At 74.3% G+C, this 111,916-nt stretch carries 113 protein-coding genes, 3 tRNA genes and 1 pseudogene (2 of these 117 cut by a window edge); 53 read left to right on the top strand and 64 right to left on the bottom strand.

Translation table 11 applies throughout. The features are described 5' to 3' along the window. Both ACI79T_RS06550 and ACI79T_RS06545 read left to right on the top strand, forming a co-directional pair. A protein-coding gene (locus ACI79T_RS06550) for a UPF0182 family membrane protein (protein ID WP_456609306.1) crosses the window boundary here: on the top strand, positions 1-2,806 show its 3' portion. The gene continues 167 nt to the left of window position 1, outside the view; the window shows 2,806 of its 2,973 coding nt (coding positions 168-2,973); its start codon lies off the left edge, out of view; it ends in the stop codon at positions 2,804-2,806. A 71-nt stretch (positions 2,807-2,877) separates the two neighbouring features. After that, positions 2,878-2,954 (top strand) — tRNA-Met (locus ACI79T_RS06545). Between the two features lie 83 nt (positions 2,955-3,037). On the opposite strand, the gene ACI79T_RS06540 is transcribed toward ACI79T_RS06545, so the two are convergent. Continuing rightward, entirely contained in the window at positions 3,038-3,559 is a 522-nt protein-coding gene (locus tag ACI79T_RS06540; RefSeq protein ID WP_456609235.1) for a hypothetical protein, read from the bottom strand. Positions 3,560-4,135: 576 nt separating this feature from the next. Between ACI79T_RS06540 and ACI79T_RS06535 the strand changes: the two genes are divergently transcribed. Both ACI79T_RS06535 and ACI79T_RS06530 read left to right on the top strand, forming a co-directional pair. Next, on the top strand, positions 4,136-5,713 hold the full coding sequence (locus tag ACI79T_RS06535) for a BCCT family transporter (RefSeq protein ID WP_456609234.1): 1,578 nt from the start codon (positions 4,136-4,138) through the stop codon (positions 5,711-5,713). 81 nt (positions 5,714-5,794) lie between these two features. Then, positions 5,795-5,871, top strand: a tRNA-Met gene (locus ACI79T_RS06530). An 87-nt stretch (positions 5,872-5,958) separates the two neighbouring features. On the opposite strand, the gene ACI79T_RS06525 is transcribed toward ACI79T_RS06530, so the two are convergent. Both ACI79T_RS06525 and ACI79T_RS06520 read right to left on the bottom strand, forming a co-directional pair. Beyond that, a complete protein-coding gene (locus ACI79T_RS06525; protein WP_456609233.1) occupies positions 5,959-6,222 on the bottom strand; it encodes a hypothetical protein in 264 nt (87 codons plus the stop codon). Further along, entirely contained in the window at positions 6,219-6,680 is a 462-nt protein-coding gene (locus tag ACI79T_RS06520; protein ID WP_456609232.1) for a PPC domain-containing DNA-binding protein, read from the bottom strand. The genes ACI79T_RS06525 and ACI79T_RS06520 overlap by 4 nt, the downstream gene beginning before the upstream one ends. 197 nt (positions 6,681-6,877) lie before the next feature. On the opposite strand from ACI79T_RS06520, the gene ACI79T_RS06515 reads away from it, so the two are divergent. After that, positions 6,878-7,972: an enolase C-terminal domain-like protein gene (locus tag ACI79T_RS06515; RefSeq protein WP_456609231.1), complete on the top strand. Its 1,095-nt coding sequence runs from the start codon at positions 6,878-6,880 to the stop codon at positions 7,970-7,972. A gap of 5 nt (positions 7,973-7,977) precedes the next feature. Here the strand turns inward: ACI79T_RS06515 and ACI79T_RS06510 are convergent, their stop codons facing one another. Genes ACI79T_RS06510 through coxB form a run of 8 tightly spaced genes read right to left on the bottom strand, consistent with a single transcriptional unit; the run spans position 7,978 to position 15,227 of the window. Beyond that, a complete protein-coding gene (locus tag ACI79T_RS06510; RefSeq protein ID WP_456609230.1) occupies positions 7,978-9,252 on the bottom strand; it encodes a cytochrome b N-terminal domain-containing protein in 1,275 nt (424 codons plus the stop codon). Continuing rightward, entirely contained in the window at positions 9,249-10,079 is an 831-nt protein-coding gene (locus tag ACI79T_RS06505) for a QcrA and Rieske domain-containing protein (RefSeq protein WP_456609229.1), read from the bottom strand. Before ACI79T_RS06505 ends, ACI79T_RS06510 begins: the two co-directional genes overlap by 4 nt. Then, positions 10,076-10,909: a c-type cytochrome gene (locus ACI79T_RS06500; RefSeq protein WP_456609228.1), complete on the bottom strand. Its 834-nt coding sequence runs from the start codon at positions 10,907-10,909 to the stop codon at positions 10,076-10,078. Before ACI79T_RS06500 ends, ACI79T_RS06505 begins: the two co-directional genes overlap by 4 nt. Next, positions 10,906-11,301, bottom strand: coding sequence for a c-type cytochrome (locus ACI79T_RS06495; RefSeq protein WP_456609227.1), 396 nt, complete (start codon positions 11,299-11,301; stop codon positions 10,906-10,908). The genes ACI79T_RS06500 and ACI79T_RS06495 overlap by 4 nt, the downstream gene beginning before the upstream one ends. Continuing rightward, positions 11,298-11,768, bottom strand: coding sequence for a hypothetical protein (locus ACI79T_RS06490; protein ID WP_456609226.1), 471 nt, complete (start codon positions 11,766-11,768; stop codon positions 11,298-11,300). Before ACI79T_RS06490 ends, ACI79T_RS06495 begins: the two co-directional genes overlap by 4 nt. Continuing rightward, on the bottom strand, positions 11,765-12,373 hold the full coding sequence (locus tag ACI79T_RS06485; protein ID WP_456609225.1) for a cytochrome c oxidase subunit 3: 609 nt from the start codon (positions 12,371-12,373) through the stop codon (positions 11,765-11,767). Before ACI79T_RS06485 ends, ACI79T_RS06490 begins: the two co-directional genes overlap by 4 nt. Continuing rightward, complete coding sequence (gene ctaD / locus ACI79T_RS06480) at positions 12,370-14,274, bottom strand: cytochrome c oxidase subunit I (RefSeq protein WP_456609224.1); 1,905 nt, start codon at positions 14,272-14,274, stop codon at positions 12,370-12,372. Before ctaD ends, ACI79T_RS06485 begins: the two co-directional genes overlap by 4 nt. Next, entirely contained in the window at positions 14,271-15,227 is a 957-nt protein-coding gene (coxB, locus tag ACI79T_RS06475) for a cytochrome c oxidase subunit II (RefSeq protein ID WP_456609223.1), read from the bottom strand. Before coxB ends, ctaD begins: the two co-directional genes overlap by 4 nt. A 142-nt stretch (positions 15,228-15,369) precedes the next feature. Here coxB and ACI79T_RS06470 point away from each other — a divergent pair, with 142 nt between their 5' ends. The 9 genes from ACI79T_RS06470 to ACI79T_RS06430 all read left to right on the top strand — a co-directional run bounded on the left by ACI79T_RS06470 (position 15,370) and on the right by ACI79T_RS06430 (position 23,037). Beyond that, a complete protein-coding gene (locus tag ACI79T_RS06470) occupies positions 15,370-16,020 on the top strand; it encodes an ABC transporter ATP-binding protein (RefSeq protein WP_456609222.1) in 651 nt (216 codons plus the stop codon). A gap of 41 nt (positions 16,021-16,061) precedes the next feature. Further along, positions 16,062-16,688 (top strand): heme exporter protein CcmB, encoded by a 627-nt coding sequence (locus tag ACI79T_RS06465; protein WP_456609221.1) that lies wholly within the window; start codon positions 16,062-16,064, stop codon positions 16,686-16,688. An 80-nt stretch (positions 16,689-16,768) separates the two neighbouring features. Further along, on the top strand, positions 16,769-17,509 hold the full coding sequence (gene ccsA, locus ACI79T_RS06460; protein ID WP_456609220.1) for a cytochrome c biogenesis protein CcsA: 741 nt from the start codon (positions 16,769-16,771) through the stop codon (positions 17,507-17,509). A 91-nt stretch (positions 17,510-17,600) separates the two neighbouring features. Then, entirely contained in the window at positions 17,601-18,014 is a 414-nt protein-coding gene (locus tag ACI79T_RS06455) for a cytochrome c maturation protein CcmE domain-containing protein (RefSeq protein ID WP_456609219.1), read from the top strand. Further along, positions 18,011-20,014, top strand: a complete 2,004-nt coding sequence (locus tag ACI79T_RS06450; RefSeq protein ID WP_456609218.1) for a heme lyase CcmF/NrfE family subunit — start codon at positions 18,011-18,013, stop codon at positions 20,012-20,014. Before ACI79T_RS06455 ends, ACI79T_RS06450 begins: the two co-directional genes overlap by 4 nt. After that, positions 20,011-20,550, top strand: coding sequence for a TlpA family protein disulfide reductase (locus ACI79T_RS06445; RefSeq protein ID WP_456609217.1), 540 nt, complete (start codon positions 20,011-20,013; stop codon positions 20,548-20,550). Before ACI79T_RS06450 ends, ACI79T_RS06445 begins: the two co-directional genes overlap by 4 nt. Next, on the top strand, positions 20,547-21,731 hold the full coding sequence (locus ACI79T_RS06440; RefSeq protein WP_456609216.1) for a cytochrome c-type biogenesis protein CcmH: 1,185 nt from the start codon (positions 20,547-20,549) through the stop codon (positions 21,729-21,731). Before ACI79T_RS06445 ends, ACI79T_RS06440 begins: the two co-directional genes overlap by 4 nt. Then, on the top strand, positions 21,728-22,135 hold the full coding sequence (locus ACI79T_RS06435) for a hypothetical protein (protein WP_456609215.1): 408 nt from the start codon (positions 21,728-21,730) through the stop codon (positions 22,133-22,135). The genes ACI79T_RS06440 and ACI79T_RS06435 overlap by 4 nt, the downstream gene beginning before the upstream one ends. Beyond that, positions 22,132-23,037: a cytochrome c oxidase assembly protein gene (locus ACI79T_RS06430; RefSeq protein WP_456609214.1), complete on the top strand. Its 906-nt coding sequence runs from the start codon at positions 22,132-22,134 to the stop codon at positions 23,035-23,037. The genes ACI79T_RS06435 and ACI79T_RS06430 overlap by 4 nt, the downstream gene beginning before the upstream one ends. Before the next feature lie 13 nt (positions 23,038-23,050). Here the strand turns inward: ACI79T_RS06430 and ACI79T_RS06425 are convergent, their stop codons facing one another. After that, on the bottom strand, positions 23,051-23,461 hold the full coding sequence (locus tag ACI79T_RS06425) for a phage holin family protein (protein WP_456609213.1): 411 nt from the start codon (positions 23,459-23,461) through the stop codon (positions 23,051-23,053). Between the two features lie 49 nt (positions 23,462-23,510). After that, positions 23,511-25,025 carry a phytoene desaturase family protein gene (locus ACI79T_RS06420; RefSeq protein ID WP_456609212.1) on the bottom strand — a complete coding sequence of 505 codons (1,515 nt, stop codon included), beginning with the start codon at positions 25,023-25,025 and terminating at the stop codon, positions 23,511-23,513. 200 nt (positions 25,026-25,225) lie between these two features. Here ACI79T_RS06420 and fdh point away from each other — a divergent pair. The 3 genes and pseudogenes from fdh to nrfD all read left to right on the top strand — a co-directional run bounded on the left by fdh (position 25,226) and on the right by nrfD (position 30,617). Then, positions 25,226-28,519, top strand: a pseudogene (fdh, locus tag ACI79T_RS06415) (formate dehydrogenase). Next, positions 28,516-29,568: a 4Fe-4S dicluster domain-containing protein gene (locus tag ACI79T_RS06410; RefSeq protein WP_456609211.1), complete on the top strand. Its 1,053-nt coding sequence runs from the start codon at positions 28,516-28,518 to the stop codon at positions 29,566-29,568. The pseudogene fdh and the gene ACI79T_RS06410 overlap by 4 nt, the downstream one beginning before the upstream one ends. Positions 29,569-29,684: 116 nt before the next feature. Then, positions 29,685-30,617: an NrfD/PsrC family molybdoenzyme membrane anchor subunit gene (gene nrfD, locus ACI79T_RS06405; RefSeq protein ID WP_456609210.1), complete on the top strand. Its 933-nt coding sequence runs from the start codon at positions 29,685-29,687 to the stop codon at positions 30,615-30,617. A gap of 31 nt (positions 30,618-30,648) precedes the next feature. Here nrfD and ACI79T_RS06400 read toward each other — a convergent pair whose 3' ends face one another. The 3 genes from ACI79T_RS06400 to ACI79T_RS06390 all read right to left on the bottom strand — a co-directional run bounded on the left by ACI79T_RS06400 (position 30,649) and on the right by ACI79T_RS06390 (position 34,184). Further along, positions 30,649-32,454 carry a glycoside hydrolase family 15 protein gene (locus tag ACI79T_RS06400; RefSeq protein WP_456609209.1) on the bottom strand — a complete coding sequence of 602 codons (1,806 nt, stop codon included), beginning with the start codon at positions 32,452-32,454 and terminating at the stop codon, positions 30,649-30,651. A 3-nt stretch (positions 32,455-32,457) separates the two neighbouring features. Continuing rightward, positions 32,458-33,483 (bottom strand): SDR family oxidoreductase, encoded by a 1,026-nt coding sequence (locus tag ACI79T_RS06395; protein WP_456609208.1) that lies wholly within the window; start codon positions 33,481-33,483, stop codon positions 32,458-32,460. Positions 33,484-33,647: 164 nt separating this feature from the next. Beyond that, entirely contained in the window at positions 33,648-34,184 is a 537-nt protein-coding gene (locus ACI79T_RS06390; RefSeq protein WP_456609207.1) for a hypothetical protein, read from the bottom strand. A gap of 279 nt (positions 34,185-34,463) precedes the next feature. Between ACI79T_RS06390 and ACI79T_RS06385 the strand changes: the two genes are divergently transcribed. The 3 genes from ACI79T_RS06385 to ACI79T_RS06375 are packed head-to-tail and all read left to right on the top strand — an operon-like array spanning position 34,464 to position 36,288. Beyond that, entirely contained in the window at positions 34,464-35,774 is a 1,311-nt protein-coding gene (locus ACI79T_RS06385) for a cytochrome P450 (protein ID WP_456609206.1), read from the top strand. Continuing rightward, a complete protein-coding gene (locus ACI79T_RS06380) occupies positions 35,771-35,989 on the top strand; it encodes a ferredoxin (RefSeq protein ID WP_456609205.1) in 219 nt (72 codons plus the stop codon). The genes ACI79T_RS06385 and ACI79T_RS06380 overlap by 4 nt, the downstream gene beginning before the upstream one ends. An 8-nt stretch (positions 35,990-35,997) precedes the next feature. Continuing rightward, positions 35,998-36,288 carry a GNAT family N-acetyltransferase gene (locus tag ACI79T_RS06375; RefSeq protein WP_456609204.1) on the top strand — a complete coding sequence of 97 codons (291 nt, stop codon included), beginning with the start codon at positions 35,998-36,000 and terminating at the stop codon, positions 36,286-36,288. Positions 36,289-36,329: 41 nt separating this feature from the next. Here the strand turns inward: ACI79T_RS06375 and ACI79T_RS06370 are convergent, their stop codons facing one another. Continuing rightward, positions 36,330-36,839, bottom strand: a complete 510-nt coding sequence (locus ACI79T_RS06370; protein ID WP_456609203.1) for a VOC family protein — start codon at positions 36,837-36,839, stop codon at positions 36,330-36,332. A 106-nt stretch (positions 36,840-36,945) separates the two neighbouring features. Here ACI79T_RS06370 and ACI79T_RS06365 point away from each other — a divergent pair, with 106 nt between their 5' ends. Next, a complete protein-coding gene (locus ACI79T_RS06365; RefSeq protein ID WP_456609202.1) occupies positions 36,946-37,830 on the top strand; it encodes a polysaccharide pyruvyl transferase family protein in 885 nt (294 codons plus the stop codon). Here ACI79T_RS06365 and ACI79T_RS06360 read toward each other — a convergent pair. Beyond that, positions 37,808-38,686: a glycosyltransferase family 2 protein gene (locus tag ACI79T_RS06360; protein WP_456609201.1), complete on the bottom strand. Its 879-nt coding sequence runs from the start codon at positions 38,684-38,686 to the stop codon at positions 37,808-37,810. The two genes, ACI79T_RS06365 and ACI79T_RS06360, sit on opposite strands and share 23 nt — an antisense overlap. A 128-nt stretch (positions 38,687-38,814) precedes the next feature. After that, on the bottom strand, positions 38,815-39,078 hold the full coding sequence (locus ACI79T_RS06355; protein WP_456609200.1) for a helix-turn-helix domain-containing protein: 264 nt from the start codon (positions 39,076-39,078) through the stop codon (positions 38,815-38,817). A 46-nt stretch (positions 39,079-39,124) separates the two neighbouring features. Here ACI79T_RS06355 and map point away from each other — a divergent pair, with 46 nt between their 5' ends. Both map and ACI79T_RS06345 read left to right on the top strand, forming a co-directional pair. After that, entirely contained in the window at positions 39,125-39,895 is a 771-nt protein-coding gene (gene map / locus ACI79T_RS06350) for a type I methionyl aminopeptidase (RefSeq protein ID WP_456609199.1), read from the top strand. A 52-nt stretch (positions 39,896-39,947) separates the two neighbouring features. Continuing rightward, positions 39,948-40,265, top strand: a complete 318-nt coding sequence (locus tag ACI79T_RS06345) for an antibiotic biosynthesis monooxygenase family protein (RefSeq protein ID WP_456609198.1) — start codon at positions 39,948-39,950, stop codon at positions 40,263-40,265. 3 nt (positions 40,266-40,268) lie between these two features. Here ACI79T_RS06345 and ACI79T_RS06340 read toward each other — a convergent pair whose 3' ends face one another. From ACI79T_RS06340 to ACI79T_RS06325, 4 genes are read right to left on the bottom strand one after another with little or no spacing between them, the layout of a single operon-like run. Continuing rightward, positions 40,269-41,405 (bottom strand): cystathionine gamma-synthase, encoded by a 1,137-nt coding sequence (locus ACI79T_RS06340; RefSeq protein WP_456609197.1) that lies wholly within the window; start codon positions 41,403-41,405, stop codon positions 40,269-40,271. Then, complete coding sequence (locus ACI79T_RS06335) at positions 41,402-42,796, bottom strand: cystathionine beta-synthase (protein ID WP_456609196.1); 1,395 nt, start codon at positions 42,794-42,796, stop codon at positions 41,402-41,404. The genes ACI79T_RS06340 and ACI79T_RS06335 overlap by 4 nt, the downstream gene beginning before the upstream one ends. A 41-nt stretch (positions 42,797-42,837) precedes the next feature. Next, positions 42,838-44,010 carry a zinc-dependent alcohol dehydrogenase gene (locus ACI79T_RS06330; protein ID WP_456609195.1) on the bottom strand — a complete coding sequence of 391 codons (1,173 nt, stop codon included), beginning with the start codon at positions 44,008-44,010 and terminating at the stop codon, positions 42,838-42,840. 28 nt (positions 44,011-44,038) lie between these two features. After that, the gene (locus ACI79T_RS06325) at positions 44,039-44,989 is read right to left on the bottom strand and encodes an SRPBCC family protein (RefSeq protein ID WP_456609194.1); all 951 of its coding nucleotides are present in this window, start codon (positions 44,987-44,989) and stop codon (positions 44,039-44,041) included. Between the two features lie 101 nt (positions 44,990-45,090). On the opposite strand from ACI79T_RS06325, the gene ACI79T_RS06320 reads away from it, so the two are divergent. After that, positions 45,091-46,128 (top strand): aldo/keto reductase, encoded by a 1,038-nt coding sequence (locus ACI79T_RS06320; RefSeq protein WP_456609193.1) that lies wholly within the window; start codon positions 45,091-45,093, stop codon positions 46,126-46,128. A gap of 12 nt (positions 46,129-46,140) precedes the next feature. Here the strand turns inward: ACI79T_RS06320 and ACI79T_RS06315 are convergent, their stop codons facing one another. Beyond that, the gene (locus tag ACI79T_RS06315; RefSeq protein WP_456609192.1) at positions 46,141-47,364 is read right to left on the bottom strand and encodes an ROK family protein; all 1,224 of its coding nucleotides are present in this window, start codon (positions 47,362-47,364) and stop codon (positions 46,141-46,143) included. A gap of 78 nt (positions 47,365-47,442) precedes the next feature. Between ACI79T_RS06315 and ACI79T_RS06310 the strand changes: the two genes are divergently transcribed. From ACI79T_RS06310 to ACI79T_RS06290, 5 genes are all read left to right on the top strand, one after another. After that, positions 47,443-48,492 (top strand): sugar ABC transporter substrate-binding protein, encoded by a 1,050-nt coding sequence (locus tag ACI79T_RS06310; RefSeq protein ID WP_456609191.1) that lies wholly within the window; start codon positions 47,443-47,445, stop codon positions 48,490-48,492. A gap of 88 nt (positions 48,493-48,580) precedes the next feature. Beyond that, entirely contained in the window at positions 48,581-49,609 is a 1,029-nt protein-coding gene (locus ACI79T_RS06305) for an ABC transporter permease (RefSeq protein WP_456609190.1), read from the top strand. Further along, positions 49,606-50,409: an ATP-binding cassette domain-containing protein gene (locus ACI79T_RS06300; protein ID WP_456609189.1), complete on the top strand. Its 804-nt coding sequence runs from the start codon at positions 49,606-49,608 to the stop codon at positions 50,407-50,409. Before ACI79T_RS06305 ends, ACI79T_RS06300 begins: the two co-directional genes overlap by 4 nt. 59 nt (positions 50,410-50,468) lie before the next feature. Further along, positions 50,469-51,317, top strand: a complete 849-nt coding sequence (locus tag ACI79T_RS06295; protein WP_456609188.1) for a sugar phosphate isomerase/epimerase family protein — start codon at positions 50,469-50,471, stop codon at positions 51,315-51,317. Positions 51,318-51,354: 37 nt separating this feature from the next. After that, entirely contained in the window at positions 51,355-52,776 is a 1,422-nt protein-coding gene (locus ACI79T_RS06290; RefSeq protein ID WP_456609187.1) for an FGGY family carbohydrate kinase, read from the top strand. A gap of 209 nt (positions 52,777-52,985) precedes the next feature. Here the strand turns inward: ACI79T_RS06290 and hisN are convergent, their stop codons facing one another. Then, positions 52,986-53,768 (bottom strand): histidinol-phosphatase, encoded by a 783-nt coding sequence (hisN, locus tag ACI79T_RS06285; RefSeq protein WP_456609186.1) that lies wholly within the window; start codon positions 53,766-53,768, stop codon positions 52,986-52,988. Between the two features lie 52 nt (positions 53,769-53,820). Continuing rightward, positions 53,821-54,003, bottom strand: coding sequence for a DUF2795 domain-containing protein (locus ACI79T_RS06280; protein WP_456609185.1), 183 nt, complete (start codon positions 54,001-54,003; stop codon positions 53,821-53,823). A gap of 53 nt (positions 54,004-54,056) precedes the next feature. On the opposite strand from ACI79T_RS06280, the gene ACI79T_RS06275 reads away from it, so the two are divergent. Both ACI79T_RS06275 and ACI79T_RS06270 read left to right on the top strand, forming a co-directional pair. Then, the gene (locus ACI79T_RS06275; protein WP_456609184.1) at positions 54,057-54,593 is read left to right on the top strand and encodes a DUF2087 domain-containing protein; all 537 of its coding nucleotides are present in this window, start codon (positions 54,057-54,059) and stop codon (positions 54,591-54,593) included. A 125-nt stretch (positions 54,594-54,718) separates the two neighbouring features. Further along, positions 54,719-55,498, top strand: a complete 780-nt coding sequence (locus tag ACI79T_RS06270) for a hypothetical protein (protein ID WP_456609183.1) — start codon at positions 54,719-54,721, stop codon at positions 55,496-55,498. Here ACI79T_RS06270 and rsgA read toward each other — a convergent pair. From rsgA to ACI79T_RS06255, 3 genes are read right to left on the bottom strand one after another with little or no spacing between them, the layout of a single operon-like run. Next, a complete protein-coding gene (gene rsgA, locus ACI79T_RS06265) occupies positions 55,492-56,484 on the bottom strand; it encodes a ribosome small subunit-dependent GTPase A (protein WP_456609182.1) in 993 nt (330 codons plus the stop codon). The two genes, ACI79T_RS06270 and rsgA, sit on opposite strands and share 7 nt — an antisense overlap. Positions 56,485-56,510: 26 nt before the next feature. Further along, a complete protein-coding gene (aroA, locus tag ACI79T_RS06260; protein ID WP_456609181.1) occupies positions 56,511-57,782 on the bottom strand; it encodes a 3-phosphoshikimate 1-carboxyvinyltransferase in 1,272 nt (423 codons plus the stop codon). A 45-nt stretch (positions 57,783-57,827) separates the two neighbouring features. Then, positions 57,828-59,291, bottom strand: a complete 1,464-nt coding sequence (locus ACI79T_RS06255; protein WP_456609180.1) for an NAD-dependent succinate-semialdehyde dehydrogenase — start codon at positions 59,289-59,291, stop codon at positions 57,828-57,830. Positions 59,292-59,431: 140 nt separating this feature from the next. Here ACI79T_RS06255 and ACI79T_RS06250 point away from each other — a divergent pair, with 140 nt between their 5' ends. Together ACI79T_RS06250 and ACI79T_RS06245 are read left to right on the top strand one after the other, a co-directional pair. Then, the gene (locus ACI79T_RS06250; RefSeq protein ID WP_456609179.1) at positions 59,432-60,178 is read left to right on the top strand and encodes an SOS response-associated peptidase; all 747 of its coding nucleotides are present in this window, start codon (positions 59,432-59,434) and stop codon (positions 60,176-60,178) included. Between the two features lies 1 nt (position 60,179). Continuing rightward, positions 60,180-61,724 carry a fused MFS/spermidine synthase gene (locus tag ACI79T_RS06245; RefSeq protein WP_456609178.1) on the top strand — a complete coding sequence of 515 codons (1,545 nt, stop codon included), beginning with the start codon at positions 60,180-60,182 and terminating at the stop codon, positions 61,722-61,724. A gap of 2 nt (positions 61,725-61,726) precedes the next feature. Here ACI79T_RS06245 and ybaK read toward each other — a convergent pair whose 3' ends face one another. Beyond that, positions 61,727-62,200, bottom strand: coding sequence for a Cys-tRNA(Pro) deacylase (ybaK, locus tag ACI79T_RS06240; RefSeq protein ID WP_456609177.1), 474 nt, complete (start codon positions 62,198-62,200; stop codon positions 61,727-61,729). Positions 62,201-62,397: 197 nt separating this feature from the next. On the opposite strand from ybaK, the gene ACI79T_RS06235 reads away from it, so the two are divergent. Both ACI79T_RS06235 and rsrA read left to right on the top strand, forming a co-directional pair. Next, a complete protein-coding gene (locus tag ACI79T_RS06235; protein ID WP_456609176.1) occupies positions 62,398-63,090 on the top strand; it encodes a sigma-70 family RNA polymerase sigma factor in 693 nt (230 codons plus the stop codon). Then, entirely contained in the window at positions 63,090-63,431 is a 342-nt protein-coding gene (gene rsrA / locus ACI79T_RS06230) for a mycothiol system anti-sigma-R factor (RefSeq protein WP_456609175.1), read from the top strand. Before ACI79T_RS06235 ends, rsrA begins: the two co-directional genes overlap by 1 nt. Before the next feature lie 85 nt (positions 63,432-63,516). Here rsrA and ACI79T_RS06225 read toward each other — a convergent pair whose 3' ends face one another. Continuing rightward, the gene (locus ACI79T_RS06225; protein ID WP_014377707.1) at positions 63,517-63,591 is read right to left on the bottom strand and encodes a 50S ribosomal protein bL37; all 75 of its coding nucleotides are present in this window, start codon (positions 63,589-63,591) and stop codon (positions 63,517-63,519) included. A 173-nt stretch (positions 63,592-63,764) separates the two neighbouring features. On the opposite strand from ACI79T_RS06225, the gene ACI79T_RS06220 reads away from it, so the two are divergent. Then, positions 63,765-64,814: a biotin carboxylase N-terminal domain-containing protein gene (locus ACI79T_RS06220; protein WP_456609174.1), complete on the top strand. Its 1,050-nt coding sequence runs from the start codon at positions 63,765-63,767 to the stop codon at positions 64,812-64,814. 56 nt (positions 64,815-64,870) lie between these two features. Beyond that, complete coding sequence (locus tag ACI79T_RS06215; RefSeq protein WP_456609173.1) at positions 64,871-65,095, top strand: biotin/lipoyl-binding carrier protein; 225 nt, start codon at positions 64,871-64,873, stop codon at positions 65,093-65,095. 30 nt (positions 65,096-65,125) lie between these two features. On the opposite strand, the gene ACI79T_RS06210 is transcribed toward ACI79T_RS06215, so the two are convergent. Continuing rightward, the gene (locus ACI79T_RS06210) at positions 65,126-65,623 is read right to left on the bottom strand and encodes a GNAT family N-acetyltransferase (RefSeq protein WP_456609172.1); all 498 of its coding nucleotides are present in this window, start codon (positions 65,621-65,623) and stop codon (positions 65,126-65,128) included. 42 nt (positions 65,624-65,665) lie between these two features. On the opposite strand from ACI79T_RS06210, the gene ACI79T_RS06205 reads away from it, so the two are divergent. Beyond that, positions 65,666-67,147: a sensor histidine kinase gene (locus ACI79T_RS06205; protein WP_456609171.1), complete on the top strand. Its 1,482-nt coding sequence runs from the start codon at positions 65,666-65,668 to the stop codon at positions 67,145-67,147. A 127-nt stretch (positions 67,148-67,274) separates the two neighbouring features. On the opposite strand, the gene ACI79T_RS06200 is transcribed toward ACI79T_RS06205, so the two are convergent. From ACI79T_RS06200 to ACI79T_RS06190, 3 genes are all read right to left on the bottom strand, one after another. Continuing rightward, positions 67,275-67,526, bottom strand: coding sequence for a WhiB family transcriptional regulator (locus ACI79T_RS06200; RefSeq protein WP_269193302.1), 252 nt, complete (start codon positions 67,524-67,526; stop codon positions 67,275-67,277). Between the two features lie 38 nt (positions 67,527-67,564). Next, entirely contained in the window at positions 67,565-67,741 is a 177-nt protein-coding gene (locus tag ACI79T_RS06195) for a hypothetical protein (protein ID WP_456609170.1), read from the bottom strand. A gap of 65 nt (positions 67,742-67,806) precedes the next feature. Then, positions 67,807-68,832: a diacylglycerol/lipid kinase family protein gene (locus ACI79T_RS06190; protein ID WP_456609169.1), complete on the bottom strand. Its 1,026-nt coding sequence runs from the start codon at positions 68,830-68,832 to the stop codon at positions 67,807-67,809. A gap of 88 nt (positions 68,833-68,920) precedes the next feature. On the opposite strand from ACI79T_RS06190, the gene ACI79T_RS06185 reads away from it, so the two are divergent. Then, positions 68,921-69,403: a hypothetical protein gene (locus tag ACI79T_RS06185; protein ID WP_456609168.1), complete on the top strand. Its 483-nt coding sequence runs from the start codon at positions 68,921-68,923 to the stop codon at positions 69,401-69,403. A 33-nt stretch (positions 69,404-69,436) separates the two neighbouring features. Here the strand turns inward: ACI79T_RS06185 and ACI79T_RS06180 are convergent, their stop codons facing one another. From ACI79T_RS06180 to sodN, 6 genes are all read right to left on the bottom strand, one after another. Then, the gene (locus ACI79T_RS06180; RefSeq protein WP_456609167.1) at positions 69,437-70,219 is read right to left on the bottom strand and encodes an HAD-IIA family hydrolase; all 783 of its coding nucleotides are present in this window, start codon (positions 70,217-70,219) and stop codon (positions 69,437-69,439) included. 10 nt (positions 70,220-70,229) lie between these two features. Next, positions 70,230-70,724 carry an N-acetyltransferase family protein gene (locus tag ACI79T_RS06175; RefSeq protein WP_456609166.1) on the bottom strand — a complete coding sequence of 165 codons (495 nt, stop codon included), beginning with the start codon at positions 70,722-70,724 and terminating at the stop codon, positions 70,230-70,232. Next, positions 70,721-71,548 carry a CDP-diacylglycerol--serine O-phosphatidyltransferase gene (pssA, locus tag ACI79T_RS06170; RefSeq protein ID WP_456609165.1) on the bottom strand — a complete coding sequence of 276 codons (828 nt, stop codon included), beginning with the start codon at positions 71,546-71,548 and terminating at the stop codon, positions 70,721-70,723. Before pssA ends, ACI79T_RS06175 begins: the two co-directional genes overlap by 4 nt. A gap of 9 nt (positions 71,549-71,557) precedes the next feature. Further along, a complete protein-coding gene (locus ACI79T_RS06165; protein ID WP_456609164.1) occupies positions 71,558-72,226 on the bottom strand; it encodes a phosphatidylserine decarboxylase in 669 nt (222 codons plus the stop codon). Between the two features lie 49 nt (positions 72,227-72,275). Continuing rightward, entirely contained in the window at positions 72,276-73,502 is a 1,227-nt protein-coding gene (locus ACI79T_RS06160; RefSeq protein WP_456609163.1) for a PP2C family protein-serine/threonine phosphatase, read from the bottom strand. A gap of 181 nt (positions 73,503-73,683) precedes the next feature. After that, the gene (gene sodN / locus ACI79T_RS06155; protein ID WP_456609162.1) at positions 73,684-74,088 is read right to left on the bottom strand and encodes a superoxide dismutase, Ni; all 405 of its coding nucleotides are present in this window, start codon (positions 74,086-74,088) and stop codon (positions 73,684-73,686) included. A 51-nt stretch (positions 74,089-74,139) separates the two neighbouring features. Between sodN and ACI79T_RS06150 the strand changes: the two genes are divergently transcribed. Next, positions 74,140-74,541 (top strand): S26 family signal peptidase, encoded by a 402-nt coding sequence (locus tag ACI79T_RS06150; protein WP_456609161.1) that lies wholly within the window; start codon positions 74,140-74,142, stop codon positions 74,539-74,541. Here ACI79T_RS06150 and ACI79T_RS06145 read toward each other — a convergent pair. Further along, a complete protein-coding gene (locus ACI79T_RS06145) occupies positions 74,527-75,129 on the bottom strand; it encodes a dTDP-4-dehydrorhamnose 3,5-epimerase family protein (RefSeq protein ID WP_456609160.1) in 603 nt (200 codons plus the stop codon). The two genes, ACI79T_RS06150 and ACI79T_RS06145, sit on opposite strands and share 15 nt — an antisense overlap. 53 nt (positions 75,130-75,182) lie before the next feature. Here ACI79T_RS06145 and ACI79T_RS06140 point away from each other — a divergent pair, with 53 nt between their 5' ends. Continuing rightward, complete coding sequence (locus ACI79T_RS06140) at positions 75,183-76,379, top strand: NAD(P)-dependent malic enzyme (protein ID WP_456609159.1); 1,197 nt, start codon at positions 75,183-75,185, stop codon at positions 76,377-76,379. On the opposite strand, the gene ACI79T_RS06135 is transcribed toward ACI79T_RS06140, so the two are convergent. Genes ACI79T_RS06135 through ACI79T_RS06125 form a run of 3 tightly spaced genes read right to left on the bottom strand, consistent with a single transcriptional unit; the run spans position 76,369 to position 80,371 of the window. Continuing rightward, positions 76,369-77,823: a pyridoxal phosphate-dependent decarboxylase family protein gene (locus ACI79T_RS06135; protein ID WP_456609158.1), complete on the bottom strand. Its 1,455-nt coding sequence runs from the start codon at positions 77,821-77,823 to the stop codon at positions 76,369-76,371. The two genes, ACI79T_RS06140 and ACI79T_RS06135, sit on opposite strands and share 11 nt — an antisense overlap. Then, the gene (locus ACI79T_RS06130; protein WP_456609157.1) at positions 77,820-79,163 is read right to left on the bottom strand and encodes an MFS transporter; all 1,344 of its coding nucleotides are present in this window, start codon (positions 79,161-79,163) and stop codon (positions 77,820-77,822) included. Before ACI79T_RS06130 ends, ACI79T_RS06135 begins: the two co-directional genes overlap by 4 nt. 20 nt (positions 79,164-79,183) lie before the next feature. Beyond that, entirely contained in the window at positions 79,184-80,371 is a 1,188-nt protein-coding gene (locus ACI79T_RS06125) for an RtcB family protein (protein WP_456609156.1), read from the bottom strand. Between the two features lie 75 nt (positions 80,372-80,446). On the opposite strand from ACI79T_RS06125, the gene ACI79T_RS06120 reads away from it, so the two are divergent. Next, positions 80,447-80,743, top strand: coding sequence for a hypothetical protein (locus ACI79T_RS06120; protein WP_456609155.1), 297 nt, complete (start codon positions 80,447-80,449; stop codon positions 80,741-80,743). A gap of 18 nt (positions 80,744-80,761) precedes the next feature. Here the strand turns inward: ACI79T_RS06120 and ACI79T_RS06115 are convergent, their stop codons facing one another. The 8 genes from ACI79T_RS06115 to ACI79T_RS06080 all read right to left on the bottom strand — a co-directional run bounded on the left by ACI79T_RS06115 (position 80,762) and on the right by ACI79T_RS06080 (position 89,580). Then, complete coding sequence (locus ACI79T_RS06115) at positions 80,762-81,253, bottom strand: hypothetical protein (RefSeq protein ID WP_456609154.1); 492 nt, start codon at positions 81,251-81,253, stop codon at positions 80,762-80,764. Between the two features lie 51 nt (positions 81,254-81,304). Then, positions 81,305-82,018 (bottom strand): metal-dependent hydrolase, encoded by a 714-nt coding sequence (locus ACI79T_RS06110; protein ID WP_456609153.1) that lies wholly within the window; start codon positions 82,016-82,018, stop codon positions 81,305-81,307. Positions 82,019-82,079: 61 nt separating this feature from the next. Further along, positions 82,080-82,820, bottom strand: coding sequence for an AAA family ATPase (locus ACI79T_RS06105; RefSeq protein WP_456609152.1), 741 nt, complete (start codon positions 82,818-82,820; stop codon positions 82,080-82,082). A gap of 7 nt (positions 82,821-82,827) precedes the next feature. Further along, a complete protein-coding gene (locus tag ACI79T_RS06100) occupies positions 82,828-83,016 on the bottom strand; it encodes a DUF6104 family protein (protein WP_456579195.1) in 189 nt (62 codons plus the stop codon). 77 nt (positions 83,017-83,093) lie between these two features. Then, on the bottom strand, positions 83,094-86,873 hold the full coding sequence (locus ACI79T_RS06095) for a multifunctional oxoglutarate decarboxylase/oxoglutarate dehydrogenase thiamine pyrophosphate-binding subunit/dihydrolipoyllysine-residue succinyltransferase subunit (RefSeq protein WP_456609151.1): 3,780 nt from the start codon (positions 86,871-86,873) through the stop codon (positions 83,094-83,096). A 139-nt stretch (positions 86,874-87,012) separates the two neighbouring features. Beyond that, entirely contained in the window at positions 87,013-87,822 is an 810-nt protein-coding gene (locus ACI79T_RS06090) for an ankyrin repeat domain-containing protein (RefSeq protein WP_456609150.1), read from the bottom strand. 79 nt (positions 87,823-87,901) lie between these two features. Further along, positions 87,902-88,657: an ABC transporter permease gene (locus ACI79T_RS06085; protein WP_456609149.1), complete on the bottom strand. Its 756-nt coding sequence runs from the start codon at positions 88,655-88,657 to the stop codon at positions 87,902-87,904. Then, the gene (locus ACI79T_RS06080; protein WP_456609305.1) at positions 88,654-89,580 is read right to left on the bottom strand and encodes an ABC transporter ATP-binding protein; all 927 of its coding nucleotides are present in this window, start codon (positions 89,578-89,580) and stop codon (positions 88,654-88,656) included. The genes ACI79T_RS06085 and ACI79T_RS06080 overlap by 4 nt, the downstream gene beginning before the upstream one ends. Before the next feature lie 211 nt (positions 89,581-89,791). Between ACI79T_RS06080 and ACI79T_RS06075 the strand changes: the two genes are divergently transcribed. From ACI79T_RS06075 to ACI79T_RS06060, 4 genes are all read left to right on the top strand, one after another. After that, complete coding sequence (locus ACI79T_RS06075) at positions 89,792-90,958, top strand: MFS transporter (protein ID WP_456609148.1); 1,167 nt, start codon at positions 89,792-89,794, stop codon at positions 90,956-90,958. Positions 90,959-90,968: 10 nt separating this feature from the next. Next, positions 90,969-91,439, top strand: coding sequence for a universal stress protein (locus ACI79T_RS06070; protein ID WP_456609147.1), 471 nt, complete (start codon positions 90,969-90,971; stop codon positions 91,437-91,439). Positions 91,440-91,453: 14 nt separating this feature from the next. Further along, complete coding sequence (locus tag ACI79T_RS06065; protein WP_456609146.1) at positions 91,454-92,530, top strand: adenylate/guanylate cyclase domain-containing protein; 1,077 nt, start codon at positions 91,454-91,456, stop codon at positions 92,528-92,530. A 69-nt stretch (positions 92,531-92,599) separates the two neighbouring features. Continuing rightward, the gene (locus ACI79T_RS06060) at positions 92,600-94,237 is read left to right on the top strand and encodes an ABC-F family ATP-binding cassette domain-containing protein (protein ID WP_456609145.1); all 1,638 of its coding nucleotides are present in this window, start codon (positions 92,600-92,602) and stop codon (positions 94,235-94,237) included. Positions 94,238-94,243: 6 nt separating this feature from the next. On the opposite strand, the gene ACI79T_RS06055 is transcribed toward ACI79T_RS06060, so the two are convergent. The 4 genes from ACI79T_RS06055 to ACI79T_RS06040 are packed head-to-tail and all read right to left on the bottom strand — an operon-like array spanning position 94,244 to position 97,781. Beyond that, complete coding sequence (locus ACI79T_RS06055; RefSeq protein WP_456609144.1) at positions 94,244-94,786, bottom strand: N-acetyltransferase family protein; 543 nt, start codon at positions 94,784-94,786, stop codon at positions 94,244-94,246. 1 nt (position 94,787) lies between these two features. Then, positions 94,788-95,912 carry an alpha/beta fold hydrolase gene (locus ACI79T_RS06050; RefSeq protein ID WP_456609143.1) on the bottom strand — a complete coding sequence of 375 codons (1,125 nt, stop codon included), beginning with the start codon at positions 95,910-95,912 and terminating at the stop codon, positions 94,788-94,790. Beyond that, positions 95,833-96,282 carry a hypothetical protein gene (locus tag ACI79T_RS06045; RefSeq protein WP_456609142.1) on the bottom strand — a complete coding sequence of 150 codons (450 nt, stop codon included), beginning with the start codon at positions 96,280-96,282 and terminating at the stop codon, positions 95,833-95,835. Before ACI79T_RS06045 ends, ACI79T_RS06050 begins: the two co-directional genes overlap by 80 nt. Beyond that, positions 96,279-97,781, bottom strand: coding sequence for a long-chain-fatty-acid--CoA ligase (locus tag ACI79T_RS06040; protein WP_456609141.1), 1,503 nt, complete (start codon positions 97,779-97,781; stop codon positions 96,279-96,281). Before ACI79T_RS06040 ends, ACI79T_RS06045 begins: the two co-directional genes overlap by 4 nt. A gap of 125 nt (positions 97,782-97,906) precedes the next feature. Here ACI79T_RS06040 and ACI79T_RS06035 point away from each other — a divergent pair, with 125 nt between their 5' ends. Then, the gene (locus tag ACI79T_RS06035) at positions 97,907-98,677 is read left to right on the top strand and encodes an SDR family NAD(P)-dependent oxidoreductase (protein ID WP_456609140.1); all 771 of its coding nucleotides are present in this window, start codon (positions 97,907-97,909) and stop codon (positions 98,675-98,677) included. On the opposite strand, the gene ACI79T_RS06030 is transcribed toward ACI79T_RS06035, so the two are convergent. The 7 genes from ACI79T_RS06030 to ACI79T_RS06000 form a co-directional block, all read right to left on the bottom strand. After that, positions 98,667-99,083, bottom strand: a complete 417-nt coding sequence (locus ACI79T_RS06030) for a hypothetical protein (protein WP_456609139.1) — start codon at positions 99,081-99,083, stop codon at positions 98,667-98,669. The two genes, ACI79T_RS06035 and ACI79T_RS06030, sit on opposite strands and share 11 nt — an antisense overlap. A gap of 55 nt (positions 99,084-99,138) precedes the next feature. Continuing rightward, on the bottom strand, positions 99,139-100,035 hold the full coding sequence (locus ACI79T_RS06025) for an alpha/beta fold hydrolase (RefSeq protein WP_456609138.1): 897 nt from the start codon (positions 100,033-100,035) through the stop codon (positions 99,139-99,141). Between the two features lie 59 nt (positions 100,036-100,094). Beyond that, on the bottom strand, positions 100,095-100,229 hold the full coding sequence (locus tag ACI79T_RS06020; RefSeq protein WP_456609137.1) for a methionine/alanine import family NSS transporter small subunit: 135 nt from the start codon (positions 100,227-100,229) through the stop codon (positions 100,095-100,097). Next, positions 100,226-101,821: a sodium-dependent transporter gene (locus tag ACI79T_RS06015; protein WP_456609136.1), complete on the bottom strand. Its 1,596-nt coding sequence runs from the start codon at positions 101,819-101,821 to the stop codon at positions 100,226-100,228. The genes ACI79T_RS06020 and ACI79T_RS06015 overlap by 4 nt, the downstream gene beginning before the upstream one ends. A 169-nt stretch (positions 101,822-101,990) precedes the next feature. Further along, positions 101,991-102,062: transfer RNA gene (locus tag ACI79T_RS06010), tRNA-Arg, on the bottom strand. Between the two features lie 70 nt (positions 102,063-102,132). Beyond that, positions 102,133-102,735, bottom strand: a complete 603-nt coding sequence (locus ACI79T_RS06005) for a DUF305 domain-containing protein (protein WP_456609135.1) — start codon at positions 102,733-102,735, stop codon at positions 102,133-102,135. Between the two features lie 122 nt (positions 102,736-102,857). Beyond that, complete coding sequence (locus ACI79T_RS06000) at positions 102,858-103,616, bottom strand: DUF3105 domain-containing protein (RefSeq protein ID WP_456609134.1); 759 nt, start codon at positions 103,614-103,616, stop codon at positions 102,858-102,860. A gap of 197 nt (positions 103,617-103,813) precedes the next feature. Here ACI79T_RS06000 and argS point away from each other — a divergent pair, with 197 nt between their 5' ends. The 6 genes from argS to rho form a co-directional block, all read left to right on the top strand. Continuing rightward, entirely contained in the window at positions 103,814-105,475 is a 1,662-nt protein-coding gene (argS, locus tag ACI79T_RS05995; RefSeq protein WP_456609133.1) for an arginine--tRNA ligase, read from the top strand. A gap of 64 nt (positions 105,476-105,539) precedes the next feature. Beyond that, positions 105,540-107,033, top strand: coding sequence for a diaminopimelate decarboxylase (gene lysA, locus ACI79T_RS05990; protein ID WP_456609132.1), 1,494 nt, complete (start codon positions 105,540-105,542; stop codon positions 107,031-107,033). After that, on the top strand, positions 107,030-108,322 hold the full coding sequence (locus ACI79T_RS05985; RefSeq protein WP_456609131.1) for a homoserine dehydrogenase: 1,293 nt from the start codon (positions 107,030-107,032) through the stop codon (positions 108,320-108,322). The genes lysA and ACI79T_RS05985 overlap by 4 nt, the downstream gene beginning before the upstream one ends. Next, a complete protein-coding gene (thrC, locus tag ACI79T_RS05980; RefSeq protein ID WP_456609130.1) occupies positions 108,319-109,404 on the top strand; it encodes a threonine synthase in 1,086 nt (361 codons plus the stop codon). Before ACI79T_RS05985 ends, thrC begins: the two co-directional genes overlap by 4 nt. After that, positions 109,401-110,381 carry a homoserine kinase gene (thrB, locus tag ACI79T_RS05975; protein WP_456609129.1) on the top strand — a complete coding sequence of 327 codons (981 nt, stop codon included), beginning with the start codon at positions 109,401-109,403 and terminating at the stop codon, positions 110,379-110,381. Before thrC ends, thrB begins: the two co-directional genes overlap by 4 nt. 249 nt (positions 110,382-110,630) lie before the next feature. Further along, positions 110,631-111,916: the 5' portion of a transcription termination factor Rho gene (gene rho / locus ACI79T_RS05970; protein ID WP_456609128.1), read on the top strand. It continues 1,015 nt past the right edge of the window; the window shows 1,286 of its 2,301 coding nt (coding positions 1-1,286); the start codon lies at positions 110,631-110,633; its stop codon lies off the right edge, out of view.

The raw sequence follows: 111,916 nt of genomic DNA, 5'->3' as shown, positions 1-111,916 counted from the left end.
GCTGCAGACCCGCGCGCTGCTCTTCGCCGTCGCCGGCGTGGCGACCGGCGGGCTGACCGCGTTGGCCATGTACCTGGCCTACCGGTTCCGGCCGACGTTCCGCCCGATGTCGCTCGAGCAGCAGAACCTCGAGCGCTACCGGCAGTCGCTCGAGCCGCGCCGCGGCCTGGTGCTGACCGGCATCGCGGTCGTGCTCGGCCTCTTCGCGGGGTTCACCGCGCAGAGCAACTGGGAGACCTGGCTGTCGTTCCGCCACAGCACGGACTTCGGCCGGACCGACCCGCAGTTCAGCATCGACCTGTCCTTCTTCGTCTTCGAGTACCCCTTCTACCGGCTGCTGCTGGGCTTCGGGTTCGCGGTCGTGATCCTGTCGCTGATCGGCTCGCTGCTCACCCACTACGTCTTCGGCGGGCTGCGGCTGCAGACCCCCGGGCAGAAGCTGTCCGCCGCCGCGCGGGTGCAGCTGTCCGTGCTGCTCGGCGTCTTCCTCGCCCTCAAGGCCGTCGCCTACTGGCTCGACCGGTACGGGCTGGTCTACTCCGGCCGCGGTGACGTCTTCACCGGCGCGAGCTACACCGACGTCAACGCGCTCCTCACGCCGAAGACGATCCTGGTCTTCGTGGCGGCGGTCTGCGCCCTGGCCTTCTTCGCCAACATCGTGGTCCGCAACTTCCTGCTGCCCGCCGCGGCGATGGTGCTGCTGCTGGTGTCGAGCCTGGTCATCGGCGTGGCCTACCCGGCGATCGTCCAGCAGTTCGTCGTGGGTCCCAGCGCCAACGAGAAGGAGGCGCCCTACATCGAGCGCGCGATCGCCGCGACCCGGGACGCCTACGACCTCACCGAGATCGACTACGTCGACTACGCACAGGACGCGACCGGCGACGAGGTGGACCCGGAGGCGGCGCTGGCCGACCTGCGCGCGGACTCCGAGACCATCCCCAACGCGCGCCTGCTCGACCCGAACGTCCTCTCCGACACGTTCACCGCGCGTCAGCAGATCCGCAACGTCTACGGCTTCCCGGAGAAGCTGGACATCGACCGGTACACGATCGACGGCGAGACCCGCGACTACGTGGTGGCCGTCCGCGAGCTCAACAGCTCCGGCCTCTCGGAGAACCAGAACACCTGGATCAACCGGCACACCGTCTACACCCACGGCAACGGCTTCGTGGCGGCGCCGGCCAACGAGGTGGTCGCCGGCCAGGAGGGCGGCGAGCCGCGGTTCACCACCCGTGACCTGCCGACCCGCGGGACCATCGACGTCGACGAGAGCCGGGTCTACTACGGCGAGCTGATCCAGATCAACGGCCAGGACGTCTACTCCGTGGTCGGGGCGCCCGAGGGCGCCGCGCCGCGCGAGTTCGACCAGCCCGAGGGCGGGTCCGAGGACCGGCAGCTCAACAACACCTACGACGGCGAGGGCGGTGTCGCGATCGGCAGCTTCTTCCGCCAGCTGACCTACGCCATCTACTACCGCGAGCGCAACTTCCTGCTCTCCAGCGCGGTCAACGAGGAGTCGAAGGTCCTCTACGTGCGCAATCCGCGGGACCGGGTGGAGAAGGTGGCGCCGTTCCTCGAGGTCGACGGCGACCCGTACCCGGCGGTCGTCGACGGCGAGATCACGTGGATCCTCGACGGGTACACGACGTCCAACGCCTACCCCTACGCCGAGCAGACACAGCTGGGCGAGGTGGCGGCCGACGCGCTGACCGGCACCGGGACGACCGCGCTGCCGAACGAGACCGTCAACTACATCCGCAACTCGGTGAAGGCCACCGTCGACGCCTACGACGGCACGGTGACGCTGTACGCGTGGGACGAGGAGGACCCGGTCCTCCAGACCTACATGAAGGCGTTCCCGGGGGTCATCCAGCCGAAGTCGGACATGAGCGAGGAGCTCGTCAGCCACGTCCGGTACCCCGAGGACCTGTTCAAGGTGCAGCGGGACATCCTGACCCGGTACCACGTCGACGACCCGCAGGCCTTCTACAGCGGCAACAACCGCTGGCAGGTCCCGGACGACCCGACGCAGAACACGGACCAGCCGCAGCCGGCGTACTACATCCTCGCCGAGCGCCCGGGCGAGGACGGTGCGTCGTTCCAGCTGACGAGCGCGCTCAACGCGTTCAACCGGCAGAACCTGTCGGCCTTCGTCTCCGCCTCGAGTGATCCGGGGGACACCTACGGGGACCTGCAGGTGCTGCGGCTGCCCGGGAACACGCCCTTCCGCGGGCCGCAGCAGGTGCAGCAGTCGTTCAACACCAACGACGAGGTCGCCCGTGACCTGAACCTGTTCCGGAGCGCGGACTCCACACCGGTGTTCGGGAACCTGCTCACCCTGCCGATCGGGGACGGCGGACTGCTCTACGTCGAGCCGCTCTACGTCGAGGGCACGGGTGAGAACTCCTTCCCGCTGCTGCGCAAGGTGCTCGTCAACTACGGCGACCGGGTCGGCTACGCGGACACGCTGGCCGAGGCGCTGGACCAGGTGTTCGGTGCCGGGGCAGGGGAGTCGGCCACCGACAACGACGACACCGGGGCCGACGGCGACGCATCCGCCGACCTCCCGGAGACGCCCGCGCCGGACACCCCGGCGCCCACGGAGCCGCCGGCCGACGGTGGCGGGGACGCCGCGGACCTCCAGACGCTGGAGCAGGCGGTCAGCGACATGAACGCTGCCCTGGCCGCGCTCGCCGACGCCCAGCGGGGCGGCGACTTCGCCGCCCAGGGCCAGGCGCTGGCCGACCTGCAGGAGGCCGTGACGGCCTACCAGCAGGCGCAGCAGGCGGCCGCCGGGGGCGACTGACCGGGCATCCCGCGGACGGGTGGGCCCCCGGTGCCCACCCGTCCGCAGGGCTGATATGGTGGTCCTACCGACGCGGGGTGGAGCAGCTCGGTAGCTCGCTGGGCTCATAACCCAGAGGTCACAGGTTCGAATCCTGTCCCCGCTACCACCACGAAGGCCCGGCCCCCTCAGGGGCCGGGCCTTCGTCGTTCGTCGACCGGGAGGTCGGTGGCCCGCCGTCGGGGAGGCCGCTCAGACCGTGCTGAGCCGGCCGTCGGCGGTGCGGGCGTCGGTCCAGTCACGCGACCACTCGTCGGCCTGCCGGGGCGTCCGGCGGTACGGCGTCGGCCGCGGCCGTGCGGGGGCCGCGGCCGGATGCGTCCGCGCCGCCGGCGAGGAACGCAGCTCCGCGGCCGGGGGCGTCACCGCGTGCGCGGGCGGCCGCGGCCGGCTGGTCAGTGCGGCGAGGAGCGTGTGCGGCCGCGTGCGGTCCTCCTCGACCACGGGCGCCTGGGCTCCCATCGGGCGGGCGGGTGCCGCCGGGAACGGCTCGCGCCGCGGGGGGTGCGCCGGGTCGGGCAGGCGCAGCTCGGCGAGGTCCTTCCACGTCGAGTGCCGCAGCCCGTCGATGGTGCACCGCACGCGGGCCGAGACGCGGCCGTCGGCCGTGTGCCGCCAGCCCAGCAGTTCTCCGGAGTACCAGATCCCGCGGTGGTGGATCTCCACCGGCTGCGGGTCACCGACGAACCTGCTCGCCGTTCCGTCCCCCGCCACGAGCCGGACTGTAGGCGGGGCCCGGGCACCCGCGACGAAGGCGCGCGTCGCGCCCGGAACCGGTTGTGGCGCTGCGTCACACCGTTCACACGGGTCCGTGCGGCCGCCGGTGCGCGACCGTCCTGGCGGTCCCGCTGTGCCGGCGGCCACGAGCACCGACGCCACCGACGCCACCGACGCCACCGACGTGGCGATCAGGCCGCCGGCTGCGCCGAGGAAGAACGTCGGGAACCCGCGACGCCGCTCGTCCGGCTCGCGGGGCTCGATGCGGCCCGCGGTCAGCTCCGTCACGACGTCGCGGAAGGCCGTTGCGCGGAGTCGTCCAGCTCCCGAGCTCCGAGGCGTGGAGAGGGCCCGGTGGGGCGGAGGGGTGCTGCGGCAGCCGCCGACGATCCACGACGCCCGCCGGTCCCTCCGCGAACGCCGGGAACCGGCGGCGTGTGTCATCTCACGGTTCGTAGCGCGGGCGCGGCGCCGCGCTTTCCGTCAGGCTGAATCGTTGGCGCGCCCTAGCCCAGGTCGCGCACTCCCGCCGGCCCTCGGTCGGCGTTCCCGAACCGGAGGAGCCACTCCCTCGTGCGCAGAACATCAGCCGTCTTCTGGGCCTCGCTGGCCGTCGTCCTGCCCTTCGTGGTGTGGGGCGCACTCGCGCCCGCCTCGCTGGACTCCGCCGCCGGATCGGCGCGGGAGTTCGTCGTCGACCGGTTCGGCTGGTTCTACCTGCTGACGGCGACGATCGTGCTCATCGCGGTGATCGCGGTCGCGGTGTCGCGGTGGGGCAAGATCCGGCTGGGCCAGGACGGTGACGTGCCGGAGTACAGCACCACGGCGTGGTTCGCCATGCTCTTCAGTGCCGGGATGGGCATCGGCCTGGTCTTCTGGGGTGTCGCCGAGCCGGTGTCGCACTTCATGACCCCGCCCACCGCCGGCGCCGAGACGACGGACGCGGCGCGCGACGCGCTGCGGTACTCGTTCTTCCACTGGGGTCTGCACCCCTGGGGGATCTACGCGGTGCTGGCGCTGGCCCTGGCCTACGCGCGGTTCCGTCGCGGCTGGAAGGCCACCATCAGCGGGGCGCTGCGTCCGGTCCTCGGGGATCGCGCCGACGGCCCGCTCGGCACGGTGGTGGACACGGTCGCCGTGGTCGCCACGGTGTTCGGTGTGGCCACCTCGCTGGGGCTCGGCGCCGCGCAGATCAACGGTGGGCTCGCCTCGCTCGACGAGGGTCTGGCGATCGGCTCGGGCGTGCAGCTGGCGATCATCGCGGTGGTCACGGTGCTCTTCCTGCTCTCCGCGCTCTCGGGCATCAACCGGGGCATCAAGTGGCTCTCGACCGCGAACGTGATCCTGGCCGTGGCGCTGTTCGCCTTCGTCCTGTTCACCGCGTCCTCCGGTCGGCTGGTGGGGGCGTTCACCACGACCCTCGGCAGCTACGTCACCGAGCTGCCCACGATGAGCCTGCAGACCGGGCCCTTCGACGCGCAGCGCTCGGAGTGGATCAACGGCTGGACCATCTTCTACTGGGCGTGGTGGATCTCCTGGTCGCCGTTCGTCGCCACGTTCATCGCCCGTGTCTCGCGCGGCCGCACCATCCGCGAGTTCGTGGTCGGCGTCCTGGGTGTGCCCACGCTGGTGAGCGGACTGTGGTTCTCGGTCTTCGGCGGCGCAGGCATCCTCGCCCAGCAGGACGGTGCGGATCTGGCGGGCCAGCCGACCGAGTCGCAGCTGTTCGCCCTGCTCGACACGCTGCCCGGCGGCCTGATCGCCGGGATCGGGGCGATGATCCTGATCGTCACGTTCTTCGTGACCAGCGCCGACTCCGCCACCTTCGTGCTGGGGTCGCTGAGCACCCGGGGCGGTGCCGACCCGGCCCGCATCGTCAGCGTGGTCTGGGGTCTGGTCATCTCCGCCTCGGCGGCCGCGCTGCTCGTCAGCGGCGGCCTCGAAGGGGTGCAGACGGCGTCCATCGTCGCGGCGTTCCCCTTCGCCGTCGTGCTCCTGCTGGTCCTCGTCTCTCTGGTGAAGTCGTTGCGGGAGGAGACACGGGCCCCACGCGTCGCGCGGGCCGACGATCCGGCCCCCGTCGTGACCCCGTCGGCCGACGGGACGTCCACCGCCGCGACGACGGGCGCCACCGCGCAGAGCTCGTCCTGAGCTCGCCGCCCGCCCCCTGGTCGCACGGACCGCGGGGCGGGCGGCGGCCCCTCCTGCCGATGAGGTACAGTGGTGGCACAGCGCGGGGTGGAGCAGCTCGGTAGCTCGCTGGGCTCATAACCCAGAGGTCACAGGTTCGAATCCTGTCCCCGCTACCATCGCAGTGCAGAGGCCTCGCCCGCCCCGGAAACGGGGCGGGCGAGGCCTCTGTGCGTATCCGGCCGACCCTCGACCGTCGGATCGCCCTAGAGCGCGGCGGTTCGGGCCGCCCCGTCGGCGACCGATTCCGCCGCGGCGCCGTGCTGCACGGCGCTCCCGACCCCGGCAGTGCCGTGCGCGTCGGCGGCGGACCGGCCGAGCAGCCATACGCTCAGCAGGACGGCAAAGATGATCACGATGACGCCGGCAGCGAGCGCCACGATCCGCCGCCGGGCCGGCTTCCTGCGCCCGGCGCGGAACTCGGGATCATTCTCTCCACCGTGGTCGCTGTGGTCTCCCGCTGCGCTCATGGGTCCTCCCGTGACGCCGGCGCGTGGGGGTCGATGAGGGCGAGGCCGGTCGCGGCGTCGGGCCGGCGCCGCAGGTGCGTCGGGCTGTCTGTCACGACCAGCTCCAGGGTGGGTCGGGTCACGGCGCGCAACAGGTGGCCGCCGACCGTGGCCCCGTCCCGGCGACCGCACACGGCGTGGCCGTGCACCTGCCACCCACCCTCCCCGTCCAGCGTGATGTCACCGGCCAGCGTCAGGACCTCGACCTGGCCGTCGACGGGGATCTCCAGGTAGCGCTGCTCGTCCAGGTCGTAGAAGCCCAGCGTGGCCTCGGCGAAGGCGCCGATCGCGGTGAACGACGCGGCCGGCAGCTCCAGGCTGCGCGCCCACTCGGTCAGGGTCGAGACGACCTCGTCCCCGGTCTCGAACACGAGCACCTGCTGGCGCGGTGGGCCGTCGGTGAGCGTGGTGGCCTTCATGTCGTCCTCCTCGGGCCGACGTCTTCGGGTGAGCTGCCGGGTGTGGTCCCGGCGGGCTCCTGTCCGGACCGGCGTTGGTCCACGTGCCCGACCGGCCGTCGGTGCCCCCTCGCCTCCATGGGCGACGTTCATCCGATCGTAAACATCCACCTCGGTTTCGCCCCGGACCGACGGGGAAGGCGGCAAGGGACAGTGCATTGCCGGACGTCCCGGTGGCGGGCCTGGACGTCTACCGGCTGCCGACCGACCACCCCGAGGCCGACGGCACGCTGCAGTGGGACGCGACGACGGCGGTCGTGGTGCGGGCCCGCGCGGCGGACCGCACCGGGACCGGGTGGACCTACGCGGACGAGGCGACCGCCGCAGTGGTCCGGGGGCTGCTCGCGGGCGTGGTGGAGGGCCGGTCGGCGCTGCACCCGCAGGACGCCACGCACGCCATGGCGCGGGCCGCCCGCAACGCCGGGGTGCGCGGCCTGATCGCGACGGGGATCTCCGCGGTCGACGTGGCGCTGTGGGATCTCAAGGCCCGGTTGCTGGACGTCCCGCTGGCGGTCCTCCTGGGGACCGTGCGGCAGGACTCGCCCGTCTACGCCAGCGGCGGGTTCACCAGCTACGACGACGCGACCACCTGCGACCAGCTCGAGGGCTGGCTCGCCCGTGGGTTCGACCAGGTGAAGATCAAGATCGGGGAGTCCTGGGGCAGTGCCGTGCCCCGCGACCTGGCGCGCGCGGCGCTGGCCCGGGAGGTCGTCGGGGACGAGGTGGCGTTGCTGGTCGACGCCAACGGCGGCTACACCGCCAAGCAGGCGGTCCGGGTGGGTCGCCGGCTCGACGAGCTCGGGGTCGTGTGGTTCGAGGAGCCGGTCTCCTCCGACGACCTGGCCGGCCTGCGGCTCGTCCGACGGAGGCTGGACTGCGACGTCGCCGCCGGTGAGTACGGCGCCCGGATCGAGGACTTCGCGGCGCTCTGCGGTGCCGGGGCCGTGGACTGCCTGCAGATCGACGCCAGCCGCTGCGGCGGCGTGACCGAGTGGCTGCGGGCCGCCGCGGTGGCGGCGGGACACGGGCTCGAGGTCTCCGCGCACTGCGTTCCCGCCCTGCACGCGCACCTGGGCCTGGCCACGCCGGGTCTGCGGCACCTGGAGTGGTTCCACGACCACGAGCGCTTCGAGGTCCGGCTCTTCGACGGCGCGCCGGAGCCGCGCGGGGGGCGGGTCCGGCCCGACCTGACCTCGCCGGGCCTGGGCCTCACCCTCCGCGAGGCGGATGTCGAGGAGCTCCGGGTGGGCTGACCGGCTCAGGCCGCGAGCTGCCTGCGCCGCCGCCGGGCGTACCAGTACACGCCGGCGGCGAGCAGCGGCGGAGCCGCCAGGAAGGCGACCCGGAGGATCCCGATGACGTCGGCGACGGGCATCCCGGCGATCTCCGCGATCACGTCGCTGGCCGCGCCGAGCGAGGTCACCACCGTGACGGTCACCAGCAGCGTCACGAAGGCGACCCGTGCCGGAGCGCGGAACGGGTGCTCGCTCAGGTCCAGGTCCGCCGCCGAGCGCCGCCGGAACAGGCGCTCGAGCAGCGGGTAGACGAGGGCCGCGGCCCCGAGGACCAGGGGCAGCAGGACCCCGCCGAGCAGCGGGTTGGTGATGGTCGCGCCGATGACGGTGAAGTCGACGGCGGGCAGCAGGAGGATCGCGCCCTCCATCGGGAACAGGTACCAGTCGGGGTACATGTCGTTGCCCGCGACCCCGGGCAGGAACGGGCCTATGTGCGTGACGTCCCCGAAGGGGACGAGGGTGCCGGCGAGCACGACCAGCGCGCAGACCAGCACCGCCAGCAGGCTCGCGCGCGATCGCAGCCCGGCACCGGTGGGCACGGTCACCAGCAGCCGGCCGTCGGCCCGTTCCCGCCGGGGCAGCACGGTGTGGCGGTGGCGGACCACGAGCCACAGGTGGAGGGCCAGGCCGAGGAGGAAGGCCAGCGGCAGGAGCAGGACGTGCAGCCAGAACAGCCGGCCGACGACGTCGTCGACGTCGGGCCCGGCGAACGCCAGGTCCGCGAGCTCCTCGCCGACGTAGGGGATGCTCGCCGCGATCGTGTAGCCGATCCGGACGCTGCTCCCGGTGACGACGTCGTAGACCAGGTTCTGGCCGGTCCAGCCGAGGGCCAGGGCCAGGGCCAGCAGGACCAGGCCGACCAGGTAGTTCGTGAACCGGCGCCCCCGGAACGCACCGGCCAGCAGGACGCGCAGGACGTGCAGCAGCAGCGCGGCGACGAACAGGTAGCTGGCCGCCCGGTGGACCCGGCGCAGCAGCAGCCCCCCGGGCACGTCCTCGCTGATCGTGACCACCGACGAGAACGCGGCGGGCAGTTCCCGCCCGGCGTAGAGGGCGGCGGAACCGTCGTACTCCACCAGCTCCGTGGAGGGCTGGTAGAAGAACGTCAGCACCAGGCCGGTCAGGAGCAGCACCGCGAAGCTGACGACGGCGACCGGCCCCAGCAGGAACGACCAGTGCGTCGGGACGAACAGCTCGCGCAGCCACCGGGGCCGGGCGGGGCTCTCCTGCACGCTCATCCGCGCACCGGCCCGACCGGGGTCCGGAAGCCACCCGTCGCCACGAGGAAGCCGTCGCCGTCCACCCCGAGCGGCAGCTGGGGGAGCGGCCGGGACGCGGGGCCGAAGGTCGGGGTGGCGCCGCGCGCCGCGTCGAAGGTGGCCTGGTGGCACGGGCAGAACAGCGAGTCGGTGTCCTCCTGGTAGAGCCCGACGGGGCAGCCGGCGTGGGTGCAGATCTTGGAGTAGGCGACCAGCCGCTCACCCACCACCCACTCCAGCACCGTGGGCGGCACCGCCTCCTGGGTGGCCAGGCGGACGAGCACCACCGCCGACAGGTCGGCGCGGACGGCCCCTTCGGGCCAGACGGTGCCGAAGCCCCCCACCGGCACGTCCGCGGCCCGGATGCGCCGGCCCTCCGCGGTGACCGGGTGGACGCCGGCCCGCCAGGCCGTCTCCGGCCCGCGGTCGCGCCCGGACCACGCGAGCCACCCGACGCCGGCGAGAGCGCCGACCCCCAGGCCCCCGATCCCGCCGAGGAGCCAGCGCCGGCGCACCGGGGTGCTGAGGACCGCCCCCGCCGCGGCCGCGACCGGGGCGTCGCCCGCCCGGCGCTCGTCCGGCCAGACCAGTTCCTGGGCGACCGGTCCGGGGATCGCGGCCACGACGATCGCCGCGGCGAGCAGGGCGCCGGTCAGCGTCAGACCCAGCGCCGCGGTCGACCAGCCCAGGAACACCCCCGCGACGAAGGCCACCAGCAGGGCGCCGGCGGCGACGCCCGCGCCGATCGGCACCGGGCGGCGCAGCCGCGCCCCGCGGGTCTTCGGGGGAGCCTCGGTTCCGGTCACTGCTGCCTGCCCTCCGTCTCCTCCGTCTCGTGCGCCGGTGGCCCGCCCGGGCGCACGGCCGGGCGCCGGGCGCGCCGGGCGACGAGGGCCAGCGCCCCGACCACGGTCAGCGCCAGGAGCCCGGTGAAGACGCCCCCGTAGACCCGCCCGACGTCCGACAGGCCCAGCGGCGTGGTCTCCGCCGCCGACAGCTCCTGCACGTAGGCGGCGATGTCGGCGGCATCCTGCTCGCTGAGGACCTCGTCGCCGAACCGCGGCATCTCGAACGGACCGACCCGCAGCGCCTCCACGATCCCGGTGGGGTCGACCCCGGTGACCTCCGGGGCGATCGTCCCGTCCGCCGAGATGCCCCCGTTGCCGGCGGCGCTGTGGCAGGGCGCGCAGTTGGTGAGCCACAGCGGCTGACCGCGGCCGGCATCCCCGGTCCCCACGTCCGGGACCGCTCCCTGGAGCTCGAACTCCTCGGCCATCCAGGCGACGACGGCCTCTCGCTGCTCGTCGGACAGCTGCTCCTCGACGGCCCCGACCTCCCGGTGCAGGATCGGCATCCGGCCGGTCCGGATGACCAGGTCGACGTAGGCCACCGGCAGCCCGCGGAGGTCGGGGCCGGCCTCCACGCCGGTGCCGGGGATGCCGCTGCCGTCGTTGTTGTGGCAGATCCCGCAGAACCGCTGGTAGACCGTGCCGCCGTCCGCGATCTCCTCGGCCGCCGGTGCCGCCGCCGGGGCGGGAGCGGCCTCGACCGGCGCGGTCACCAGCGTGAGACCCGCGCAGGCCAGGACCAGCGCCAGCACCAGCAACCAGCGCGGTGCCGTGCGGCGTGCGCTCACGGCGCGTCCAGCGAGTACAGGTAGGCGACGATGGCATCCACGTCCTCGTCGGTCACCCCCAGGTCGGGCATCAGGTTGCCGGGGTCGACCTCCTGGGGCTCCTGGATCCAGAGCCGCAGGTTGTCCGGCGTGTGCGGCAGCGTGCCGGCGATCGTGCGCCGCTCGACGATGGTCCCGAGGGGCGGGCCCACCCGCCCCTGGGGTCCGTCCACCCCCGGCACCTGGTGGCAGGACGCGCAGCCGTACTCGCGCAGCAGCTCCCGTCCCCGCTCGGGCGAGGCGTCGAACTCGTCGTTCCCGCCGGTCGCGTCGACGCAGGCGGACAGCCCGGCCACGGCGGCGACCAGCACTGCCGCCAGCCGCCCCCGGGGCACGTCCGGCCGCGGGGTCACCAGCACGGTCCGTACGCGAGGACGGGCGGCAGGGCCAGCAGGATCAGGCCGACCGCCAGCAGGTTCATGGTCAGCCCGGTGAGTGCGAGCATCCGGTTCCGCGCGGGGCCGGGCACCGGGTCCCAGGCGCCGGCCGGTGGCGCGTCCTCCGGATCGCGCCGGCGCCGCCAGGGCAGCAGCGGCCGGGGCTCGGGGCGGGGCACCGCGGTGGACTCCGGCTGCGGTGGCAGGTTCCGCATGGCCCACCACGACGCCCAGCTCGCGGCGCCGGCCACGGCCGCGAGCAGCACGGTGAGCACGACCAGGAAGACGGGCAGTGCCGGGCCCTCGGTGGGGCATACCGCCTCGATGGACCAGTAGCCGACCACCAGGTGCGCCAGCCAGGCCGTGGTGCCACCGCCCACGCCGAACCAGAACAGGATCGGGCGGCCGGCGGGGCGCTTGGTCTCCGGGGTCGCGGCGGTCACCAGAACCTCGGCGTCAGGTAGAGGGTGGCGGCGACGACGAGCCAGGACCACACGACGAAGTACCAGTAGTGCGCCGCGGTCACCGCCATCTCCTGCTCCCGGGGCCGCATCCTGCCGCCGCGCACGCGCAGGAGCACGATCCCCAGGCCGAGCAGCGCGAGACCGGCGTTGAGGTGGTGGAAACCGGCGAGGGCGAGGAAGAGGGAGCCGTAGACGTCGCGCTGCGGGTCGATGTCGTTGGCGGAGTAGTCGGCGAACTGCACGGCCAGGAACGCCCCGCCCAGGACGATCGCCGCGGCCAGGGCGACGGGGACCCGGCCGGCGGCGCCGCCCGCCCGGGCCGACAGGTGCACCAGGGCCACCGGGACGGCGCTGAGCACCAGCAGTCCGGTGGCGACCGCGGCCAGCCCCAGCGCCGGTTCCGGTGCCGGCTCCGGTGGCCAGGTGTCGAAGCCGTCGCGCAGGTAGAAGTACGAGAACTCCAGCGCCGCCAGCATCGACACGAGGACGAGGAGGAGCAGCAGCATCCCCCACCACCCGGTGCCCCGGGCGATGTGCGGGGCGGGGCGCGGCGCGACGTCCCCGGCGTGTCCGCTCGTCCTCACAGCTGGTCCTGCCGGTCCCAGATCCACGCCGTGCCGACGACGACGGCGGCGAGCACGCCGGTGAGGGTCATGGGGTAGACGTCGATCATCGTGCCGATCAGGGCGACGGTGAGCGAGGCAGCCATCAGCAGCGGCCACCACGACTTCTGCGGCAGCGTGACCAGCTCCTCCGGCGCGGCGTCGAGGATGCTGGTGAGCACGACCTGCCGCACGGGAGCGCGTGGCTCGCGCAGCTCGTCCTGCCAGGTGGCCGGGTCGTACTTCGGCTTGAACGGCCGGGTGTCCCACAGCGGGGAACGACTGGCGACCTCGGGGATGCCGCGGAAGTTGTAGGCCGGCGGGGGAGAGGAGGCGTACCAGTCCAGCGTCTCCCCGCCCCACGGGTCGGCGCCGCCCCGCTCGCCGTACCGCGCCGACAGCACCACGTTCCCCAGCGTCATGAGCAGGCCCAGCGTGAGGACGACGGTGCCCGCGGTCGCGATCGCCTGCGTGAGCTCCCACCCGGTGCCCTCGGCGTAGGTGTAGACCCGGCGCGGCATGCCCTGGAGGCCGGTGATGTGCAACGGGAAGAAGGTCACGTTGAAGCCGATGAACGTGAGCCAGAACGCCGTCCTGCCGATGCGCTCGTCGAGCAGGCGGCCGGTCATCTTCGGCAGCCAGAAGTGGATGGCGGCCAGCACCGGGAAGAGGATCCCGCCGATCAGCACGTAGTGGAAGTGCGCGACGACGAAGTAGCTGTCGTGCGCCTGCTGGTCGAACGGGACGGAGGCGACCATCACCCCGGTGACCCCACCGAGGACGAAGATCACGATGAAGCCGACGACGTACATCATCGGCGTCTTCCACACCGCCCGGCCCTGCCAGATGGTGGCGATCCAGGCCGAGACCTGGATGGCGCTGGGGATCGGGATGAACAGGCTCGCCACCGAGAAGAAGGCCAGGCCGAGCTGCGGGATGCCGGTGACGAACATGTGGTGCACCCACACGCCGAACGACAGGATGCCGATGGCGACCGTCGAGACCGCGATCAGGCTGTAGCCGACGATCCGGCTGCGCGCGAAGACGGGCACGATCGTGGAGACGATGCCCAGCCCCGGCAGCAGGATGATGTAGACCTCGGGGTGGCCGAAGAACCAGAACAGGTGCTGCCAGAGCAACGACTCGCCACCGGCCGCCGGATCGTAGAAGTGCGTGCCGATCTTGCGGTCCAGCTCGAGGAGCACGCTGGCGACCACCAGCGGCGGGAACGCGAAGATGACGGCGATCCCGGTGACCAGCACGTTCCACGCCAGCAGCGGCATCTGGCTGATCTTCATGCCCGGCGCCCGGTACCGGAGGATGAGCACGACGAGCTCGATCGCCCCGGCGATGGTGGCGATCTCCACGAAGGTGACGCCGAGCAGCCAGAAGTCCATCGAGGCGCTCGGGGAGTACTCCGGCCCGGTGAGCGGGGTGTAGGCGAACCAGCCGCCGTCGGGCACCTGGCCGAACAGGAAGCTGCTGTAGAGGAAGACCCCGCCGAGGACGTAGATGTACCAGCCGAAGGCGGTCAGACGGGGGAAGGGCAGGTCCCGGGTGCCCAGCAGCAGCGGCAGGAAGTACATCGCGAAGGCTTCGCCCACCGGCACGGCGAAGAGGAACATCATCGTCGTGCCGTGCATGGTGAACAGCTCGTTGTAGGTCTGCGCGTCGAGGAAGGTGCTCTCGGCGCTGCCGAGCTGCCAGCGCATCAGGACCGACTGGATGCCGCCGAGGGCGAAGAAGACGAACGCGGTGATCAGGAACCGCTGACCCACCTGCTTGTGGTTCAGCGCCGTGAACCAGCCGGCCAGGCCGGGCGGGGTGGCCCACGTGGCGGCGAGCCGGTCCTCGGTGGTGGGAGGGTCCTGCAGCGCGGTCATCGCAGGCTCTCCAGGTAGGCCAGCAGCGCCTGCAGGTCCTCACCCGAGAGGTTGCTCGGTGGCATGCGGACGCCGGCCTTGAGGCCCTGGGGGTCGAGGATCCAGCCGGCCAGGTTGCCGCGCGTGTTCTCCAGCATCCCCGCGGCGATCGTGTCCCGCAGGGCGAGGTGGGTCAGGTCGGGCGCCAGGCCGGACCCCTCGCTGACGTCCTCGATCCGGTGGCACTGGCCGCAGCCCGCGGCGAGGAAGACCTCGCGGCCGGCCTCCTCCAGATCGTTGTCGGGCTGCGCGGTGCCCACCTGCAGGGCGAGCAGGTGCTCGGCGAACTCCTCCTCCTCCTGGGCGACGAGGACGAACTGCATGCGGGCGTGCTGGATGCCGCAGAACTCGGCGCACTCGCCGAGGTACCGGCCGGCCTCGTCGACCTGGAAGGACAGCGTGTTGGTCTGGCCCGGGAGCAGGTCCAGCTTCCCGGCCACCGGCGGGATCCAGAGGCTGTGGATCACGTCGGCGGAGGTCATCTCCAGCCGGACGGGGCGGCCGACCGGGACGTGGATCTCGTTCGCCGTCACGACGTCGGCGTCGGGGTAGCGCACCTCCCACCAGAACTGGTGACCCACGACCTCCACCGTCAGCTCGCCGGGCGGTGGAGGCCGCGAGATGTCGACCCCCACCACGAGGCTGTAGGCGAAGACGGCGGGGAGGACGACGACCGGGACGACCACGCCCCATCCGGCGACGAAGGCCTTCGCGCCCCGGTTCGAGGCCCGAGGTTCCCGGTTGGCCCGGTGGCGCAGGGCGAGCACCAGGAACACGACGGTGGCCAGCCAGAGCAGCCCGCCCAGGACGATCATGAACCAGGTGAGGCCGGCGATCTGCGCCGCCTCGGGCCCCACGGGGTCGAGGACCGAACCCGGCCCCGGTGCCGCCACCGGTGCGAGATCGGCTGGCACGATCGCGAACCTCCGTGACGGACGGACGGGTGCCCCCCCGGGGGTTCCCCTGCGGTCGCGTCCGACCCTAGTGGCTCCGCCCTTCCGCACAACCGGACGGTGGCGGCCGGGGGTGCGCGGCAATGGCACGATCCTCGGCACGATGAACCAGTCCAGGACCGGCGGCTCCCGCGCGGTGGACGCGCCCGTGCTCTCCCTGCACGAGGTGGCCCGCCGCTACGGGCGCCGGACGGCGCTGGCTCCGCTCACGCTGCGGTTGGGCGCCGGGACGGTCTGCGTCGTCAGCGGCGGCAACGGCGCCGGCAAGACCACGTTGCTCCGGATCGCGGCGGGGCTGATGGAGCCCACGTCGGGATCCCGGTCCCTGATCGGGCAGGCGCTGTACCTGCGGCCCGGTGCTGCCGCGCGCCGCCGGCAGCGGGCGCTCGACGCGGTGGCGTTCGCCGGCTCCCTGGCCGGGCGGCGGCACCCGGCTGCCGGCGCCGCGGCGGCGCTGTCCGCCTGCGGCCTGCCGGAGGACCTGTGGGAGCGCGAGGCCGGGCGTCTGTCGGCGGGCCAGCGCGCGCGGGTCTCCCTGGCCGTGGCGCGGGTCGTCGCCCCGGCGGTCGTGTGCCTGGACGAGCCGCTGGAGCACCTCGACGCGGCCGGCCGGGACGCCGTGCGCCGGACGATCGGGGCGCTGACCGCTGCCGGCTCGGCGGTGCTCGTCGCCGGTTCGGACGTGGCCGGGCACCTCGGCCCGGTGGACGCCTGCCTGGAACTCGTCGCGGGCGCCGCGACGGTGCTCGGGTGAGCGGCGGGGCGGCGGGTCCCCCCGTCGGCATCCTGCGTCTGGTGACCGTGCTCGTCCGGAGGGACGTCCGGGTCGCCCTGGGCGGTGTCGACGCGCTCCCGTCGGTGCTGCCCTTCGTCGCGGCCGGCGTCGTCCTGGGCGGCCTGGTGTTCGGCCCCGATCCCGCCGTGCTCCGGGCTGCGGCGCCCGGTCTGGTCTGGCTGCTGGTGCTCACCGCCGCGGTGCCGCTGGCCCGTCTCGTCGCCGCAGCCGAGCGGGACGAGGACTCCTGGGACCTGCTGCGGGGTCTCGTCCCGCCGGGGGCGCTGTTCCTCGCCAAGGCGGCCGTCCTCTGGACGGCGCTGGCGGTCACCTGGGCCACGGCGAGCATCCTGGCGGTCCTGCTGCTCGACGGGCCCCTGTCCGCCGTCGGGGCTGGTGCGGCGGTGCTCGGCCTGGTCGGGGTCGCGGCGAGCACGACCGTCTTCGGCGCGCTGCTGGCGGCCTCGGCCCGCGGGGCGGGACTGCTGGCCGCGCTGGTGCTCCCCACCGGGCTGCCGGCGCTGCTGGCCGGGACGCAGGCCGGTCTCGCCGCGCAGCCACTCCCGTGGTTGGTCCTGCTGGTCGCCTACGACCTGGTCGTCGGGGCGGCTGCCTGGGCTGTCTTCCCCTTCCTCCTCGAGGAGTGAGAGGCTGGCCCCGTCCCCGCTGACCCAGCTGTCCTTCCGAGCCTTTCCCGGTCGGAGACCGGTCGACAGGAGGAGCGCACGTGCGTAGGACACCGGTGCGCGGTGACGGGCTCCTCGCCACCGCTGCGGCGGTCACGACCGCGGTCGCGCTCGTCCTGGCGCTCGTCGTCGCTCCCGAGGACGCCGTGCAGGGCCCCGCGCAGCGGCTGATGTACGTGCACGTCCCCGCCGCGTGGGTCGCCTACCTGGCGTTCGCGACGGTCCTGGTGTGCAGCGTCGCCTACCTGGTGCGCCGCGAGCTCGGGTTCGACCGGTACGCGCAGGCCGCCGCCGAGCTGGGCGTCGGGCTGACGGCGCTGGCGATCGCGCTCGGCATGCTCTGGGGCCGCCCGGTCTGGGGTGTCTGGTGGACGTGGGACGCCCGGCTGGTCACGACGGCGGTGCTGCTGCTGGTGTACGTCGCCTACCTCGGGGTCCGCCGGATGGCGGACGATCCGCACGTCGCCGCCCGCCGGTCCGCGGCGGTCGGCGTCGTCGCCTTCCTCAACGTGCCCGTGGTGCACTTCTCCGTCGTGTGGTGGCGGACGCTGCACCAGCCGCCCACCGTGCTCGGCCCCGAGGGCAGCCCGCCGATCCACCCCACGATGGCCTGGGCCCTGGCGATGGGCGTGGTGTCCTTCACGGTGCTGGCGGTCCTGGTCGTCCGCCGCCGGGTGGCCGGGTTGCGGGCGGCTGCGTCCGACCCGGCGGCCGCGCTTGCCGGTGCCACCGGCGACCGCGCGGCGCCGGTCATCACCGTCCTGCCGAGGGCCGGCCGGTGAGCGGTCAGCTGGCGGTGGTCCTCGGCTACCTGCTCACGTTGCTGGTGTGGGCGGGGTACCTGTGGGCGACCCGGCCCGGGCGGGGCGGCCGGTGAGCCGGCCGGCCGCGCGCCGGCGCACCCTCTCCCTGCGGCTCGTGGTCGTCGTCGGGGCGGTCGCGGCCGCGGTCGCGCTGCTCGGGGTGAGCGGGCTGGCCGACACGCTCGTCTACTACCGCACACCGACCGAGGTCCTGGCGGAACAGCCGCCGGAGGACGAGCGGCTGCGCCTGGGCGGCCTGGTGCAGGCAGGCTCGCTGGACCGCGTCGGGCGGGAGGCGCGGTTCACCGTCACCGACGGCGTCGCGAGCCTCCCCGTCGTCTACGCCGGCGCCCTCCCGGCGGTGTTCGCCGAGGGCCAGGGCGCCGTGGTCGAGGGCTCCCTGCGAGCGGACGGCGTCTTCGTCGGTGACCTCGTGCTCGTGAAGCACTCGAACGAGTACCAGCCGATCGGGGAGGCCGGGTGACGTCGCTGCTCGGCACTGCCGCGCTGGCCTCCGGACTGGTCCTCGCGCTCACGTCCGTCGCGGTCTGGGCCGGGGTCGCGTCCGGCCGCGGCACGGCCGGATCGGCGCGGCGGCTCACCTACGCCGTCCTCTGCGCGGCCCTGGCCGCCGTCGCCGTCCTGGAGTGGGCGCTGCTCGGCCACGACTTCAGCGTGCGCTACGTCGCGGAGAACGGTGGCCGCGCCGTGCCGCTGTACTACACGGTGACCAGCCTGTGGTCGGCCCTGGAGGGCTCGCTGCTGCTCTGGCTGGTGGTGCTCACCGGGTATGCCGCCGCGGTCGCCCGCCGTCCGGACGCCCGGGCCGTGCGGCACCACCCCTGGGTGCTGGTCACCCTGTCGGTCGTCGCCGCCTTCTTCTTCGCGCTGGCGCTGTTCGGCGGCAATGCGTTCCAGCGGGTGTCCCCGGTGCCGGCCGACGGTCCGGGCCCCAATCCGCTGCTGCAGGACAACCCGCTCATGGGGGCCCACCCCCCGCTGCTGTACCTCGGCTACGTCGGCCTCGCGGTGCCGTTCGCCTACGCGGTCGCCGCCCTCGTCACCGGGGACACCGGGCGCGGGTGGCTGCTGGCCGTCCGCCGCTGGACGCTCCTGGCCTGGACCTTCCTGACCCTGGGCATCGTGCTCGGCGCCTGGTGGTCCTACGCGGTCCTGGGCTGGGGCGGGTACTGGGCCTGGGACCCGGTGGAGAACGCCTCCCTGCTCCCGTGGCTCACCGCCACGGCGCTGCTGCACTCGGCCATGGTGCAGGAACGACGGGCGACCCTGCGCGTGTGGAACGTCTGCCTGGCGGTGGCCGGCTTCGTGCTCGTGCTGGTCGGGACGTTCCTCACCCGCAGCGGCATCGTGGACAGCGTCCACGCCTTCAGCCGGTCCACCCTGGGGGCCCTCCTCCTGGCGTTCGTCGGCGTCGTCCTGGTGACCGTCGCGGCGCTGCTGGTGTGGCGCGCCGACCGGCTCGGGCCCGACGGGACGCTGCACGCCCGGCTGTCGAGGGAGACGGTCTTCCTCGGGAACAACGTGCTGCTGGTGGGGCTGGCCTTCACCGTCCTGCTGGGCACGCTGTTCCCGGTGTTCGCCCAGCTGGCCGACGGCCGCCAGGTGTCGGTGGGCCCGCCGTACTTCAACCGGATGGCGGTGCCGGTCGCGCTGGTCGTGCTGCTGCTCATGGCCCTGGGCCCACTGGTGTCCTGGGGCAGCGACTCGGTGCCCCAGCTGGCCCGCCGCGTCGCGACGCCGGTCGCCGTCGCGGTCGCCCTGGTGGCGCTCCTGGTGGTCCTCGGCGTGCACGGGGCCGCGGCGCTGACCGCCTTCGGGCTGGCCGCCCTGGTGCTCACCACCTCGCTGCAGCTGGTCGCTCAGGGCGCCGCGGTCGTCCGGCGGGCCACCGGCCGGTCGTGGCCGCGGTCGCTGCTGGAGGCCGGCCGGCGTCGGCGGCGCCTGTACGGCGGGCTGGTCGTGCACGTCGGGGTGGCGCTCGCCGCGGTCGCCGTCGCGGCCTCCTCGTCCTTCGCGACGGCGACGGAGCAGCGGGTCGCGGTGGGGGAACAGGTGGCTGCGGGGGAGTGGACGGCGCGGCTGGAGTCGGTCGAGCGCGAGCGGACCGCGCAGGAGATGCGCGTGGTCGCACGGGTGACGCTGGCGCAGGCCGGGCGGACGCGGGGCACGGCCGCTCCGGAGCTGAGCACCTTCCCGGCGCACTCGATCACGGTGGCCTCGCCGGCCGTCCGGTCCACGCCCGTCGGTGACGTCTACCTGACCGTCACCGAGGTCGATCCCGACGGCGGGTGGGCGCTGGTCCGGATCGCGGTGAACCCGCTGGTCCCCTGGCTGTGGGCCGCCGGAGGTGTCATGGCGCTCGGCGCCACGGTGGCGGGGTGGCCCACCCGCCGGCGGGACCGGGCGGCGCAGCCGGAGTCGGCGCCGGAGCCGGTGCCCGGGGTCGCGCCGGGGGAGCGGTGAGCCGCCGACGGCGGTGGCTGCTGCTGGTCCCCGCCCTGCTGGTGGGCCTGGCGCTGATCGTGCCGCTCGCCCTCGCGCTGGATCGCTCGTCGGGGGGCGCCGCCAGCGGGCTGCTGGGCCGCCCGGCCCCGGCGCTGGCGGGGCCCACGCTCGACGCGGGCCACGTCGACCTCGCGAACCTGCGCGGCTCGGTGGTGCTCGTGAACGTCTGGGCGTCCTGGTGCGCGCCCTGCCGGGAGGAGATGCCGCTGCTGGTCGAGACCGCCCGGCAGTGGGGCCCGCAGGGCCTGCGGATCGTCGGCATCGACGTCAACGACGACGACACGGCCGCACGGGACTTCCTCGCGGGCATCGGGGGCACGACGTTCCCGAGCGTGACCGACCCCGACGGCCGGCTGTCCGTGGAGTGGGGGACGACGGGGGTGCCCGAGACCTTCGTCGTCGACCGGGACGGCACCGTCGTCGCCCGCCGGATCGGCCCGGTCTCCGCCGCGTGGCTGGCGGAGGAAGTGCTGCCGCGGCTGGAGGAGGAGTGAGCGGGCGGCTGCGGGTCCTGGCCGTCGTGCTGGCGGGCCTCGCGCTGGTCGGCGCGCTCTGGTGGCGCCCGGAGCCGGGCGGGCAGGCGGATCCGGCGGCGACCGCACGGGAGATCGCGACCGGGCTGCGGTGCCCCACCTGCGCCGGCGAGTCAGCCGCGGACTCCGCGGCACCGGCGGCGCGGGGGATGCGGGCGGTCATCGCCGACCAGGTCGCGGCCGGGGAGAGCCCCGAGGAGATCCGGGCGTGGTTCGTGGCGCGCTACGGCGAGTGGATCCTGCTCGATCCGCCCCGGGAGGGCGTGGGGTGGGCGCTCGTCGTCCTGCCGGGGGTGGCGCTGGTGGGCGGGCTGGTCGCGGTCGGCGTCCTCGTCTCCCGGCGGCGGCCGGCGGGCCCCACCGCGTTGAGCGACACCGACCGCAGGGCGGCCGAGGCGGCCGTGGCCGCCGCGCGGCGGGACCAGCTGTCCGGGTCGGGCGAGGACGAGCGCCTGGAAGCCGCCCTCCAGCTGCTGGACGACGTGCGGTCCGGGCCGCGGACGCCCGCGCACGCGCGCGTCGCCGAGGACGAGCTGCTGGCCGAGATCCTGCGGCTGTCCGCCCCCCGGCCGGAGGCCGGCCCCGCCGAGGAGGACGGCGCGGCCCCGGGCGGGACGCCCGCGCGCGATCGCCGGATACGGCTGCCGCGTCCTGCGGTGGTCGTCCCGGTGATGGTCGTGGTGGCGGCCGGGGTGGTTGCCCTGATCGCCGTGCCCCGCGCCCTGGCGCCCGCTGCGGCCGGCCCGGGGGAGACGTCCGGGGCGGTGGACCAGCAGGGCGGGGTGGCCGCCGACCCCGCCGATCAGCTGCTCCGGCAGGCGCGGGCGCTGGACGACGCAGGGCGCTTTCCCGAGGCGGTGACCGCCTACCGGGCAGTGCTCGAGGAGCGGCCGCAGGACCAGGCGGTGATGCTCGCGCTGGCGTTCGCCCTGCTCCGGGACGACCGGCCCGCGGACGCCGTCCCCGTGGTGCAGACCGTCCTGGCCGAGCACCCCGAGCACCCCGAGGCGCTGCTGATGCTGGGCTCGGCCGAGCACGCGCTCGGGGACGACGCGGCGGGCACGACCCTGCGGCGGTTCCTGGAACTCGCCCCCGACCACCCGGCCGCGGACGCGGTCCGCACCCTGCTGGAGGAGCCGTGACCGGGCGGGCGGCGCGGCGGGGCCGGGCGCTGCTGCCGCTCGGCGTCGCGGTGGTCGTCGCCGGGTGCGGGTCCGGGGCGCCGCCGGCCACGGCGGGACCACCGTCGGCCGATCAGCGGATCGGGTTGACGGAGTGGGAGATCGTCACCGAGGGACGCCCGCTGCTCACCGGCGACGTCCGGCTCGTCGTCACCAACGCCGGCGCCGCGCCGCACGACCTCGCCGTCCGCGTCGACGGGGAGGAGCGGGCCGTCACGCCGGTGCTCGACTCCGGCGAGTCGCACGAGTTGAGCTTCGCGGTGGCAGCGGAGGAGCGCGTGGAGCTCTGGTGCACGGTGACCGGGCACCACGCCGCAGGCATGCACACCGTCCTCGACGTGGTCCCGGGGGAGGCCGAGCGGTGAGCGGCGCCACGGCTCCGGGGAGCACGCTGGCCCACGCGCTCGGCGACAGCGGCTGGTCGTACCCGACGATCGCCTTCCTCGTGCTGGTCGCGTCCGGCTACGGGTGCCTGCTGGCGTGGACCGCGCCCCGCCGGCGCGCGCCGTGGTCCGCGGCGGGTCCGGGGGCGGCCTGGCTGGCCGGCCTGACCGCGCTCGGCGCCGCGCTGGCCTCCCCGCTGGAGCGGCTGGCGGAGGACTCCCTCACCGCGCACATGGCCCAGCACCTGCTGCTGACCATCGTGGCGGCGCCGCTGCTCGTGGCCGCCGATCCGGTACCGCGCGTGCTCAGCGCGCTGCCGCCCCGCACCCGCGAGGTCGTCGCCCGCCCCTGGGCGGCGGTGGTCCGGGGTGCCCGCCGTCCCGCCGTCGTCCTCGGGGTGGCCGTCGGCTACCTGACCGTGGTGCTCGTCTGGCACCTCCCCGGCGCCTACGAGGCGGCGGTGCGCTCGGAGGCCGTGCACGTCGCCGAGCACCTGACCTTCCTCGGCGCTGCGGTGGTCTTCTGGTGGTGCGTGCTGCGGGTCCCGCGCAGACGGCTCGGCCAGCTGGTGGCCGGCCTGGTGGCCGTGCTCGTCCCCGCGTTCGGCGAGGCCGTCCTCGGCGGCGTCATGATGCTCGCGTCCACCCCCTGGTACGGGGTCTACGTGGAGACGGCGGCCGACCACGGCTTCGACCCGGTGGCCGACCAGCAGGTGGCCGGCGCCGTCCTGTGGGCCGCCGGCACGCCGGTCTACCTCCTGGCTGCCGTCGTGCTGGTCCTGCGCCTGGTCCGGTCCGCGCCGGTGGACGACGGGCCCCCGCTGCCCGTGCCGCCCATGCCCGACCGGCCGGCCTCCCGGAGCCTGGACACGGCACCGCGCTGAACGGCGCGGCGTCTCACCCGGCGGGCGAGGGCCGATCGGTGCCGGTGGCGGCCCGGACGTCCTCGCGCAGGCTCGCCACCGTCTCGTCGGGGACGAGCGGCCACGCACGGCGCAGCTCCGCCAGCGCTCCGGCGACGAGAGCCCCGGCGCCGGCGGCGTAGATCCCGGTCGCCACGGCGGCCGCGGCGGGCGGGCTGAGGTGGCGGTCCAGGGCGCGGAGGAGCAGGGCCGTCGAGCTGCCGACCGCCATCGCACCGAGGGCACCGGCGGCGCCGAGCAGCGCGCCGGCGCGGCCGGCCTGCCGCGCCTTGCCGGCCAGCTCGGCCTGAGCGTGCTGGATCTCCTGCCGCACGAGGGCCGAGAGGTCGGTGGTCAGTGACTGGAGCAGGTCGCTGGTGGAGCTGTTCCGGGTCGGGTCGCTCATGGGGTGCTCCTCGCGCTCGGGCGGGTGGACCGGTGCGGCACCACGTCCGCTACCCGGCGGTGCCGGTCCCCGAACCCGGGACACCGAGCGGGCCGTCACCCGCGGGCGGTCGCAACGGCGGCGCCGTCGGCACGCCGAAGACCTCGCGCAGCGCGACCCGTGCCGCGTTGTCCCCGCACATGCCGTGGACCGCCGGCCCGGGCGGCGTGGCCGCCGACGCCAGGTAGGTGCCCGGGAGGGGGGTCCGGTACGGGTTCCAGCGAGGCACCGGGCGGGCGAGCATCTGCCGGAGGGAGGCCTCGCCGTTGGAGATCTCCCCGCCGACGTAGTTGGGGTTGTAGGCCTCCATGTCGTCTGCGCGCATGGTGTGCCGGGCGAGGATCGTGTCGCGGAAACCGGGGGCGTACCGCTCCACCTGCGCCTCGATCCGGTCGGTCATGTCGACGTCGGACCCGTTCGGCACGTGCGCGTACGCCCACAGCACGTGCCCACCGGACGGCGCCCTCGTCGGGTCGGCCACGGTGGGCTGCACGGCGATCACGAACGGCCGGTCGGTGTGGCGCCCCGAGGAGGGGGCGGACTCGGCGGCGACGGTCTCCTCCAGGTCGCCCGACAGGTGCACCGTGCCGGCGCGGCGGACGTCGGCATGGGTCCAGGGCACCGGCTCCGACAGTGCCCAGTCGATCTTGAACACCCCCGGGCCGTGGCGGTACCGGGCGACCCAGCGGCGGTACCCCTCGTGGACGCGGTCGCCGGCCAGCCGGACGAAGGCCTGCGGGGTGGTGTCCAGCAGGACGGCGGGGACGCCGTCGAACTCACGCAGGTCGGTGACCTCGTGCCCGGTGACCACCTCGCCGCCCTGCTGCCGGAGGGCGACGACCATCGCGTCGGCCATCCGCTGCGAGCCGCCCTCGACCACCGGCCAACCGCCGTGGTGGGCCAGCATCCCCTGCAGCAGGCCGAGCCCCCCGGTGATCGCGCGGGTGAGGTCCAGAGTCCCGTGCGCGGCCGCTCCGGCGAGCAGCGCACGCGGCCCGTCGGTGCGGAACCACCGGCGGGCCAGCCAGCGGACGTTCGGCAGGCCGTTGACGGCGAACGAGGCCATCGCCGGGAGGCTCCGGGTGGGGATCCGGCGCAGCGCGCTCCCGAGGAAGAAGTCCACGAGGTCGTCACCGGCGTCGACCAGCGGTCCGAGCAGCCGACGGTAGGCGGGGCCGTCGGGCCCGAACCCGTCGGCCGTCTCCTCCAGTGACCGGTGGGCGACGGCGGCCCGGCCGCCGTCGAGGGGGTGGGCGTACGGGACCTCCGGGTGCAGCAGCCGCACCCCGCGGGACGGGAGGTCGAACTCGCGGAAGAAGGGCGCGGCGGCCGCCATGGGGTGCACCGCGGCGCAGACGTCGGAGAGGAAGCCCGGCCGGGTCAGCTCGGCGGAGCGGATCCCTCCTCCGGGCCGGCCGTCGCGCTCGACGACCTGCACGCGCAGCCCCGCGGCGGCCAGCCGTAGGGCTGCCGCCAGGCCGTTGGGCCCCGAACCGACGACGACGGCATCCGGCTTCCCGCTCATCGACCCCATGCTCGGTCAGGACCCGGTCGGCGGCCAGCCGGAGGTCTGCGGGGAAGGGCGCGAAGGTGCAGGCCGCCCGGCCGGTGACTAGGGTCGGCACCGGTATCTGGACGGACCGAGGCGTGCGGCCGAGACCGTGCCTGCGCGCCCAGCGACCTGCCCGCCCCATCCGGGCGGTCGGGGCTCTGCAGGGGGAGTTCATGAAGACCTGGCTCGAGGCGTGGCCGGTGGTCCGGCAGCTCACCGGGAACGATCCCTCCGGCCGCGGTGCGGCGGTGCGCAGCAAGCGGACGGACGCCCTGGTACCGCGCACCGCGACCGCCGACCGGGTCGTGCAGAGCGTGTGCCCGTACTGCGCCGTCGGTTGTTCCCAGCGGGTGTTCGTGCAGGACGAGAAGGTCACCCAGATCGAGGGCGACCCCGACTCGCCGATCAGCCGCGGCCGGTTGTGCCCGAAGGGCGCGGCCAGCAAGAGCCTGGTCACCAGCCCCACCCGCGAGACGAAGGTCCGCTACCGCCGCCCCCACGGGACCGAGTGGGAGGACCTCGACCTGGACACGGCGATGGACATGATCGCCGACCGGGTGATCCGCACCCGCCGCGAGACCTGGCAGGACGAGGTCGACGGCAAGCGGGTCAACCGGACCATGGGGATAGCGAGCCTCGGAGGGGCGACCCTCGACAACGAGGAGAACTACCTCATGAAGAAGCTCTACACCGCGCTGGGGGCGGTGCAGGTCGAGAACCAGGCCCGCATATAGCACTCGTCCACGGTCCCCGGTCTGGGGACCTCGTTCGGTCGCGGCGGCGCGACGATGCCGCAGCAGGACCTGGTCAACGCCGACTGCATCGTCATCCAGGGCTCCAACATGGCCGAGGCCCACCCGGTGGGCTTCCAGTGGGTGATGGAGGCCAAGGCGCGGGGCGCGACGGTCATCCACGTCGACCCGCGCTTCACCCGCACCAGTGCGCTGGCCGACCTGCACGTGCCGCTGCGCGCGGGCAGCGACATCGCCTTCCTCGGCGGTCTGATCAACCACGTCCTGCAGAACGAGCTGGACTTCCGCGAGTACGTGGCCGCCTACACCAACGCGGCGGCGATCCTGCGGGAGGACTTCCAGGACACCGAGGACCTCGACGGCCTGTTCTCCGGCTACGACCCCGAGAAGGGGCAGTACGACGAGACGACGTGGCAGTACGAGGGCACCGAGGTCACCGCCGCGGCCGGGCAGCGTCAGGCGCCGAAACCTGGGGCGACCGGCGTATCCGGCGCGCGGCAGGGTGACGCGGAGGAACACGCGGAGGAGCACGCGGAGGGCGGCTCGGAGGAGTCGGGCAGCGGCGGCGTCCCCATCGCCGGCAAGCCCCGCCGCGACGAGACGCTCCAGCACCCGCGGTGCGTCTACCAGGTGCTCAAGCGGCACTACGCGCGCTACACCCCGGAGCTGGTCCACGAGGTCTGCGGCATCGAGCCGGCCGTGTTCCGGAAGGTCGCCGATGCGCTGACCGCCAACTCCGGCCGCGAGCGCACCAGCGCCTTCGTCTACTCGGTCGGCTGGACCCAGCACACCGTCGGTGTCCAGTACATCCGCGCCGCGAGCGTGCTGCAGGCGTTGCTGGGGAACATGGGCCGGCCGGGCGGCGGCATCCTGGCGCTGCGCGGGCACGCGAGCATCCAGGGGTCGACCGACATCCCCACCCTCTACAACATCCTCCCCGGCTACATCCCCATGCCGCACGCCCGCGAGGACCGCGACCTGGACGACTTCGTCGCCGAGGCGTCGGGCTCCGTCGGCTACTGGGGCAACATGCGGAAGTACGCGGTCAGCCTGCTGAAGGCCTGGTGGGGTGACGCCGCGCAGCCGGAGAACGACTTCTGCTTCGACCACCTGCCCCGGCTGACCGGGGACCACAGCAACTACACGACGATCGCCGAGCAGATCCAGGGCACCGTGCCCGGCTACTTCCTCGTCGGGGAGAACCCCGTCGTCGGCAACGCCAACGGGAAGATGTCCCGGCTCGGCCTGGCCAACCTGGAGTGGCTGGTCGTCCGCGACCTGCAGATGATCGAGTCGGCGACGTTCTGGGAGAACGGCCCGGAGATCGAGACCGGTGAGCTGGTGACCGAGCAGATCCCCACCGAGGTGTTCTTCCTGCCCGCGGCGGCGCACGTGGAGAAGGACGGCTCGTTCACCAACACCCAGCGGCTGCTGCAGTGGCACTCCCAGGCCGTGGAGCCGCAGGGGGACTGCCGCAGCGACCTGTGGTTCTACTTCCACCTCGGCCGGATCGTCCGCGAGAAGCTCGCCGGGTCCACCGACCCGCGGGACCGGCCGATCCTCGACCTCACCTGGGACTACCCGACCCACGGGCCGCACGACGAGCCCAGCGCGCACGCGGTGCTCCGCGAGATCAGCGGGACCGGACCGGACGGCACGGCCGTCTCCGGCTACACCGAGCTCCAGGACGACGGATCCACCAGCTGCGGCTGCTGGATCTACTCCGGGGTCTTCGCCGACGAGGTCAACCAGGCCAACCGCAAGAAGCCGCACACCGAGCAGGACCTGGTGGCGCCGGAGTGGGGCTGGGCGTGGCCGATGAACCGCCGGGTGCTCTACAACCGCGCCTCGGCCGACCCCGAGGGCCGGCCCTGGAGCGAGCGCAAGAAGTACGTCTACTGGGACGAGGACGCCGGGAAGTGGACCGGCCCCGACGTCCCGGACTTCGAGCCCACCAAGCGGCCGGACTTCATCCCTGCCGAGGGCGCCACCGCGGAGGACGCGCTCGCCGGCGCCGACCCGTTCGTCATGCAGGGCGACGGCAAGGCCTGGCTCTTCGTACCGGCCGGGTTGGCCGACGGGCCGATGCCGACCCACTACGAGCCCGCCGAGTCGCCGGTGCCCAACCCGCTGTACGCACGGCAGGCCAACCCGGCACGCAAGGAGCTCCGGGGAGCGTGGAACCGCGCCAACCCCGCGATGAACGAGGTCTTCCCGTTCGTCGTCACCACCTACCGGCTCACCGAGCACCACACGGCCGGCGGGATGAGCCGCACCCTGGAGTACCTGGCCGAGCTGCAGCCCGAGTTCTTCTGCGAGGTCAGCCCCCAGCTGGCCGAGGAGCGAGGGCTGGAGCACATGGGCTGGGCGACGCTGGTCAGCACGCGCAACGCCATCGAGGCACGGGTGCTGGTCACCGAGCGGATGCGCCCCCTGCGGGTCGCCGGCCGCGAGGTGCACCAGATCGGTCTCCCGTACCACTGGGGGCAGAACGGCATCACGACCGGCGACTCGGCGAACGAGCTGCTCGGTGTCGTGATGGACCCGAACGTGCACATCCAGGAGTCCAAGGTGGCCACCTGCGACATCCGGGCCGGCCGGCGGCCGCGCGGGCCGGCGCTGGTCGAGTTCGTCGAGGAGTACCGCCGCCGGGCCGGCGTCACCAGCGGGCGGCTCGGTCCCAACGGACGGGCCCCGATCGAGGAGCGCTCATGACGACGATCAGCTCGGCGAGCACCGCCTTCTCCGGGGACGACCCGCACAACCGGTTGTTCGGGCCGGTCCCCGACGTCGCCGGCGAGCGCGGCTACGGGTCGGGTGACGCGGCCGACGACCACCCGTCGCGGGTCGGCTTCTTCACCGACACGTCGGTGTGCATCGGGTGCAAGGCGTGCGAGGTGGCGTGCAAGGAGTGGAACACGCTGCCGATGGACGACGCCGAGGGCAACCGCGCGCAGATCGGGCTGACCGGTGCGTCGTACGACAACACCGGCCTGCTCGGCGCCAACAGCTGGCGCCACGTGGCCTTCGTCGAGCAGAGCCGCTCGGTCGACCTCCCGATGCCGACCGTCGGGGCGCCGGGGAGCGTCGGCGGTCAGCGGCCGCTGGCGGACCCGCCCGTCGTCCACCCGGAGGTGCCGGCGTCGGCGACCACGGCCGAGCAGAGCGCGCCCCTGCAGACGCCGTCCGGCGACCGGGAGGTCCGGTGGTTGATGAGCTCCGACGTCTGCAAGCACTGCACGCACGCCGCCTGCCTGGACGTCTGCCCGACCGGCTCGCTGTTCCGCACCGAGTTCGGCAGCGTCGTGGTGCAGGAGGACATCTGCAACGGCTGCGGCTACTGCGTGCCCGCCTGCCCCTACGGCGTGATCGACCAGCGGCAGGACGACGGCCGGGTGTTCAAGTGCACCCTCTGCTATGACCGGCTCACCGACGGGCTGCAGCCCGCGTGCGCGAGCGCCTGCCCGACCGAGTCGATCCAGTTCGGTGACCTCGACCAGCTCCGGGCCCGCGCCGACGCCCGGCTCGCGGCGCTCCAGGAGAAGGGGGTCGAGGGCGCCCGGCTGTACGGGCACGACGAGACCGACGGGGTCGGGGGAGCGGGGGCCTTCTTCCTGCTCCTGGACGAACCGGAGGTCTACGGGCTGCCGCCGGACCCGGTGGTGACCACCCGCGACCTGCCCTCGATGTGGCGGCACGTCGCCGCGGGCGCGGCGATGGTCGTCGGCCTGGTGGCGTCGGCGTTCGCCGGGCGACGCCGGTGACCGCGGCCGACGGCGTTCCCGGGGCGGGCTGGCGCCGGGCGGACGGCCCACCGGCGCAGGACCGGGAACGGCGCCGTCGCGCGGGAGGCCGGGCGCCACGCCCCGGTGAGTCGGTCGTGGGGGAGGCCGCGTTCACCTCCTACTACGGGCGGCCGGTGATCAAGCCGCCGGTGTGGAAGACCCCGGACGTCCCGCTGTACCTGTTCCTCGGTGGGGCCGCCGGATCGTCGGCGCTGCTGGGAGCGCTCGCCGAGGTGACCGGCCGGCCGGCCCTGGCCCGGGCCACGCACCTGACCGCGGGTGGTAGCGCACTGACCTCGGTGGCCTTCCTCATCCACGACCTCGGCAGGCCCGAGCGCTTCCTCTACATGCTCCGGGTCCTCAAGCCGACGTCGCCCCTGTCGGTGGGGTCGTGGATCCTGGCGCCGTTCAGCGCGCTGGCCACGGCCACGGCGGGGGCCCACCTCCTCGGCCGGTTCCCGCTGCTGCGCCGGTTCGCCGGGCTCGGGGCCGCCGTGCTCGGCGGGCCGATGACCACCTACACCGCGGCGCTGCTCGCCGACACCGCGGTGCCGTCCTGGCACGAGGCGCACCGGGAACTGCCGTTCGCCTTCGCCGGCTCGGCGATGGCGGCGGGCGGTGGGGTCGCCACCGCCTGCACCCCGGTGGCGGAAGCCGGCCCGGCACGGAAGGTCGCCGTCGCCGGAGCCGCGATCGAGCTGGGCGTGATGCGGCGGATCGAGCACGACCTCGGGCTGGTCAGCGAGCCCTACCGCACCGGCCGGGCGGGGCGGCTGCTGAAGGCGGCACGCGTCTGCACGGTGACCGGGGTGGCGCTCACCCTGGGGGCCGCCCGGCGGCGGGTGCCGGCGGTGCTCGGCGGGGCCCTCCTGGCGGCCGGCTCGGCGCTCACCCGGTTCGGCGTCTTCGAGGCCGGCATGGCCAGCGCGAAGGACCCCAGGTACACCGTCGAGCCGCAACGTGCCCGGGCGGCGGAGCGGGATGCCGCCGCGGCGGACGCGCGCCCAGCGGCCGACGCCTCCTCCTGAGACGCGGGGTCGTGGCGGGCCGGCCGCTGGGTCAGCCGGACGTCGCGGCCGACCCGGGTCGTCCCGCCGGCGGCGTGCCGCTGAGGTGACGGGCGGCGTTGACCAGGCCGACGTGGCTGAACGCCTGCGGGACGTTGCCGAGCTGACGACCGAGCCGGGTGTCGTACTCCTCGCTCAGCAGGCCCACGTCGTTGCGCAGGCCGACCAGCCGATCGAGGAGGCGCTCCGCCTCGGCCCGCCGTCCCGTGCCGTTCAACGCGTCGACCAGCCAGAAGCTGCAGGCGAGGAAGGCGCCCTCGGGGCCGGGCAGCCCGTCGTCGGTGTCCTCGGCCTCCGGCCGGTAGCGCAGCAGGAGACCGTCCTCGGACAGTTCCCGGCGGACGGCCTCGACGGTGCCGATCACCCGGGGGTCGTCCCAGCCGAGGAACCCGAACCGCGGGATGAGCAGCAGGGCCGCGTCCACGCCCCGCGATCCGTAGTACTGGGTGAACGTGCCGCGCTCGGCGTCGTAGCCCTTCGTGCAGACGTCGGCGTGGATCTCGCTGCGCAGCGCCCGCCAGCGGTCCACCGGACCGTCGAGGCCCTGCTGCTCGACCGCCCGGACCGCGCTGTCGACACCGGCCCACGCCATGACCTTGCTGTGGACGAAGTGCCGCCGCGCGGTGCGGACCTCCCACAGGCCGTTGTCGGGCTCCTGCCACGCGCCCTCGAGGTAGTCCAGGAGCTCCCGCTGGAGGGACCACGCGTCCGCGCTGTGCGGCATGCCCGCCTCGCGGGCCAGGTGCAGGCCGTCCAGCACCTCGCCCCAGACGTCGAGCTGGAACTGACCGGCCGCGGCGTTGCCGATCCGCACCGGCGCGGAGCCCTCGTAGCCGGCGAGCCACGGCAGCTCCTGCTCCGGCAGGCGCCGCGTGCCGTCGAGGCCGTACATGATCCGTAGATCTGTGGGGTCGCCGGCGACCGCGCGCAGCAACCAGTCGCGCCACGCCCGCGCCTCGTGCACGTAGCCGGTGCCCAGCAGGGCCTGCAGCGTGAACGTGGCGTCCCGGAGCCAGGTGTAGCGGTAGTCCCAGTTGCGTACCCCGCCCAGCTTCTCGGGCAGGGAGGTCGTCGCTGCGGCGAGGATTCCGCCGGTCGGTGCGTAGGTCAGGGCCTTGAGCGTGATCAGCGAACGACGGACCGCGTCGCCCCACCGGCCGGTGTAGTCGCACCGGCCGATCCAGTCTGCCCAGAACGTCTCGGCGTCGGCGAGCGCCGCCTCGGGATCCAGTGGGCGGGGACGCGGTCGGTAGGACGCCCCGTGGCTGAGGACGAACGGGACGCGCTCCCCGGCGCCGACCCGGAACTCCGCCCGCGCCGTGCCGCCGCGCTGCTCGAGGGACACCGGGGTGCGCAGCCACAGCGCGTCCGGTCCCGCGACGGCGACGACGTCCTCGCCGTCGGTGTAGGTCCACGGCCGGAGCTGCCCGTAGTCGAACCGTGGCCGCAGGGCCGTCTGCATGCGCACCCGGCCCGAGCGTCCCGCCACGATCCGGACGACGTCGGCGGCCTCGCCGCGCACGGGCATGAGGTCGACGACGTCGACCGTGCCGTCCGGCGTCTCCCACGTCGTCTCGAGGACCAGCGAATCCCCGCGGTACCGGCGTCGGGTGCACCTGGCCGCCCCGCTGGGTGCCAGCAGCCAGCGCCCCGCCCGGTCGTCGTCGAGCAGGGCGGCGAAGCAGGCCGGCGAGTCGAAGCGGGGCAGGCACAACCAGTCCATCGACCCGTCGCGGCCCACGAGGGCGGCGGTCTGCAGGTCACCGATGAGCGCGTAGTCCTCGATCCGCCGCGCCATCGGTCAGCGGTCGCGGCGCCAGGCGGCCACCGCCGTCGCGAGCAGCCCGGCACCGGCTGCGGCGAGGGTCCCGTGGTGGCGGGAGGCCCATATCTGCGGGTCCCGGTCGCGCGTCCGGTGGCGGAAGCTGCCCTGGGCGCCGAAGTCGCGGCCGTCGGGCCCGTCGGCCGGCTTCCAGAGGTTGACCGGGTCGTCCGGAGAGGCCGGCTCGCCGCGCTGCTGCCCCTCGTACCCGTTGCGGGCGAGGTACCGGTCCAGGAACTGCGGCCAGACCTTGTTGCCGAGGATCGTCCAGACCGTCGGGTTGCCGACCCACCACGCGCGGCGGCGCGGGTGCTCGCTGGCGTGCACCAGCGCCTGGGCCATCAGGTCCACCGGATAGATCGGCGGCACCGGCTGCGGCCGCTCGGGCAACTTGTTCAGCACCCAGTCGAACTGCGGGGTGTTGACCCCGGGCAGGTTGACCATCGTCACGTGCACGTTGCTGCCGTCGTGCCGCAGCTCGGTCAGCAGCGACTCGGTGAAGCCCTTGATCGCGTGCTTGGCGCCGCAGTAGACGCTCTGCAGGGGGATGCCCCGGTAGGCGAGCGCCGAGCCGGTCTGCACGATCACCCCCCGGTCACGGGGCTTCATCCGCCGCAGCGCGGACATGGTGCCGTGCACGAACCCCAGGTAGGTGACCTGGGTGACCCGCTCCCACTCCTCGGCGGAGATCTGGTCGAAGGGCGCGAACACCGTGCTGAATGCGACGTTGCACCACACGTCGATCGGCCCGAGCTCGTCCTCCACCCGGCTCGCCGCCGCGTCGACGGCGGCGGCGTCGGCGACGTCGACCGGGATCACCAGCGGCGTCCCCCCGGCGTCCCGGACCTCCGCCGCGGCGGCGGCGAGCCCGGTCTCACCCCGGGCCAGCAGGGCGACGCGGTCCCCTCTGCGGGCGAAGGCGACCGCGCTCGCCCGTCCGATCCCGCCGCTGGCCCCGGTCACGACGACGACTCGCCCGGTCCCGGCTCGTTCCCTTCCGCGCACGGCAGACCCTCCCGTGGTGTGTGTCGCGGCCTGGCGCAGGAGCCGGCCGCACGTGCTCGGCACCGCCACCGCGGGCGTGCGCCGCCGGCTCCTGTCGGTTGCACGGTGGGCGCGGACGGCAAACCCGTTCCCGCGGCCGGATCGGTCCGGGCGGTGCGGAGCCGTCAGTCGGCGGCCTTCTCCGGAGCGTGATCGTTCCCGCCGAAGACCCGGGCGGCGACCTCGCGGCGCGCGGCGGTGAGCCACTCGTGCTGCCGGTTGGCCTGCTCGACCAGGCCGTCGAGCCGCTCCTTGTCCAGCCGGTCGTCGGCGTCGGCCACCTCCCGGAGGCTCTCGAACCCGCTCCGCTTGGCCCTGACGGCGGAGGCGAGGAACTCGAACTCCACCAGGTCGCTCAACGGGGAGCGGCTCAGGAGCCGGCCGTTGAGCTTCAGCCGAGAGGCCTTCTCGCCCACCCACAGCGCCAGTTGCTTGTACCGCTGCACGGGGAGGCCGAGGGCGTCCATCGTCGAGCGCAGCGCGGCCTTCTCCTCGTGGAGCTCGGACAGGAGCTGCTCCAGCTTCGGCGCGTAGGGCGTACCCCGGTGCACGTCGAGCATCCGCCGCACCAGTTCGATCCCCCCGGTCGAGGCGGCGAGGTGGTCGTTGCAGTAGATCGCCAGCAGATCGACGTTGTGCAGGCCGGCGGACGGTTGGGACACGGGACCTCCAGGGAACGAGCACTGTTGCCGACAGTCTCGTCGCCGTCGCGGCGGTGCGCGCGGGGTCACCCCGGGTGGAGCAGAGCTCGGTAGCTCGCCGGGTTCGCGATCCGGAGGTCGCGGGTCCGGATTCTTCCCTCGCCACCGCGGCGACGGTCCGGTCACGGATGTGACCGGGCCGTCGTGCATCCGTCCCGGCATCCTCGCCGGGTGTGTTGTGTGTCACCCCGGATCTCTCTAACGTGCGGAGCACGAACGCCGCTCAGGGGAGGACCGCTCGTGTCCGTCGATGCCGCACCAGGAACCGTTCCGCCGCCGCGCAGGATGGGCGCCGCCGACCTCGGCATCGACCTGTCCGACCGGGACTTCTGGGTGCTCCCGCCGGCCGAGCGGCACGCCGTCTTCGATCGGCTGCGCCAGGAGCGCCCCTTCGCGTTCTTCGCCGAGCCGGAGCTCCCGATGATGGAGGTGGGGCCGGGCTACCACGCCGTCACCCGCTACGCCGACCTCGAGGCGATCAGCTGCCAGCCCGCCGTCTTCTGCTCGGGCGACGGCGCGGTCTCCATCCAGGACATCCCGGCCGACCTCAACGAGTTCTACGGCTCGCTGATCAGCATGGACGATCCGCGGCACGCCAAGATCCGCCGGATCGTGGCGAAGACGTTCACCCCGCGGATGCTCGAGCAGGTCGTGGACTCGGTGGCCGGCATCGTCGACGACGTCCTCGCCGAGGTACGCCGGAAGGCGGCCGAGGGGGACGGCACGTTCGACGTCGTCGCCGACCTCGCCGCACCCGTCCCGCTGCGGGTCATCTGCGACATGATGGGGGTGCCGGAGGAGGACCGGGCCATGGTCCTGACCAAGTCCACGGTGATCCTCTCCGGCGGCGACCCGGAGCTCGTCGAGAACGAGGAGGACCCGCTCACCGCGGTCCTCATGGCCGGCATCGAGCTGGCCGCGCTGATGGAGCGGCTGGCCGCCGAACGGGTGCAGCAGCCCACCGACGACCTCACCACCGCGCTGGTGACCACCGAGGTCGACGGCGAGCGGCTCACCCACCAGGAGATCGCGTCGTTCTTCATCCTGCTGCTGGTGGCCGGCAACGAGACGACCCGCAACGCCCTCTCGCAGGGCCTGCTGGCGCTCCAGGAGCACCCCGACCAGCGTGCCCGGTGGATGGCCGACCCCGGCCTCACCCGCACGGCGGTCGAGGAGATCGTCCGGTGGACCAGCCCGGTCACGTGGATGCGCCGTACCGCGACCCGGGACGGCGAGGTGAACGGCTACCGGTTCGCGAAGGGCGACAAGTTCCTGCTCTTCTACGCCGCCGCCAACCGCGACCCGGAGGTGTTCGCCGAGCCGCACCGGTTCGACCTGGCGCGGGACCCCAACCCGCACGTCGGCTTCGGGTCGAAGGGACCGCACTTCTGCCTGGGCGCCCACCTGGCCCGCCGGGAGCTGGCCGTGACCTTCGCCAAGGTGTTCGAGCAGCTGCCCGATCTCGAGGTCACCGGCCCGCCGGCGCGGCTGCGGTCGTCGTTCGTCAACGGGCTCAAGCGGCTCCCGGCCCGGTTGACGGGGTCCCGGTGATCCGGCTGGAGGCCGACCTCGAGCGGTGCGTGGGGGCCGGCGCCTGCGAGGCGCTGGCGCCCGACCTGTTCGAGGTGGGCGACGAGGGGACGGTCACGGTGCTGCGCCCCCACCCGGAGGGTGGCGAGGTGCGCGAGGCCGAGGACGCGGTGCAGCAGTGCCCGACCCAGGCGCTGCGGCTGGTCACGGAACAGCCGGCGCCCGCGTCCGGTTGACCCCTTCCATGGAGACCACCGTCACCGACGTCCCCGAGTCCGACCGCTTCGAGATCCGCGACGGCGAGCGCGTGCTGGGGGTGGCCGCCTACGAGCGTCGCGGCGAGACCCTGGTGTTCACCCACACCGAGGTCGACCCCGACGCCGGGCAGTCCGGTCTCGGCAGCACGCTCGTGCGTGCCGCCCTCGACGAGGTCCGGTCGCGCGGCGGGTCCGTCGTGCCCCGCTGCTCGTTCGTGGCCGGCTGGATCGACCGCCACCCCGACTACGCCGACCTGGTCGCCGACACCGACCGCTGAGCCGGGACCGGTGGGGCGGCCTCGCCTCCCCACCGGCCGTCTCACAGGACCGTCGAGCCGTACATCTCCCCGAGCGGGTCGGCGATCAGCTCGATGCGGGCACCGTCGGGGTCGCGGAAGTAGACCGAGACGCCGCTGTGCACCTCGTGCGCGACGCCGGCCTCGGTGAGCCGCTGCACCAGCTGCTCCCACCGCTGCGGGTCGACGCTGATGGCCAGGTGGTGCAGCCCGCCGAGCACCTCGGCGTACGGGCCGACGTCCAGACCGGGGAAGTCGAAGAAGGCCAGCAGGTTGCCGTTGCCGATGTCGAAGAAGAAGTGCGAGGACCCGGGGTAGTCGCGGTTCTCGATCAGCTCGGTCAGCGGGAAGCCCAGCACGTCCTGGTAGAAGCGCACCGTCCGCTCGACGTCGCTGCTGATCAGGGCGGTGTGGTGCAGCCCCCGCGCGGTCGACGCCGGCCGCTGTCCGGCGGGGCGCAGGTGCGCTTCCCGGATGCGGGCGCGCGCGGCCTCCAGCGCGGTCGGGTCACCGGCGTTCTCGGGGGTGCTCACTGCTGGGTTCCTCCTCGCTCGGGGTCGCTCACGCCGTCAACCGACGAGACGGTGATCTCGTTCCCCGCGCGTGCCGCCCGCACCCCCGGCTGCCAGGGTTGAGGGCATGCGCGTTCTCGTGGCCGGGTGGTTCAGCTTCGACGAGGTGATCGCCACCGTCGGCGACGAGCTGGGGGCCGACGCCGTGGTCGGCTGGCTGACCGAGCTCGGCATCGACCACGACGTCGCCTGGGCGCCGTACCTGGAGCGGGGCGTGCACTGGCGCGACGTCGACCCCGCCGACTACACGCACCTGGTCTTCACGACCGGGCCGGTCGGCGACCTGTCGCCGCTGCCGGAGCTGACCACCGCGTTCGCCGGTGCGCGGCGCTGGGCGGTGAACGTCTCCGTCGTCGACGACGTCGCCCGGACGATGTTCGACGCCCTGTGGGAGCGGGACGCCCCGGGGGTGACCCGGCCGGACTTCGCTATCGAGGCGCCGGCGATCGAGGGGCCGGCGCCGGAGGACCCGGTGCTGGCGGTCGCCTTCGCGCCGGTGCAGGGCGAGTACGGCGACCGCAGCCGGGCCGACCGGGTCCGCGGCGTGATCGAGGAGTGGCTGGCCGCGCGGGCCCTGCCCTGGTTCCCGATCGACACCGACCTGTTCGACAAGCCCCATCCCCGTCGCCCGGCGCAGGTGGAGGCGCTCCTGCGGCGGTGCGACGTCGTCGTCAGCATGCGGTTGCACGGCATGGTCCTCGGGCTCAAGCACGACCGGCCGGTGATCGCCTGCGACGCCGTCGAGGGCGGGGCGAAGGTGACCTCCCAGGCGCGGGCGCTGGAGTGGCCGCTGGTCCTCTCCGCGGACGAGGTGACGCCGGAGGCGCTCGACGCCGCGCTGGCGCGCTGCCTCGCGGGCGAGCTCACCGGCGCGGTCACCCGGGCCCGGGAGCGCGGCGCGGCCGGCAACGACCGCGCGCGCGAGTGGTTCACCCGGCAGCTGGGCCGCTGAGCGGGCGTTGCGCCAGCGCGAACCGGCGCTCGAGCTCCACCGGCACCGGCCGTCGCTGCCGCAGGGCGGCCGGCAACCGGCCGGCCCAGCCGCGCAGGGCGGCCCGGGCGGCCGGATCGGTCGCCGACCGGCGGGCCAGCCGGCCGGTGGCTGCCAGCGCGACCGGCAGGGGGCGGCGCAGCCAGTCGACCAGCAGGTCGTTGCGGGTCTGCAGCGCCCAGCGCTGCGGGGGGACGGTCGGGGGACCGGCCGGGTCGTGCCAGGCGACGACGTCGTCGGCGTAGCACTGCCGCCAGCCGGCCGCCGCGAGGTCCAGTGCCAGCAGGTGCTCCTCGCCGCCGAAGAAGAGCAGCGGCGAGAACCCGCCGACCGCCAGGTAGGCGTCGCGGCTGAGCACCGTGGCGAACGCCGGGTAGCTCAGCACGTCCGGGCCCGGGCCCCCCGGCGTCGTCCCGAGGACGGCGGCCCGGTGCTTGCGGGTGACCGCGTCGACCGACCCGTCCGCGGCCAGCCGCACCCGGCCGGCGAGCAGGGCGACCCCGGGATGGACGTCGAGCAGGTCGGCGGCCCGGTCGAGGGCGCCGGGCTCCCACCAGGAGTCGTCGTCGGCGAAGGCGACGTACGGGGTGCGGGCCCGCTGCACGCCGACGGTCCGCGCCACCGCCCCGCGGTTGCCCGACAGCTCCACCACCGCCACGTCGGGGTACCGGGCGCGGACGGCGGCCGCGGTGCCGTCCGCGGAGCCGTTGTCCACCACGACCACCGGCGGCCCGCCGGCCAACTGCGCCAGCGAGCGGAGCAGCGTCTCCCGGCGGTCGCGGGTGGCGACGACGACGGTCACGCGAGGGGAGGTCACCTGGTCCCCGTACCGTGCCGGCGTGATCCTCGAACACGGGCAGCGGCGAGCGTTGTCGCACCCCTGCGACGAGCCGTTCCCCACGGTCGGGCACGTCGAGACGGTGCTCACCGCCTGAGCGGTGCCGTTCAGGCGGACAGGGCGGTGCCGGCCTCGTCCAGCGCGCCGGCCAGCTCGTCGAGGGGCAGGTCCAGGGCGCGCGCGAGGGCGGCGACGGTGAAGAACGTCGGCGTCGGTACCCGGCCGGACTCGATCTTGCGCAGCACCTCGACGCTCACCCCGGAGGCCACGGAGACCTCCGCCGGGCTGCGGTCGCCGCGGGCGGAGCGGAGCAGCGCGCCCAGCCGGCGGCCGCGGTCGCGCTCGGCGGGGGTCAGCGGGGGGCGCACCATGGCCGTGATACTAATACCGGGATACCAATACCGGAAGGACGACGACGTGATCGAACTGCGCACCCCCGGTGAGATCGATGCGATGCGGGCCGCCGGCGCGGTCGTCGCCGACATGCACGCTGCGGTGCGGGCCGCTGCGGCGCCCGGAGTCCGGCTGACCCAGCTCGACGCCATCGCCCGTGACGTCCTGGCCGACGCCGGCGCCACCTCGCCGTTCCTCGGCTACGCGCCGTTGGCGACGACCCCGCCGTTCCCCGGCGTGCTGTGCCTGTCGGTCAACGACGTCGCGCTGCACGGCATCCCGACACCGGAGGTGCTCGACGACGGCGACCTGCTCAGCGTGGACGCCGGCGCGGTCCTGGACGGGTGGGTCGGGGACGCGGCGATCACCTTCCCGGTGGGCACGCCGCGGCCGGAGGACCTCGAGCTGGTGGCGACCACCGAGCGGGCCCTGGCGGCGGGCATCGCGGCGGCCGTCGTCGGCAACCGGGTGGGTGACATCTCCGCGGCGATCGGCGCGGTCGGCCGGGCCGGCGGGTGCGGGATCAACACCGACCAGGGCGGGCACGGCGTGGGCCGCACCATGCACGAGGCGCCGTCCGTGCCCAACGAGGGCCGGGCCGGTCGCGGGGTCCCGCTGCGCGCCGGGCTGGTGATCGCGATCGAGCCGTGGTTCCTCGCCGGCGGCTCCGACGACTACAGGGTGGACGCCGACGGCTGGACGCTGCGCAGCGCCGACGGCAGCCGGGCCGCGCACGTCGAGCACACCGTCGCCGTCACCTCCGACGGTCCCCGCATCCTCACCGCCCCGCGCTGAGCGCCGCCGGGGCAGCCCGGCGCGATGTCCGGCGGGCCGTACGGTGCACGCCGTGATCCTCGAGCACGCAGAGCTGTCCGTGACACCTGGCCGCGAGGCCGAGTTCGAGGCGGCGTTCCGGTCCGCTTCCCCGATCATCTCCGCGTCGCCGGGCTTCCGCCGGCTGCTGCTGTCCCGGTGCGTGGAGCGGGAGAACGTCTTCCTCCTGCTCGTCGAGTGGAACAGCCTCCAGGACCACACCGAGGGCTTCCGCGGGTCGCCGGGCTACCAGGAGTGGCGGCGCCTGCTGCACTCCTTCTACGAACCGTTCCCGGTGGTCGAGCACTTCCGCCCGCTGTTCATCGTCGGGCCGACCCCGACGGCGGTCTGAGGCTCAGCCCAGCGCCTGGTGCAGGTCCGCGAGCAGGTCGTCGGCGTCCTCGATGCCGACCGACAGCCGCACCAGATCCGCCGGAACCTCCAGCGGTGAGCCGGCGGCGCTGGCGTGGGTCATCCGGTGCGGGTGCTCGATCAGCGACTCGACGCCACCGAGCGACTCGGCCAGCGTGAACAGCCGGGTCCGCTCGCAGACCCGCAGCGCGGCCTCCTCGCCGTCCCGGAGCCGGAACGAGATCATGCCGCCGAACCCCGACATCTGCCGCGCCGCCGTCTCGTGGCCCGGGTGGCCGGGCAGCCCCGGGTAGAGCACGGAGGCGACCTCGGGCCGGCCCGCCAGGAACTCCGCGACCCGCGCCGCGTTGGCGCAGTGCCGGTCCATCCGGACGCCGAGCGTCTTGAGGCTGCGCAGCACCAGCCAGGAGTCGAAGGGGCTCGCGACCGCGCCCATCGCGTTGTGGTTGTACGCCAGCTGCTCGCCGAGGGCGGCATCCCGCGTGACGAGTGCGCCCCCCACCACGTCGGAGTGCCCACCCAGGTACTTCGTCGTCGAGTGCACGACGACGTCCGCGCCCAGGGTCAGCGGCCGCTGCAAGTAGGGCGAGGCGAAGGTGTTGTCGACGACGAGCAGCGCGCCGGCCTCGTGCGCGACCGCCGCAGTGCGCTCGATGTCGGTGATGTTCAGCAGGGGGTTGCTGGGGGTCTCGCACCAGACGACCCGCGTCGTGGGGCGGATCGCGGCGCGCAGGGCGTCGGCGTCGTCGAGGTCGACCGGGGTGTGCTCCAGGCCCCACTCCGACAGCACGCGGGAGATCAGCCGGAACGTGCCGCCGTAGGCGTCCCCACCCAGGACGACGTGGTCACCGGACCGGCAGGCGGTGCGCAGGAGGGTGTCCTCGGCGGCGAGCCCGGAGGCGAACGCCAGCGCCGTCGTGCCCTCCTCCAGCGAGGCCAGCGCCTCGTGCAGCGCGTTGCGGGTCGGGTTGCCGCTGCGGCTGTACTCGTAGCCGCCACGCAGGCCGCCGACGCCGTCCTGCTTGTAGGTCGTCGTCAGGTGCATCGGCGGGATCACCGCGCCGGTCGCCGGGTCGGGGTGCTGACCCGCGTGGATGGCGCGGGTGTCGAAGCCGGTCATCGCTCGACCGTAGGCGTCAGGCCGGCCAGGTGGCCGAGCACGTCCTGCCGGGTGACCACGCCGGCCGGCTTGCCGTCGACGTGCACGAGCAGCGCGTCGGCCGAGCCGAGCTGGGCCACCGCCGCGTGCACCGCCTCACCGGAGCCGACGATCGGCAGCGGCGGCGACATGTGCTTCTCCACCCGGTCGGCCAGCGAGGCGCGGCCGGCGAACAGCGCGTCGAGCAGCGTCTTCTCGTCGATCGAGCCGACGACCTCGCCGGCGGTCACCGGCGGCTCGGCGCGGACGACGGGGAGCTGGCTGACGCCGTACTCCCGGAGGATGTCGATGGCGTCGCGCACGGTCTCGTTGGGGTGGGTGTGCACCAGCGTCGGGGTGCTGCCGCCCTTGGCCTCCAGGAGCTCGCCGACCGTCTCGCCGCCGGTGGCCTCGAGGAAGCCGTAGTCGGCCATCCACGTGTCGTTGAAGATCTTGTTGAGGTAGCCGCGGCCGCCGTCAGGGAGCAGCACCACCAGGACGTCGTCCTTGGTCAGCCGCTCGGCCACCCGGAGCGCCGCGACGACGGCCATCCCGCAGGAGCCGCCCACCAGCAGGCCCTCCTCGCGCGCCAGCCGTCGCGTCATCGCGAAGGAGTCGCCGTCGGAGACCGCGACGATCTCGTCGGCGACGCCCTGGTCGTAGGTGGTGGGCCAGAAGTCCTCGCCGACGCCCTCGACGAGGTACGGGCGGCCGGTGCCGCCGGAGTAGACCGAGCCCTCCGGGTCGGCGCCGATGACCTGCACCCGGCCGCCGGAGGCCTCCTTGAGGTAGCGCCCGACGCCGCTGATGGTGCCGCCGGTGCCGGCACCGGTGACGAAGTGGGTGATCCGGCCCTCGGTCTGCGCCCAGACCTCCGGGCCCGTCGTCTCGTAGTGCGAGCGCGGGTTGAACGGGTTCGAGTACTGGTCGGGCTTCCAGCCGCCGGGCGTCTCGCGGGCCAGCCGGTCGGACACCGAGTAGTAGGAGCGCGGGTCGCTGGGATCGACCGCCGTCGGGCAGACGACGACCTCGGCGCCGTAGGCCTTGAGGACGTTGATCTTCTCCTGCCCGACCTTGTCGGGGCAGATGAAGATGCACTTGTAGCCGCGCTGCTGGGCGACCAGCGCCAGGCCGATACCGGTGTTGCCGCTGGTCGGCTCCACGATCGTGCCGCCCGGCTGCAGCTCACCGCTCGCCTCGGCGGCGTCGACCATGCGGACGGCGATCCGGTCCTTCACCGAGCCACCCGGGTTGAGGTACTCGACCTTGGCCAGCACCAGCGGCGCGTCGGGACCCAGGTGGCGGGTCACCGACGACAACCGCACCAGCGGGGTGTCGCCGACCAGGTCGACGACGGAGTCGGCGTACTGCACGGGGGGTGTCCTCCTCGGCCGGAGCGCGGCTGCGGGTGGGGTCAGGGCTTGAGGACCACCTTGTTGCTGCGGTCCTCCTTGTCGCGGAACATCCGGTAGGCCTCCGGGGCCTGCTCCAGCGGCAGCGTGTGCGAGACGACGAAGCTGGGGTCGATCTCGCCGTTGCGGATCCGCTCGTACAGCGGCTTCAGGTACCGCTGGACGTGGGCCTGGCCGGTCTTCACGGTCAGCGACCGGTTCATCAGCGAGCCGATCGGGAACTTGTCCATCAGCCCGCCGTAGACGCCGACGATCGAGACGGTGCCGCCGTTCTTCACCGCGAGGATCGCCTCGCGCAGCGCGTGCGGCCGCTCGGTCTCGCTCATCGTGGCCTGCTTCGCGCGGTCGTAGGCGTTGATCGCCGCGTTCGGGTGGTGGGCCTCCATGCCGACGCAGTCGATGGCGGCGTCGGGTCCGCGGCCGGCGGTCAGCTCCTGCAGGGCGTCGAGGACGTCGACGTCCTCGTAGTTCAGGACGTCGGTGGCCCCGGCCTCGCGCGCCTTGTCCAGCCGGTAGCCGAACCGGTCGATGGCGATGACCCGCTCGGCGCCGAGCATCCTGGCGCTGGCGACGGCGAACTGCCCGACGGCTCCGGCGCCCCAGACGGCGACGACGTCCCCGGGGGAGATGTCGCAGGCGTCGGCGCCCATGAAGCCGGTCGGGAAGACGTCGGTGAGGAACAGGACCTGCTCGTCGGTGAGGTCGTCGTCGACCACGAGCGGGCCGACGTCGGCGAAGGGAACCCGGGCGTACTCGGCCTGGCCGCCGGGGTAGCCGCCCATCATGTGCGAGTAGCCGAAGATGCCGCAGGGGGAGTGGCCCATGAACTTCTCGGCGATGCGGGCGTTCGGGTTGGAGTTCTCGCAGACGGAGAACAGGCCCTGGCGGCAGGAGTTGCAGCTGCCGCAGGCGATGGGGAAGGGGACGACGACCCGGTCGCCCACGCGCAGGTTGCCGACGCCCTTGCCGACCTCGACCACCTCGCCCATGAACTCGTGGCCGAGGATGTCGCCCCTGCGCATCGTCGGGATGAAGCCGTCGTAGAGGTGCAGGTCGGAGCCGCAGATCGCGGTCGAGGTGACCTTCACGATCGCGTCGCGGTCGTTCAGGAGCTGCGGGTCGGGGACCTCGTTGACCTCGATGTGGTTCTTGCCCATCCACTGGGTGGCGCGCACGGGGGTGTCCTTCCGGAGACGGGGCGGGTCAGGAGCGGGGAGCCGCGGGGCGCTGGGCGGCGAGCCGCCCGGCCCGCACGCCCTCGGGGGTGGCCTCGGAGCGGACGACCTGGCCGGTCTCGAGCACCTGCTTGAAGCGGGTCAGGTCGTCGCGCACCTGCTGCTCCGGCGACTGGCCGAACATGCCGGCGACGACCTTGCCGAGTCGGCCACCGGGCTGGGCGTAGGCCAGCCGGACCCGCACCTCGGTGCCCCGGTCCCCGGGTGCCGGGCGGAACTCCACCGAGCCCGCGTTCTCGATGCCGGCGCCGGGGAGCGACCGCCACCGGATGCGCTCGCCCGGCGAGTCCTCGACCACCTCGGCGTCCCACTCGACGGTCCGCCGGCCCGGGGCCTCGGCGACCCAGTGCGAGCGGGTGCCGTTGGCGACGGTGCGCACCTCGCGCACGTGGGCCATGAACTCGGGCAGCCGGGAGAAGTCGCGCCAGTGGTCGTAGACCTCGCGCGGGTCCCTGCTCACCGTGGTCGCCGACGAGACGTCGATCGCGCTCTTCCACGGGGCCGAGGAGGGCAGCAGCTCCCGTGCGGGCCCGCGGCTGCCGGCGCGGCGGGAGCGCGCGGCGGTGAGCAGGTCCAGGGCGGCCAGGCCGGCGACGGCGACCGTGGCGTTGCGCAGCCGGCGCCCTCTCTCCCCGCTCCGGGAGGAGAGGGCGACACCCATCGCGGACAGGTCGACGGCGTCACCGGCCACCCGGGTCCAGGCCCAGCCGGGGCGGCCGGCCAGCAACGGCAGGGCGTGCACCAGCTCGCGGGCGCCGACCAGCGGGATCAGCTGCAGCGCGGTCGCCGAGTCGTCGACACCGGAGAACCGGGCGACGCCCCTCGGGTCGCGGAGCATCGCCACCCCCAGGCCGGTGCTGGCCAGGCCCAGGACGCGGGCGGTGCGGCGCAGGCCGGGACGGTTGCGGCTGGAGCTCATCAGGTCCTCCGGTTCGATCGGTGCTCCGAGCGGCTACCCGGGGGCCACCTGCGGAAACCGGCGGTGGCGGGCGCGCCGGGAGGCGGACGAGGATGCGGGGCATGCCTTCCTCGTCGCCCTCGCCCGTCGGTACCCGCTCGCTCGGCCGGGAGGGCCTGACGGTCTCCGCCCTCGGGCTGGGCTGCATGGGCATGAGCCAGATGTACGGACCGGCCGACCGGTCCGAGTCCCTGGCCACCGTCCACCGGGCGCTGGACCTCGGTGTCACGTTCCTCGACACCTCCGACGTCTACGGCAGCGGCCACAACGAGGAGCTGGTGGGCGAGGCGATCGCCGGCCGCCGGGACGAGGTGCAGCTGGCGACCAAGTTCTCCCTGGCCCGCACCCCGGACGGGGGCATGACCATCGACGGCCGGCCGGAGAACGTCCGGGCCTGCGCCGAGGTGAGCCTGCGCCGGCTGGGTGTGGAGATCATCGACCTCTACTACCAGCACCGGGTCGACCCGCGGGTGCCGATCGAGGACACCGTCGGCGCCATGGCGGAGCTCGTCGCCCAGGGCAAGGTCCGGTACCTCGGGCTGTCGGAGGCCAGCGCCGCCTCGATCCGCCGGGCCGTCGCCGTGCACCCGATCGCCGCCCTGCAGAGCGAGTGGTCGATGTGGACGCGCGACCTGGAGGTGGCCGGGGCGGGTGGTGACACCGTCCTCGGCGTGGCCCGCGAGCACGGGATCGGGATCGTGCCGTTCAGCCCGCTGGGTCGGGGCTTCCTCACCGGGGCGATCACCGACCCGGCCGACTTCGCCGACGACGACTGGCGCCGCGGCCACCCGCGGTTCTCCGGCGAGGCGTTCGCGGCCAACCTTCGGCTCGTCGACGCGGTACGCGAGCTCGCCGCCGTCAAGGGCGTGTCGCCCGGTCAGCTGGCGCTGGCGTGGGTGCTGGCCCAGGGCGACGACGTCGTCCCCATCCCGGGCACCAAGCGCCGCAGCTACCTGGAGGAGAACGCCGGGGCCGCCGCCGTCGAGCTGACCGCCGACGAGCTGGCCCGGCTGGACCTGATCGCCCCTCCCGGGGTGGCCGTGGGGGGCCGGTACACCGACAGCTCCTACGCGTACGGGGACAGCCCGGCCGCGGGGTGAGCCGCCGGCGGGTCAGGCGCTGACCGAGCGCGTCAGCGCCTGGCTGTCGGTGAGCACGCTCTCGGCGAGCCCGCTCGCCAGCCCGATGACCCCCGCATCGCCGTCGAGCTCGCTGTGCACGATCTGCAGCTCGCGGGTGGCCAGCGGCAGGGAGCGCTGCGCGACGCGTTCCCGGATCCCGGCCAGCAGGTGCTCACCGGCTTTGCCCAGCTGGCCGCCGACGACCACGACGGACGGGTTCAGCATGCTCACCACCTGGGCCACGCCCGCGCCGAGCACCCGCCCGGCCTGGCGGACGGCGGCGATGGCCTGCCAGTGGCCCGCCGCCACCGCGTCGATGAGCCCGTCCACCCCGTCGACCGGGGAGGCGGTCCGGGAGAGCTCCTCGACCAGGGCCCAGCCCGACGCGTAGGCCTCGATGCACCCCACCTTGCCGCAGCGGCACAGCGGCCGGCCGCCCTGGCGGGCGGTGGCTCCCGCGGTGCTGTCCGGCTCCACGTCGGCCCAGGTGTGCCCGAGGTCGCCCGCCGATCCCTGAGCGCCGCGGACCACCCGGCCGTTGCTGATGATCCCGGTCCCGACCCCGGTACCGACCTTCAGGAAGAGCAGGTCGTCGACGTCGGGGTGCACCGCGGTGCGCTCGCCGACGGCCATGGCGTTGACGTCGTTCTCCACCAGGACGGGGGCGTCGAACCGTCGCTGCACCAGCGGTGGGACGGCGACGCCGTCCCACCCGGTCATGATCGGCGGGGAGATCACGCGTCCGGTCGCCGCCTCGATGGGGCCGGGGAGGCTGACCCCGACTCCCCAGACGGGCATCGGCGGCAGGTCGCTGCGCAGCCGGTCGAGACCGTCCAGAGCGGTGCCGAGCACCGGATCGGGGCCCTCGGCGACGCTCGACGTGGCGTCGCTCCGGGCGAGGACGGTGCCCGCGAGGTCGCACACCGCCAGGCGCATGCCGGAGGCGCCGATGTCGGCGACGAGCAGCTGGCCACGGGACGGATCGAACCGGAACCGCGTCGCCGGCCGCCCCCGGCTGCCGATCGACAGCCCCGCCTCGGCCAGCAGCCCGGCCTCGACCAGGCTGTCGATCCTCGCGTTCACCGTCACGCGGGCCCAGCCGGTGCGCTCGCCGACCTCGGCCCGGGTGAGCGGCGCACCGGAGCGGAAGTGTTGCAGCAGTGCTGCGACCCCGGGCTCGATGACCCCACGGCCCATGATCTCCGGTCCGGCCAACTCGTCACCGCCTTTTCGTATGTTGACAGCACTGTAACCGGTACTTAATGTCTTGCACCAGCCATAAAGGAGGCCGCAATGACGCTCTCGTCTCCCCGGATGAACCGGGTCCTCACCGCCGTCGTCGCCGGATCGGCCACGGTCACCCTGCTCGCCGCCTGCGGGAGCGACTCCGCCGGGTCGGGCTCCGGCTCGGGCTCCGGTGACGGAGCCGACCAGCCGGTCGCCGCCGTCATCAAGGGCCTGGACAACCCCTTCTTCCAGGCCATGGAAGAAGGGATCGAGACGGCCGCGGACGACGCCGGCGTCGACGTCGAGGTGCAGGCCGCGCAGAGCATCACCGACACCACCGGGCAGGCCGACCGGCTCAGCACCCTCGCCCAGCAGGACTTCGGCTGCTACATCGTCAACCCGATCTCGGGCACCAACCTGGTCCAGGGCCTGGCGCAGGTGGCGCGGCAGGACGTGCCGATCGTCAACATCGACAGCCCGGTCGACGCCGAGGCGGCCGAGGAGGCCGGCGCCGACATCGCCACCTACATCGGCACGGACAACACCGAGGCCGGCGCCAAGGCCGGCGAGACGATGATCGAGGCGATCGGCTCCGGCCAGGTGGCGGTCATCGGGGGCATCGCCGGTGACGTCACCAGCGGCGCCCGGGTGGACGGCTTCACCGCGGCCGTGGACGGCACGCTCGAGGTGGTGCAGACCGTCGCCGCCGACTGGGAGCGCCAGCGGGCGCTGACCGCGGCCACCGACATCCTCGCCGCCAACCCCGACCTCGCCGGGTTCTTCGCCGCCAACGACGACATGGGGCTGGGCATCGCCCGCGCGGTCGCCAACGCCGGGCGCACCGGTGAGATCGCGATCATCAGCGTCGACGGCAACCAGGAGGCGCTCGAGGCTGTGCAGGCCGGCGAGCTGACCGCCACCGTCGCGCAGTACCCGTACGCCATCGGCCAGATGGGCGTCGAGGCCTGCGTGGCAGCCGTCTCGGGGGCCGAGCTGCCCGAGACCGTCACGGCCCCGACCGCCGTCGTCACCCAGGACGTCGCCGAGCAGGCCCTGGCGGCGTTCCCGGCTCCGTTCGAGGAGTTCGAGGACCCGCTGGCCGACCTGGCCGGCTGAGCCTCGGCCGGGCCGGGGCGGACCGCCCCGGCCCGGCCGGGACCGCCGTTCCACCGGCTGCCGCCTGCCGTAGGAGAGGAATCCCGTCGTGACCGCCATCAACCACAGTCCGGCCGAGTCCGCGCCGGACGACGCGCCACCGCCCGCACCGGACGGGGCCGGCCAGGACGCCTCCCGGCGCTCGCTGGGCAACCGCCTCGCCGCGGCGCCGTGGGCCGAGCTCGCCGCACCGGTCGGCCTGGTCGTCCTGGTCGTCGTCTTCGGCCTGCTCACCCCGACCTTCCTCACCGGCGGCAACATCGAGGCCATCCTGCTGGCCAGCGCGATCCTGGTCGTGCTGGCCGTCGGGCAGACCTTCGTGGTCGCCACCTCGGGGATCGACCTCTCGGTCGCCTCCTCGATGACCCTGGGTGCGGTGGTCCTCGGCCAGTTCGCCGCCGCCGGGGTCAGCATCTACCTGGCCTGCCTCGCCGGGATCGCCGCCTCCGCGCTCGTGGGCCTGGTCAACGGCCTGCTCGTCGCCCGCGGCCGGATCACCGACTTCATCGTCACGCTGGCCACGCTCTCGGCGGCCTCCGGGCTCGCGCTGATCATCGCCGACGGCAGGCCGCAGCCCGTTCTCGACGGCTTCCTGCTCGCGATCGCCGCCGGCGGGCTCGGTCCCGTGGCCTGGCCCGTGCTGGTCGCCGTCGTGGTGGCGGTCGTGGCCCACGTCGTCCTCTTCCACAGCCGCTTCGGGCTGCGGCTGCTGGCGACCGGTGGCTCGGAGGAGGCGGCTCGCAAGACCGGCGTGCACACCGTCCGCATCAAGATGGCGGCGTACGTGATCTCCGGCGTGCTGGCCGGGATCGCCGCCATCCTCCTGGTGGCCCGGGTCGGGGCGGCGGAGCCGGCGAGCAACACCAGCTTCCTGCTCAACTCGGTCGCCGCGGTCGTCCTCGGCGGAGTCAGCCTGTTCGGCGGGCGGGCCACCATCGCCGGCCCGGTCATCGGCGCGGTCCTCCTGACCGCGCTGGTGAACGGCCTGACCCTGGTCGGGCTGTCGCAGTTCTACCAACCCCTCGCCGTCGGTGTCGTCGTCGCCGCGGCCGCCTTCCTGACGAGGTTCTCGCGATGACCACCGACCCGACCGCGCCGACCGGCACCCCGGCTCCCGAGGTGGCTGCCAGCCCCGGCGACGAACTCCTCGTGGCGCGGAACCTGCGCAAGGCCTTCGGCAGCGTGCAGGCCCTCAAGGACGGCAGCATCACCGTCCGGCGGGGGACCGTGACGGCCCTGATCGGCGACAACGGCGCCGGGAAGTCGACCCTCGTGCGGTGCCTGTCCGGCGTGCACGCCCCCGACGCCGGCGAGCTGCTGTTCGACGGCCGTCCGGTGCGGTTCTCCGTGCCGGAGCAGGCCCAGGCGGCGGGCATCGAGACCGTCCACCAGGACCTCGCCCTGGTGGAGGAGCTCACCGTCTGGCAGAACCTCTTCCTCACCCGGGAGATCACCAGGGGGCTGGGCCCCATCCGGCTGCTGGACCGCCGGGCGATGCGCGAGCGGGCGCGGGAGCTGGTCGGTTCCCTCGCCATCAACGTGCCCGGCGTGACCCAGCGCGTCAAACGGCTCTCCGGCGGGCAGCGGCAGGCCGTGTCCATCGTCCGGGCCGCCGGGTGGGGGTCCCAGATGGTGATCATGGACGAGCCCACGGCCGCGCTCGGCGTCCAGGAGACCGCGCGCGTCGAGGAGCTCATCCGCGACCTGCGCTCGCGCGGGCTGACGGTGCTGCTGATCAGCCACAACTTCGACCAGGTGCTGCGGCTGGCCGACGAGGTCTGGGTCATGCGGTCCGGCCGGAGCGTCGCCCACCGCCGGACCGAGGGCACGACCGGTGAGGACCTCGTCGGCCTCGTCACCGGCGCCATCACCGCCTGACCCACCGTTCGCGGCCGCTCCCGGCCGCGACTTCCCGTACAGCTGAGAGGAACTCTTCCGTGAACCCGCTGGGTGTGCACGCCCTGGTCTGGACCGGCGACTGGACGCCCGAGTCCGCGCGTTTCGCCATCGAGTCGACGCGCGAGACCGGCTTCGACCTGATCGAGATCTCCCTGCACGACACCGCCTCGTTCGACGCCGCCGGCACCCGGCAGCTGCTCGCGGACAACGGCCTCGGCGTCGCCTGCTCGCTGGGCCTGGCCCCGGACGCCGACGTCTCCAGCGAGGACCCGGCCGTGGTCCAGCGCGGTCGTGACCTGATCGCCGCGGCGCTGGAGTGCGCCGCCGACGTCGGGGCCTCGCACCTGTGCGGCGTCCTCTACAGCGACCTGCGCAAGTACATGGCGCCGGTCTCGGAGAAGGGGCGGCGCAACGCCGTCGAGGCGATGGCCTGGCTGTCGGAGCAGGCGGCCGGTGCAGGCATCACCCTGGCGCTCGAGGTGGTCAACCGGTACGAGACCAACGTCGTCAACACGGCGGCGGAGATGCGGGACTTCGTCGCGGAGACCGGGCGGCCGATCACGCTGCACCTGGACACGTACCACATGAACATCGAGGAGAACGGCTTTGTCGCCCCCGTCGAGGAGACCGGCGACCAGCTCGGCTACGTGCACATCGGCGAGTCGCACCGCGGCTACCTCGGCAGCGGCACCATCGACTTCGACGGCTTCTTCGGGGCGCTGAAGGCCACCGGCTACACGGGGCCGGTGACGTTCGAGAGCTTCTCCTCCGCGGTGGTGGCGCGGGAGCTCTCCAACAAGCTCGGTGTCTGGCGCAACCTCTGGGACGACGGCCGAGACCTGGCCACCCACGCCCGGGCGTTCATGGCCGAGCGGCTGGCGCGGTGACGGCCCCCACCACCGCCACGGCCTGAAGGAGGCAGCGATGGCTGACGTCGTCCTCGGTGCGGACCTCGGGACCAGCGGGCTGAAGCTCGCGGCCGTGGCTCCCGACGGGGAGATCGTGGCCGAGGCCGAGGTCGACTACGCCGTCGACGCCCCGCAGCCGGGCTGGGCGCAGACCGAGGTGGGCACCTGGACGGCGGCGCTCGAGGAGGCGTCCGCGCGGATCGCTCCGGCGCTGGACGGGCACCGGGTGCGCGCGCTCGGGCTGTCCGGGCAGATGCACGGCGCCGTGCTGGTCGACGCGGTCGGCCGGGCGCTGACCCCTGCGCTGCTGTGGCCGGACCGGCGGGCGACCACCGAGCTGGCGCGGTGGCGGGCCCTGCCCGCGGCCGACCGCGCCGCGCTGGCCAACCCCCTGGTGCCGGGGATGACCGGGCCGCTCGCGGCCTGGTGGGCGGCGCACGAGCCGGAGCTCGTCGCCCGTGCCGCGGCGGTCGTGCTCCCCAAGGACGCGCTCCGGGCCGCCCTCGTCCCGGGCACCGACCCCCGGGTCACCGACCGCAGCGACGCCTCCGCCACGCTGCTCTGGGACCTGCCGGGGGATCGCTGGTCGGTCGCGGCGACCCGGGCCGCCGGGCTGCGCCCGGACCTCCTGCCCGCCGTCCGGCCGGGCACCGACCTGGTGGGGACGACCCGGCTGCCCGTCGGCGAGGTGCCCGTCGTGGTCGGCGGTGCCGACACGCCGCTCGCGCTGCTGGCCGCCGGCACCACGGCCGGGGTGCAGGTGAACCTCGGCACCGGCGCGCAGCTGCTGCGGCCGGGCTGGACGCCGGAGCCCGTGGACGCGCCGCTCGTGCACGGCTACGCCGATGCGACGGGGTCCTGGTACGCGATGGCGGCGCTGCAGAACGGCGGGCTGGCGTGGTCCTGGGTGCGGCAGGTGCTCGGCCTGTCGTGGGAGGAGCTGCTGGCCGCGGCTGCGGACACGCCCCCCGGGGCCGGCGGCGTCGTCTTCCGGCCCTTCCTGACCGGCGAGCGCGGCGGGGTGGCGGGCGCGGCCGAACGCGGGAGCTGGACCGGTCTGCACGCCGGCACGAGCCGTGCGGACCTCGCCCGCGCGGCCGTCGAGGGCGTCGTCCTCGCCGTCGGTGCGGCGCTGGAGCTCCTCGCCTCCCCGGATGACGACGCCCCCGTGGTGCTCACCGGCGGGGGCGCCCGCTCGCCGTTCGTGCAGCAGCTGCTCGCCGACGTCCTCCGGCGTCCGGTGCGTCACCTGCGCCTGCGCAGCGCCTCCGCGGTCGGCGCCGCCCAGCTCGCCGGCCGGGGCATCGGCATCGAGGTGACGCCTCGCCGCGACGTCGGCCCGCTCGTCGAACCCCGGTCCGACCCGGAGCTGGACCGTGCGGCCGAGCGCTGGCGGTCGGCCACCCCGGGTCCGGGCGGGGAGCCTGCGCGCTCCTGAGCCACCGTCCGTCCCGCCGGCCGGGTGTCCTCGTGCCCGAGGCCGTGCCGGCGTCAGGCGGTGCCCTCTGGCCTGAGTCCGTCCGCAGTCCGCTCCTCGCTCGCTGCGGTGCTCCCCCGGCCGTCGTCAGGCGGTGCCCTCTGGCCTGAGTCCGTCCGCGGTCCGCTCCTCGCTCGCTGGCGCTCGCTGCGATGCTCCCGCGGCCGTCGTCAGGCGGGGCTGGGCCGGCCGCCGGTCCGCAGCTGCTCGAGGGCGGCGTCGTGCAGCTTGCCGTTGGTGGCCAGGGCGCTGCCGCCGGCCGGCCCGGGGGCGCCGTTCACGTCGGTGAACCGGCCGCCGGCCTCGCGCACGATCACGTCGAGGGCGGCGAGGTCCCAGATCGACACCTCGGGTTCGCAGGCGATGTCCACCGCGCCCTCGGCCAGGAGCACGTAGCTCCAGAAGTCGCCGTAGGCGCGGGTGCGCCACACCGAGCGGGTGAGGCCGAGGAACCCGTCGAGCCCGCCCCGCTCCTCCCAGCCCGACAGGCTGGAGTAGCTGAGGCTGGCGTCACCGAGCCGGGCGACCTCCGACACCCGGCAGCGGGTGGCCGACTCCAGCCGGCGCCCGGTCCAGGCACCGACGTCCTTGGCCGCCCACCAGCGCCGGTTCAGCGCCGGCGCCGAGACCAGGCCGACCACCGGCTCGTCGCCGTCGAACAGCGCGATCAGCGTGGCCCACACCGGCACGCCGCGCACGAAGTTCTTCGTGCCGTCGATCGGGTCGAGCACCCAGCGGCGGGACCCGTGGCCGGTCGTCCCGTACTCCTCGCCCAGCACCGCGTCCCGGGTGCGGGCCCGGCTCAGCGTGATGCGCAGCATCTCCTCGACCGCCCGGTCGGCGTCGGTGACCGGCGTCAGGTCGGGCTTGGTCTCGACCGTCAGATCCTGCGCCTTGAACCGCTCCATGCTGATCGAGTCGGCCTGATCGGCCAGCACGTGTGCCAGCCGCATGTCCTCTGAGAAGCCCCGACCCGACGTCATGGGCACCCAACCTAGCGGGCGGTCAGTCGAAGACGGCGGAACTGACCCCGCTCGGCCCCTCGTACTCGCGGTCGTCGATCTTCTTCAAGGCGTCGAGCACCTCCTGGTCGCCGCCGTGCGACTCCGCGTGCTTGACGATGTCGTCCTTGCCCGCGGGGTAGTCGATGCCGGACAGGGCCTTCTGGATGTCGATGGGGCTCACCATGGTCCGGGTCCTACCCGGCACCCGGGCACCGATGCACGGATACCGTCGGGTGCGTGGACGCAGCGACGATCGCGGGGCTGCTGGCCGACCCGGTTCGGCTGAAGGTGGTCGCCGCCCTGGCCCTCGGCGCCACCACGATCGAGGAGGTGGCGGCCGCCTCCGGGCTCTCGCTGAAGGAGGTCGCGCTCGCGGCCCGGCGGCTGGCCCGGGCGGGGCTGGTCGACCGCGACGGGCACTCCCTGGCGCTGCACGCCGAGCGGTTCGGCGCGGCCGCCCGCGCGGCTGCGGAGGCGGCGCCGGCCGCAGAGCCGCTGTCGGACGACCCGGTCGAGAACGGGGTGCTCACCACCTTCGTCCGCGACGGCCGGCTGGTGTCGATCCCCGCCCAGCGGAGCAAGCGGCTGGTGGTCCTCGACCACCTGGTGCGCGTGTTCGAGCCGGGCGTCCGCTACCCCGAGCGCGAGGTGAACGCGCTGCTGGCCGTCTGGCACCCCGACGTGGCGGCGCTGCGCCGGTACCTGGTGGACGAGGGGCTGCTCAGCCGGGAGGCCGGGGTCTACTGGCGCAGCGGCGGCTACGTGGAGGTCTGAGGAGGCCCCTCCACTCGATCCCGACCCGCCGTGGCGTCCCGGGCGGTCGACAGCACGACGAGTCGACGAGCCGTGGTGTCGACAAGTCGCTCGTCACCGAGCGCCCGGCCGCGCAGACTGGCCGGGTGCTCACCCCGTCGGCCGATGCCTTCGCCGCCCTCGCGCGCTCGTCGCCGTGGCGGTGGACGACGCTGCGCTTCACGGTCTCCTGGCCGGGCAACCCGTGGCAGACGACGCCGGTGCGGGCGTGGCTGCGCCGGCCCGACGCCCTGCGGGTGGAGACGCCGGACGGGGAGCTGCTGCAGGCAGGCCGCACGTCCCGCCCGCGGATCGGCCTCCTGACGGTGGGGGGTGGCCGCACCGTCGAGCTGCCCTGGCCGCTCGAGGACGGGGCGCCGGCCCCGGTGCGGCGGCCGGACGGCCTGGTGGCCCACCGCCCGTCGCAGGGGGACCTCTCCTTCGACGACCCGATGTACCAGAACTACGCCTGGGTGGCGATGCTCGACCCCGCCGAGCTCGCCGATCCGGGCCTGGACGCCGAACCCGACGAGGCGCCGCTGCTGCTGGACACGGTGACCGCGACCGAGCACGGCGGGCGTCCGGCGTGGGAGGCCGTCGTCCGCACGACGCCGGCGTACGAGCCGCGCTGCGGGTGCTGCCCGCTGCTCCGCTCCCGGGACGTGGACCTGCTCGAGTACCGGGACCACCCGGAGCACGTGCTGGCCGCCTACCCCACGGCGCACCGGGTCCGCCTGGACGTGCAGACGGGGGTGTGCGTGCTGACCGAGGCCGTCGGGGGAGACGTGGCGGGGCAGGGCCACGACCTGCGCATCGAGGCGGTCGACGAGCCGATGGCCGACGACCTGTTCACCGAGCCGCGGCGGAGCTGGTTCCGCCGTCAGTAGCCGGGGCCGACCTGGCCGACCGCACCGAGCAGGACCCGCAGGGCGGTCAGCTGCTCCTGCCGGCGCGGCGGGCCGGCGGCCGCCCACGCGTCGAGGGCGCAGTCCGGGTCCTCGGCGGTGTGCCCGCAGCCGGGCGGGCAGTCGGTGGCGGCCTCGGCGATGTCCTCGAACGCGGAGAGGACGTCGTCGGCGGTGACGTGCGCCAGGCCGAACGAGCGGATGCCGGGGGTGTCGATGACGGTGCCGCCGCCGGGGAGGTCGAAGAGCACGGCGGACGACGACGTGTGCCGGCCCTTGCCGATCTTGCTGACGTCGCCGGTGGCCCGGAGCGCATCGGGCACCAGCCGGTTGACCAGCGTTGACTTGCCGACGCCGGACTGGCCGACGAAGACGCTCATCCGGTCGCGGAGCCGGCCGACCAGGTCCTCCAGCGGGAGCTCACGGGACATCGGCACCGCGTCCAGGCTCAACCCGGCGTAGCGGTCCAGCAGCGGCTTGGCCGATGCGAGGTCGGTCTTGGTGAGGCACAGCAGCGGCTCGAGGCCGCCGGCGTAGGCGGCGACCAGGCAGCGGTCGAGGAAGCCGTACGCGGGCTCGGGGTCGGTGACCGAGGTGACGACGACGAGCAGGTCGGCGTTGGCCACGACGACCCGCTCGGTGGGGTCGGTGTCGTCGGCGGTGCGGCGCAGCGACGTCGCCCGCTCCTCGATGACCACGATCCGGGCGAGGGTGTCCGTGCGCCCGCTGGTGTCGCCCACGACCCGCACCCGGTCGCCGACGACGACGCCGTGCCGTCCCAGTTCCCGGGCGCGCATGGCGGTCACGTCGACGGCGCCGCCGTCCGGGCCCTCGACCCGCACGGTCATCCGCCCGCGGTCGACGGCGATCACCAGCCCGGGGACGGCGTCGGCGTGGGTGGGGCGGGTGCGGGTCCGGGGGCGGGAGCCGCGGCGGCTCGGCCGGACCCGGACGTCGTCCTCGTCCATCCGCCGCGCCCCGCGCTGGTTGCCGCTCAGCGGGTGGCTCCCAGCATCCCGGCCCACCGCTCCCGGAAGTCGGGCAGCGTCTTGGTGACCGCGCCCGGGTCGGCGACGCGCACGCCGTCGACCGCCAGCCCGAGGACGGCGGCGGCCATGACCATGCGGTGGTCGGCGTAGGAGTCCACCAGCGCGGGGCGCCGGGGGCCGGGCTCGATCTCCAGCCCGTCGGGCAGCTGGCGCACGCGGGCCCCGACGGCGGTGAGCACCTCGTCGAGGGCCTGCAGCCGGTCGGTCTCGTGCCCGCGGAGATGGGCGATCCCGGTCAGCCGGGAGGTGCCGTCGGCGAGCGCGCACAGCGCGGCCAGCACCGGGGTGAGCTCGCCGACGTCACCGAGGTCGGCGACCAGGGGCCGGACGACGCCGGTCCCGGTGACCTGCAGGCCGCCGTCGGGGGTGCGGGAGACGGCGGCGCCCATCTCCTTCAGCAGCCGGTCCAGCTGGGCACCGGGCTGGGTGGTGACCTCCGGCCAGTCCCGCACCGTCACCCGGCCACCGGTGACCAGCGCCGCCGCCAGGAAGGGGGCCGCGTTGGAGAGGTCGGGCTCCACCACGCGGTCGAGCGCGGCGATGGGGCCGGGGGAGACCCGCCACCCCCGGTCGGTGGCGACGACCTCCACCCCGTGCTCGCGCAGCGTCGTGACCGTCATCTCGACGTGCGGCAGGGAGGGCAGCCCGCCGGTCAGCTCCAGGTCCGCGCCGCGCTCGTAGCGGGCGGCGGCGAGCAGGAGGCCGGAGAGCACCTGGCTGGACTCGCTCGCGTCGACCACCGCGGTGCCGCCGGGCACCCGTCCGGTGCCGCGGACGACGAACGGCGCCCGGCCGCGCCCGTCGTCGTCGATGTCGACGCCGAGGCCGCGCAGGCCGTCGATCAGCCCGGCGTTGGGGCGCTCACCCAGCCGCGGGTCCCCGTCGATGCGCACCGGCCCGTCGGCCAGGGCGGCGACCGGCGGGAGGAAGCGCAGGATCGTGCCGGCCAGCCCGGCGTCGACGTCGACGCCCCCGCGCAGGGGGCCGGGGGTGATCACCTGGTCCTCGCCGTCGTCCTCGATCCCGATGCCGAGGGCGCGCAACCCGGCGGCCATGAGCTCGGTGTCGCGTGCCCGCAGGGGGCGGACGAGCCGGCTCGGGCCGTCGGCCAGGGCCGCCAGCACCAGCGCCCGGGCGGTCAGCGACTTGGACCCGGGCAGGGTGACGACGGCGTCGACGGGAGCCGGGTGGTGCGGCGCGGACCAGACGTCTGTCACGTCACCAGTCTGCCCGGTCGCCCGCACCGCACCGCCCGCACCCGGTCAGCCGCCGACCGGCCGGTCGGCCTTCTTCACCGGCACGGTGCGCACCAGGCGCCGGTTGGCGAACTCAAACATGGCCAGCTCGGAGAGCTCGCGGCCGTAGCCGGACCGCTTCACGCCGCCGAAGGGCAGCTCGGGGGATGAGCCGGTGGGCTGGTTGATCCACACCATGCCCGCCTCGAGCCGGTCGGCCACCGACCGCGCGCGGTCGAGATCGCTGCTCATGACGGTGGCGCCGAGGCCGAAGGCGCTGTCGTTGGCCAGCGCGACGGCCTCGTCGGCGTCCTTCACCTTGTAGACGACGGCCGCGGGACCGAACAGCTCCTCGCGGAAGGCCCGCATCTCCGGCGTGACGTCGGTGAGGACGGTGGCCTCGACGAACGCACCCGGGTGGTCGGGGCGCTTCCCGCCGGCGACGACCGTGGCGCCCTTGTCGACGGCGTCCTGGATCTGCGCGTGCAGGTCCTGGGCGGCCTTCTCCGACGACAGCGGGGCCAGCGACGTCGAGGCGTCGGCCGGGTCGCCCGGGGCGAACGTCGAGAAGGCCTGCTTGAGCCCCTCGACGAACGGCTCGTACAGCTCCTCGGTGACGATCAGCCGCTTGGAGGCGGTGCACGCCTGGCCGGTGTTCTGCATCCGGCCCATGGTCGCCGCCTTCACCGTGGCGGCCATGTCGTCGGCGTCGAGCACGATGAACGGGTCGCTGCCGCCGAGCTCGAGCACCGACTTCTTCAGGTGCTTGCCGGCCAGGGCGGCGACCGCGCTGCCGGCCCGCTCGCTGCCGGTCAGGGTCACGCCCTGGATGCGGGGGTCGGCGATGACCTGCTCGACGTCGGAGATCCGCAGGAAGGTGTTGGTGAAGACGCCCTCGGGCGCGCCCGCGTCGGCGAAGAGCTGCTCGATCGCGACCGCGCACTGCGGGGTGATCTCCGAGTGCTTGAGGATGACGGTGTTGCCCAGCACCAGGTTGGGGCCGGCCACGCGGACCACCTGGTAGAAGGGGTAGTTCCACGGCTCGATGGCCAGCAGGGCGCCGATCGGCTGGGTCTCCACGACGGCCTCGCCCTTGCCCATCAGCGGCGTGATGGACGTGGGCTGCAGGAAGCCGGGGCCGTTGTCGGCGTAGTACTTCAGGATCATCGAGCAGAGGTAGAGCTCGCCGGTGGCCTCCTCCTTGCGCTTGCCCATCTCCGTGGTGATGAGCCTCGCGAGGTCGTCCCGGCGCTCGTCCATCAGCTCGGCGGCGCGCCGGACGACGGCGGCGCGCTCCTCGACGGGCCGGTTGCGCCACTCCTGGTAGGCGGAGTGGGCACGCCCGACGATCCCGTCGATCTCCGAGGTCTCGGTGAAGGGGAACTCCTTCTCGGTCTCCCCGGTGAACGGGTTGACCGTGGCGTAGCGCCGGTCGGCGCTGTCGCTGGCCGTCTTGGGGTGATCGGTCGGTGGCTTCTGCGTAGCGGTCACGCGCGTGATCCTCGTCTCTCGTCGGCTGTTCCCACCAGGGGCCTACCCCTGGTGATCCGGTGCACGCACGAGCCACCCGGCGTCGTCGGCGCCACCTAGAGTTCGGACGGTCAGCCCGACCCGTCCCCGAGGAGGCGCCCGTGTGCGGTCGCTACGCCGCCAGCCGCAGCCCCGACGACCTCGCGATCGAGTTCGAGGCGGTGCGCGCCGAGGGCCAGCCGGCGCTGCCGGCCGACTACAACGTCGCACCGACGAAGGACGTCTACGTCGTGCGGCACGCCAAGGAGCGGGACGCCGAGGGCCGGACCACCGGTGGTGGCCACCGCGAGGTGCGGGCCGTCCGGTGGGGCCTGGTCCCGTCCTGGGCCAAGGATGTCTCCGTCGGCAACCGGATGCTGAACGCGCGGGTGGAGTCGCTGACCGAGAAGCCGGCTTTCCGCACGGCTGCCCGGTCGCGGCGCTGCCTGGTGCCGGCCGACGGCTGGTACGAGTGGGCCAATCGGCTGGACGCGCCCGCCAAGCAGCCCTACTACGTCACCCCGGAGGACGGGTCGGTGCTCGCCCTGGCCGGCCTGTGGGAGGTGTGGGGGAAGGGCGAGGACCGGCTCTACACCTGCACGGTCGTCACCGCGCCGGCCACCGGCGCCCTGACCGGGATCCACGACCGGATGCCCCTGGTGCTGCCGCGTGACCGCTGGGCTGCGTGGCTCGACCCGTCCCGGGAGGACGTCGCGGAGCTGGCGCAGCCCACGCCGCCGGAGGTGGTCGCCGGCCTGGAGCTGCGGCCGGTCGGGCCCGCGGTGGGCAACGTGCGCAACAACGGGCCCGAGCTGATCGCCCGCGCGGACTCCGTCGAGGCGCCCGCCGACCAGCCCGCACTCTTCTGACGTGGCCGCGGACGAGGCGCCGGCCGCCACCGCGCCCCCCACGGCACCGCCGCCGGGTGGTGCGCTGCCGCCCTGGATCGCGGCCGGGCTGACCTTCCTCAGCTCCGGTGCGGTCCTGGTGCTGGAGATCGTCGGGCTCCGGCTCATCGCCCCCTACGTCGGCGTCACCGTGCAGACCAGCACGGCGGTGATCGGCTTCGCACTGGCGGCGATCGCCCTCGGTGCGTGGGTCGGGGGAGCGACCGCCGACCGCACCGATCCCCGCCGGCTGCTGGCACCGCTGCTCGTCGCCGGGGGCGCGCTGGTCGTCGCGGTGCTGCCGCTGGTCCGGTTCACCGGGGCGCTGCTCAGCGGCGCCGACGCCGGCGGCGTGCTGCTGCTGGCGGCGGTGGCCGTCGTCGTGCCGGCGGCGCTGCTGTCGGCGGTGCCGCCGATGGTGGTGAAGCTCCAGCTGGCCAGCCTGGACGAGACCGGTGCCGTGGTCGGCCGGCTGTCCGGCATCGGCACGATCGGCGGCATCGCCGCGACGTTCGCCACCGGCTTCGTGCTGGTGGCGGTCCTGCCCAGCAGCGTCATCCTGGTCGCCACCGGTGCGGTCACCGTCCTCACCGGCCTGGCGGTCGCCCTGCTCCTCCGGGGCGGTCCCGGTGCCCGTCCGGTGCCCACCGGGCTGCTCGTGCTGGCGGTCGTCGGCGGGTTGCTGGCCGCCGTCGCGCCGACCCCGTGCGAGGAGGAGACGGCCTACCACTGCGCGCGCGTGGTGGCCGATCCGGAACGGGACTCGGGTCGGGTGCTGCTGCTGGACACCCTCCGGCACTCCTACGTCGACCTCGCGGACCCCACCCACCTGGAGTTCCAGTACGTGCGGGCGATCGCGGCGGTGACCGACGCGGTGTTTCCCGCCGGGGAGCCGATCTCCGCGCTGCACCTCGGGGGCGGCGGTCTCACCGTGCCGCGCTACCTCGCGGAGGTGCGCCCGGGCACGGAGAGCCTGGTCGTGGAGGTCGACCCCGGGGTCGTGGACATGGACCGCGAGCAGCTGGGCCTGGAGACCTCGGCGGACCTGCGGGTGCGGGTGGCCGACGGCCGGGTCGGGCTGGCCGAGGAGCCGGCGGGGGAGCGCGACCTCCTCGTCGGCGATGCCTTCGGCGGGCTGTCGGTGCCGTGGCAGCTCACCACCCGCGAGGCGCTGGAGCTGGTCGACCGCGCGCTCGCCGACGACGGGGTGTACGCGGTGAACCTCATCGACCACCCGCCGCTGTCGTTCGTCCGCGCCGAGCTGGCCACGATGCGGTCGGTGTTCGGCCACGTGCTGCTGCTCGCCCGCGCCCCCGTGCTCGCCGGGGAGGACGGCGGGAACCTGATCGCCGTCGCGTCGCAGCGCCCCCTGCCGAGCGCGGAGATCGCCGCCGCGCTGACCGAGCGGGACCTGACCTGGCAGGTGGCCGAGGGCGCCGAGCTGGAGCGGTTCGTCGGCGGGGCCGACGTGCTGACCGACGACTTCGCGCCGGTCGACCAGCTGCTGACCCCGTACGGGGCGCCCTGAGCTCAGCGGCCGATCGGCGCCGTCCGGGCCCGGGTCAGCCGCACCAGCTCCCCGGGCGGCAGCTCCAGCTGCAGCCCGCGCTTCCCCGCGCTCACCAGCACCGTGGGGAACTCCAGGACCGAGGCGTCGACCACGGTCGGCAGGGCCTTCCGCTGGCCGAGCGGGCTGATCCCGCCGAGGACGTAGCCGGTCGCGCGCTCGGCGTCGGCCGGGTCGGCCATCGCCGCCTTGCGCCCCCCGGCGGCCGTGGCCAGCGCCTTGAGGTCGAGCGTCCCGCTGACCGGCACCACCGCGACGGTGAGGCGGCCGTCGACGCGGGTCACCAACGTCTTGAACACCTGGCGGGGATCGGCGCCGAGCGCGGCGACGGCGGCCTCGCCGTGCCCCTGGTCGGCCGGGTGCTCGGGCTCGTAGGCGTGCAGCGCGTGCGCCACCCCGGCCTGCTCGAGGACCCGCACCGCGGGGGTTGCCGCCACGGCGCCGCAGCGTAGCGATTCGCGGCCAGGAGGGAATGGTCGCGGGCGGCCGTGCCGTTGCACCGGCCGTGAGCAGCACCGTCTCGACCGCCCGCACACGGGCCGCGCACCGACGTCCCCCGGGCCGTCCGGACGCCGCGCGGCTAGGATCGAACGACGTGGCGCCCCGCGTCCGGGGGCCGCAGAGAGGACGGTCGGTGCCCGAGGATTCCGCGGTCGACAACGCAGGCCAGCTGCCCGAGGCCGCCCCGGTGGAGGTCCCGGAGGCGCGCGAGGGCGGTAGCCGCACCGAGCTCGCCGAGACCCGCGCCGAGCGGGACGCCCGGTTCGAGCGCGACGCGCTGCCCTTCCTGGACCAGCTGTACCCGGCGGCCCTGCGGATGACCCGCAACCCGGCCGACGCCGAGGACCTGGTGCAGGAGACCTTCGTGAAGGCCTACTCCGCGTTCCACCAGTTCGCCGAGGGCACCAACCTCAAGGCCTGGCTGTACCGGATCCTGACCAACACCTACATCAACAGCTACCGCAAGAAGCAGCGGCAGCCGCAGCAGTACCCCACCGAGCAGGTGCAGGACTGGCAGCTGTACGCGGCCGAGGAGCACAGCTCCTCCGGGCTGCGGTCGGCCGAGATCGAGGCGCTGGACCACCTGCCGGACTCCGACATCAAGGACGCCCTGCAGCAGCTGCCCGAGGACTTCCGGCTCGCGGTCTACCTGGCCGACGTCGAAGGCTTCGCCTACAAGGAGATCGCCGAGATCATGGGCACGCCCATCGGCACGGTGATGTCCCGGCTGCACCGCGGACGCCGGGGGCTGCAGAAGCTGCTGGCCGACTACGCCCGCGAGCGCGGCTTCGTCCGCGCCGGAGCCGGTGAGGAGGCGAGCCACTGATGAGCGACGACGCCGCCCGGGCGGGCGAGCCGATCGAGATCCACTCCTGCGACGACGTCCTGTCGCACGTCTTCGAGTTCCTCGACCACGAGACGGGGGACGAGCGCCGGGCGCTCATCGCCGAGCACCTCGAGGACTGCTCGTCCTGCCTGCGCGAGTTCGGCATCGAGCAGGAGTTCAAGGCGCTGGTGCGCCGGCGCTGCGGGGGCGACAAGCCGCCGTCGGGTCTCCGCGAGCGCATCAAGATGCAGCTGACCAGCGTCTCCTTCGAGGAGGACGGCACCCAGGTCAGCGTGGAACGGCTGACGATCGAGCGGTCGGGGGAGCGCCCCACCGCGTAGCCCCGGCCGAACGCCAGAGGCCCAGAACCCGACGGGTTCTGGGCCTCTCGCATGGTGCCCCTCTGCAGGGCGAAGGGGCACTTGCTCAAGCGTTGGGGCGCTTGCCGTGGTTGGCCTTGTTCCCCTTGCGGGAGCGACGCTTGCGTCCACGCTTGGACATCGCTGCCCTCCTCTCACACTTCCCGGTGGGCCGCTCGGCCCGTGGATCCCGCGGGGCCGCGACGCGGCGCACGTAGGGTGCGCGTGGCCGACGGACCCGCCAAGCTGACCAGACAAGCCTCTCACGGGGAAAGCCGGCCGTGCGCCGGGCAGGGCTACGCAGGAGGAACAGCAGTGCCGCAGCTGGGGATCGAGACCGTCCTGGTCGCGGGACGGGGCCCGGCGGGCTGCGCCGCCGTGAGCGCGTGCCAGCGTCTCGGCCTCAAGGCCGTGGCCGTGCACAGCGAGACCGAGCGCTCCGCACGGCACGTCCGCCTGGCCGACGACGCGGTCCTGCTGGGTCCCGCCCCGGCCGCGGAGTCCTACCTCGCGGTCGACCGGATCGTGGAGGCGGCCCGGCGCAGCGGAGCCGACACCGTGCTGCCCGTGCCGCCCGCACTGGCAGGGAACGCGCGACTGGCGAGCGCGGTCCTCGCCGCGGGACTGCGCTGGGCGGGCCCGGCCCCCGAGATCCTGGAGCGACTGGGCGGCGACGGCGTCGAGCCGGCCAGCGAGCGGGGCTTCCTGGCGTGGGTGACCGCCGAGGGGCTGCGCTTCACCACACCGGTGGCCCGGGACCGCGCGGCCGGCATCGCCCGGGTGTCCTGGACGCCGGCCGCGCCCGGGGAGCTGCCGCCGGCGGCGAACCGGCTGGCCGACATCGGCTGGCGCGGCCTGGTGACGGTGGGCATCGCGCCGGACGGCGAGCTGGCCGAGGTCGCCGCCGGGTTCTCCCTGGACATGGCGGTGCTGGAGCGGTCGCACGACGTGGACGCCGTCGAACTGGCCCTCCGCAGCGCCGTCGGTGCGCAGGTTTCCGGGCCGGGGCCTGCGGCCCGTACGGATGCGCGCCCCGCGGTCGCCGTCCAGCTGCGGTCCACGCTGCCGCCGGGCACGGCGGGCCGGATCACCGGCCGGCTGCCCGGCTCCGGACGCCGGCCGGTGACCGAGGCGGACGTCGACCTGGTGGCGGTGACCGGGTACGACCCGGGCGACCGGCTCGACGGCTGGTACGACGCGCTGCTCGCCACGGTGAGCGCCGGGGCGGCGGACGTCGCGACGGCCGCCCAGGCCGCCCGTCTGGCGCTGACCGGGCTGCCCGAGACCGGCGTGCCGCACGACGGCCCCGAGGTCTGCGCCGTGGTGGGCCGACTCGCCCAGGAGCGGGCGGTCCCGCAGGCCTGAGCTGCTGGTCACGTGCTTGGATGAGGTCTCACGGACGGTGAGCGCGGGAGGTACCGGTGGCGGTCGAGGAGATCCACGCAGAGATGGTCTCCAGCGTCTGGAAGGTGCTGGTCGCGCCCGGGGCGCAGGTCTCCGCCGGTGACACGCTGGTCATCCTCGAGTCGATGAAGATGGAGATCCCGGTGCTCACGGAGCGCTCCGGGACCGTGCAGGAGCTGCACGTGGTGGAGGGCGAGGTCCTCCAGGAGGGCGACCTGATCGCCACCGTCTCCGACTCCTGATCCCGCACCCCGGCCGACTGGGCGCGTGCCTCAGAGGTCGCGGGCGTAGACCAGCAGGTCGACCCCCGGCACGGGGGCCCAGTCCCGCTCGGGCAGCCGGGTGAAGCCCAGCCGCTCGTACAGCCGGTGCGCCGCGGTCATGCGGGTGCCGGTGGAGATCACCACCCGCCGTCTGCCCGCCCGCCGGGCGCGGTCCAGGCACGCCGACACCAGCGCCGCGCCGAGGCCGCGCCCCTGCGCACCGGGATCGACCACCAGCATGCGGAAGCCGGCCTCGTCGGCGGACTCCAGGACCTCGCCGAACTCGCCTCCCGGCACGAACGCGACGCTGCCGACGATCCGGCCGGTCCCGTCGCGGGCGACGAGCAGCTCGGCTCGGGCCGCCCGGCCGGCGACGTCGGCCAGTTCGGCGGCGTACCCGGCGGAGGCGAGCCCCCCGGCCACGTACACGCCGACGGTGAGCTCGGCGATGCGGTCGTGGTCGCCGGGGCCGGCGGGCTCGATGTGCGGGGCGGGAGGGGTGACCACGGTCGAAGCGTAGGAGGGACCGGGTCCTAGGCTCGGCGCACCATGAGCAGCCTCTCCGAGCGACTCACCCGCGGAACGGCGTCCAGCCCCGCCCAGATCGACCACGTCCGGCGCCTGGTCGCCGACTGGCAGCTGCTGGCCGACCTCGCGTTCGCCGATCTGACGCTGTGGGTGCCGCTCCCCTCGGGAGCCTGGTGGTGCGTGGCCCAGGTGCGGCCGCTCACCGCACCGACCAGCCGGCCGGAGGACATGGTCGGCGCCGAGGTCGGCCCGGACGAGGCCCGGCCGTTCGGCCTGGCCCTGCGCGACGGCCGGCCCGTCACCGGCGGGGAGCCCGACCGGACGGGACACCGGCCGCGCCGCCGGGAGGTGATCCCGGTCCGGCACGAGGGGGTGGGCATCGCCGTCCTGGCGAAGGACACCAACCTCGCGGTCACCCGCTCGCCGTCGACGCTCGAGCTGACCTACCTGGACATCGCCGCCGACCTCTGCCTCATGGTGTCGGCCGGCACCTTCCCGCCCGGAAGCCTCACGGATGCGGAGATGAGCCCGCGGGTGGGCGACGGACTGGTGCGCCTGGACGGCGCGGGGCGGGTCTCCTACGCCAGCCCCAACGCGCTGTCGGCCTACCGGCGGATCGGGGTGGCCGGCGATCTCGCCGGTGCGACGCTCGCGGACGTGACCTGCCGGGCGGTGACCGACCGGGTGGCGGGGGAGGCGGTCGCGGCGGGCATCACGGCGGCGGTCGCGGGCCGCTACCCCGGCCAGGTGGACGTCGAGGCGGCCAGCGCGACGCTGCTGCTGCGGGCCCTGCCGCTGCAGGCGCCCGGCGCCGCTCCCGGTGCGCTCGTGCTCGTGCGCGACGTGACCGACGTCCGGCGACGGGACCGGGCGCTGCTCACCAAGGACGCGACCATCCGGGAGATCCACCACCGGGTGAAGAACAACCTGCAGACGGTGGCCGCCCTGCTGCGCCTGCAGGCCCGCCGGATGACCGAGCCGGCGGCCCGCGCAGCGCTCGAGGAGTCGGTGCGCCGGGTGGCCTCGATCGCGGTCGTGCACGAGACGCTGGCCGGCAGCCGGGAGGACGTCGTCGCCGTCGACGACGTCCTCGACCAGGTGCTGCCGATGCTCGGCGACCTGACGTCGATCGGGCCGGCCGCCCGGACCCGCCGGACCGGCTCGTTCGGCGAGCTGCCGGCGGCGGCCGCCACACCGCTGGTCCTGGCGGTGACCGAGTTGCTGCACAACGCCGCCGAGCACGCGTTCCCCGAAGGGGAGCCCGGTGTCATCGAGCTGGTCGCCGAGCGGGACGGCGACGACCTGCTGGTGCGGGTCCGGGACGACGGCCAGGGCCTGCCGCCGGGGTTCGACCCGGCCGCGAGCGACGGGCTCGGCCTGCAGATCGTGCGGACGCTGGTGACCAGCGAGCTGGGCGGCAGCCTGGCGATGGGGGCGTCGGAGGGCCGCCCCGGGACCGAGGTGGTGCTGCACCTGCCGGGGAACGCCTGGCCGCGGCGCTGAGGACGTCGACGCCCGGACGTGCCGAGGCCGGTCCGGGGAACCCGGACCGGCCTCGTGGCGCTCGGTGCGTGTGCGGTGGTGCGGTCCGGCTGCCGGGGATCCCCGGCAGCCGTCGTGGTGCTCCTGATCAGGCGGTGTGCACCCGGGTGCGAGCCTGACGCCGCTTCAGCGCGCGTCGCTCGTCCTCGGAGAGCCCACCCCAGACACCGGAGTCCTGGCCCGAGCGCAGGGCCCAGTCCAGGCACGACGAGACCACCGGGCAGCGCTGGCACACGGCCTTGGCCTGCTCGATCTGGACCACGGCCGGGCCGGTCGTCCCGATGGGGAAGAACAGCTCCGGATCCTCGTCCCGGCAGAGCGCGCGGTGGCGCCAGTCCATGGCGTTGTACTCCTCGATGTCGTCTACGGTTCGGTGCGTCAGTCGCCCAGCTCGGTCTGCCATCGCCGGGCCGACACCGGGTTACCCAGCGCCATGGCGGCAGCGACTATCTGCTTTGTTACCGGCAGGTTGCGTCCCAGCAGCGATGTTTTCACGTGCCGGACGCCTGTCAAGGGAAACGCGGTCAGCGCTGACCCCCGCGTGAGCAACTTCACCACGGCCGTGCTAGGCCTGCCACTCGGCGGAGGGAACGGCCTTGCCGGCGGCTCGAGAGTTGCTGTCAGGCGATGACGCGCAGCGCGTCGGGGACGTTCCGGATCCGCACGCCGGTGGCGGTGCCGAGGTGGTCGCCGTCGACCTGCCAGCCCTGCGGTCGCACGGCGGTGATCGTGAGCTCCTGCAGGTCGTGCCACCGGTGCAGGCCGCGCCCGCGGAGGTCCGGCTCGGGCCGCATGGTCTGCCGCAGGGCGCGCAGCATGCGCGTCGTGCCGGTGCGGCCGAGGGCGAAGACGTCCAGCCCGGTCTCGAAGGACGCCTGGGGCGTGGGGTTCACCGGCCGGGCCCCCAGGTACGTCCACGGACTGACGTTGGACACCAGGCAGAGGAAGAGCTCCTCGAGGGGTGGCTCCCCGGGCACCTGCAGCGTCATCGCCGGTCGCCGGCGGTCCCAGCCGAAGAGGAACGCGCTGGTGCCCTCCCGGACGTAGAGCGCTCCGGTCGACCGGCGGCCCCGCGCGCGGCGGGCCTCCACCCGGGCGATGACCTCCGCGTCGAAGCCGAACCCGGCGGCGAAGACGAACCAGCGGGCATCGGTCCACCCGGGCTCGTCGGCCGCGGCGTCGGCGCGGGCGACCGCCTCGGCGGCGGCCGGCGCCACCCCGGTCACCGCCGCGGTGCTGGTCCCGGTGGCGCTCGCGGTGCCCAGCGACACCGACCGGGTGCGGCCCGCGCGCAGCGAGGCCAGGATCTCCGCAGTCGCCTCCACCGGGTCGCGCGAGCGGCCCAGGGCGCGGGAGAACACGTTGGTCGAGCCACCCGGGACGACCGCGAGCGTGGGCACCCGCGCCCCGGGGCCGTCGGTCAGCAGGCCGTTGACCACCTCGTTGACCGTACCGTCGCCCCCGAGGGCGACGACCACGTCGATCCCCTCGGCGGCCGCCTGGGCGGCGAGCTCCCGCCCGTGGCCGCGGTGGCCGGTCTCGGCGACGTCGACCTTGAGCTCGCTGGCGAGGGCGCCCACCAGCACGTTCCGCATCTTCGCGGTGGTGGTGGTCGCCGCCGGGTTGACGACCACGAGCGCGCGCATCCCGTCAGGCTATCCAGGGCGCGGGGTCCGTCGGACGGCGCCGGTGGACGGGCCCGGGCGGAGCGGTGCGCCGCGTAGTCTCGCCGTCGTGACCGAGGACCGCGGCGCGCCTGCCCAGCCGCCCCGTCGCCTGGCCGACCGGCTCTTCGGACCCACGGCGGCGCAGCCGGCCGCGCGGCCCGCGGCGCCGCGCACCGAGGCGCCCCCGTCCCTGCGCCGGGCGGCCCTGGCGGTCGCGCTGGAGGCGTCGCTCTTCGGCCTCGGCGCGCTGGTGCTGCTGTTCCTCACGCTGACCGCCGATCCCGACAGCGTGCCCCGGGCGCTGGCCGAGGTGGTGCTGGCCGCACTCGCCGCCGGCGTCCTGGGGGCCGCCGCGCGCGGTCTGTGGCGGGTGGCCGGCTGGGCCCGCGGCCCGGTAGTGGCCCTGCAGCTTTTCCTGGCGCTGACCGGCTTCACCTTCGCCTTCACGGCGCAGCAGCCGCTGATCGGCCTGCCCATCCTGGCGCTGGTGGGCGCCGTGCTGTACCTGCTGGCCACGCCCGAGTCCCGCCTGGCCTACCTCGACCGCTGACGGCCCCCCGTCCCGGGAGGACGGGGGCCTCGCTCAGACGAGGTCGATGACGTCGGCGATGGAGTCGCACACCCGGCTGGGCCGGAAGGGGAAGCGGGCGACGTCGGCGGCCGCCGTGGACCCGGACAGCACCAGCACGGTCTCCAGGCCGGCCTCGATCCCGGCGACGACGTCGGTGTCCATGCGGTCGCCGATCATCATCGTGGACTCCGAGTGCGCCTCGATCCGGTTCATCGCGCTGCGGAACATCATCGGGTTGGGCTTGCCGACGAAGTACGGCTTGGCGCCGGTGGCGGCGGTGATCATCGCCGCCACCGAGCCGGTGGCCGGTAGCGGGCCCTCCGGGGAGGGGCCGGTGACGTCGGGGTTGGTGGCGATGAAGCGGGCGCCGTTCGCGACCAGCCGGATCGCCCGCGTGATGGCCTCGAACGAGTAGGTGCGCGTCTCCCCGAGCACCACGTAGTCGGGGTCGGTGTCGGTCATCGTGTAGCCCACCTCGTGGAGGGCGGTGGTCAGCCCGGCCTCGCCGATGACGTACGCGGAGCCGCCGGGCAGCTGGGTGGTGAGGAAATCGGCGGTGGCCAGGGCCGAGGTCCAGATCGCCTCCTCGGGCACCTGCAGCCCGCCGCGGGCCAAGCGGGCGGCGAGGTCGCGCGGGGTGAAGATCGAGTTGTTGGTGAGGACGAGGAACCGGCGTCGCCGCTCGACGAGGCGGTCGAGGAACTCCTTCGCCCCCGGGAGGGCCTGGCCCTCGTGGACGAGGACCCCGTCCATGTCGGTCAGCCAGCACTCGATCGGTCCGCGCTCGGTGGTCACGGACCGAACGCTAGCGCGGCCGGTCAGCCGCGGGGGCGGAGGCGAACGACGGGAGCGCGTCGTCGGTGAGCCGGAACACCGTCCACCCGTCCATGGGCACGGCGCCGGCGGCCCGGTAGAAGTCGATCGACGGGGTGTTCCAGTCCAGCACCGACCACTCCAGCCGTGAGTAGCCGCGGTCCACGCAGACCTGCGCCAGCGTGCGGAGCAGCTCCCGACCGAGACCGGTGCCGCGGTGCTGCGGCTGCACGTAGAGGTCCTCGAGGTACACGCCGTGGGTGCCGCGCCAGGTGGAGAAGTTGAGGAACCACAGCGCCATGCCCACGACCTGGCCGTCGCTCTCGGCGACGTGGCCGTACAGGGCGGGGGAGTCGCCGAACAGGCAGGCGGCGAGCTGCTCCTCGGTCAGCCGGACCTCGTCCAGCGCCTTCTCGTACTCGGCCAGCTCGCGCACCAGCCCGACGACCGCGGGGACGTCGTCGGGCCGGATCGGGCGCACGCTCATGACAGGACCTCCTTGACCCGTGCCGGTACCAGCCGGCCGAGCGGCGAGAGCACCGGCACGAGCACCGGTGCGAGCAGGTACCCGTAGGCCAGCACGCAGCCGGTGACCACGGGCGCCACCGCCAGGCCGACGACCAGCAGCACGGCGGCGGCCACCAGCCCGTACGGCCGGCCGCTCTTCGGGCTGACCAGCGACCGGAACGACCGGAACCGGACGTTGGTCACCATCAGCACCGCCGGGACCGCCACGACCAGCAGCACCCAGAGCCGGTCGCGGCCCTGCATGTCGTCGCCGAAGGCGAACACCGAGGCCAGGACGACGCCGGCGGCGCCCGGGCTGGGCATGCCGATGAAGTACCGCTTGTCCGCCGTCGGGTCGATGGTGGTGTTGAACCGGGCGAGGCGGATGGCTGCGCAGGCCACCCAGAGGAAGCAGACGACCCAGCCGACCGGATCCCACTCGTCCCGGCCCTCGGAGAACAGCGTGAAGGCCAGCAGCGCCGGCGCCAGCCCGAACGAGACCAGGTCGGCCAGCGAGTCGAACTGCAGGCCGAAGGGCGTCACGGCGCCGACCAGCCGGGCGACGGCCCCGTCCACGATGTCGAACAGCACCGACAGCCCGATCAGCACCGCTGCGAGCGTGTACTGGCCGCGGATCGACACCAGGATGGCGAGGAACCCGCAGAACATGTTGGCCAGCGTGAACAGGCTCGGCAGGGTCGCCAGCGCTCGTCGCCGGCTGCCCCGCACCGAGCCACGGACGAACTCGACGGTGGCCGTGCGACGGGTCTGCGGGGGCCGGTGGCCGGAAGCGGAACTGGGCACGGCTGTCCCTCAGCGGGTCGCGGGCCAGCGGGCGATGACGGTCTCGCCGCCCCGCACGCGCTGCCCCTTCGTCACGGTGATCTCGCACTCGCGCGGGACGAACACGTCCATGCGCGAGCCGAACTTCATCAGGCCCATGCGCTCTCCGGTGGCGAGGTGCTGCCCCGTTCCGGTGCGGGTGACGATGCGGCGGGCCAGCACGCCGACGATCTGCCGGAAGACGACCGTGCGCTCGCCGGGGCCCTCGGCATCACGCAACCAGAGCTCGGTGCGCTCGTTGCGGTGCGCCGACTCCTTCCGGTAGGCGGCCAGGAAGCTGCCCTTGCGGTAGGAGCTCTCCACGACCTCACCCCGGTACGGCGAGCGGTTGACGTGCACGTCGACCACCGAGAGGAAGACGCTCACCTGCTGCCAGCCGCCCACGGGAGCCGGCTGGGGGGCGACGCCCTCCTGCGGCTCCCCGGCGACCATCACCACGCCGTCGGCGGGGGAGAGGACGTCGTCCGGGTCGGCCGGCTCGGTGTCGCACCGCCGGTCGGGATCCCGGAAGAACAGGGTCATGTAGGCGGAGAGGGCCAGGAACGGCCAGACGGCCCCTCGGCGTCCGGCCACGCCGAGGGCCGCGGCGGGGAGGAGGGGTCCGGTGATGAAAGGCCACCCGGCCCGGTCGATGCGCATGGTGACCGAACGGTACCGGCCTGCCCCTGGGTCGGTACGGACCTCGGGGTCAGGCGGGGGCCGAGGCGCGGCCGGGATCGGCCCCGAACTCGGTGGTGCGGCCGCGCGGCGGGCCCCCGTACCAGTCCAGGCACACCATCGTGGCGTCGTCCCGCAGGTCGCCGCCGGTGACCTTCAGGACCGCGGCACCCAGCTCGTGGACGACCTCCCGGGGGTGCAGGTCCGCGCTGTCGGCCAGGGCCGCCGCGACGTCGAGGGAGGCGGCGTTGCGCTCCAGCATGCCGTCGGTCAGGAACACGATCCGGTCGCCGGGCTCGAGCGGGAAGGGCTGGACGGCGAAGGACTTGCCCGGCAGGACGCCGAACGGCGCCTCCACGGCCAGGTCGATCTCCTCGACCTTCCCGTCGCGGAGCCGCAGCGGGAGCGTGTGCCCGGCGTTGACGATCTGGGCGAGGCCGGAACGCAGGTCCACCCGGAGGAGCTGCCCGGTCACGAACTGGCCGGGCGCGCTGTTCTCGGCGAGCGCGTCGTTGGCGTACCGCGCCTGCCCGGCGAGGTCGAGGCCCTGGCGGCGTCCGTTCCGGAGCGCGCCGACCAGCAGCGTCGCCAGCAGCGCCGCCTCCACCTGGTGCCCGACCGCGTCGGTGATCGACAGCTGCAGGGAGTCGCGGTCCAGGGTGTAGTCGAAGGTGTCGCCGCCCACGGAACTGGCCGGCTCCAGCCACCCGGCGAGGGTGAACTGCCCTGCCTCGCAGGTGTAGGTCGGCGGCAGCAGCCGGCGCTGGATCTCCGCGGCGAGCGCGAACGGGGTGGAGCGCTGGCCCCACTCGAAGACGTCGGTGTGCCGGCGCGCGGCGATGAGCACGTAGGCCAGGGCGTGCGCGGCGCTGCCGATGTCCTCGACCTCGTCGTCCGACGGATACCGCGGGAGGTCCAGCTCCAGCAGGCCGATGGCGTCGCCGCGGTCGGTCACCGGGACGAGCACCCGGGCCCCGTCGTCGATCGGCCGCACGTCGGGCTGCTGGGTGCGCAGCACCCGCTCGTAGCGCGTGCCGGGCAACGGCAGCGTCTCGGCGTGATCCGTGCCGTGGCTGCGCGCGCCCTCGACCTGGCCGGCCGAGGTGAGGCGGACGACCGCCCGCCCGCTGAAGTCGGCGAGGAGCAGCGTCACCGCCGTCGCGTCGACCATGTCGCCGAGCTCGGCCGCGACGACCTCGACGGCCTCGATGGGGGCTGCCTCCTCCACCTTCTGCAGCACCGCGCCGACGTCGATCACCGAGCCTCCAGTTCGATCAGGGGACGACCCAGGACGCCCGCGGTCCGAGGTGTGTGCCCTGACACTGCCGGCGGCGAACGTGCTGTTCACCACGGGTGCGGGCCGCAGGGCGCCGCCACGACGACGGACGGCGCCGGCCGACGGATGTCGACCGGCGCCGTCCGGGGCGCGGCGGGGAGGGTCAGGCGGCGGCCTTCGTCTCCCAGAAGATCTTGTCGATCTCGGCGATGTAGTCGAGCAGCTTCTGGCCCTCGGCGGGGTCCATGCTGTTCTTCGCCGCGCCGCCACCGGCCTGCTTGGTGGCCTTGTTGAACAGCTCGTGCAGCTGCGGGTACTTCTCGAAGTGCGGGGGCTTGAAGTAGTCGGTCCAGAGCACCCAGAGGTGGTGCTTGACCAGGTCCGCCCGCTGCTCCTTGATGAGCACGGCGCGCTGGCGGAAGACCGGGTCCTCGTTGCCCTGGTACTTCTCCTGGATGGCCTTGACCGACTCCGCCTCGATGCGGGCCTGGGCCGGGTCGTAGACGCCGCAGGGGAGGTCGCAGTGCGCGGTGGCCTCCACGGCGGAGAACATGCGGGTGAGACGCATGGATATGCCTCCGGTGATCGTGGGGTTGTGTCGTCTGCGACCCTACTCGCGGTGATCGACGGCGACAGTGCGGGAGAGCGCGGGGGCGGGGCGGTGGACCCGCTGCCGGCCGCGTGGACGCTGGTGCGGGTGACCGGGCCGTCGATGTCCCCGACCGTGCGTTCCGGGGAGCGGCTGCTAGCCCGCCGGCTGCGTCCCGGCGCCCGGGTGCGGCCCGGCGACGTCGTGCTGGCCCGGTTCCCGGCGCGGCCGGAGCTGCTCGTGGTCAAGCGGGTGCGCCGCGCCGTCGACGGCGGTCACTGGGTGGAGGGTGACAACGCCTTCGTCACCGACGACAGCCGGTCCTTCGGCGTCGCCGTCGTCGTGGGCCGGGTGGTCGGCCGGCTGTGGCCGCGCCCCGGCCGGGTCCCCGGCGCCCCGCCGTCGGACGACCGGACGTCAGACCTGCCGTAGCTGGGCGTACCGCGCGGCGCACTCGGCCATGGTCGGCAGCAGACCCTGCTCGCGCGCCTCGGCGAGGGTGGGGGCGCTGCGGTCCTTGGCCGACAGTTCGAGCTCGACGTCCGACGGCCAGGGCAGGTCCAGGTCGGGGTCCAGGGGGGAGACGCCGAACTCCCGCCCCGGGTCGTAGCCGGAGGAGACGAGGTAGACGACCGAGCTGCGGTCGGCCAGGGCGACGAAGGCGTGGCCGAGCCCCTCGGCGAGGTAGACCGCGCGCGGCTGCTCGCTGTCGAGCAGCACCGAGTCGTGCACGCCGAAGGTGGGGGAGTCGACGCGGACGTCGACGACGACGTCGAGCACCCGGCCCGCCGGGCAGTAGACGTACTTGGCCTGGCCGGGGGGCACGAGCGCGAAGTGGACACCGCGGAGCGAGCCCCGGGAGGAGACGCTGTGGTTCGCCTGGGCGAGCGGAAGCGGGTGTCCCACTGACTGGGACAGCACGTCTGCCCGGTACCACTCCGTGAAACTGCCACGCGTGTCGCCGTGGGGGACCAGGTCGAGGACGTAGCTGTCGGGCACGGCGAGTTCGCGGATCTCCACGACTGCACCGTAGCGACAGGCCGGTGCCGGCCCGCCGTTACGCTGCTGTGCCCATGAGCGGAAATCCGGCGCCCGAGGACCCCGTCAGCACCGACCGCTTCGCTGCTGACCCGGCGTTCGCGGTGCACGAGGGCGGCAAGCTCGCGGTGGCCTCCACCCGCTCGATCACCTCGATCGCCGACCTCGCGCTCACCTACACCCCGGGCGTCGCGCGGGTGTCGAGCGCCATCGCCGCCGAGCCCGCGCTCGCCCGCCGGTTCACCTGGGCGCCCCGGGTCGTCGCGGTCGTCTCCGACGGCACCGCGGTGCTGGGCCTCGGCGACATCGGTCCCGCCGCCTCGCTGCCGGTGATGGAGGGCAAGGCCTGCCTGTTCAGCGAGTTCGCCGGCCTGTCCTCGGTGCCGATCGTGCTCGCCACGACCGACGTCGACCAGATCGTCGAGACCGTTGCCGCGATCGCGCCGTCCTTCGGTGGCATCAACCTCGAGGACATCAGCGCCCCCCGCTGCTTCGAGATCGAGGCCCGGCTGCGCGAGCGGCTGGACATCCCGGTCATGCACGACGACCAGCACGGGACGGCGATCGTCGTCCTCGCCGCGCTGCGCAACGCCGCGACGGTGGTCGGCCGGGAGCTGGGCGACCTGCGGGTCGTGGTCTCCGGTGCGGGGGCGGCCGGGGTCGCCTGCACGAAGATCCTGCTCGAGGCCGGTGTCCGCGACATCGCCGTCGCCGACTCGCGGGGCGTCCTGCACGCCGGCCGCGAGGCGCTGACCGGCACGAAGCAGTGGCTCGTCGAGAACACCAACCCGTCCGGGTTCGCCGGCTCCATGGTCTCGGCCCTGCGGGGCGCCGACGTCTACCTCGGTGTCTCCGGCGGCTCGGTGCCCGAGGAGGCGATCGCGTCGATGGCCGAGAACTGCATCGTCTTCTCGCTGGCCAACCCCACGCCGGAGGTCGACCCGCAGATGGCGGCGCGGTACGCCGCCGTCGTCGCCACCGGGCGCAGCGACCTGCCCAACCAGATCAACAACGTGCTCGCCTTCCCGGGCGTCTTCCGCGGCGCCATCGACGCCGGCGCCACCCGCATCACCGAGGAGATGAAGCTGGCCGCCGCCACCGCGATCGCCGGCGTCGTCGGCGACGACCTGCGGGCCGACTACATCGTCCCGAGCCCCCTGGACCGCCGGGTCGCGGCCGCGGTCGCCGAGGCTGTGGGGGACTGCGCCCGCCGCGAGGGCGTCACCCGCTGAGCCGCACCCCGTCGGCGGTCGGCCGGTAGATCCGGCCGAGGACCCCGGCGAGCAGCCGTTCGGCGACCGGCCGGGGCAGCGCGGCGACCAGCGCGTGCACCGGCGCCATGCGGGCGGGGAGCGACCCGCCGGAGACCCCGGCGAGCTCCAGCAGCGCCTCGACCTCGGCGACGGTCAGGGCCGACGGGTCGACGGTGGCGGCCGCGGCCACCAGCTCCGGGTCGGGGACGGGGCGCGGGAGCGCGGCGGCCGCCCGGGCGGCGTCGCGGAGATCGGCCAGCAGCGCGTCCACCCGGCCGGCGGTGGCGGCCGTGACGGTCAGGTGCACGGTGGCGGGGAGGTCGCCACGCTCCTGGGCGAACGGCGGCTGTGGCTGGACCAGCCACCCGCGGGCGGTCATCTCGTCGGCCAGGTTGAGCACGTCCACGGCGTCCGGCCCGTCCTGCGCGATCGCGACGAGGGTCGCCACCGGGTGGCCGACGACGCGCAGCCCGTCGATGCCGGCGATCCCGGCAGCGAGCCGCACGGTGGCGTCCCGGGCCCGCAGGGCGAGCTCGCGGTAGCCCTGGGTGCCCAGCCGGCGGTGCACCGCCCAGGCGGCGGCCATGGCGCCGGCCGGGCGGGTGCCGGCCAGGGTCGGGTTGACCACCGGGTAGCCGGGCCAGCCCGCCGTGGCGAACCAGTGCGCGTGCCGCAGCTCCGGCGTGGTGGTGAGCAGCACCGAGACGCCCTTGGGGGCGTAGCCGTACTTGTGCAGGTCCACCGACAGCGAGGTCACGCCCGGCACCGAGAGGTCGAACGCCTCGGGGACGTCGTCGAGGAAGGGCAGCACCCAGCCCCCGATGCAGGCGTCGACATGGCAGGGCACCCCGGCCGCGGCCGCCAGCCCGGCGATCTCGCCGACGGGATCGAGGACGCCGTGCGGGTAGGACGGGGCGCTGACCACCACCAGCACCGTCCGCTCGTCCAGCAGCCGCACCACCGCCGCGGGGTCGGCCCGGCAGGTGGCCGGGTCCACCGGCACGTCCCGCACCTCCAGGTCGAACAGGTGCGCCGCCTTGCGGAACGCCGCATGCGCGGTCACCGGCAGCACCAGCACCGGGCGGCCGGTGCCGCCCGCCGCCCGCCAGCGCTCGCGGGCGGCGAGGACGGCGAGCTGGCAGCTCTCGGTGCCACCGCTGGTGAGCGTCCCGACGGCGTCCGGCCCGCCGCCGAGGAGCCCCAGCGCTGCGCCGACGAGGTCGTTCTCGAGCCTGGCCACGCTGGGGAAGGCGGTCGGGTCCAGGGCGTTCGTCCACTGGAACGCCGCCTGGGCGGCCGCGGCCAGCTCGTCGACGTCCGGGCGCCCGGAGTCGTACACGTAGGCCATGGTGGCGCCACCGTGCGTGGGCACGTCACCGGCCTGCAGCGCGGTGAGCTCTGCGAGCACGTCCTGCGGGTTCACGCGGGGGCCTCCTGGGCGGGGGTGGGAGCGAGCCGGTACCGGGCGAGCACCGGGATGCTGGCCAGCACGAACAGGGCCGGGACGACGGTGAACCCGAGGCGGACCGCGAGCACGGCGGTGCCGGACTGGGCGACGACCTCGTCCCCCGTCGTGGAGACGTAGCCGGCCAGCGCCAGCAGCCCACCGAGCAGGCCCGGCCCGACGGCGAGGCCCAGGGTCTCCGCCGCCGTCCAGACGCCGGTGAAGACGCCGGCCCGGCGCCGGCCGGAGGATGCCTCGTCGGCGGCGATGACGTCCGGGAGCATGGCCAGCGGGAACATCTGCATGCCGGCGTAGCCGATGCCGACGAGCACCACGAGCGGCAGCGCGACGGCGGTGCCCCCCGTGGGGACCACGGCGAGCAGTGCGGCGCCGGCGCCGAAGAGGGCCGAGGAGAGCAGCAGCCCCGGCCGCTTCCCCAGCCGGCGGCTGACCCGGAGCCACAGCGGCATGACGAGGATGGCCGGGGCGACGAGGGCGGCGAACAGCAGCGTGCCGGCCGCCGGATCGCCCAGCACCTGCTCGGAGAAGTAGGGCACCCCGGCGAGCATCACGCCGACGCCCAGGGCCTGGACGACGAAGCCGGTGATCAGCACCCGGAACGGGCGGGACCGCCAGGCGAGCGCCAAGGTGGCGCTCAGCCGGCCCTCGCTGCGCGCCCGCGTCAGGGTCGGCGCCCGCCGGGTGCCGGCGACGGCGCCGAGCATCCCGGCCGCCAGCAGCACCGCCACGAAGACCGCCATCGCCAGGTAGCCGCCGCGTCCGCCGCCGGCGAGGTCGACGACGGCCGGGGCGCCGGCCCCGGCCAGCAGGATGCCCAGCGCCAGCGCGGCGACCCGCCACGACATGAGCGTCGACCGCTCGCCGGGGTCGTCGGTGATCTCCGCCGGCTGGGCGACGTAGGGCACCTGGAAGCAGCCGTAGGCGGTGGCGGCCAGCAGGAAGATGGCCGCCACCCAGCCGGCGGCGAGCGCCGGGGGAGCGCTGGGGCCGGCGAACACCAGCACGAACAGCGGGGGCAGGGTCAGCCCGCCCGCGAGCATCCAGGGCCGGCGAGGGCCCCAGCGGCTCGCGGTGCGGTCCGACCGGCTGCCGATCCACGGGTTGAGCCAGACGTCCCACGCCTTCGGGAGGAACACCACCAGCCCGGCGATCCCGGCGGCGACGCCCAGCACGTCGGTCAGGTAGTACAGGAGCAGCAGCCCGGGCACCGTCCCGAACGCCGCCGTCCCGATCGAGCCCAGGGCGTAGCCCAGGTGGGTGCCCCGGGTCAGCCGGGCGCTCGATGAGACGGCGGTCACAAGATCCGCACCGTAGCGGGTCAGTCGCCCTTCACGTTGACCAGCTGGCGCAGCGTGTGCCTGATCTCCACGAGGTCCGCGGCGTCGGCCATGACCCGGTCCACGTCCTTGTAGGCCGCGGGGATCTCGTCGAGGAAGGCGTCGCTGTGCCGCCACTCGATGCCGCGCATCGACTCCTCGAGCTGCGCCCGGGTGAAGGTCTTGCGGGCCTTGGTCCGCGAGAAGACCCGCCCCGCGCCGTGCGGCGAGGACTCCAGCGACTCGGGGTTGCCGAGCCCGCTGACCACGTAGCTCGCCGTCCCCATCGACCCGGGGATCAGCCCGGCCTGCCCCTTCTTCGCCTGGATGGCGCCCTTCCGGGACACCCACAGCTCCTCGCCGAAGTGTTCCTCGCGCTGGGTGAAGTTGTGGTGGCAGTTGGTCCGCTCGAGCTCCGGCGTCTCGTCGACGCGCATGTGCCGGGCCAGGCAGCCGGCGACCCGGTCCATCATCTCCTCGCGGTTGAGCAGCGCGAAGTGCTGCGCCCACCGCAGCTCGGCGATGTACCGGTCGAACTCCGGGGTGCCCTCGTCGAGCCAGGCGAGGTCGCGGTCGGGCAGGTCCAGGCCGTCGCGGCGGGCCCGCTCCTGGGCGATCGCGATGTGCTTCTGGGCGATCCGGTTGCCCACGCCGCGGCTGCCGGAGTGCAGGAACAGCCACACCCGCTGCTGCTCGTCGGCGGTCACCTCGATGAAGTGGTTGCCCGAGCCGAGGCTGCCCAGCTGCATCGCCCAGTTCGGCGCCGTCGTCGTCACCGAGTGCAGCACCCGGTCGCCGAGCTCGTCGGCCGTCGCCTCCAGCTCGGCGACCCGGCGCCGGGCCGACTCGGTGAGCTTCTTGTTGTACCGGCCGGCCGACAGGGGGACCGCGCGCTCGATGTCGCCGCGCAGCGGCGCCAGCGGGCCCCGCGCCCGCACCTCGTCCACCGACCACGGCGTACGGACGGCGATCATCCCGCAGCCGATGTCGACGCCGACCGCCGCCGGGATGATGGCGGCCCGGGTCGGGAGCACGGAGCCGACGGTGGCGCCCTTGCCCAGGTGCGCGTCGGGCATGAGGGCCACGTGCGGGTCGACGATGTCGAGGGAGGCGGTGCGCTCGGCCTGCTCCAGCGTCGCGTCGTCGAGGATGCTGGCCCAGTTCAGGAGTTTGTCGGACAGTCGTTCCACCCCTGGAGTCTGCGGTGCCCGGCCGATCGCGGCGAACGGTTTGTCGCCGGGGCCGGTCGTGGGTACCAGCGGCGCATGGGAGCCAGCAGGGCGGCGGTCGCCGCCTCGGGTCAGTGGATCGATCCCGACGACGGGATCCGGTACCCCGCCGGGGAGGTGCACGCATGGCAGCAGGGCCGCAACGAGACCGCCTGCGGGCTGGCGCTGAGCCGCTCGCGGCTGACCCGGTTCCCGCACGTCGGCTGGCCCGACGTGCAGCCGGAGTCCGGCCGGCACGCCGAGGAGGTGCAGGAGGTCTGCCGCCGCTGCCGGGCGGCCCAGGGCGCCCGGCGGGACGACCGCGGCTGGACCCGGGTCAACCCCCGCCCGTGACGGCGGGGCACACGCCCGTCACGGCTCGGCGGGCAGGCGCGCCCGGAGACGGTCGCTGAGCTCGACGTCGTAGGGCAGCCCCACGAGGTGCTCGGGCGGGACGTCGACACCTCGGGCGCGCAGGAGCTGGGCGAGCCACTCCCAGGGGTGCTCCTCGCCGGTGTCCTCCGCGTCGTCGGGGAGCACGGTCGCGCGCACGTCCTGCACCAGGCTCTCGACGGTGAGGTGCCGCCACGGGTCGGCTCCGGCGCTCAGCCCGAAGCCCCGCTCGGCATGCAGCCGGAGGCGACGACCGTCGGCCAGGACGGCGAACTCCTCGACCCGGAAGTTCAGACTCCCCGGAGGCAGCACCGGCTCCCCGGGGAGGGGGACGAACCTCCCCGGTCGCGGATCGCCGTCGTCGTCCGAGGGGCTGTCGTCGCCCGGTGCACCGGCGAGGAGCCGGTGGCGGGCCTCGTCCTCCAGTTCGAGGTCGCACCACGCGCCCAGGCGGACCACCGGCGTGCTCACGGCGGAACCGTAGCGCCCGATCGCCGGAACCCGCCGGCCCGTCCGCCGGGGTCAGCCAGAGCTGAGCAGCCGGTCCACCAGCGGGTCGACGGCCAGGTGCAGCTCGGTGTTGGAGTAGGCGAACACGACGGTGGCGACGACGAACAGCGGCACCAGCGCCATCTTCTCGACGGTGGCGCCGGTGCGGATGGGGGAGAGCGCCAGCCGCTTGCGCTTGACCAGCCAGAGCAGTGGCACCGGGACCCCCGCGGTGGTGATCGCGTCACCGGCGATGTGGGTGAGCACGCCGGCGGCGACCGCCCAGGGCAGCCAGGAGGGCGTGGTCGTGTGGGTCAGCAGCAGCCAGGCGCCGCCCCACGACAGCACCAGGTTGCCCAGGATCGTCGTCTCGGCGCGCCCCGGGATGACGAAGTGCAGCGCCCGCAGCGCGAGCCCGATGGCCAGCGCGAGCAGCAGCAAGCTGGACCAGAACGCGCCGGAGGCGGCCATGGCGAGCGCACCGAAGGCCAGCGGGGCGAGCACCGCGTCGTGGGTGCCCCAGCGGTGCCCGCCCGCGAGCGCCCCGATCGCCCCCGCGGGCACGTCGGTGACCGGGCCCCACATGTCCGACACGGTGGAGTTGCGGTGGTCCAGGTCGGGGAGCATCGCGAACCCGCCGACGGCGGCCACCCAGGCCGCCTGGCCGACCGCCCCCTGCACCGGGGCCCACGGCAGGGTCGCGGCGCCGGCGGCGAGGCCGGAGAGCGCGTGGGAGTGACCGAGCATGAACCCAGCGTCCCGCCACGCCGTCTGGTTCGCGGGAGGTGGAGCGGCGTGTCCCCGCCGTTCAGTCGTCGAGCAGGTGGCGCAGCAGCCGCTCGGGGGCGTCGAAGAAGGTCTGCCAGTCCCGCACCAGGTCCAGGTCGGCCCACGGGCGCTCGGTGAACCCCGCCTCGTCGAGCTCGTAGACGCGGGCGCCCGGCAGTGCGGCCAGCACGGGGGAGTGGGTGGCCAGCAGGACCTGGGAGCCGGTCGCCGCGACGCCGTGCAGCAGCGCCATCAACCGCAGCGACGACCGGAACGACAGCGCCGACTCCGGCTCGTCCAGCACCCACAGCCCGCGTTCGAGGGTGCGGGACTCGAGGAAGGCCAGGAAGCCCTCGCCGTGGGACCGCGCGTTGAGCGGGATCCCGTCGAAGGGGCGCAGCTCCACGGCCGTGCTGTCGATGCCGGCGAAGACGTCGTGCATGGCTTCCCCGCGCAGCCAGACGCCGCCCTGCGGCCGGGGGCGTTCGCCGACCAGCTCCAGATCCCGCCACAGCTCCGCGTCCTCGGTGGCGGGCAGCGGACCCCAGTGCTTCACCTGGGCGGTCAGCGACGACCGCCAGGCGTGCGCGACCGCCTCCAGCAGCGTGGACTTGCCGCTGCCGTTCTCCCCGACGAGGACCGTGAGCGGGGCGAGCTCCATCCCGTCGGCGCGCAGCTGCGCGACGCCCGGCAGCGCCCAGAACCAGGCGTCGGCATCGCTGACGTCGGCCCGTACACGAACCTGCGCCAGCGGGAGACCGGTTCCGTCGGGTGCGTGCACGGACCGGTCAGTCGTCGAGGTCGTCGTCGTCCGTGCCGCCGCGGGCCAGCCAGGTGGCCAGCCGCTCGACGGGCACCTCGAAGTCGGGGTGCTGGTCGACGAACGCCTGCATCTGGTCAGCCAGCCAGGCGAGGGTGACCTGCTCCGCGCCCCGCCGCTCGGCCAGTTCTTCCAGGCCCCGGTCGGTGAAGTACATGCCGGAGAACCTACGACGCCCGGCCCCCGAGGTGATCGGGGGCCGGGCGTCGGAGAGGGGACGGGTGGGACGCCGGGTCAGTCCGCGAAGGCCTCGGCGACCAGCTTGCGCTGCTCGACCTCGTGCACCTTCGCCGAGCCGACGGCCGGGCTGGCCGAGGCGCGACGGCTGACCCGCCGCAGCTTCCGGCCCTCCGGCAGCTCCTCGGGCAGGTTGACCGCCATGAACTGCCAGGCGCCCATGTTGGCCGGCTCCTCCTGCACCCAGACGACGTCGGAGGCGTTCGGGTAACGCTCCAGCTCCGCCCGGATCTGCTCGGCCGGCAGCGGGTAGAGCTGCTCGACCCGCACGATCGCGGTGTCTGCGGTGCCCTCGGACTCCCGCTGCGCCATCAGGTCGTAGGCGACCTTGCCGCTGCACAGCAGCACGCGCTTCACCGCGGAGGCGTCCAGCGGCTCGCCGCCCACCCCGGTGTCGGGCAGCACCGGCCGGAAGGACTCGTCGGTGAAGTCGCTGACCGGGCTGACCGCCGCCTTCGCCCGCAGGAGCGACTTCGGGGTGAACACGATCAGCGGCCGGTGCACGTCGGAGAGCGCCTGGCGGCGCAGCAGGTGGAAGTAGTTGCCGGGAGTGGTGCAGTTGGCGACCGTCATGTTGTTCTCGGCCGACAGCTGCAGGAACCGCTCGATCCGGCCGCTGGAGTGGTCGGGGCCCTGGCCCTCCATGCCGTGCGGCAGCAGCATCACGACACCGGAGCGCTGACCCCACTTGGCCTCGCCGGAGCTGATGAACTCGTCGATGACCATCTGCGCGCCGTCGACGAAGTCACCGAACTGCGCCTCCCAGAGGACCAGCGCCTTGGGGTTGGCCACCGAGTAGCCGTACTCGAAGCCGACCGCCGCGTACTCGCTGAGCAGCGAGTCGTAGACGAAGAACTTCGCCTGGTCGTCGGTGAGGTTGGCCAGCGGGGTGTACTCGTCGCCGTTCTCCCGGTCGATGAGCACCGAGTGGCGCTGCACGAACGTGCCACGGCGGGAGTCCTGCCCGGCCAGGCGGACCGGCACGCCCTGCATCAGCAGGGACCCGAAGGCGAGCAGCTCGCCCATGGCCCAGTCGATGCCGCCCTCGCTGACCATCGCGGCCCGCTTCTCCAGCATCTTCTGGAGCTTCGGGTGCGGGGTGAAAGCGGGCGGGAAGGAGACGTGCGCGTCGCCGATCGCCTTGAGGACCTCCTGCGTGGTCGCCGTCTGCACCTCCTGCGGCGTGCGCGGGTCCATGACCGGCTCCGGCTTGGAGGAGTCCTGCGCGTCGTGGGTCTCGGCGAAGGCGCGCTCCAGCTGGCCCCGGTAGTCCTTGAGGGCCTCCTCGGCCTCCTCGAGCGTGATGTCGCCGCGCCCGACGAGCGCCTCGGTGTACAGCTTCCGCACCGAGCGCTTGCGGTCGATGATGTCGTACATCTGCGGCTGGGTCATCGACGGGTCGTCGCCCTCGTTGTGGCCGCGGCGGCGGTAGCAGACGAGGTCGATGACGACGTCCTTCTTGAACTGCTGCCGGTACTCGACCGCGAGCCGGGCGACCCGCACGCAGGCCTCCGGGTCGTCGCCGTTCACGTGGAAGATCGGGGCGTTGACCATCCGCGCGACGTCCGTCGAGTAGAGGGTCGAGCGCGCCGAGCCGGGGCTGGTGGTGAACCCGACCTGGTTGTTGATGACCACGTGCACGGTGCCGCCGGTGCGGTAGCCGCGCAGCTGGGAGAGGTTCAGCGTCTCCTGGACGACGCCCTGGCCGGCGAACGCCGAGTCACCGTGCAGCAGGACGGGGAGGACCGTGTAGCCCTGGTCGCCCTTGTCGATCATGTCCTGCTTGGCGCGGACGATGCCCTCGAGGACGGGGTTGACGGTCTCCAGGTGGCTCGGGTTGCTGGCCAGGGAGACGGCGATCTCGGCGTCGGTGTGGAACGGGTTGCGGAACTTCCCGGTGGCACCGAGGTGGTACTTCACGTCGCCGGAGCCCTGGACCGTGCCCGGGTCGATGTTGCCCTCGAACTCGCCGAAGATCTTGGCGTAGCTCTTGCCGAGCACGTTGGCCAGGACGTTGAGCCGGCCGCGGTGGGCCATGCCGATCGCGACCTCGTCGAGCCCGTGATCGGTGCCGGCGATGAGCACCTCGTCGAGGATCGGGATGACCGACTCCCCGCCCTCCAGGCTGAACCGCTTCTGCCCGACGTACTTGGTCTGCAGGAAGGTCTCGAACGCCTCGGCGGCGTTCAGCCGGCCGAGCACGTGCTTCTGCTTCTCGCGGTCCGGCTGCTCGTGCTTGACCTCGATCCGCTGCTGGAGCCACTCGCGCTCCTCGGGATCGGTGATGTGCATGTACTCCACGCCGACCGTGCGGCAGTAGGAGTTGCGCAGCACGCCGAGGATGTCCCGCAGCGCCATGAGGCGCTCACCGGCGAACCCGCCGACCGGGAACTTCCGGTCCAGGTCCCACAGGGTCAGGCCGTGCTGGAGGATGTCCAGGTCCGGGTGGGTGCGGACCTTGAACTCGAGCGGGTCGGTGTCGGCCATCAGGTGGCCGTTGCGCCGGTAGGACTCGATGACCTCGATGACCCGGGCCTGCTTGTCGATCTGCCCCTCGCGCGTGATCCGCACGTCCGGCATCCAGCGCACCGGCTCGTAGGGGATCCGCAGCGAGCGGAAGACGTCGTCGTAGAAGCCGTCCTCGCCCAGCAGGAGCGAGTGCAGCGTGCGCAGGAAGTCGCCGGACTCCGCGCCCTGGATGATCCGGTGGTCGTACGTCGAGGTGAGCGTGATGATCTTCGAGACGCCCATCTCGGTGAGCACCTCGGGGCTCATCCCCTGGAACTCGGCCGGGTACTCCATGGCGCCCACGCCGATGATCGCGCCCTGGCCGGCGGTCAGCCGGGGCACCGAGTGGTTGGTGCCGATCGTGCCGGGGTTGGTCAGGCTGATCGTGGTGCCGGAGAAGTCCTCCATCGTCAGCTTGTTGTTCCGCGCCCGGCGGATGATGTCCTCGTAGGCGGCCCAGAAGCCGGCGAAGTCCATCTCCTCGGCGCCCTTGATGGAGGCCACCACCAGCGAGCGCGAGCCGTCCGGCTTGGGCAGGTCGATGGCCAGCCCGAAGTTGACGTGCTCGGGGGTCACGACCACCGGCTTGCCGTCGACCTCGGCGTAGGCGTTGTTCATGTTCGGGAACGCGTCGAGCGCCCGGACCAGCGCGTAGCCGATGAGGTGGGTGAAGGAGATCTTGCCGCCGCGCGCCCGCTTGAGGTGGTTGTTGATCACGATGCGGTTGTCGGCCAGCAGCTTGGCCGGCACCGCGCGCACGCTGGTCGCCGTCGGCACGGTCAGCGACGCGTTCATGTTCTTGACGACCGCCGCGGCGGCGCCGCGCAGCGGGGACTGGCTGCCGTCCGCGACCGGGAGCTTGGGCGCGGGCTTGGCGGCGGGGGCGGCCTCGGCGGGGGACGGGCTGGTCTTCTGCACGGGCGAGCTCCCCGTCGGCTGGGACCCGGCTGCCGGGCGCTGGACGTCGGGCTTCTTCGGGGCGGCGGGCGCCTGGGGCGCCGGAGCCGCCTGCTTCGGGGCCTTGTCGGGGGCCGCCTGCTTCGGGGCCGCCGGCTTCGGCTCGGCCGCGGGCGCTCCGCCGCCCGACGGCTGCTCCCGGTCGCCGCCGGCGGGCGTGCCCGGCCGGTAGTCGGCGAAGAACTCGTGCCACGCCTGATCGACGCTGGACGGGTCGGCCAGGAACTGCTGGTACATCTCCTCGACCAGCCACTCGTTGGTGCCGAAACCGGCGACCGGGGACGAGGTGGACGACGGGCGGGATGAGTTCACGCTTGACACGGGGTCGAGTGCCTTCTTCGTCTGGGGGCTGCGGCTGAGGGGCGTCGCTGGACCGGTTGTCGAGTCTACGCCCGTGGTGGGCCGCTGACCCGGCGCGGAGCCGGAACCGCGCGCCCGTCGGGTGTGGAGGTCAGTGGCTGGCGCCGTGGGCCACGAGCAGCTCGACCAGGGCGTCGTTGCCGCTGGCCTGGTCCTCGTCGGCCCGCCGGTGCCGGGCGGCCGCCACGCGGCTGATGTCGAGGGCGCTCGCGCCGTCGTGGGTGGTCGCGTCCACGTCGGCCCCCGCGTCGAGCAGGGCGCGCACGATCTCCGGCGCGTCGCCGGTCGCACCGGCCGCCACCGCGACGTGCAGCGGGGTGCGCCCCGTGTCGGGGTCGCGGCGGTCGACGCCGGCGCCGGCGTCCAGCAGCAGCCGCACCAGCTCCGCGCTGCCGCCGGCGGCCGCGGCGTGCAGCGCCCCGCCGTCGGCGTCGGCCCCCCGGGCGAGCAGCAGCCGGGCGGCGGCGCCCGCGCCACCGAAGGCGGCCCACGCGAGCAGGTCCACGCCGGTGGTCGGGTCGGTGAGGGCCGCGCCGCCGTCGAGCTCGGCGGTCAGCCGGTCGACGTCGTCGAGGTAGGCCGCGCTGGGCGCGTCGACGACCGCGCCGAGCTCGACCAGCACCGGCACGAGGTCGGGGGCGTGCTCCAGCGCCACGTGCAGCGGGGTGCGGTGCTGCTCGGTGCGGGCGGCGAGGTCGGCGCCCGCGTCGGCCAGCACGCGGACGACGCCGACGCGGTCGCAGGCCACCGCGAGGTGCAGCGGGGTCCAGCCGCCTTCGCCGTCCCGTTCGACGGTGCCGGTCAGCAGGCGCGGCGCCTCGGTGACGGCCGAGCGGACACCGTCCTCGTCGCCGTCGACGATCAGGCGGCCCAGCCGCTGGACGGTCATTCGAGTCGTCACGCGTTCTCCGTTCTCCGTTCGGGCCCGCCCCGGCACGTGGTCTGGGTGGGGGCGAGGGTCCTGCGGTACCGCCGGCGCCTCAGACGATGTCGCGGCGGACGCTCAGGAACGTGCCGAGCACGGCGGCCACCAGACCGTAACCGAGCAGGAGGACACCGCCCTGCCACGCCTCCAGCAGATCGGGGCCCTCGAAGGTCGCCGTGAGCGCTTCGAGCGCACCGCCCGGCATCCACTTGTACGCGCCGGAGGTGGCCGGGATCTGCCGGATGATCGGCTCGATGACGAAGAGGTAGACCAGGCCACCGACGATGGCGCCGACCTGGTTGCGCAGCAGCGCGCCGAGACCCACGCCGATCACCGCGTAGATGATCAGGGCCAGCGCCGAGCTGCCCAGCGTTGCCAGGTTGTCGGCGTCGAGGGCGGGGACCGCCCCGCGCGCGCCGGCGTGCACGGCGACCGCCGCGTAGCTGACCGCCGTCACGACCAGCGCGAGGAGCGTCGCGGCCAGCGCGTAGGCCACCAGCTTGGCGATCACGACGCGGCCGCGGCGCGGCGTGGTGAGGAACGTCGGCGTCGCGGTCCGGTGCCGGTACTCCTGGGTCATCCCGATGATGCCGAGGATGAGGAACAGCACGTTGACGTTCACCGGGTTCGCCATCGCCAGGTCCTCGTAGACCGGGGTGCCGACGGCCGGGATGCCGGACTCGGGGTTGCCGGCGAACGCGGTGAGCAGGACGGCGAACCCGATCGCCATGACGCAGGCGCCCAGGAGCAGGCCCAGCCAGACCCTGGTGGTGAAGAGCTTGGTCCACTCCGCGCGGATCAGGTGCGTCATCGCGTGGCCTCCGGGGACGGTGCGTCGGCGGACGGGGCGCGGAACTGCTCCCGGCCGGCGGTGAGCTGGAAGTAGATCTCCTCGAGGCCGCTGGTGCGCGACCGCAGCTCGTGCAGCTCCACCCCCGCGGCGAAGGCCCGGCTGCCGATCTCGGCGGTCGTCCGTCCGGTGACGGTCAGCGCGTCGCCGTCCCGGGTGATCCCCGTGCCGTCGGCCCGGAGCGCCTCCGCCAGCCGGTCGGCCTGCGGGCTGCGGACGAGCACCGTCCCGGCGCCGTCGGCCCCGGCCTGCAGCTGCGCCATGGAGCCCTCGCGCACCAGGTGCCCGGCGCCCACGATGACGACGCGGTCGACGGTCTGCTCCACCTCGGACAGCAGGTGGCTGGAGACCAGCACCGTGCGGCCCTGGTCGTGGGCGAGGTGGCGGAGGAAGCCGCGCAGCCACTGGATCCCCTCGGGGTCCAGGCCGTTGGCCGGCTCGTCGAGCACGAGCACGGAGGGGTCGCCGAGCAACGCCGTCGCCAGCCCCAGCCGCTGGCGCATGCCCAGGGAGTAGCCGCCCGCGCGCCGCCGGCCGGCGTCGGCGAGCCCCACCTGGACGAGCACCTCGTCGGCCCGCTGCAGCGGCAGCCCGGCGGCCCGGCAGTAGACCCGGAGGTGGTTGCGGCCGGTGCGGGCGGGGTGGAACGCGGTCTCCAGCACGGCTCCGACGGTGCGCAGTGGCTGCGGCAGCGACGCGTAGGGGGTGCCGTTGAAGGTGGCGGTGCCGCTGTCGGGCTTCATCAGCCCCAGCACCATGCGCAGGGTCGTGGTCTTGCCGGCTCCGTTGGGGCCGAGGAAGCCGGTCACCGTCCCCGGCTCGACGGTGAAGCTCAGGTCCGAGACGGCCCGGACGTTCCGGAAGGACTTGCTGAGCCCGCTGATCTCGACCCGTACCGGGTCGACCCGCGCGGCCGTGCCGCTGGAAATGGCCCTCTCCCGTCGTGCGTGCTGGTGATCTGGCCATCCAAGCGCACTGCGGGGTCCTGGCGGGAGCCCCCGCGCCGGGCGTCGCGCCGTGGCCACCTCCTCGTCGCCGCCCGGCAGCCCGGGGACCACCTGCCGGACGGCTCCCCGCGCGTGGTCTCCTGTCCGGGTGGGTGCACCGGGCCGGGCGCGGCTGGCCGTGACCGCCGTCTTCGCGGCGAACGGTGCGCTCTTCGGCAACTGGGCGGTGCGCATCCCCGCCGTGAAGAGCGACCTCGGGCTCTCCGACGCCGCGCTCGGGGGCGCGCTGCTGGTGCCCGCGATCGGTGCCCTGGTGGCCATGCCGCTGATCGGGGCGCTCAGCGCCCGGTTCGGCAGCCGGACGACGACGATCGCGGCGGCACTGCTCTTCTTCGCCGTCCCGGTGCTGCTCGGGCTGGCCCCGTCGCTGCCCTGGCTCGTCCCGGTCCTGCTCGTCTTCGGGCTGGCGTTCGGCAGTCTCGACGTCGCCATGAACGCGCAGGCGGTGACGGTGGAGCGGGCTCTGGCCAGGCCGGTGATGTCCTCGTTCCACGCGGCCTTCTCGGCCGGGGCGCTCGTGGGGTCGCTGACCGGGTCGCTGGCCGCCGCCGCGCAGCTCGGGTTGCCGCAGCACCTGGGCGGCACCGGCCTGGTGCTGTTCCTGCTGACCGCACCGCTGTTCCCGGCGCTGCTCCGGGAGGAGCGTGCTGCCGGGCCGGCGGGACCGCTGTTCGCCTGGCCCCGGGGGCGGTTGCTGCCCCTGGCGCTCATCGCGCTGGTCGTCCTCCTCGCCGAGGGGGCGGTGGGGGACTGGAGCGCCGTCCACCTCCGGGACGAGCTGGGTGCCTCGGCGGGGGTCGCGGGCCTGGCCTACACCGCCTTCAGCGTCACGATGGTGGCCGGCCGGCTCGCGGGTGACCGGGTCGTCGCCGCGTGGGGCCGGGTGCGGACGGTGCGGATCTCCGCGCTGGTCGCCACGGCCGGCGGGGTGCTCGTCGTGGCCGGCCCGACGGTCGCCGTCGCGCTGGCCGGCTTCGCCGCCCTGGGCATCGGCCTGGCGTGCACCGTCCCGCTCGTCTTCTCGGCGGCGGCCGAGGGCGAGGTCGAGGCCGGCCCGGCGCTGGCCGCGGTGAGCACGCCCGGGTACCTCGGCTTCCTCCTGGGCCCGCCGGTCATCGGCGGCCTGGCCGAGCTCGTCGGGCTCTCGGCGGCGCTCGCGCTGCTGCCGGTGCTGCTCGCCGGGGTGGCGCTGCTGGCCGGCCGGACGGCGCCCGTCCGCGTGACCCCGGGCACACGGCCGGTCCCGGTCCCATAGAGTGCGCGCCGTGAGCGAGCCCGCGAGCGCCTACTCCACGGTCGTCGTCGGAACCGACGGGTCGGAATCGTCCCTGCGCGCCGTCGCCCGCGCCGGAGCCCTGGCCGGGGCGTGCGGCGCGACGCTGGTCATCGCCTGCGCCTACCTCCCCACCGAGGGCGACGACCGCGAGCTGGCGCGGGCGCAGGACGTCCTCGGCGACGAGGCCTACCAGGTGGTCGGCTCGCACCCGGCCGAGGAGACCGTGCGCACCGCCGCCGAGCGGGCCGGCGCGGCGGGCGCCGGGAAGGTGCGGACCGTCGCGGTCATGGGGTCGCCGGTCGAGACGCTGCTCGACGTGGTCCGCCGGGAGGACGCCGACCTGCTGGTCGTCGGCAACCGGGGGCTCAGCAGCATCAAGGGCCGCCTGCTCGGCTCGGTGCCGGCCGACGCGACACGGCGCGCGCAGTGCGACGTGCTCGTCGTCCACACCACCGACTGAGGTCCGCGACGGGCATGGACGACCCCGGCGACGCCCCGGGCCCGGGCCCCCGCGAGGCGCTGGAGCGGCTGCTGCTCCACGGCCCCCGCCGGTACACCCGGCTGCAGGTCGGCCGGCTGGCCGGCATGCCGCCGGAGCGGACGCAGCGGCTCTGGCGGGCCCTCGGCTTCCCCGACGCCGCCGACGACGACCCGGCCTTCACCGACGCCGACGTCGCCGCCCTCGGCGTGCTCTCCACGCTCATCGACTCCGGTTTCGTGGGCCCGGACAGCGAGGCCTCCATCGCCCGGGCGATGGGCCAGTCGCTGTCCCGGCTGGCCGACTGGCAGACCGACATGCTCGCCGATGCGCTGCTCCGCGGCGCGCCGGAGGACGAGGGGCCGGCGGTCACCACCGAGCGGGCGGTCGCGGCGGCCGAGGCGCTGCTGCCCCGGTTGCGCGAGGTGCAGGACTACGTCTGGCGCCGGCACCTCGCCGCCAACGTCGACCGGCTGCTCGCCGCCACCGGCCCCGGCGACCGGCGCGAGCTCGCGGTCGGGTTCGCCGACCTGGTGGGCTACACCTCGCGCAGCCGCGGCATGGGCGGCCGCGAGCTGGGCGCGATGGTCGAGGACTTCGAGAGCACCGCCGCCGAGGTGATCGCCCGTCACTCCGGCCGGGTCGTGAAGACGGTCGGAGACGGCGTGCTGTTCACCGCCGCCTCGGCCACCGACGCCGCGGAGATCGGGCTCGACCTCCCGGACTTCTGGAGCGCCGCCGACCGGCCGCCGCTGCGGGTGGGGGCGGCGTACGGCGCGGTGCTCACCCGCCTCGGCGACGTCTACTCGCCGGTCGTGAACCTGGCCAGCCGGCTCACCTCGCTGGCCCGGCCGGGGGCGCTGCTGGTCGACCGCGAGCTGGCCGACCGGCTCCGCGGCCTGCCGGGCTACCGCGTCCGCCCGTTGCGCCGGGTGTCGGTGCGCGGCTACGACCACCTGCAGCCGTGGCTCGTGCGGCGCAGCCGGACGGCCGACGCCGGGCCCGGGCAGGACGCCGACATCGGCTACGACGAGGACGCCTTCGACGTCGACGGGGACGGCGCGGAGGACTGAACGGCCCGCCCGGCGCGCCGCAGCGGAATCCGCTGTCGGTCGGCCGGGGCGGCTTGGCAGGCTGTAGGGGTGAGCGCAACCCTCGTCGCCCGCGGACTGGCGGCCGGTCACGGCGCCCGCGTGCTCTTCTCCGACCTCGATCTCGTCATCGCCCCGGGCGACGTCGTCGGCCTGGTGGGGGTGAACGGGGCGGGCAAGTCGACGCTGCTGCGCACGCTGGCCGGGGACCTCCCCGCCGAGGCAGGCAGCATCGTGCTGAGCCCGCCGTCGGCCACCCTCGGCTACCTCCCGCAGGAGCACGAGCGGCGGGAGGGGGAGACGGTGCTCGCCGCCCTCGCCCGGCGCACCGGTGTCGCGGCCGCCCAGACGGCGCTGGACGCCGCCACGGAGGCGCTGACCGCCGGGGAGGCGGGCGCCGACGACGGCTACGGGGACGCGCTCGAGCGGTGGCTCGCCCTCGGTGGTGCCGACCTGGACGAGCGGGCCGCGGAGGTGGTGGCGGTGGTCGCCCCCGGGGTCGCGCTGGACGCGCCGATGACCGGGCTCTCCGGCGGGCAGGCCGCCCGGGTCGGGCTGGCCTCGCTGCTGCTCTCGCGTTACGACGTCCTGCTGCTCGACGAGCCGACCAACGACCTCGACCTGGCCGGGCTGGACCAGCTGGAGCGGTTCGTCACCGGCGCGCGGTCGGGCGTCGTCGTGGTCAGCCACGACCGCGAGTTCCTGTCCCGCACCGCCACCCGGATCGTCGAGCTGGACCTCGCCCAGCAGCTGGTCCGGGTGCACGACGGCGGCTACGAGGCCTACCTGGCCGAGCGTGAGGTCGCCCGCCGGCACGCGCGCGAGGAGTACGAGGAGTTCGCCGACACGAAGGCGGGGCTCGAGGCGCGGGCCCGGATGCAGCGCAACTGGATGGCCAAGGGGGTCCGCGACGCGGTCAAGAAGCAGAAGGACCCCGACAAGTTCATCAAGGCGCACAACCGGGCGTCGGCGGAGAAGCAGGCCGCCAAGGCCAAGCAGACGGAGCGGATGATCGAGCGGCTCGACGTGGTGGAGGAGCCCCGCAAGGAGTGGGAGCTCCGGATGGAGATCGCCGCCGCGCCGCGCGCCGGCGCGGTCGTGGCCACGCTGCGCGGCGCGGTCGTCCGCCGCGGCGGCTTCACCCTCGGCCCGGTCGACCTGCAGGTCGACTGGGGCGACCGGGTGGCCATCACCGGCGCCAACGGTTCGGGGAAGTCGACCCTGCTCGCGGCCCTGCTCGGCCGGGTGCCCCTCGACGAGGGTGCGGCGTCGCTCGGCCCGTCGGTCCGGATCGGTGAGATCGACCAGGCCCGCGGCCGGTTCCTCGGCCCGGAGCAGCTGCTGGACGCGTTCGGCGCCGAGGTGCCCGACTGGCCGACGGCGGAGGTGCGGACCCTGCTGGCCAAGTTCGGGCTCACCGCCGACCACGTCCTGCGCCCGGCCCTCACCCTGTCGCCGGGGGAGCGCACCCGCGCGGCGCTGGCGCTGCTGCAGGCCAGGGGCATCAACGTGCTGGTGCTCGACGAGCCGACGAACCACCTCGACCTGCCGGCCATCGAGCAGCTGGAGCAGGCGCTGGCCGGCTACTCCGGCACCCTGCTGCTGGTCACCCACGACCGCCGGATGCTCGAGGTGGTGGCCACCGACCGCCGGCTGGAGGTCGACGGCGGGCAGGTCATCGAGCGCTGACCCCGTTCAGTCCCCCGGAGCGCCCAGCTCGTCGGCGATGCCGACGGTGTCCATGCCCGCCCACGTGTCGGAGACGTGGTGCGCCAGCACCATCAGGTCGCGGAGCTCGCCGCTGCGGTCGCGGATGTGGTCGCGCAGCAGGGCCTCGCCGCTGAAGCCGAGGTCGCTGAAGAGCGCCAGCGCCGACCCCTGCTCGGCGACCACCTCGACGACGACCTTCCTCAGCCCCGAGGAGACGGCGCCCACCAGGGCCTGCCGGGCCAGCTCGCGGCCCAGCCCGCTGCCGCGGCGGGACGGCGCGACGACCAGCCGCACCTCGCCGACGTGGTCCGACCAGCCCGGGAGCGGCCGGACGGCGACGTAACCGGTCACCTCGTCGCCGTCGACCGCCACCCAGCGGCCGCCCGAGGAGTCGCCGCTGGCCCAGGAGCGCACCGTCTCCGGGTCGGTGACCTCCTCCTTGATGAAGGTCAGGTCCCCCTCGGGGAGGTCACCGAAGAACGTCAGCAGCGCGTCGCAGCGCTCGGGTCCCAGTTCCACCACCGTCACGTCAGGCCTCCTGCAGCGTGTCGTCGGCATCCAGCGGGTCGCTGCGCCGCCGGACGAAGTCGATGATCGTGGGCACCGTCGTCTTCGCCGCGGTGCGCCCGACGACCAGCCCCATGTGGCCGGCGTCGAGGCAGAGCTCGTGCTTGTCGGGGGACCCCACCAGGTCGATCAGGGGCGCGGTCGCGTCCGGCGGCACGATGTGGTCGCGGTTGGCCCGCACGGTCAGGAACGGCACCTGGATGTCGGAGAGGTGCACCGGGTCCCCGCCGACGGCGAGCCGGTCGTTCACCATGCCGTTGTTCCGCACCAGCATCTCCGCCGTCTGCCGCGCGGCGGCGCCGGGGAAGGGCACGTGGTCGTCCGACCAGCCGGTCATCGCCTGGTAGGACGCGACGTACTCGTCGTTCCAGAGCCGCTCCCACAGGGTCACGTACCGGGTCACCTCGGCGGTCGGGGTGAGCGCCCGGAAGCCCTGGACGACGACGGAGGGCGGGACGTTGCCGTCCGCGTCGAGGACGGAGCCGACGTCCATCCCGCCGACGGCGAAGATGTTGGCGAGCGGACCCATGTGCCGGAAGTCGACCGGCGTCGCCAGCACGGTGAGGCTGCGCAGCGGTGCGTCGGGGTGGTGCGCGGCGTAGAGCAGGGCGAGGTCCCCGCCGAAGCAGTAGCCGAACAGGTTGACCTCGTCGGCGCCGGACAGCTCGAGGACGCGGTCGACCCCGGCGGGGATGTAGTCGTCGACGTAGTCCTCGAGCCCGTTCCCCGCGTCGCGCTCGTCGGGCTCGCCCCAGTCGAGCATGTAGACGTCGAAGCCCGCCTTCAGCAGCTGCTCGACGAAGCTGTTGCCCGGCGTCAGGTCGAGGATGTAGCTGCGGCTGACCATGCTGAACACGATCAGCAGCGGCGGCCCGTAGCGGACGCCGCCGTAGGTCTCGGGGTCGTTCCGGTAGTGCCAGAGCTGGGTGCGGCCGCGCTGCCAGACGACGTCCTTGGGTGTCTGGCCGACGCCGGGCCGGTCGACGCCGGCGACGAGCTTGATGCCGTTACGGGCGCGGAGGGTGTTGCGCTCGACGTCGCGCCGGACGCGGTCGAGCACCGTCTGGGGGCTGGGCACCGTCGGCATCGCTGTCCTCCGTGCTGGTGGTGGGTCGGGAAGAGCCGGGGCGGGACGAGGAGCTGCGTCGCCGCTCCTGCTCGAGCTGGATGGTCAGCCGCCGCACCTCGCGGTCGAGCGAGCCGATCTGCGCCCGCAGCCGGCTGATGTCGCTGCCGGCCGGCAGGTTCAGCAGGTGCCAGGCGCGGGCGCTGAGGCCCTGGACCGATCCTCCCGCGACGTTCTGGGCGCGGCGGAGCAACGCGGTGGCCAGCGAGAAGTACTCGCTGCGCACCAGGTCCTCGGCGCGCGGGGCGACCGCGCGTTCGGCTGCGTCGAAGGCCTGCCGCCACAGCGGCGGCGACGGCGGGGGCGTGCGGGGGGCAGGTGGCCGGCTCATCGGCTCCCCACCTCCTGCGGGACCTCCACGGCGCGGCGCAGGATCTTGCCGGTCGGCCCCTTGGGCAGCGCGTCGACCAGCCAGAGGTGCCGGGGGTACTTGTAGGCGGCCACCCGCGCCTTGACGAACTCGCGCAGCTCGTCGACCTCCGCGGTGGCCCCGGGCTTCAGCGCCACCGCGGCGGCGACCTCCTCGCCCAGCTCGGGGTGGGAGATGCCGACCACGGCGACCTCGGCCACCGCCGGGTGCTCGTAGAGCGCCTCCTCGATCTCCCGCGGGTAGACGTTGTAGCCGCCGCGGATGATCATCTCCTTCTTCCGGTCGACGATGAAGAAGTACCCGTCCTCGTCGGTGCGGGCGAGGTCGCCGGTGCGGAACCAGCCGTCCGGGATGGACTTCGCCGTCTCTTCGGGCCGCGTCCAGTAGCCGCGCATCACGTTCTCGCCGCGGATGGCGATCTCGCCGACCTCGCCGCCCCCGACCTCGTTGCCGTCGTCGTCGACCAGCCGCATCTCCACACCGCGGATGGGGGTCCCGATCGAGCCGGGCTTCCGCTCGGCGTGCGGGTGGTTGAAGGAGGCGACCGGCGAGGTCTCGCTCAGGCCGTACCCCTCGAGCACGATGCAGCCGAACCGCTCCTCGAAGGACCGCATGATCTCCACCGGCATGGCCGAGCCGCCCGAGACGCACAGCCGCAGGCTCGAGACGTCCCGCTGCCCGGCCTCGGGGGAGTGCAGCATCGCGGCGAACATCGTCGGGACGCCCTCGAAGATCGTGACCCGGTCGCGCTCGATCACCTGCAGCGCCTTGGCGCCGTCGAAGCGCGGGACGAGCGTGAGCAGCGAGCCCCGCAGCACCGCGGTGTTGAGCCCGCAGGTGAGCCCGAAGACGTGGAAGAGCGGCAGACAGCCCATGATCACGTCGTCGGGGGTGTTCTCGGCGAGGGTTTCCGCGGTGGTCAGCGCGTTGCGGCCCATGTTCGCGTGGGTGAGCTCCGCGCCCTTCGGCTGCCCGGTGGTCCCCGAGGTGTAGAGGATCACGGCGAGGTCCCCGTCGGACCGCTCCACCGCCGCGCCCAGCGGCTCGTCGGCCATCAGCTCGGTGGGGGAGGCGGGCCCCACGACGACGGCCTCGGCGCCGACGACGTCGGCCGCCTCGCGCACCGGGCCGGCGGTGGCCTCCAGGGTGGCGACGAGCCGCGCGCCGGAGTCCTCGAGGAAGTACTGCACCTCGCGCGCCTTGAGCAGCGGGTTCATCGGCACGACGGCGGCGCCGGCGAGCAGCGCCCCGTAGAAGACCACCGGGAACGCCAGCACGTTCGGCAGCACCAGCCCGACCCGGTCACCGGGCTGCACCCCGCGCGCCTGCAGGGAGGCGGCCACGCGGAGGGCGGCCTCACGGAACTCGCCGTAGGTCAGCTCGGCGTCGTCCATCCGCAGGGCGGGCCGCTCGGCTCCCTCGGCTGCGGAGTCGAGCAGGTTCTGCGCGAGGTTGGTCACGGTCGTCCTCCCTGTGCCCGGTGGCTGGACGGACGAGGCCCTACCCGGCTCACCCGGTGATCTACCGCACACGACGGATACGGTGACGACGACCGCACGCCGTCGTCCGAGGGAGACCCCCGCTCATGCCCGACCGCACGATCCTCGACCTGTTCCGCCTCGACGACCGCGTCGCCATCGTGACCGGTGCCTCCTCCGGGCTGGGCGCGGTCTTCGCCCGGACGCTGGCGGAGGCCGGCTGCGACGTCGTCCTCGGTGCCCGCCGGGCCGACCGGCTGGCGGAGACCCAGCGCGCGGTGGAGGCGGCCGGCCGGCGCGCGATCAGCGTGGCCACCGACGTCTCCCGGCCGGAGGACTGCCAGGCGCTCGTCGACGCCGCGATGGCCGAGTTCGGCAAGGTCGACGTCCTGGTGAACAACGCCGGGGTCGGCACCGCCGCGCCCGCGACGCGGGAGGCCCCCGAGCAGTTCCGGCAGGTCATCGACGTCAACCTCAACGGCTGCTACTGGATGGCCCAGGCGTGCGGCCGGGTGATGCAGCCGGGCAGCTCGATCGTCAACATCTCCAGCGTGCTCGGGCTGACCACCGCGGGGCTGCCGCAGGCCGCTTACGCCGCCAGCAAGGCGGGCCTCATCGGGCTGACCCGCGACCTCGCCCAGCAGTGGACCGGCCGCAAGGGCATCAGGGTCAACGCGCTGGCGCCGGGCTTCTTCACCTCGGAGATGACCGACCAGTACCCCGAGGGCTACCTGGAGTCGCAGCTGTCCCGGGTGCTCGTGGGTCGCAAGGGTGAGCCCGAGGAGCTCGCCGCGGCGCTGGTCTTCCTGGTCAGCGACGCCGGCGGGTACGTCACCGGCACCACCATCCCGGTCGAGGGCGGGATGCTCACCAGCTGAGCGGCTCCCCGGCGGCGCGGTCGGTGCGGGCGGTGCACGGTCGCACGAGGTCGGCGTCCGGGTCCGGCTCCGGCAGCGCCGCCGCACCGACCCCGCGCAGCGGACGCGGACGACGCGGCTGGCGGCTGCCGCTGCCGCCACCCCGGTGCGGGTAGACCAGCACGCCGTTGACCGGGTCGGGCGCGGCGTCGAGCGCCGCGCGGACGGCGGGGGAGTCGCGGAAGGCGTCCCGCCGGCTCTCCTCGTCGAAGACGAATTCCAGGACGACGCCCCACCGGTGCGCGTGGTCGTCCCAGAAGCGGGCGCCCGAGGTCACCGCGGTCTCGACGATCAGGTCGTGCCAGGCGCGCAGCCACCCGGCGGCGGGCGTACCGCCGTCGAAGACCTCGATGGTGACCCAGTGCACAGCTGGGGACGCTACGAGCGCCGGCGCCCCTGCGGAAGGGGCGCCGGAGCGGCGGTCACGCTGAGCGCTCGGCGCCTTCGACGAGCGCGGTGATGCGGTCGGTGAGCTGCGGCCACACCTCGCGCGGCAGGTCGTGGCCCATGCCGTCGACCACGAGCAGCTCCGCACCGGGGACGGCGGCCGCCGTGGCCCGGCCGCCGCTCACGTCCACCAGGCTGTCCTGCGCGCCGTGGATCACCAGCGTCGGGACGGCGACGCCGCCCAGGTCGGCGGTCCGGTCGTGGGTGGTCAGGATCGCCGCGAGCTGGCGGGCGACGCCGGCGGGGTCGTAGGCGCGGTCGAAGGAGAGCCCGGCGCGGTCGCGGACGGCCGCCTCGTCGAACTCGAACCCGGGGGAGCCGATCACCCGGTAGGTGTCGACGACGCGCTGGACGGCACCCTCCCGATCGCCCGCCGGTGCCGCGAGCAGCACACCCATCGCGGCCTCGTTCGGCGCACCGACGCCCGGGGCGCCCGTGGTGGACATGATCGAGGTGAGGCTGCGCACCCGCTGCGGGTGGGCGATGGCGACCAGCTGCGCGATCATCCCGCCCATGGAGGCGCCGACCAGGTGGACGCTGTCCAGCCCCAGGGCGTCGAGCAGGCCGACGGTGTCCTCGGCCAGGTCGGGCAGCCCGTAGGCGACCGAGGAGCGGTCGCCACCGAGGATCGCCATGACGTCGGGGGCGCCGCGGTCGGCCACGTGGGTGGACAGGCCGATGTCGCGGTTGTCGAAGCGGACGACGAACAGCCCGCGCTCGGCGAGGCCGCGGCAGAAGTCGTCGGGCCAGCCGATCATCTGCGTGGCCAGCCCCATGACCAGCAGGACGGGCGGGTTCGCCGCGTCGCCGAAGGTCTCGTACGCGATCTCGATGTCGCCGACCGGTGCCGTGCGGATGCCGCTGCTCTCCATGGCCGCGGACCGTAGTGCAGCCTGTCGGGGCCGAGCTCACCGACCCGCGTGCGCGGGGGTCAGTGGTCCCGTCGGACGTCCTCGGCGCGCTCCTCGACGGCGCCGTGGCGCACCAGGCTGGCGATGGCCAGGGCGAGGCCACCCCAGATGACGATCATCGCCACCACCATCATCACGATCGCGGCGGTGCTCATCGGAGTCCTCCCTCGTGGCCACCGGTCGCGTGCAGCGGCGCCGCCGGGTCCGAGCCCGGTGGCGGGCCGTCCAGGTGGGTCCCGGCGCGCCAGGGCAGCCGGGCGACCAGGAAGGCGACCAGCGGCAGCGCCACGACCAGCAGCCAGCCGAAGACCAGCAGCAGCCAGCCGGGGTAGTCCTCGTACGGCGCGGCCAGGTCGTCCCGCAGGGCGAAGCCGAGCACGAGGGCCAGACCCGCCGGGGCGACGAGGCTCACCAGCACGCGCCAGCCGGTGCCGACCCGGGGACGGCCGTGGACGTTGAGGTGCCCGCCGAGACCGGGCAGGGCCCGGAGCGCCCAGGCGACGACCAGCATGCTGACCAGCGCCACGACGAGGATGCCGTACTGGTTGACGAAGTGGTCGACGACGTCGAGCACGTAGATGCCGCTCGTCGTGCTGAAGAGCGCCAGGCTCAGCACCGCGGCCGGGACGCCGACCGCCAGGGTGGCGGTGAGGCGGCCGGTGTCGAGCTTGTCGCGGACGGCGGAGATGACGACCTCGATCACGCTGACCAGCGAGGTGATCCCGGCGAGGACCAGCGAGCCGAAGAACAGGACGCCGATGAGGGCGCCGGCCGGGGCCTCGCTGATGATGGCCGGGAAGGCGATGAAGGCCAGCCCGATCCCGTCGTCGGCGACCTCGCCGACCGGGACCCCGCCGGCCTGGGCCATGAAGCCCAGGGCGGCGAACACGCCGATGCCGGCGAGGAGCTCGAAGCCGGAGTTCGAGAAGCCGACGACGAGCCCGGAGCCGATCATGTCTTCGCGACGCCGGACGTAGGAGGCGTAGGTGATCATGATGCCGAAGCCGATGGACAGCGAGAAGAAGATCTGGCCGAACGCGGCCGCCCAGACGGGGGCCGAGGTGAGCGCCGACCAGTCGGGCGTGAAGAGCGCGTCCAGGCCGGCCCCCGCGCCGGGCAGCAGCAGCGCCTGCACGACGAGGGCGGCGAAGGCGAGCACCAGCACCGGGATGAAGACCAGCGACACCGCACCGATGCCGCGCTGGACGCCGAGCGCCATGATCACCAGGACGGCGAGCCAGACGATCGCGAGGGGCACGAGCACCCCGGGCACCACGTCGGCGGTGACCTCGACGTCCCCGGCCTGGAGGAACTCGCCGAAGAAGAAGCCCTGGGGGTCGTCGCCCCACGCCTCGTCCAGCGAGAAGAAGGTGTAGCGCAGCGCCCAGGCGATGACCGCCGCGTAGTAGACGGCGATGAGGAAGCAGATGCCCACCTGCCACCAGCCGAGCCCCTCGGTGCCGCGGCGCAGCCGGGCGAAGGAGAGCGGAGCGGAGCCGCGGTGGCGGTGACCGATCGCGTAGTCCAGCAGCAGGAACGGGATGCCGGCGGTCAGCAGCGCGACCAGGTAGGGCAGCAGGAAGGCGCCGCCGCCGTTCTCGTAGGCGACGTAGGGGAACCGCCAGATGTTGCCCAGCCCGACCGCCGAGCCGATCGCCGCCAGGATGAAGACGCGGCGGGAGCTGAACGCCCCACGCCGGCTCTCCTCGTGGTCCTGTGCCGCGGCGCGCCCCGCCGACGTGCTCATCCGACCTCCCGCATCGTGGTCCGCCGAGCCGGCACGCACCGTCGAGTACCGCCCGGGACGGGCCGTCGGAGGAAGGGTGCCAGAACTCGGGCCCACGTCCAACGGGTTCGGGACGCTCGGGCTGCGGACGTCGGGTCCGTGGCCGGACCGGGCGTCGGTGCGTGGAGGGTGCCCCCGGCAGGATTCGAACCTGCGCACCCGCCTCCGGAGGGCGGTGCTCTATCCCCTGAGCTACGGGGGCTCGGTGGTGGGGCAGGAGAGAAGTTACCAGCCCACCGCGCCGGCCCGGGAAGCGGCTCCCGGGCCGGGGGTCACGGCTCGGGGAGCGGCGTCCCGCCCCGCGCGGTGAGCATCCGGGTCATCGTCGTCGTCTCCACGCCCTGGGACTGCTCGATGGACCGGGCGAGGTCCCGCACGGCCGCCACCTCGGCGTTCTCGGCGGCGTAGCTGGCCATGTCGAAGCCGCCCTGGTGGTGCCGGATCATCAGCCGGAGGAACTCGACGTCGAACGCGGTGCCCGACAGGCTCCGCAGCTCGGCCAGCTCCTCCTCCGTGGCCATGCCGGGCATGAGCGTGCCCGCGGCCATCTCCATCCCGTCCATGTCGTGCCCGGCGTGGCCGGTCCCGCCCATCCAGGCCATCGTGTCGCCGCCGGTCAGCGGTACGCCCCAGAGCGCCAGCCAGCCCTGCATGCGCCCGGCCTGGTTGGTCTGGGTGGCGGAGATGTCGAAGCCGAGCTGCTCGACCTCCGGGTCCTCGCTGCGCTCGGCGACGAGGTTGGCCATCTCCACGCCCTGCAGGTGGTGGCGGGACATGTCCCGGGCGAAGCCCGCGTCCACCGAGTCCGCCGCGGGCGTCGGCGTGCCGTCGCGGCCGAGGCCGAGGACGACGGCCAGCCCGCCGCCCAGCACCACGAGCCCGACGGCGATGAGGGCGAGCAGGGCGGTGCGCAGCGCGCTGCCGCGCCGGGGACCGGTGGTGCTGGGGATGGGGATCGCCTCCGCGGGACGGGAGTGGGTCGACGGGCCGGGGCCGCTCAGGGCGCGGTGGTCATGCCGGCGTCGGTGTCGGTGTCCAGCCCGGCGGCGCCGCTGGCGTCACCGGCGACCAGGGGAGCGGCGAGGAAGTCCGGGTTCTCGCAGGTGGCCCCCGGCTCGGGGAAGTCGCCGGCCTTGGCGGTCATCAGGTCGGCGAACTGCTTGACGCGGATGTCGTCGGCGCTGTCCACCTTCAGCTGCTCGCCCCAGGACTGCAGGCTGATGGGGGAGTCCAGGCCCTCGTAGGGCGACATCATCCGGTAGGACTCGCCGTCGACCAGCTCGGCGAGCGTGGCGATGTCGGCGTCGGTCACCTCGTCGGGGTTGTAGGTGATCCAGACGGCGCCGTGCTCGAGGCTGTGCACCGCGTTCTCGTGCCGGATGTCGACGTCGTAGACCGTGCCCGTGCAGTCGGCCCAGTAGGGGTCGTGCTCGCCACCCACCGGCGGGGACTCCGTGTAGTCCACCGTCGTCGTGACGTGGTTGCCGCCCTCGTACTCGTAGACCTGGGCGCCGTCGATCTCGTCGATGGAGTCGACCTGCAGGGCGTCCGCCTCGTTCACCTGCACCACGGCGTAGGTGATGACGGCCGCGGCGAACACGACGACGGCCACGGCGGCGGCGATCAGGCCCCAGGGGCGCTGCTGCGCGACCACCTGCGTGGGTGGCCGGGTGCGCCCTCCGGCGCCGCGCCCGCCGGACCGGGTGGCCCCACCGCCGGTGGCTCGGCTCTTGTCGGGCGTGCGGTCCTTGGCCAAGGCCTCTCCTCGGTACGGGGCGCGCGTGCGCGCCGCTGCGGCCGGGCCCGGGCGGCCCTCTGCCGGGCGCGAGTCTAGGTCGGCGACCTGTGCGGGAGCTGGCAGCCGAGCGGTGCGGCGGGGCCCGTGGACGCGGGAGGCCTGCTGCTGGTGGGTGGAGCCGCAGGGCGCCGGCGGGCGATCAGTACGCTCGCCCGGTGACACCGGAGCAGCTGCAGGACGTCGTTCGTACCGCCGTGGGCGCGGTCGTCGAGCGAGGCGCGCTGCCCGTGGAGGTGCCGGCCGACGTCGTCATCGAGCGGCCGAAGAACCCCGAGCACGGCGACTACGCCACCAACGTCGCCCTGCGGCTGGCCAAGCCTGCCGGCCGGCCACCGCGCGAGGTGGCCGAGCTGCTGGCCGCGGAGCTGCGCGCGCACGACGGCATCGCCGCCGTCGACGTCGCCGGTCCCGGGTTCCTCAACATCACCCTGGCCCAGGGCGTGCTCGGCAGGATCGCCGTCGACGCCGTGACGGCGGGGGAGGCCTACGGCCGCACCGCCACCCTGGCCGGCCAGCGGCTCAACCTGGAGTTCGTCTCGGCCAACCCGACCGGTCCGGTGCACATCGGGGGCACGCGGTGGGCGGCGGTGGGCGACGCCATCGCCCGGCTCATCCAGGCCAGCGGCGCGGCGGTGACCCGCGAGTACTACCTGAACGACGCCGGGGCGCAGATCGACCGCTTCGCCCGGAGCCTGCTCGCCGCGGCGAACGGCCGGGAGGTGCCCGAGGACGGCTACGCGGGCAGCTACATCGGCGACATCGCCGCGCAGGTCGTCGCGGCGGAGCCCGGCGTCCTCGACCGTCCGGAGGCCGAGCAGCTGGCGGTCTTCCGCGCCCGGGGCGTGGAGCTCATGGTGGCCGAGATCCGCGCCACGATGGAGGCGTTCGGCGTCCACTTCGACGTCTGGTTCTCCGAGACGTCGCTGCACCGGGCCGGTGCCCTGGAGAAGGCGGTGGCCCGGCTGCGCGAGCAGGGCCACGTCTACGACTCCGACGGCGCGGTGTGGCTGCGCACGACGACCTTCGGCGACGACAAGGACCGCGTCCTGGTGAAGGCCGACGGCGAGCCGACCTACTTCGCCGCCGACTGCGCCTACTACCTGGACAAGCGCGAGCGCGGCTTCGACAAGGTCGTGATCATGCTCGGCGCGGACCACTCGGGGTACGTCGGCCGGTACAAGGCGCTGGCGGCCGCGGCCGGGGACGACCCCGCCGTCCACCTCGAGATCCTGCTGGGCCAGCTGGTGAACCTGCTGCGCGACGGCGAGCCGGTCCGGATGAGCAAGCGGGCCGGCACCGTGGTCAACCTCGAGGACCTCGTCGACGCCATCGGCGCCGACGCCGCCCGGTACGCGCTCGCGCGCGCCTCGGTCGACCAGCAGATCGACATCGACATCGACCTGTGGACGCGGCAGAGCAACGACAACCCGGTCTTCTACGTCCAGTACGCGCACGCGCGCATCTCCTCGGTGCTGCGCAACGCCACCGACCTCGGGCTCGCCCTCGGTGCGGCCGGCGAGGTCGACGTCGCCCTGCTGGCGCACGACCGGGAGAACGACCTGCTGCGCGCCCTCGGCGACTTCCCGCGCGTCCTGGCGAGCGCCGCCGAGCTGCGCGCGCCGCACCGGGTGGCCCGGTACCTCGAGGAGCTGGCCGGCACCTACCACCGCTTCTACGACTCCTGCCGCGTGCTGCCGCGCGGCGACGAGGAGGCCACCGCGCTGACCACCGCCCGGCTGTGGCTGTGCGCCGCGACCGCGGTCGTGCTGCGCAACGGCCTGGCCGTGCTCGGGGTCTCCGCGCCGGAGCGGATGTGACCGTCCGGCCCGCAGGCCCGGGGACCGACCGGGTGTCTGCGCGAGCCGTCGGAGAGGAGGCGTGATGCGGGCGCACCCCGCGGGACCGCTGCACGGGAACATCTCGCCACCCTCGGCCGCCGGCGCCCCGCCGGCCGAGCTGGGCGTCCTCGACCCCCAGGTCTGGCCGCGCTCGGCGGAGCGGGTCGACGGCGAGCTGCACCTGGCCGGCCGGGCCGTCACCGACCTCGCCCGCGAGCACGGCACGCCGCTGTTCGTGCTCGACGAGGCGGACTTCCGCGGCCGGGCCGCCGACTTCGCGACCGCGTTCGCCGACGCCGACGTGCACTACGCCTCCAAGGCGTTCCTCTGCGGCCAGGTGGCCCGCTGGATCGCCGAGGACGGGCTGCACCTGGACGCCTGCAGCGGCAACGAGCTCGCCGTCGCGCTGGCCGCCGGGTTCCCGGCGGAGCGGATCGCGCTGCACGGCAACAACAAGTCGCTGGTGGAGCTGCAGCTGGCCGTCGACTCCGGCATCGGGCACGTGGTCCTCGACTCCTTCGACGAGATCGACCGGCTGGTCCCGCTCGCCGGCGCCCGGGTCGCCTCCGGCGGCAGCCCGGTGGCGGTGCTGATCCGCACCACCGTCGGCATCGAGGCGCACACCCACGAGTTCATCGCCACCGCCCACGAGGACCAGAAGTTCGGCTTCTCCCTCGCCACCGGTGACGCGCTGGAGGCAGCCCGCCGGGTCGTGGCCGAGCCGGCCCTGCGCCTGGCCGGCCTGCACAGCCACATCGGCTCGCAGATCTTCGACACCGCCGGCTTCGAGGCCGCCGCGCACCGCGTCGTGGGGCTGCTCGGCGCCGTCCGCGACGCCACCGGCGAGGTGCTCGGCGAGCTGAATCTCGGCGGTGGCTTCGGCATCGCCTACATCCCCGACGACGACCCGGTCAGCCCGGCCGACGTCGCGACCAGGCTGCGCAGCGTCGTCGCCGCGGAGTGCGCCGAGCTCGGCCTGCCGGTCCCGCGGCTGGCCGTGGAGCCGGGCCGGGCGATCGCCGGACCGGGCACGGTGACGCTGTACGAGATCGGCACCATCAAGCCGGTGCGACTGGGGGCCAGCGGCGCGCCGGGCACCCCGCTGGTGCGCAACTACGTCTCCGTCGACGGCGGGATGAGCGACAACATCCGCACCTCCCTCTACGACGCCGCCTACACCTGCGTGCTCGCCAACCGCACCTCCGACGCCCCGCCGGCGCTGTGCCGGGTGGTGGGCAAGCACTGCGAGAGCGGCGACATCCTGGTGCGCGACCTGTGGCTGCCCTCGGACGTCGTGCCCGGCGACCTGCTCGCCGTCGCCGCCACCGGCGCCTACTGCTGGTCGATGGCGAGCAACTACAACTACCTGCTCAAGCCGCCGGTGGTCGCCGTCCGGGACGGCGCCGCCACCGAGATCGTGCGACGTCAGACACTGTCCGACGTGTTCGCCCTCGACGCGGTCCTCGCCGACCGCCCCGCCCCCTCGCCGGCCATCGACCAGCCGGCGCCCGAGCACCCCGCGGGAGCGACCTCGTGAACCGACCCCTCAAGGTGGCGCTGCTCGGCTGCGGCACCGTCGGCAGTGCGGTGCTGCGCGCGCTGCAGGAGCAGGCCGAGGACCTCGGCGCCCGCATCGGCCGCCCCGTGGAGGTGGCCGGCGTCGCCGTGCGCCGCCCGGCGCACCACCCCGACGTCCCGGCCGACCTGCTGACCACCGACGCGCACGGCCTGGTCACCCGCGACGACGTCGACCTCGTCGTCGAGGTGATCGGCGGCATCGAGCCGGCGCGCTCGCTGATGCTGGCGGCGTTCGAGGCCGGCAAATCGGTGGTGAGCGCCAACAAGGCGTTGCTGGCCGAGGACGGCGTCGCCCTGCACGCCGCGGCCGCGAAGGCCGGCGTGGACCTCTACTACGAGGCCGCGGTCGCCGGGGCCATCCCGATCCTGCGGCCGCTGCGCGAGTCGCTGGTCGGCGACCAGCTGTCCCGGATCGTGGGCATCGTCAACGGGACGACGAACTACATCCTGTCGCGCATGGCCGAGACCGGGGCCGGCTTCGGCGAGGCGCTGGCCGAGGCCACCGAGCTGGGCTACGCCGAGGCCGACCCGACCGCCGACGTCGACGGCTTCGACGCCGCCGCGAAGGCCGCGATCCTGGCGTCGCTGGCGTTCCACACCCCGGTGGCGGCGGTCGACGTGCACCGCGAGGGCATCTCCACGGTCACCGCCACCGACGTCGCCCGCGCCGCGGAGATCGGCTGCACCGTCAAGCTGCTGGCCATCTGCGAGCGGGTCGCCGGCGCGGACGGGGACTCCGTCGCCGTCCGGGTGCACCCCGCGATGATCCCGACCGCGCACCCGCTCGCCTCGGTCGGCGGGGCGTTCAACGCCGTCTTCGTCGAGGCCGAGGCGGCCGGCCAGCTGATGTTCTACGGGCAGGGGGCCGGCGGGGAGCCGACGGCCAGCGCCGTCCTGGGCGACCTCGTCGCGGTCGCCCGCAACCGGGTCACCGGCGGCCCCGGCCCGGGCGTCACCGGCTACGCCAACCTGGCCGTCCGGCCCATGGCGGAGACGCCGACGCGGTACCACGTCAGCCTCGACGTGGCCGACAAGCCCGGTGTGCTCGCCGCGGTCGCGCAGGAGTTCGCGCGGCACGAGGTGAGCATCTCCACCGTCCGTCAGACCGGCCGCGGCGACGCCGCGACGCTGGTCATCGTGACCCACAGCGCCCCCGACGCGGCGCTGTCGGCCACCATTGCCGCGCTGCGGGAGATGCCCGCGGTCCGGGGGGTCACCAGCGTGCTGCGCGTGGAAGGGCTGTCATGAGCGTCTCGCCGAACGTCTCCCCGGGGTGGCCCGGCCTGATCGAGGCCTACCGCTCCCGCCTGCCGGTCAGCGACGCCACCCCGGTGGTGACCCTGCACGAGGGCGCCACCCCGCTGGTGCACGCGCGCGAGCTCTCCCGGCGCACCGGCTGCGAGGTCTACCTCAAGGTCGAGGGGGCCAACCCGACCGGCTCCTTCAAGGACCGCGGGATGACGATGGCCATCACCAAGGCCGCGGAGGAGGGCGCCCGGGCGGTCATCTGCGCCTCCACCGGCAACACCAGCGCGAGCGCCGCGGCCTACGCGGTGCGGGCCGGTCTGGTCTGCGCCGTCCTGGTGCCGCAGGGCAAGATCGCGATGGGCAAGCTGGCCCAGGCGCTGGTGCACGGCGCCAAGCTGCTGCAGGTCGACGGCAACTTCGACGACTGCCTTGCGCTGGCCAGCAAGCTGGCCATCGACTACCCGGTCAGCCTGGTCAACAGCGTCAACCAGTTCCGGATCGAGGGTCAGAAGACCGCGTCCTTCGAGATCGTCGACGTGCTGGGCGACGCCCCGGACATCCACTGCCTCCCGGTGGGCAATGCCGGCAACATCACCGCCTACTGGCAGGGCTACCGCGAGTACTGCGCCGACTCCCCGACGCCCGGACCCGCCACGCACACCCCGCGGATGTGGGGGTTCCAGGCCGCGGGCGCCGCCCCGATCGTCACCGGCCAGGTGGTGGAGAACCCGAGCACGATCGCCACCGCCATCCGGATCGGCAACCCCGCGTCCTGGACCAAGGCGCTGGCCGCCCGCGACGAGTCCGGCGGGCGGATCGACGCCGTCACCGACCGCGCGATCCTGTCGGCCTACCGGCTGCTGGCCCGCAGCGAGGCCGTCTTCGTCGAGCCGGCGTCGGCGGCGTCGGTCGCGGGCCTGCTGCAGGTCGCCGCCGCCGGGGAGCTCGAGCCCGGCCAGCGGATCGTCTGCACCGTCACCGGCAACGGCCTCAAGGACCCGGAGTGGGCGATCTCCGGCGCACCGGCGCCGGTCACCGTCCCGGTCGACGCCGCCGCGGCCGCCGCCCAGCTCGGCCTGTGAGCGCGCACGACGGCGGCGCGACGAGCCGGCTCGACCCCGACCGGGTCACGGTGCGCGTCCCGGCCACCAGCGCGAACCTGGGGCCGGCCTTCGACTGCGCGGGTCTGGCGCTGGCGCACCACGACGTCCTCGAGTTCTCGGTGCAGGCCGACGGGCTGGCCGTCGAGATCCAGGGTGTGGGCGCCGGCGAGCTGCCCACCGACGAGTCGCACCTCGTCGTGCGCGCGTTCCGTGCCGCGTGCGCCGAGCTCGGCTGGGCGCCGTCCGGCCTGCGGGTGGTGGCGGAGAACGCCATCCCGCAGGGCCGGGGGATGGGCTCCTCGGCCGCGGCCGTCGTCGCCGGGGTCATGGGTGCCTGGGCGCTGTGCCCGGACGCCGAGGCGATCGACCTGAACGCCGTCCTGCGGCTGACCACCGAGATGGAGGGTCACCCGGACAACGTCGCCGCCTGCCTGCTCGGCGGGCTGACGCTGTCCTGGGCCGGTGACGGGGGCGTCGGTGCGGACGGCCTGACCGTGCACGAGAACGTGCTGCCGGTCGTCCTGGTCCCCGACGCGACGCTCTCGACGGAGGTGGCGCGCGGGCTGCTGCCCGACGTCGTGCCGCATGCCGACGCAGCCTTCAACGCGGGGCGCGCCGCGCTGCTGGTGCACGCGCTGACCTCGGGGGACTCCCTGCTCATGGAGGCGACGGAGGACCGGCTGCACCAGCGGCAGCGCACCGCGGCGATGCCCGGGTCGCTGGCCCTGGTCGACCGCCTGCGGGCGGCCGGGCACGCCGCCGTCATCTCGGGAGCGGGCCCGTCGGTGCTGGTGCTCGGCCGCCGCACCGAGACGGGGCCGGACGAGCGACCGGGCGACAGCGAGGTGCGGGCCATCGCCGGGCTGGCCCCGGAGGGCTGGTCGGTGCTGCCGCTGGAGGTCGATCCGACGGGGGCGCGGATCGACCGGCCGCTGCGCCAGGTATCGTCTCGATAACGAGGAACACACTGGAGATCACCGGTGTTGTCCTGCCCGTGAGCTGCGACTAGGCTCACGGCGTAGCCGCCCACTCGGGCGAGCCTCGCGCGGGGCCGAAGCAGACGATCGATTCTCTTCGCCGCTCATCCGCCTCGCACCTCTCAACCCGATCTCCAGTCGCGCACCCGCCTCCCGGGCCGGTCCGCCGGGGACCGGGGCACCCCCTGCGCTGAGACGGCGCAGGTCACCGCAGGGAAGGACCTGTACGTGAGCGAAACCACTGACCTCAGCGTGACCGGCGCGCCCGACGCCGCCGCCTCCGCCGAGGGCACTGCCGCTTCTGGGACGGCGGGCCGACCCCGCCGCCGCGGCAACGGACTGACGGGCATGCTCCTGCCCGAGCTGCAGCGACTGGCCGGCGAGCTGGGCATCCCCGGCACCGGCCGGATGCGCAAGAGCGATCTGGTCGCCGCCATCTCCGCCCGCCAGGTGGGCGGCTCCGAGGGCGGCGCCCCGGCGCAGCCCACGGAGACCACGAGCACCGACGGCGCCGACACCGCACGGGGTGCGGCTGCGACCGCGGCCCCCCTCGAGGCCCCCGTCAGCGGTGGCGCCAACGGTGGCCCCCTGACCGGCGAGGCGACGGCCGCACCGGCCCGGACCCGCCGTTCCGCCAGCCGCCCGGCCGGATCGCCCGGCAGCGCGAGCGGGCCGACCACCCCCGAGGCGCCCGCGGCCGCCCCCGAGGCGTCCGCGGTCACCGCCACCCCGGCGGAGGCGCCGGCCGACGCGACCGCGCCGGGCACGGCCGAACCCCGCGACGACGACCAGCGCGGTGACCAGCAGCGCGACGACGACCAGCGCGGTGACCAGCAGCGCGACGGCGACCGTCCGCAGCGCAACCGCGACCGCAACCGCACCCGCGGTGACCGGGACGGCGGCCGTGAGAACAGCGACCGGAACGCCGGTCAGGACGGCGGCGACCGCACCGAGCGGGGTAACCGCGACGGCGGCGACCGGAACGAGCGGAACGCCAACCGGGACGAACGCAACGCCAACCGGGACGAACGCAACGCCAACCGGGACGAACGCAACGCCAATCGGGACGAGCGCAACGCCAATCGCGACGCCAACCGGGACGAGCGCAATGCGAACCGCGACGAGCGGAACGCCAACCGGGACGGTGCGAACCGTGACGGCAACCGCGGCCCCGACCGCGACCGCAACGACCGGGGCGGGCGTCCGGACAACCGGAACGACAACCGCACCGACAACCGCAACGACCGGGGCAACGACCGGGCGGGCGAGGACGAGGACGACGACTTCGAGGGTGGCCGCGGCCGCCGGGGGCGCCGGTACCGCGACCGCAACAAGCGCGGGAGCAACACCCGGGACCGCTTCGACCAGGGCGAGCCGACCGTCAGCGAGGACGACGTCCTGCTGCCGGTGGCCGGCATCCTCGACGTGCTCGACAACTACGCGTTCGTCCGCACCTCGGGCTACCTGACCGGCCCCAACGACGTCTACGTCTCGCTGTCGCAGGTCCGCCGCTA

It is taken from the genome of Blastococcus sp. SYSU DS0619 (assembly GCF_054051035.1).
The sequence above is the reverse complement of the archived record's forward strand: the minus strand, read 5'-3'. Positions and strand labels throughout refer to the sequence as shown.

What these genes read in the sequence shown, in the direction of transcription:
- ACI79T_RS06525 (WP_456609233.1), bottom strand. Translation starts at nt 6,222, where the DNA reads ATGAGCGCAGCGGGAGACCACAGCGACCACGGTGGAGAGAATGATCCC.
- ACI79T_RS06520 (WP_456609232.1), bottom strand. Translation starts at nt 6,680, where the DNA reads ATGAAGGCCACCACGCTCACCGACGGCCCACCGCGCCAGCAGGTGCTC.
- ACI79T_RS06510 (WP_456609230.1), bottom strand. Translation starts at nt 9,252, where the DNA reads ATGAGCGTGCAGGAGAGCCCCGCCCGGCCCCGGTGGCTGCGCGAGCTG.
- ctaD (WP_456609224.1), bottom strand. Translation starts at nt 14,274, where the DNA reads ATGACCGCGCTGCAGGACCCTCCCACCACCGAGGACCGGCTCGCCGCC.
- ACI79T_RS06470 (WP_456609222.1), top strand. Translation starts at nt 15,370, where the DNA reads ATGAACCAGTCCAGGACCGGCGGCTCCCGCGCGGTGGACGCGCCCGTG.
- ACI79T_RS06425 (WP_456609213.1), bottom strand. Translation starts at nt 23,461, where the DNA reads ATGAGCGACCCGACCCGGAACAGCTCCACCAGCGACCTGCTCCAGTCA.
- ACI79T_RS06420 (WP_456609212.1), bottom strand. Translation starts at nt 25,025, where the DNA reads ATGAGCGGGAAGCCGGATGCCGTCGTCGTCGGTTCGGGGCCCAACGGC.
- ACI79T_RS06410 (WP_456609211.1), top strand. Translation starts at nt 28,516, where the DNA reads ATGACGACGATCAGCTCGGCGAGCACCGCCTTCTCCGGGGACGACCCG.
- ACI79T_RS06400 (WP_456609209.1), bottom strand. Translation starts at nt 32,454, where the DNA reads ATGGCGCGGCGGATCGAGGACTACGCGCTCATCGGTGACCTGCAGACC.
- ACI79T_RS06375 (WP_456609204.1), top strand. Translation starts at nt 35,998, where the DNA reads ATGGAGACCACCGTCACCGACGTCCCCGAGTCCGACCGCTTCGAGATC.
- ACI79T_RS06365 (WP_456609202.1), top strand. Translation starts at nt 36,946, where the DNA reads ATGCGCGTTCTCGTGGCCGGGTGGTTCAGCTTCGACGAGGTGATCGCC.
- ACI79T_RS06355 (WP_456609200.1), bottom strand. Translation starts at nt 39,078, where the DNA reads ATGGTGCGCCCCCCGCTGACCCCCGCCGAGCGCGACCGCGGCCGCCGG.
- ACI79T_RS06340 (WP_456609197.1), bottom strand. Translation starts at nt 41,405, where the DNA reads ATGACCGGCTTCGACACCCGCGCCATCCACGCGGGTCAGCACCCCGAC.
- ACI79T_RS06325 (WP_456609194.1), bottom strand. Translation starts at nt 44,989, where the DNA reads ATGAGCTCCAGCCGCAACCGTCCCGGCCTGCGCCGCACCGCCCGCGTC.
- ACI79T_RS06320 (WP_456609193.1), top strand. Translation starts at nt 45,091, where the DNA reads ATGCCTTCCTCGTCGCCCTCGCCCGTCGGTACCCGCTCGCTCGGCCGG.
- ACI79T_RS06310 (WP_456609191.1), top strand. Translation starts at nt 47,443, where the DNA reads ATGACGCTCTCGTCTCCCCGGATGAACCGGGTCCTCACCGCCGTCGTC.
- ACI79T_RS06300 (WP_456609189.1), top strand. Translation starts at nt 49,606, where the DNA reads ATGACCACCGACCCGACCGCGCCGACCGGCACCCCGGCTCCCGAGGTG.
- ACI79T_RS06290 (WP_456609187.1), top strand. Translation starts at nt 51,355, where the DNA reads ATGGCTGACGTCGTCCTCGGTGCGGACCTCGGGACCAGCGGGCTGAAG.
- hisN (WP_456609186.1), bottom strand. Translation starts at nt 53,768, where the DNA reads ATGCGGCTGGCACACGTGCTGGCCGATCAGGCCGACTCGATCAGCATG.
- ACI79T_RS06280 (WP_456609185.1), bottom strand. Translation starts at nt 54,003, where the DNA reads ATGGTGAGCCCCATCGACATCCAGAAGGCCCTGTCCGGCATCGACTAC.
- rsgA (WP_456609182.1), bottom strand. Translation starts at nt 56,484, where the DNA reads ATGGACGAGGACGACGTCCGGGTCCGGCCGAGCCGCCGCGGCTCCCGC.
- rsrA (WP_456609175.1), top strand. Translation starts at nt 63,090, where the DNA reads ATGAGCGACGACGCCGCCCGGGCGGGCGAGCCGATCGAGATCCACTCC.
- ACI79T_RS06205 (WP_456609171.1), top strand. Translation starts at nt 65,666, where the DNA reads ATGAGCAGCCTCTCCGAGCGACTCACCCGCGGAACGGCGTCCAGCCCC.
- ACI79T_RS06200 (WP_269193302.1), bottom strand. Translation starts at nt 67,526, where the DNA reads ATGGACTGGCGCCACCGCGCGCTCTGCCGGGACGAGGATCCGGAGCTG.
- ACI79T_RS06190 (WP_456609169.1), bottom strand. Translation starts at nt 68,832, where the DNA reads ATGCGCGCGCTCGTGGTCGTCAACCCGGCGGCGACCACCACCACCGCG.
- ACI79T_RS06175 (WP_456609166.1), bottom strand. Translation starts at nt 70,724, where the DNA reads ATGAGCGTGCGCCCGATCCGGCCCGACGACGTCCCCGCGGTCGTCGGG.
- ACI79T_RS06165 (WP_456609164.1), bottom strand. Translation starts at nt 72,226, where the DNA reads ATGCGCATCGACCGGGCCGGGTGGCCTTTCATCACCGGACCCCTCCTC.
- sodN (WP_456609162.1), bottom strand. Translation starts at nt 74,088, where the DNA reads ATGCGTCTCACCCGCATGTTCTCCGCCGTGGAGGCCACCGCGCACTGC.
- ACI79T_RS06140 (WP_456609159.1), top strand. Translation starts at nt 75,183, where the DNA reads ATGAGCGGAAATCCGGCGCCCGAGGACCCCGTCAGCACCGACCGCTTC.
- ACI79T_RS06120 (WP_456609155.1), top strand. Translation starts at nt 80,447, where the DNA reads ATGGGAGCCAGCAGGGCGGCGGTCGCCGCCTCGGGTCAGTGGATCGAT.
- ACI79T_RS06110 (WP_456609153.1), bottom strand. Translation starts at nt 82,018, where the DNA reads ATGCTCGGTCACTCCCACGCGCTCTCCGGCCTCGCCGCCGGCGCCGCG.
- ACI79T_RS06100 (WP_456579195.1), bottom strand. Translation starts at nt 83,016, where the DNA reads ATGTACTTCACCGACCGGGGCCTGGAAGAACTGGCCGAGCGGCGGGGC.
- ACI79T_RS06085 (WP_456609149.1), bottom strand. Translation starts at nt 88,657, where the DNA reads ATGACGCACCTGATCCGCGCGGAGTGGACCAAGCTCTTCACCACCAGG.
- ACI79T_RS06065 (WP_456609146.1), top strand. Translation starts at nt 91,454, where the DNA reads ATGGACGACCCCGGCGACGCCCCGGGCCCGGGCCCCCGCGAGGCGCTG.
- ACI79T_RS06050 (WP_456609143.1), bottom strand. Translation starts at nt 95,912, where the DNA reads ATGCCGACGGTGCCCAGCCCCCAGACGGTGCTCGACCGCGTCCGGCGC.
- ACI79T_RS06045 (WP_456609142.1), bottom strand. Translation starts at nt 96,282, where the DNA reads ATGAGCCGGCCACCTGCCCCCCGCACGCCCCCGCCGTCGCCGCCGCTG.
- ACI79T_RS06035 (WP_456609140.1), top strand. Translation starts at nt 97,907, where the DNA reads ATGCCCGACCGCACGATCCTCGACCTGTTCCGCCTCGACGACCGCGTC.
- ACI79T_RS06025 (WP_456609138.1), bottom strand. Translation starts at nt 100,035, where the DNA reads ATGGAGAGCAGCGGCATCCGCACGGCACCGGTCGGCGACATCGAGATC.
- ACI79T_RS06020 (WP_456609137.1), bottom strand. Translation starts at nt 100,229, where the DNA reads ATGAGCACCGCCGCGATCGTGATGATGGTGGTGGCGATGATCGTCATC.
- ACI79T_RS06015 (WP_456609136.1), bottom strand. Translation starts at nt 101,821, where the DNA reads ATGAGCACGTCGGCGGGGCGCGCCGCGGCACAGGACCACGAGGAGAGC.
- lysA (WP_456609132.1), top strand. Translation starts at nt 105,540, where the DNA reads ATGCGGGCGCACCCCGCGGGACCGCTGCACGGGAACATCTCGCCACCC.
- thrC (WP_456609130.1), top strand. Translation starts at nt 108,319, where the DNA reads ATGAGCGTCTCGCCGAACGTCTCCCCGGGGTGGCCCGGCCTGATCGAG.